This window comes from Cellulomonas aerilata, from assembly GCF_007991755.1.
Lineage (GTDB): Bacteria > Actinomycetota > Actinomycetes > Actinomycetales > Cellulomonadaceae > Pengzhenrongella > Pengzhenrongella aerilata.
Map to the genome: position 1 here is coordinate 1 of NZ_BJYY01000016.1, position 113,391 is coordinate 113,391.

Here is a 113,391-nt window from a genome sequence, read left to right on the forward strand (position 1 = left end):
GTCCCGATGCGGAAAAAGTTCGGCGGACCATCTCAATTCGCGCAGAGCCTGCCGACGGCAGCCCCCTCACCAGCGCAGACGTCCCGTTGGTGGCTTTCGTGTGTGACCCAGGTCACACCGACCGACGACGACGCGGCGCACCGCTGCCGGCGGCGCTGCGCCGTCCGGGTGCGCCGTTCCCCACACCGGCGGACAGATCCGCGCCCATGGACCTGTCACATGGCCCGCCGCCGCGTCGATGAGAGCGGGGAACGTCCCGTGTGAACGACCAAGGAGAACCTCGTATGGGTGTGGCAGAGCTGTCCGCCGTCCTGTGGCGGGAGCGTCAGCTCCTCGAGCTGCTGCTCTTCAAGCTCGAGGAGGAGCAGCTCGTGCTCTCCAGCGGGCGGAGCCGCTGGCTGGGCCACGCCACGCGAGAGGTCGAGCAGGTCCTGGACCAGATCCGCACCGCCGAGCTCGGCCGTTCCATCGAGGCCGACGCCACCGCCCGGGACTTCGGCCTGGAGCCCGGCTCGGGCCTGCGCGCCCTCGCGGACGCCGCACCCGCACCGTGGGACGACCTGCTTTCCAGCCACCGTGAGGCGTTCGCCTCCCTCACCGCGCAGATCCAGGACGTCGCCCACGGCAACCGCGAGCTGCTGACGAGCTCCCATCGCGCCGCGCAGGAGACCATCCTCGGCCTGCAGGAGACGGTGCAGACCTACGACACCCGCGGGACCGCCTCGAGCGGATCCGCCACCGCCCAGCTCATCGACGAATCGTTCTAGGGGTCCCACACCAATGAGCAGCTTCTCCGGACTGTCCACCGCTCTGAGCTCGCTGAACGCCCAGCGTCAGGCGCTGGAGGTCTCCGGCCAGAACGTCGCCAACGCGAACACCGTGGGCTACACCCGCCAGCGCGCCGACATGACCTCGACCGCCGCCCAGTCGGCTCCCTCCCTGTTCTCCGGAAGCGGCACGGCCGCCGGCAGCGGTCTGCGCATCAGCTCCGTCGCCCGGCTCGGTGACGTGTTCCTCGACGCTCGCGTGCGCTCCGAGACCGGGAGCGCGTCCTTCGCGGCGACCCGCGCGGAGGTGTACGCCCGCCTGGAGTCGACCGTGGCGGAGCCGAGCGACCTGGGCGTCTCCCACGCGCTGTCGACCTTCTGGGCGTCCTGGCAGGACGTCGGCAACAGCCCCGACTCGGCGCCGTCGCGCGCCGTCCTCCTGGAGAGCGCGACGGCGCTGGCCGAGCGCATCTCCAGCGGGTACGGCGCGATCGCGACCCAGTGGACGCAGGCCCGCACCGAGCTGACGACCGCCCTCGACGACGTCAACACGACGGCCGACGGCGTCGCGCTGCTCAACCAGCAGATCCGCGGCGTGCTGACCTCGGGCGGGTCGGCGAACGAGCTGGTCGACCAGCGCAACGTCCTGGTCACGTCGCTGTCCCGCCTCGTCGGCGCGACCGCGACCGAGCGCCAGGACGGGACGATGGACGTCATGCTGGGCGGCAACGCGCTCGTCCGCGGCGACGTCTCGCACGCCATCTCGATCGTGGACGGCAGCGCACGCACGCTGGAGACCGCCGACGCCGGCGTCCGGCTGCAGTGGCAGGGCACCGGCACCCCGCTCGGCACCGCGTCCGGGCAGGTCATGGGCCTCGTCTCGGCCCTCGCCGGGGCCGACGACGGCGGCATCCTGGCCAGGGCCGCGCGGTCCTACGACGACACCGCCCAGACGCTGATGGGCACGGTGAACGCCGTGCACAAGGACTCGTTCACCCGCGGTCTGGGCGGGGCACCCGGCGTCGCCGGTGGGGACGTCTTCACCACAGGTGGCAGCCCCGCGGCGAAGTACCTGAAGGTCGCGCTGGTCGACGGCGCGCAGTTCGCCGTGTCCGCCCGTCCGGACGCCCCGCTGGACGGGTCGCGCGCCGACGCCATGGCCAGGCTGCAGACCGCGGACGGCGGCCTGGACGAGAAGTCGCTCCCGACGGTGCGGGGCGCGGACACGACCTGGTCGTCCTTCGTCGTCCGGCTCGGGGTGGAGGCCCGCGGTGCCGACCAGCGTGCCGTCGTGAGCGAGTCCACCCGGGCCACCGCCGAGAAGCTTCAACTCTCCGGCGCCAGCGTCGATATCGACGAGGAGTCCGTGAACATGCTGGCCTACCAGCGGGCCTACGAGGGCGCAGCCCGCGTGCTCACCGCGATCGACGAGATGCTCGACACCCTGATCAACCGCACCGGTGTCGTGGGGAGATGACCATGATCGGCCGAGTCACACAGCAGACGGTGCAGCGCTCGACGCTGACCAACCTGCAGACCAACCTCAGCGCGATGTCGGACCTGCAGAACCGCCTCTCCGGCAACAAGCGCATCACCAAGCCGTCCGACGACCCGGCCGGCACCGCGTCCGCCCTGGCGCTGCGCAGCAGCCTGCGTCAGATCGAGCAGCACGACCGCAACATCGCCGACGGCATCGGGTGGCTCACGACCATCGACACCGCCCTGACGACGTCGGTGTCGCTCGTCGGCAAGGCCCGCGACCTCACGGTCCAGGGCTCCAACACGGGGTCGCTGACCCCCGAGGCCCGCGTGGCGCTCGCCGTCGAGATCGAGGGCCTGCGCGACAACCTCCTCGCCCAGGCGAACTCCACCTACCTCGGCCGGTCGGTGTTCGCCGGCACCTCCGACGCCGAGTCGGTGTACGCGCGCGACTCCACGGCGGGTCCCGTGGCCTACACGGCGGGTCCGGCGAAGCCGAACCCGGTCGAGCGGCGGGTGAACGCCGACACGACGATCCGCGTGGACGTCGAGGCCCGCGAGGCCTTCGGCTCCGACGACGACGCGGGCTCGGTATTCGCCACGCTCGACCTCATCGCGGCGAGCCTGCGCAGCGGCACCGGCAACCCGTCGGACCACCTCGCCGCGCTCGACGGGCACCGTGACGACATGCTCCGTGAGCTGTCCGGTGTCGGCGCCCGGCACAACCAGGTGCTGGCGGCGCAGTCCAACGCGCTCACCATCAAGACCGAGCTCACCGGGCAGCTCGGCGCCGTCGAGGACGCCGACCTGGCCGCCTCGATTGTGGAGCTCCAGATGCAGGAGGTCGCCTACAAGGCCGCCCTCGGCGCCACCTCTCGCGTTCTCCAGCCGACCCTGATGGACTTCCTCCGATGAGCCTCGCACCCGCCCACGTCCACCCCGTCGCCCCGCTCCCCGGCCTGCCCGAGCACCTCGAGTTCTCGCTCGACGGCCTCGACGACGACGGCATCCTCTTCGCCCTGCGCAGCCTGGCGGACCCCGCCGTCCGGCTGTTCGTCGTGCGGCCCGAGGCGTTCTTCGACGGGTACGCGCCGGGCGCCGACGCCGACACCCGCGAGGCCCTGGCCCTCGGCGAGGGCGACGACCCGCTGCTGTTCGTCGTCGTGAACCCCGGGGCGAAGGGCACGCCGACGACGGCGAACCTGCTGGCCCCCGTCATGGTGAACCCCTCCACGGGGGCCGCCGCCCAGGTCGTGCTCGACGGCTGGCCCCTGCGGGCCCCGCTGGGCTGACCGCCCGCCGCCCACGACCATGTCCACCAGCCCGACCGACGCCGACCCCGGGGCCGAGCCGTCCCGGTCCGGTACGGGCGGCGAGCCCGACGCCGGCTCGCCCTCCGCCCCGCAGGTGACCGTGCACCGCCAGCCGGTCGTCGACCCGGACTCGGTGGTCCGCGGCTACGCGTTCCACCTCGCGATCCGGACCGCGCGTGCGCAGAGCCTGCGGGGCCTGGACCCCGAGCTGCTCGTGCACGGCGAGTACGACCGGCTCGACCTGGGCGCGCTGACCGGTGGGCTGCGCGCCTTCGTCCGCGCGACCTCGGGGATGCTCACGGGCCGCCGCCCGCTGCCGCAGCCGGCGGGCGGGCTCGTGCTGGAGGTCCCGGCCGCCTTCACCGCGCGTCCGGACGCGAGCGGCCACCTGGCCCGCCTGCGCGCCCAGGGCGTCGGCCTCGCGCTGTCCGACTACCGGCCCGGCGGCTACGGCGACGCCCTGCTCGACGTCGTCGACCTCGTCAAGGTCGACCTCGGCCGGGGCTCGCTCGTCGCGACCCAGGCCGTGCGCCGCGCCCACGCCGCCGGACGCGCCGTCGTCGCCGAGCGGGTCGACAGCGAGGCGGCCGTGACCTTCTGCAGGCGCCAGTCCGTCGAGCTCATGCAGGGCCCCCTCTTCCCGCGGGACACCACGGCCACCGCCCGCGAGCTGTCCGCCGGGCAGCTGCAGTGCCTGGAGCTCATGCAGCTGCTCAGCGCCGAGCCGGTCGACTCCGACGCCGTCGTCGCCATGGTCGGGTCGGACCCCGAGCTGTCGATGCGGGTGCTGCGCCTGGTCAACCTGAGCACGTTCGCCGTGCGGCGCACGATCGACTCCGTGCCCCAGGCCGTCGTCCTGGCCGGGCCCCGCCACCTGGCCACGCTGGCGATGACGTCCCTGCTGGAGGCCCGCACGAGCGCGGTCGCGGACCTGTGGTTCGTGCTGGCCCGCGCCCTGGCCTGCCGGGCCCTCGCCGGGCACGACGGCGCGTACACGGTCGGGCTGCTCTCCGCCGTCGCGGGCCAGCTGCGGATCGACCCGGCCGAGCTGGTCGCGCGGACGGGGGTGTCGCCGGACGTGCGCGACTCGCTGAGCCACGGGGGCGGCCCGTGGGGCCCGGTCCTGACCGCCGTCCTGGCGCACGAGGCGGACGACGCGCCCGGCGTCGAGGCCACCGGGCTGTCACCGGTCGCCGTCTCCGACGCCTACCTGGACGCCGTCGGTGGCGCCTTCGAGACCGCGACGTCCCTGGCCGGCCGGTCCTGACCGGCGACCGGCCGCCGTACCCTGGCCCCGTGCGCAGCATGCCGGCCGTCCTCGAGGTGATCCTCCGCGCCGACCGCCGGCGCCCCGACCCACCGGTCGTGCGGGTCGACATGCGCCGCGTGATCCTGGCCGGCATCGCGGCGTGGGTGGTCGCCCTGGTCGTGACGGCGGTGCTGTGGCGCCTGGAGATGGTGAGCAGCACCCCCGTGTGGAGCTGCGTGGCCGGCACCGCGCTCGGCGTCCTCGGGCTCGGCTGGGAGCGCGTGCGCGGGCGGGACTGACCTACGCGCCGTCGAGCATCGCCTCGGTGGTCAGCTCCCCGACCCGTCCGGGGTCGGTGAGCACGATCTCCAGGGCGTGCCGTGCACCCCACGCGCCGCCCGCCTGAGCCAGTCCCCGCGCGAGCGCCGCCAGGTGCGTCGCGTGCACGACGGCGCCCGGGCCGTCCCCCTCGACCCACCAGTCGACCGGGACGCCGTCCACGCGCAGGTCCTCGTGCTCGTCCCAGTGCGCCGGTGCGGTGGGCAGCAGGTCCAGGACACCGGTCGGGGTGGGGACGCGGTCGGCCGCGCCGCCGACCACGCCGGCCGCCAGGTCCTCCCCGACCGGCAGGTCGAGCAGCCCGGCCAGCGCCCGCGCGGCCCGTGAGGGGACGGGCACCACGGCGCCCAGGTCCGTGCGCTGCACCCACATCGGCGCGGTGGGCACGACGGCGTCGTCGGCGTGCACGAGGTGCACCTCGGCCGGCCCCACGAGCGCGGGCAGCCGCTGCGGCAGCGCCGCGAGGACGACGCCGGCCTCCGCCGCCCGAGCGAGCCCCTGCCACAGCGCGACGGCGACCGCCGGCTCCAGCCGGGTGCCGACCGGGCCCAGGGAGTCCAGCAGGTCCGTCCAGCCCGCCGCGTCCAGGTCGGTCAGCGCGACGACTCCGCCCAGCGCGCGCAGCACCGCGACGTCCGGCGGCCCGCCGTCCGGGCCCCGGACGTCCGCCAGCCAGCCCGGCGCGGGGCGCAGCAGCGAGGTCGGCGCCGTGCCGTCGCCCCCGGCCGCACCGCCGAGGGCGAAGGGCTCACCGAGACCGACCTCGCGCGGCGCCCGGGTGCGCAGCCACCAGGCGGTGTACGCCGGCGCCTGGCCGCCCGCACCCTCCGCCCGCACCGGGTCGAGCAGCGCGCGGCGCAGGTCCGGGTCGGCCGCGAGCTCGGCCACCACCCGGGGCCACGCGTCGTCGCGGACGGCGTCGAGGTCCGCCACCGCGAGCAGGTCGCCGACGAACGAGCCGGCGCCGAGCCGGTCGGCGAGCTCGTCGAGGTACTCCTCCCAGCCGTCCAGGCCGCGTGCGGCGAGCTCGGTCGGGTCCCCCGGGTCGCTCGCGAGCAGCCCGGCGTCGCGCTCCAGCAGCACGTCGGGCACCACGACGACGGCGAGCCGTCCGCGCACCCCGACCGCGGCGAGCACGTCCTCGCCCCACCGCTGGACGAGGTCGGGGTCGACCGGGGCCAGCACGCGGTCGTCGAGCAGCTCCGCCGCGACTGACCCGGGCAGCACCAGACCGCTCGCCGGCGTCGCCTCGCCGTCGGCCGCACGCAGCGTCAGCTCCCCGAGCCAGGGCCGGGCCGACGCCGGCACCGGGCCGTCCCCTCCGGCGGCGGTGACCAGGGCGAGCACCGCGTGGGCCACGTCGTCGGCCAGCGCCAGGTCGTCGTCGTCGGCCACGTCGAGCACGGCCTCCCGCACCGCCGGCAGCCCGAGCAGGCCCGCACCGTCGGGGGCGACGGCGCCGAGCCGCTCGAGCAGCGGGTGCGCCGCGTCCGGGTGCACGAGCCGCAGTCCCCACCGCGCGAGCACCCCGAGCGCGTCGCCGGCCACCTCACCGAGCCGTTCCGCGCCCAGCACGAGCCCGCGGGCGCCGCGGACGGTCCGCCCGTCGGCGAGCGGCACCGGCACCGCCGCGAGCGCCTCGCGCACGAGCGGGTCCGCCGCGGCCGGCGCCAGCGCGGCGTACAGCGACCGCCAGCGGGCCGGCTCACCAGCGGCGGGCATCTCCTCGACGAGGTCACCGACGTCGCGGAGCTCGACGGACAGCGCCCGCGCGGCCGCCTCCTGCCCGGGGCCGAGGTGCACCAGGTTCGCGGCCCAGCCGGCGAGCGCCGTCACCGCGTCCCGGTCCCGGCCGACCGGTCCGGCGACGGCGACGGCGCGCCGCGGCTCGACCAGGGGGGCGGCCGGCGACGCGCGGCCGGGGGCGTCGGGGCCGTCGTCGGTCAGGTCGGGCCCCGCGACCCGCGCCGCACCCGGACGGTCGTCGGGTCGGCCCGGTCCCGCGGCCGGCAGCAACGGCGTGCCGGACAGCGCGGCCACGACCCGGTCCCGCAGGTCGGCGTCGAACCACCCGGCCGGCAGCCCGCGCGGCACGAGCGCCAGCGGGTCGCCGCCGTCCGCCGCGACCTGCGCGGCCAGGTCGGCGTAGGCGTGCGCGGCGGCGTCCGCGAGCACCTCGGTGAGCCGGCCGCGCCGCACGTGCCGGCGTGAGGGGTCCAGAGGCAGCGACGCGATCAGCAGGGCGGGCAGGGTCGTGACCTCGTCCGTCGGGGTGGGCGCGTGCACGACGCCGCCCCAGCCCGGCACGTCGGCGCCGTCGTGGTCGCGCGCCGCACGCGGCAGCGCCCAGGTGACGTGCCAGGCGCGGGCGGTGCGCTCCTCCACCGGCCGGTCGGCGACCAGCGCCAGGTCGAGACGGCCCTCCCGCCGCACGACGGTCCACCGCCGCGCCACGTCCGCCAGGCGCCGCCGGGAGCCGCCGCCGGCGTCGTCCACCTCGACGACGACCTCGGCCAGCGCCGGCAGCGCCAGGAGCAGGGTGTCGGTGACCGCGGCCAGCAGCCCGGCGACCTCGTCGGCGGCGGTCTCGTCGCGCAGCCGCAGGACCACCGCGGTGTCGTACCCGGACGGCGGCCGGGCCTCGTCCGGAGCGGGCAGGCGCAGGGCGGGCAGCGACCCGTCACGCCGGCGGACCTCGTCGGCGAGCTCGGGGTGCTCCGCGGAGAGCCGGGCTAGGGCGTCCCGGGTCGCGGCCAGCGAGAACCGGACGGCCCCGGTCGTGGAGCACACCACCACGTCGTCGCTGACGGCCCGCACGGCGGCGAAGCCCACCCCGAAGCGTCCGACCACCGTGGTGCCGTCACCGCCACGCTTGGCGGACGCGCGCAGCGACGCCAGCGACGCGACGCCGGCGGCGTCGAGCGGCGCCCCGGTGTTCGCGGCCAGCAGCTCGGCCTGGCCGTCGCCCCGGGTCAGCCGCAGCAGCAGCCGCCCGGGGACGCCCTGGCGGGCGGCGGCGTCCGCGGCGTTCTGCGCGAGCTCGACCACGACCCTGTCGCGGTAGTACCCGCGGGCGTGGTCCTCCTCCGCGTTCGCGTCCTCGCGCAGCCGCGCCGGGGACGCCGCCCACGCCTGCAGGACGGCGGCACGCAGCGCCGCCGTCCCGAAGGCGTCCGGGGTCACCGGTCGGGCTGGTCGGCGGGGTCGATCGGCGCGGGATCGATCGGCGCGGCGTCGATCGGCGCGGCGTCGCTCGGCGCGGCGTCCGTGGCCGCCTCTGCGGCGGGCTCGGCGGCGTCCGCGGCGGGCACGGCCGTGCCGGCGGCGGGCTCGGGGGCACCGGCCGCCTCCGGGTCCACGGGCAGCAGGTCCTCGACGAGCTCGCGCACCGCGGCGACCGCGTCGGCCGGCGCCGCCGGTGCGGTCCCCGCGCCGGACGGCAGGGCGGGCTCCGCGCCGGTCACCGGACCGGTCGCGGCCGGGGCGGACCGGTCGACGATCTCCACGTCGCCCGCGTCGATGGACGGCGCCGGGGCGGGCCACTCGCTCGGCTGCGGCTCGACGTCGGTCTCGGAGTGGGCGCCGCAGCCGTGGTCGAGGCTGACGACCTTGCCGTCGTCCGGCGACCACTCGTTCGTGCATACCCCGAACACGGTGCCCAGCGACCCGATGAGCCGGACCAGGAACCCGCAGCTGCCGCACGGTGCGGCGGCGGCCAGGGCGACCGGCGCCGTCGGGCCGCGCAGACCGGCGTACCAGCGGTCCGCGGCCTGCCGCTTGCCCTCGGGGGACAGCACCCGGGCTCGGGCCAGGGCCAGCTCCTCGATCGCGACGCGGTCCTCGTCCTCGTCGCCGGTCGGCACGTAGCCGGGCTCCAGCCGCGGGTCGTCCGGCGAGAACGGCATCACGTCGCCCGGGCCGATGTCGCCGGGGCGCAGGCGCTCCGCCCACGGCACCCACGGCCGGGCGAGCACGGCGCCGTCGCCGGGGAGCAGCTCCGCCTCGCACACGGTCGCGGCCCGTGCGCGGGGCACGCGCGCGAGCGTCACCGTCCAGTGCCAGCCGCGGTAGCCCGGGGCCGTGCACGCGAACCGGTGCGAGACCAGGCGCTCGCCCTCGACGACCACGCCGAGGTGCTCCCCGACGTGGTCCGCGTTCTCCGCGAGCTCCACGGCCACCTCGCGCGCGAGGTCGACGGCGGAGGACGAGCCGAGGACGGCGTCCTTCGTGGCGGCCGGCACGTCAGCCCTCGAGCGCGTCGGCGACGACGCGCAGGACCGAGGCGTACTTCTCGCCCACGGCCTTGTCGGGGTAGCGGCCGCGACGCAGGTCGTTGCCGACCCGGTCGAGCACCTTGATGAGGTCCTCGACGATGACCGCCATGTCGTCGGCGGGCTTGCGCGCCGCCTTGGCGACCGATGGCAGCGGGTCCAGGACCTTGACGGACAGCGCCTGCGGGCCGCGCTTGCCGTCCGCGACGCCGAAGTCGACCTTGGTACCCGGCTTCGGCGCGGCCACGCCGGCGGGCAGCGCGGAGGCGTGCAGGAACACCTCGTCACCGTCGTCGCTGGCGATGAAGCCGAAGCCACGCTCGGTGTCGAACCACTTGACCTTGCCGGTGGGCACTGGAACCTCGAGAGACGTCGTCGGAAGAGCGTTGCCCTGTGAGTTTACCGGCCGGTCAGGTCGCCCGTCGCCGCGGTGCGCCCGGTCGGGCCGTGCGGCAGCCCCCCGGGCCCTCACCCGGCCGGCAGCGCGCCCGTCCTCGGGCCCGTCCCTGACCCCGTCCCCGTGCGCGCCCGCCGCGTACGGTGGACCGTGATGGCCACCTTCAGCGAGCACCTGCGTGCCCGCAGCGACCCCGAGCTCGTCGACCTCCTCGCGCGACGCCCCGACCTGGCCAACCCCTCCCCGTCGACCCTCGCCTCCCTCGCCGCCCGCGCCACCAGCCGGGTCAGCCTCGAGCGGGCGCTGGTCGGGGTGGACGCGTCCGTGCTGCAGGTCCTGGAGTCCGTCGTCGCGCTGCACGACGTGCTGCCGGCGGTCACGGCCGCGGACGTCGCACGGGCGGTCGGCGCCCGGCCCGACGCGGACCCCACGCCCGCCCCCGACGACGACGTCGCGCTCACGGGCGTGGACGACGCCCTCGCGGAGGCGCTCGGGCTGGCGCTGCTGTGGGACACCGGCACGGACCTGCACCCGGCGCCCGGGCTGCCCGAGGTGCTCGGCCCCTACCCCGCGGGGCTGGGCCCGGTCGTGGACCGCCTCCCGGACGACCTCGGCGCGGCGCTGGCCGGGGCCCCGCCCGCAGCGCGCGGCGTGCTGGACGCGCTCGCGTGGGGCCCGCCCGTGGGACGCCGACCGGCCGCGAGCGCCCCGGAGGCGCAGTCCGCCGTCGACTGGCTGCTGGGCAACGGCCTGCTGGCCCGCGCGGACGCCGCCCACGTGGTGCTCCCGCGCCAGGTGGCGCTCGTGCTGCGCGACGGGCGGACCCACCGCGAGCCCGCGACGCACTGCCCGCACCCGCCCGGCACCGTGCACCCCGAGTCGACCGTGGAGGCCGAGTCCGCGGCCGCCGCCCAGGAGCTGGTCCGTCTGGTCACCGCGCTCGTGCGGCTGTGGGAGCGCACCCCCGCCTCGGTCCTGCGCTCCGGCGGCCTGGGCGTGCGCGAGCTGCGGCGGACCGCCGCGGCGCTGGAGGTCGACGAGACCCTCGCGGCGCTGGTCGTCGAGCTCGCCGGGGCCGCGGGCTTCGTGGTCGACGACGGCGAGGACTCCCCGGCCTTCTCCCCCACCGTCGACGTCGACGACTGGCTCGAGGCCGACCTCCCGGACCGGTGGGCCACCCTGGCCGCGACCTGGTTCGCCACCACGCGCACCCCGTGGGTGGTCGGCGGCCGCGACGAGCGCGGGGAGCTCCGGGCCGCGCTCGACCCGGAGCTGGCGCGGCCCTGGGCGCCGCGCCTGCGCGGTGCGGTGCTCGAGGTGCTCGCCGGCCGCGACCCCGGCACCGCCCTGTCGGCCGACGACGTGCTGGCGGTGCTGCACTGGCGCTCGCCCCGGTCCGTGCCGCCCCCGGCGGCGGTCGCGGCGATCCTGCGCGAGGCGGGCGTGCTCGGCGTCCTGGGCGCCGGCGCGCTGTCCCGTGCCGGACGTGCGCTGCTCGGTCCGGCCGCTCCGGCCCAGCCGGCAGAGCGACCGACCTCCGGCCCCCGCACCGGTGGCGCCCCGGCGGCGGCCGAGGACCCGGCCGGTGCGCACGTGGCGGCGGCCCGTGCGCTGGCCGCGGCCCTGCCGACCCCGGTCGACGACGTCCTGCTGCAGGGGGACCTCACCGGCATCGTCCCCGGCCGGCCCACGCCCGAGCTCGCCGCCCTCCTGGACGAGGCCGCGCAGGTCGAGTCCCGCGGGGCGGCGATCACCGTGCGGTTCACCCCCGACACCGTGCACGCGGCGCTGGACACCGGCCAGACCGCGGACGAGCTGCTGGCCCGGCTCGCGGCGCACGCCCGCGGGCGGGTGCCGCAGCCCCTGGAGTACCTGGTGCGCGACGCCGCCCGCCGGCACGGACGGATGCGGGTCGGGACGGCCGGGGGCTACGTCCGCTCGGAGGACCCCACCCTGCTCGCTGGTCTGGTCGACGACCCGGCGCTGGCCGACCTGGGCCTGATCCAGCTGGCCCCCACCGTGCTGGCCGCGCAGGCGGGTGCGGCCGCGCTGCTCGACGCGCTGCGCGCCCGGGGCCTGGCGCCGGCCGCCGAGCGCCCCGACGGCCAGGTGGTGCTCGCCCGCCGCCTGGTGCGACGGGTCCCCGGCCGCAGCCGGCGACGACGCGGCGCGGGCGGGAGCGCCGGTCCGGCGACGGCGGCGGCGTCCGCTGGTGACGCCGACGCCGGCCGGGCGCGGCTGCGCGCGCTGGTGCCCGCGCTGCGGCGGGCCGAGGCGGTGTCCCGCAGCGGGGTGACGGCGGTGCCGGGGGGAGTCACCCCGGGAACAGAGGACCCGGTCGCGGCGTTGGCCACCCTGCGGGAGGCGGTCGCGGACGGACGTGAGGTCTGGCTCGAGGTCGTGGGCCCGCAGGGCACGCCGCAGCGGCGCCGGGTCCGCCCGGTCCGCGTCGACGGCGGCCGGGTCCGTGCCGTCGACAGCGCACGCGACGCCGAGCTGACCGTCGCCGTGCACCGCATCGCCTCCGTCACACCGATCGACCCGGGAGACCCCACCACATGACCGACGGACCGCTGATCGTCCAGAGCGACAAGACGCTGCTGCTCGAGGTCGACCACGACCAGGCAGAGGCGTGCCGCCGCGCGATCGCCCCGTTCGCCGAGCTCGAGCGCGCACCGGAGCACGTCCACACCTACCGGCTCACCCCCCTGGGGCTGTGGAACGCCCGGGCCGCGGGGCACGACGCCGAGCAGGTCGTCAGCGCCCTGCTGGAGTACTCGCGCTACCCCGTCCCGCACGCCCTGCTGGTCGACGTGGCCGAGACGATGTCCCGCTTCGGGCGCCTGCAGCTGGTCAGCGACCCGGCGCACGGCCTGGTCCTGCACGCCGTCGACCGCGCGGTGCTGGAGGAGGTCCTCCGGTCCCGGCGGACCGCCGGCCTGGTCGGCGAGCGGCTGGGCGACACCGACGTCGTCGTCCACCCGTCCGAGCGCGGCCACCTCAAGCAGGTGCTGCTCAAGCTCGGTTGGCCCGCGGAGGACCTGGCCGGGTACGTCGACGGCGAGGCGCACGCCATCGACCTCGACACCACCGGCTGGTCCCTGCGGCCGTACCAGCAGCAGGCCGTGGACGGCTTCTGGCACGGCGGGTCCGGCGTCGTCGTCCTGCCCTGCGGCGCCGGCAAGACGCTCGTGGGCGCCGGTGCCATGGCCCGCTCGGGCACCACGACGCTGATCCTGGTCACCAACACCGTCTCCGCGCGGCAGTGGCGCGACGAGCTGATCAAGCGGACCTCGCTGACCGAGGACGAGATCGGCGAGTACTCCGGTGCCCGCAAGGAGATCCGCCCGGTCACCATCGCGACGTACCAGGTGCTGACGACCAAGCGGAAGGGCGTCTACACGCACCTGGAGCTGCTCGACGCCCGGGACTGGGGCCTCGTGGTCTACGACGAGGTCCACCTGCTGCCCGCCCCGATCTTCCGGATGACCGCCGACCTGCAGGCCCGACGGCGCCTGGGCCTGACCGCGACGCTCGTGCGCGAGGACGGCCGCGAGGACGAGGTGTTCTCGCTCATCGGGCCCAAGCGGTTCGACGCCCCGTGGAAGGACATCGAGGCGCAGGGGTACATCGCGCCGGCCGACTGCGTCGAGGTGCGCCTGACCCTGCCGGACCGCGAGCGCATGCTGTACGCGACCGCCGAGCCCGAGGACCGGTACCGCCTCGCCGCGACCGCCACCGGCAAGAACCGCGTGGTCGAGCAGCTGGTCGCCAGGCACGAGGGCGACCCCACGCTGATCATCGGCCAGTACCTCGACCAGCTCGAGGAGCTCGGTGAGCACCTCGACGCACCCGTGCTCACGGGGGCGACGACGGTCAACGAGCGCCAGCGCCTGTACGACGCGTTCCGGGCCGGCGAGATCACCAAGCTCGTCGTCTCCAAGGTCGCGAACTTCTCCATCGACCTGCCCGAGGCGTCGGTCGCCATCCAGGTCTCCGGCTCGTTCGGGTCCCGCCAGGAGGAGGCCCAGCGCCTGGGCCGGCTGCTGCGCCCCAAGGGCGACGGGCGGACGGCGCACTTCTACACGGTGGTCGCACGCGACACCGTCGACCAGGAGTTCGCCGCGCACCGGCAGCGCTTCCTCGCCGAGCAGGGGTACGCGTACACGATCGTCGACGCGGAGGACCTGGTCGCCGAGACCGGCGCCTGAGCACCGGGGGCGCGCACGCGGAGGACGTCCCCCGGCCGGGTCAGGCCGAGGCGACCGACCACGCAGGCGCGTCCCGGGCGGCCGCCCGGCGGTGGACCAGCGCGGCGAACGCGGTCGCGACGGCCCGGCCCGTGGCGGCCAGCTCGTCCGCCCGGGACGTGTAGCGGCCGACCACGTCGCCTGAGTCGACGGCCGGCTCGTGCTCCGCCCAGCGCCGGAACGTCCCGAGCGACGTCTCCGGGTGGAACTGCAGGCCCCAGGCCGAGCCGAGCCGGAACGCCTGGACGTACCGGTCGGACGCGCCCAGCAGCACCGCACCGGGCGGCAGGTCGGCCACCGCGTCGGCGTGCATCGAGGGGAAGGCCGCGGCCGGGCCGGCGGCGGCCAGCCCGCCGAGCAGCTCGTCGTCGGCCGCCCGGGGCGACCAGGTGACGTCCACGACGCCCGACTCGCGGCCCGCGGCGGCGGCGACCTCCACGCGGCCCCCGCCGGCGACCGCCAGGAGCTGCGCGCCGAGGCAGATGCCCAGCGCCGGGACCTGCGTCCCGGCGGTCGCGGCCAGCAGCGCCCGGGTGGCCGGGAGCCACGGCGCGACGTCGTCGGCGTAGGCGTCCATGGTCCCGCCCAGCACCACGAGCCCGTCCCCGACGTCGGCCGGGTCGGTCGGCACCGCGTCCCCGTCGTGCGCACGGACGACCCGCAGCCGGGCCGGGGCGAGCCACTGCTCGAACAGGTCGAGCGGGACGCCGTCCTCGTGCTGGACCACCGTGACGACCCGGGTCCTCGCCGGGCGGTCCGGCGCCGGGCGGTCGGTCGCCGCGGTGGTGCCGGGGTGCGCGCTCACGCGCCGACCGTACCGCCGTGCCACCCCCGTGCCGGCCCGGGCCGCCCCGGGGCCGGACCCGTGGCGGGGGCCAGCCGTTGCAGCCCGCTGCGGCGCGGACAAGGATCCACACGTGACCCCTGCACCCCGGCACCAGCGCTCGGCGCACGCAGCGGGCGACCCCCGCGCGCCGCGCCGCCCCCTGGCCCACCCCCGACGCCGCCCGCTGACGGCGCTGCTCGCGGCGCTCCTCGGCGCGCTGCTGGTCGCGCCGCCCGCCGCTGCGGTGCCGCCGATCGACGTCGCCGGCGTCGAGATCACCGACCGGGTCGGGGCCCTGTCCGGCTCCGAGGACGAGGTGCAGGCGGCGCAGAGCGCCCTGACCGCCGCCACCGGCGTGCAGCTGTACGCGGTGTTCGTCGACAGCTTCGACGGCGCCACCGGGGAGCAGTGGGCGGTGCAGTCCGCCCAGACCTCCGGGATCGGCAGCGACGACGTGCTGCTCGCGGTCGCCGTCGACGACCGCCAGTACGGCCTCGCCGTCGCCAACGACCTCGGTCTGAGCGCCCAGGCGCAGAGCGAGATCCGGCGCACCGCCCTGGAGCCGCGGCTGGGCCAGGACGACTGGGCCGGCGCGGTCGTCGCGACCGCAGAGGCGCTGGAGTCGGCGGTGGCCGGCGGCGGGGCAGGCACCGGCACGGGCGGCACCGGTGGCACCGGCGCCGTCACCGGCCAGTCGTCCGGCGGCGGGTCGAGTTTCCTCACCTTCCTGCTGCTCGGTGCGGTCGCGCTGGGCGCCTTCCTGCTGTTCCGCACGTTCCGCAACCGCGGCCGCGCCGCCGCAGGCGCTGCCGGAGCGCCCGGACCGGACGGCGCCCCCGCACCGGAGCCGATCGACACCGCGACGCTGGACACGCGCGCGTCGGCGGCGCTGGTCCGGCTGGACGACGCCATCCGCGCGTCGGAGCAGGAGCTCGGGTTCGCGCAGGCCCAGTTCGGGCTCGAGGAGACCCGGCCGTTCGCCCAGGTCCTGGAGGCCGCGAAGAAGGACGCCCTGCAGGCGTTCACGCTGCGCCAGCGGCTGGACGACGAGATCCCCGAGACCGAGGACGAGCGCCGGGCGATGCTGAGCCAGATCCTGCAGCTGTGCGGGCGGGCCGGCGCGGCGATCGACGAGCAGACCGAGGCCTTCGACGCCCTGCGCGACGTGCAGGCGCGCGCCCCGGAGCTGCTCGAGGACACCGACCGCCGCGCGTCGGAGATCGCGGCCCGCGTCCCGGCCGCCCAGAGCGCCCTGGAGTCGCTGCGCCGGACCTACCCGCCGGCCGCCCTGGCCTCGGTGTCCTCGAACCCCGACCAGGCGGCCCAGCTGCTGCAGGCCGCGCACGAGTCGGTCGAGCAGGGACGCTCGGCCCTCGCGGGCAACGACCGCGCGGCCGCGGTGCTCGCCGTCCGGACCGCGGAGAACGCCGTCGCGCAGGCCGTCAGCCTGCTCGGGGCGGTGGACCGGGCCGGGCAGGAGCTCGCCGGGGCGTCGGCGGCGATCGCGTCCGGGATCGCGTCGCTCGGCTCCGACCTGGACGACGCCGCCCGCCTCGCCCCGCGCGACCCGGGTGTCCAGGCGGCGGCCATGCACGCCCGCGCGGTGCGTGACGCCGCGCGCTCGGCCGGGGCGGGCAGCGACCCGCTGGCCCTGCTGCGCGACCTGCGCGACGCCGAGACGGAGCTGGACCGGGCGCTGGAGCCCGCCCGCGGGCAGGCCGAGCAGGCCGACCGCGCCCGTCACCAGCTCGCGGACGCACTGGGCCCGGTCAGCTCGCGGGTGCGCGCCGTGACCGACTTCATCGACACCCGCCGCGGCGCCGTCGGCCCCGAGGCGCGCACCCGGATCACCGAGGCGCAGCGCCTGCTGCACGAGGCCGAGTCGCTGCTGCGGTCCGACCCGGCGCGGGGACTGGCCATGGTCCAGCGGGCCGACCAGCTCGCCGGCGCGGCGCAGGCCATCGCCCAGCAGGACGTCGACGACTTCGAGCGCGACCGCTTCGGCGGGCCGGGCGGCTTCGGCGGCGGCGGCTACGGGCGCCGCGGCGGCGGCTTCGGTGGCGGCAACGCGGGCAGCCTCATCCTCGGCGGCATCCTCATCGACAGCGTGCTGCGCGGGGGCGGTGGTGGCTTCGGTGGCGGCGGCTTCGGCGGCGGCTGGGGCGGCGGTGGCGGCGGCTTCGGCGGCGGTGGCGGCGGCTTCGGTGACGGCGGAGGCTTCGGGGGTGGTGGCGGCGACTTCTGACCACGACGCCGGGGCCGCTCCGGAACCACGCACCCGCACCGGCCGTTGGTCGGGCGCACCGCCTGGCGGTACCCGACCAGCACCCTGACGCAGCACCGACCCGACCCAGACCCGGGCCACGACGGCGGCGCCGACCGGCACCGCACGGCTCCACGGACGAGAGGCAACGCCCATGACCGAGAAGCAGACCATCCTCGGACGCATCACCCAGCTCACGCGCGCGAACATCAACGCGATGATCGACCGGGCCGAGGACCCGCAGCTGATGCTGGACCAGCTCATCCGCGACTTCACGAACTCGATCGCCGAGGCCGAGGGCGCGATCGCGCAGACGATCGGCAACCTGCGCCTGGCCGAGCAGGACCACGCGGCCGACATCGCCGCCGCCAAGGAGTGGGGCGGCAAGGCGGCCGCTGCGTCCCAGCGCGCCGACACGCTGCGCGCGCAGGGCAGCACGGCCGACGCCGACAAGTTCGACAACCTGGCCAAGGTCGCCCTCGGCAAGCAGATCTCCTTCGAGCAGGAGGCCAAGGACGCCGAGCCCATGATCGCCTCGCAGACCGAGGTGGTCGACAAGCTCAAGGCCGGCCTGGCGAGCATGAAGGACAAGCTCGACGACCTGCGGCGCCGCCGCGACACCCTGGTCGCGCGCGCGAAGTCCGCCGAGGCCCAGTCCCGCGTCCAGGGCGCGGTGGCCTCGATCAACGTCCTGGACCCGACCAGCGAGGTCTCCCGTTTCGAGGACAAGGTCCGCCGCGAGGAGGCCCGCGTCGCCGGGCAGGCCGAGCTGCAGGCGTCGTCGCTGGACGCGCAGTTCGAGGAGCTGGAGGACTCCGCGGCCGACGCCGAGGTGGCCGCCCGCCTGGCCGCCCTCAAGGGTGGCGGCTCGACCGGCGTCTGACGCCCGCACGCTGCGCCCCCGGCGCCGCGGCCTCGGCCGTCGGCTCCGGGGGCGCCGTGCGTCCGGACATGCCCGGACGTCCCGGTGCGTCCCGCGGACGTCCCGTCCCGTCCCTCGGCGTCCCCCGGGCGTCCCGCGGGGGTCCCGTCGCGTCCCGCGCCGTCCCCCGGCGTCCCCTGGGCGTCCCGTCGCGTCCCCCGGACGTCCCCCCTGCGTCCAGCGAACTCCCAGCCCGCGGGACGACACTGGAGGCATGACTTCTGCCGCCCCGACGTCCGAGGCGCGGCTCCTCGTGGTCGACGACGAGCCGCACATCCGCGAGCTGCTGGCCACGTCCCTGCGGTTCGCCGGGTTCGAGGTGCACGCCGCCGCCGACGGCAACGGCGCCATGCGGCTCGCCCGTGAGGTCCAGCCGGACCTCATGGTGCTGGACGTCATGCTGCCCGACATGGACGGCTTCACCGTCACCCGCCGGCTGCGCGACTCGGGCCAGCACGTCCCGGTCCTCTTCCTCACCGCGCGCGACAACACCAGCGACAAGGTGACGGGGCTGACCGTCGGCGGTGACGACTACGTCACCAAGCCGTTCAGCCTCGAGGAGGTCGTCGCCCGCATCCGTGCCGTGCTGCGCCGCACCCAGGCCGAGCGCTCGGCCGACGACGCCGCCGTGCTGCGGGTGGCCGACCTGGAGCTGGACGAGGACAGCCACGACGTGCGCCGCGGGCGCCGGACCATCGAGCTGTCCCCGACCGAGTTCAAGCTGCTGCGCTACCTGATGCTCAACGCCGGACGGGTCCTGTCCAAGGCGCAGATCCTGGACCACGTCTGGGAGTACGACTGGGGCGGCGACGCCAACATCGTCGAGTCGTACATCTCCTACCTGCGGCGCAAGGTGGACGCCCCCGCCGCCTCCGCCGACGGCGCCCCCACCGTGCCGTTGATCCACACCAAGCGCGGGGTCGGCTACGTGCTCCGCCTGCCGCCGGGGACGTCGTGAGCACCGCTCCTCCCGAGGGCGCCCCGGGCGACGACGCCGGTCGTGACGCAGGGGACGTCGACGTCCGGCCCGCCGGCGCGGGGCCCGACGTCCGGCCCGCCGGGGCTGGGCCCGACGCCGTCCGGCCCGCCGGCGCAGGGCCCGACGGCGTCGACCACGACGCCCCCGTCCGACCGACGGTCGGCGAGCGACTGCGGGCGGTGCCGCTCGGTGCGCGGATGGTGGCGATCCTGTGCGCCGTCCTGCTGGTCGGGCTCACCGTCACCGGCGCCACCGCCCTCACCCTGCTGCGCCGCAACCTGGTCCAGCAGGTCGACGAGCAGATCCTCACCTACGCCCGGCCCCTCGTCCGCAAGGCGACGGGATTCGACTCGCGCGGCCCGGGCGGCGGCGGCGACGACCGCCTGCCGAGCGACTACTACGTCGAGATCGTGGACGCCGCGGGGTCGACCGTCGGCGAGCCGGTCCGGGCGGACACCAGCAGCGCCGGTGCGCCGCGGCTGCCCGACCTCGGCCGGGCCGAGGTCCTCGACCGCGGCCAGCACCCGTTCACCGTGACGTCCACGCAGGGCCCCACGGACTGGCGCGCGATCGTCCTGCCCGCCGAGGACGAGTTCGGCGAGTACGCCGGCGCCGTGGCCATCGCGCTGCCCCTGACCGGGGTCGAGAAGACCCTCGCCGACATGCGCAAGGCCATCGTGCTCACCGGGCTGGCGGTCATCGCGCTCGGGTCCGTCGCCGGCTGGGTGGCCGTGCGCCGCTCGCTGCGGCCGCTGCAGGAGATGGAGGCGACGGCGGGCGCCATCGCCGCCGGGGACCTGACCCGCCGTGTCCCGCCCCGCCCGACGACCACCGAGGTCGGCCGGCTCTCGGCGGCGCTCAACGCGATGCTCGGGCACATCGAGCGCGCGTTCTCCGCCCGCGCCGCCTCCGAGGACCGCATGCGCCGGTTCGTAGCGGACGCCTCGCACGAGCTGCGCACCCCGCTGGCGACGATCCGGGGGTACGGCGAGCTGTACCGGATGGGCGCGCTGACGACCCCGCAGCAGGTCGACGACACCGTCCGGCGGATCGAGGAGTCCGCCACCCGGATGGGCCGGCTCGTCGAGGACCTGCTCGCGCTGGCCCGGCTCGACGAGGGCCGTCCGCTGCGCACCGAGGCCGTGGACCTGACCGTGGTCGCCGCCGACGCGCTGAGCGACCTGCGCGCCCTGGACCGCACCCGGTCGGTGCGGATCACCCCGGTGCCCGAGGGGGCCGAGCTGGGCGCGTGCGTCGTCGTCGGCGACGAGGACCGCCTGCGCCAGGTGCTGGCCAACCTCACCGGCAACGTCGTCCAGCACACACCCCCCGGCACCGCCGTCGAGATCGCGGTCGGTCGGCACTCGCCGGGGTGGGCGCTGGTCGAGGTCCGCGACCACGGCCCGGGCATCGCGCCGGAGCACGCCGCCCGCGTGTTCGAGCGGTTCTACCGGGTGGACGCGTCCCGGACCCGGGAGTCCGGCGGCGGCGCCGGGCTCGGCATGGCCATCGTCGCGGCGATCGTCGAGGCCCACCACGGCCGCGTCGAGCTGGCGCCGACACCCGGCGGCGGCACCACCGTCCGCGTGTGGCTGCCCACGTCGGCCGTCCCGCTCGGCCACGGCGACACGGACACCGGCCCGGCACGGGCGGACGCCGGCGCGGCCGTCGCGCCGTCCCGCGGCGACGGTGGTCACCCGGGCACGGGCACCCCGATCGGTGCCGCTGCGGGCGCCGCGGACGCCCGCTCGGGTCGTCCGGCGGGCGGTGCCGCGGACGTCGGGGTCGAGGCGCTGCCGGTGGAGCACCGAGCCTGACGGCAGCGCTCCCACACCGGCCCGGAGAGACCCGTCCGGGCGAAGCGGCGGAGCGCGCGTGCGGGGTTACGATGTCGGGTCCTATCAGCACTTCGATGAAGTCCGTGAGGCTCCGATGGGCGTCTACGACGCACCTCAGTGGTTGTTGTCCGCCTGGTCCGCCAGCTGTCGCGAGGCCGGTGCGACCGCGGCCCCGGAGCAGGTCCGTGCGGTCGGTCAGCGGCTGATCGAGCGCTGGTCCGAGCCGGGGCGCCACTTCCACAACATCAAGCACCTCGTGCACGTGCTGTCCCGGGTGGACGAGCTCGCCCAGGAGACGCACGAGCCGGACCTCGTCCGGCTGGCCGCCTGGTACCACGGGGCGATCTTCGACGCGGCGCAGAAGGCCGCGTACGCCAACCGTGGCGGCGAGGACGAGGTGGCCAGCGCCGAGCTGGCTCGCACCGAGCTGGCGGCGCTGGGGATCCCGGAGCGCCGCGTCGAGCGGGTGGCCGAGCTGGTCGTCGCCCTGGTCCGGCACACCGCCACGCCCGGTGACTTCGACTGCGCGGTGCTCTGCGACGCCGACCTCGCGATGCTGGCCGCGGAGCCGCAGCGCTACAAGTCGTACCTGAAGGACCTGCGGGCCGAGTACGCCCACGTGCCGTTCGAGGACTACCTGCGGGCGCGCGCCGCGATCCTCACCAAGTTCCAGAAGCGCTCGAGCCTGTTCGCGAGTCCGCTGGGGGCCGCCTGGGAGGAGCCGGCACGGCAGAACGTCGCGGCCGAGCTGCACCGCATCCGCAAGGAGCTCGCCTCGCTGGAGTCCGCGGCCGCCGTGGCCGGAGTCGTTGCGGAGGGGTCCGGCGTCCCCGGGTCCGACGGCGTGGTGAACGGCTCGCCCGGGCAGCCGGCGACGGACGACAGCAGCCGCAACGGCACCACCGTCCCGGCCTCGGCGACCGGCGCTGACGCGTCGACGCCCGCGGCCCCCGCGGCACCGGTCACCAGCGGTCCGGGCCGGGGGTCCGGCGCCGGTCCGCGCCGCACCGGCCTCTGGTTCCGCTGAGCCCTCGCCGCCGAGCGCTCCGCCGGCGGCACCTCACCGACGACCCCGCCCCGACCCCCGGGCCCCGACGGGCACGCCCCGACCCCGGGTCCTCGGCGGGCACAGTCCGTCCACCGGGCAGCCCCGGCCGCTGACCGCTCGGGCCGGCCTCCTGCGTAGCGTCCTGAACCCCACCACGGTCAGGAGGTCAGGCGTGAGCAGGTACGAGGTCGACAGCGCACAGGTGGCGCAGGCGAGCGCAGCGGTCCGCGGCTCCACCGCGGCGATCCGGACGGAGGTCGCCGCGATGATGCGGCACCTCACCGACCTGCAGTCGAGCTGGCGGGGCGGGGCGGCGACGGCGTTCGGGGTGGTGATGGCCGACTGGGCCGTGACCCAGGCGCGGGTCGAGGACTCGCTGGACCAGATCACGGCGGCGCTCGGGGCCGCGGCCGCGACGTACGCCGACGCCGAGCAGCAGGCCGCGCGGCTGTTCGGCCGGTAGCGGGCGGCCCGACGCCGGATGCCCCGGTCGGCAGCAGGGACCGCGTGCTCGGACCCGCGGCGCAGCCGTCGGGCCCGGTGGCGCCGCGGGGCACCGGTACCGGCAGCCCGGCTCGCGCGAGCGCTGCGCGTCGACGTCGCCGGGGCACGGGTGCGTCCAGACGCGCAGGACGCGAGGAGCCGGGGCGCTGGGTAGCCTGGCGCGGTGACCGTGCTCGTCGACCCCCCGCTGTGGCCACGGCACGGCCGGCTCTGGTCGCACCTGGTCAGCGACACGTCGCTGGACGAGCTGCACGCGTTCGCCGAGGCCGCCGGGATCCCCCGGCGCGGGTTCGACCTCGACCACTACGACGTGCCCGACGAGCAGCACGCGCGGCTCGTCGCCCTCGGCGCGGAGGCCGTGGGCACCCGTGAGCTGGTGCGCCGCCTGCGCGCGTCGGGCCTCCGGGTCCGCGCCCGCGACCGCTGACGCACGTCCGGGCCGGCACCCGGGCCGCGCCCAGCTGCGAACGCGATCGCTGGCACGGGCGCCCACAGCTCGACGGCGGGCCGGTCACCTCTGGAGGTGACCGGCCCGCCGTCGTTCAGAGCCGGGTGGTGCTGGACGATCCGAGGATCAGAAGTCCATGCCGCCCATGCCGCCGTCGCCGCCACCGGCCGGAGCAGCGTTCTTCTCCGGCTTGTCGGCCACGACGGCCTCGGTGGTGAGGAACAGCGCCGCGATGGACGCCGCGTTCTGCAGCGCCGAGCGCGTGACCTTGACCGGGTCGTTGATGCCCGCGGCCAGCAGGTCCTCGTACTCGCCGGTCGCGGCGTTCAGGCCGTGACCGATCGGGAGCTGACGGACCCGCTCCGCCACGACGCCGCCCTCGAGGCCGGCGTTGATGGCGATCTGCTTCAGCGGGGCGTCGATCGCGAGCTGCACGATGCGCGCACCGGTCGCCTCGTCGCCCTCGAGCACCAGGTCGGCGAAGGCGAGCTTGCCGGCCTGGATGAGCGCGACGCCACCACCGGCGACGATGCCCTCCTCGACGGCCGCCTTGGCGTTGCGGACGGCGTCCTCGATGCGGTGCTTGCGCTCCTTGAGCTCGACCTCGGTCGCCGCACCGGCCTTGATGACGGCCACGCCGCCGGCCAGCTTGGCGAGGCGCTCCTGGAGCTTCTCGCGGTCGTAGTCCGAGTCGGAGTTCTCGATCTCGGCGCGGATCTGCGTGACGCGACCGGCGATCTGGTCGGCGTCGCCGCCGCCCTCGACGATCGTGGTCTCGTCCTTGGTGACGACGACCTTGCGCGCCGTCCCGAGGACCTCCAGGCCCACGGTGTCGAGCTTGAGGCCGACGGTCTCGGAGACGACCTGGCCACCGGTGAGGATGGCCATGTCCTGCAGCATCGCCTTGCGGCGGTCACCGAAGCCGGGCGCCTTGACGGCGACCGAGCGGAAGGTGCCACGGATCTTGTTCACGACGAGCGTGGCCAGGGCCTCGCCCTCGACGTCCTCCGCGATGATGAGGAGCGGCTTGCCGGCCTGGATGACCTTCTCCAGCAGCGGGAGCAGGTCCTTGACGGTGGAGATCTTCGACTCGACCAGCAGGACGAAGGCGTCCTCCAGGACGGCCTCCTGACGCTCCGGGTCGGTGACGAAGTAGCCGGCGAGGAAGCCCTTGTCGAAGCGCATGCCCTCGGTCAGCTCGAGCTCCAGGCCGAGGGCGTTGGACTCCTCGACCGTGATGACACCCTCCTTGCCGACCTTGTCCATCGCCTCGGCGATCAGGTTCCCGATCGCCGGGTCGCCGGCCGAGATGCCGGCGGTCGCCGCGATCTCGTCCTTGGTCTCGATGTCCTTGGCGGCCTTGAGCAGCTGCTCGGTGACGGCCTCGACGGCCTTCTCGATGCCGCGCTTGAGCGCGATCGGGTTGGCGCCGGCGGCGACGTTGCGCAGGCCCTCGCGCACGAGCGCCTGGGCGAGCACGGTGGCGGTGGTGGTGCCGTCGCCCGCGACGTCGTCGGTCTTCTTGGCGACCTCCTTGACGAGCTCGGCGCCGATCTTCTCCATCGGCTCCTCGAGCTCGATCTCCTTGGCGATGGAGACACCATCGTTGGTGATCGTGGGGGCGCCCCACTTCTTCTCGAGCACGACGTTGCGGCCCTTCGGGCCGAGCGTGACCTTGACGGCGTCGGCCAGGGCGTTCATGCCCCGCTCCATGCCGCGACGGGCGTCCTCTTCGAACGCGATGATCTTGGCCATCGGTGTGTGTCCTCTGCTGGTGCTTCTGGTGGCCCGACCGGTGCCCGCGACGGACGATCCGCTCGTCCCCGGTCATGTCCCGGGTCGGGCGCGGACCTCACCGGTCTGCCTCGTGTTCTGTCACTCTCCTATCGAGAGTGCTAAGTCCATTGTTGGCACTCTCACCCCGAGAGTGCAAGGTCGCCGCCCTCGGCGGGTCGCACCGGGCGCCTCGACGGGCCCATCACGAGGCACACGGCCGGGCCGGCGACGAGGGACGAGTGCCCGCCGGCCGCCCTGGCCGGCCCCGGCCGGCGATCAGCCGGCGAAGTCACGCTCCAGGACGACCTCGATGCCGGCCGTCGCGTCGCTCTCCGCGAGCTCGACGGCAGCGATGCCGAGCACGTCCGCGACCGCGCGGGCGGACACCTCGAGCTCGGCCGTGCCGTAGAACACCGTCGACGACGGCAGCGTCCCGCCCGGGTAGTTGCCGGAGTCCACCTCGCTCCAGCCCGCGTCGGACAGCTGGTCCGCGGCCTCCGCGGCCAGACCGGAGATCGACGTGGAGTTGAAGACGGTCACCGGGGTCCCGAGGTCCGGCTCGGGCAGGGGGGCGGGCGTCTGCACCGGGGCCGGCTCCTCGGTGGCCGGCGGCTCGGCCGCGGGCGCCTCGGTCGCGGGCGCCTCCGTGGCGGGGGGCTCCGCCGGGGCGGGCTCGGTCGGCGCGGGCTCGGTGGCCCCGGGCGCCGCGACCCCGGTGCCCGTGCCGGGCGCGCGGTCGTCCCACACGAGGGCCACGACGGCGAGGCCCAGCCCGGCCGAGACGAGCAGCGCCACGAGGAAGGGCCACACGGTGCTCCAGCGCGACCGCGGCCGGCGGTGTACCCCTCGCGGTCCCGCCGACGGGTCGACGGCGTCGAACTCGTCGGGAGGGTACGGGTACTCGCCCTGGGTCACGGCGGACAGGCTAGCCGCTCGCCGAGAGGGGTCAGGCGTCGACACCCAGGCGCCGCGCGGTGCGCGCACGCTGCCGCGACGCCCGCATCCGGCGGAGCCGCTTGACCAGCATCGGGTCGTGCGCGAGGGCCGCCGGGGAGTCGATCAGGGCGTTGAGGACCTGGTAGTACCGGGTCGCCGACATGTCGAAGAGCTCGCGGATCGCCTGCTCCTTCGCGCCCGCGTACTTCCACCACTGCCGCTCGAAGGCGAGCACCTGCTGGTCTCGCTCGGACAGGCCCCCGTCCCCGCTCGCGGTCTGCTCGCGCGCCGCCGTCGCCGTGGCTTCCATCGGTCTCCCTCGTCCTGCGTCCCTCACCGCTCGCCAGGGTACGACCGTAATGACACGGGTGTCATTCGTCCGGCGCGTCGCGACCGGCGTGCCTCGCGGCCGGGTCGCCGCCCAGGCGCGCGGTGGCGTGCGCACTACCCTCGTGCCGGTGAGCCCCACCCCTGGCCGTCCGCTGGACCAGATCGTCGCGCCGGACTGGGCCCTGGCCCTGGCTCCGGTCGAGCAGCAGATCCACGCGATGGGCGACTTCCTGCGCGCCGAGATCGCAGCCGGCCGGGACTACCTCCCTGCCGGCGACGCCGTCCTGCGGGCGTTCACCCGTCCCCTCGCCGACGTCCGCGTGCTCGTCGTCGGGCAGGACCCGTACCCCACGCCCGGTCACGCGATGGGCCTGTCGTTCTCCGTGCAGCCGCACGTCACCCCGGTCCCGCGGTCGCTGGCCAACATCTTCACCGAGCTGGTCGCCGACGTCGGCTGTCCGCCGCCGAGCACGGGCGACCTGTCCCCCTGGGCCGACCGGGGCGTGATGATGCTCAACCGCGTGCTGACGGTCCGCCCCGGCACCCCGGCGTCGCACCGCGGCAAGGGCTGGGAGGCGGTGACGGACCGCGCCATCGAGGCCCTCGTCGCGCGCGACGACCCCCTCGTCGCGGTGCTGTGGGGACGCGACGCGCAGAGCCTGACGCCCGCCCTCGGCGCGACCCCGGTGGTGGCCAGCGCCCACCCGAGCCCGCTGTCGGCGCGCACCGGCTTCTTCGGGTCGCGTCCGTTCTCCCGCGTCAACGAGCTGCTCGCCGAGCAGGGCGCCGACCCGGTGGACTGGACGTTGCCGTGACGGACCCGCGGGCGATGATGGACCGGTGAAGGACGCCCGCACCCCCTCCGCCGTCCCCGGCACCACGCCCACCACCGGCTCGGACGACGCCGCCGCAGCGGCCCCGAGGTGGTCGCGCTACGTCGCCCTGGGCGACTCCTTCACCGAGGGGCTGTGGGACCCGGACCCGGCGGACCCGCACGCGGTGCGCGGCTGGGCCGACATGCTCGCCGCGCACCTGTCGTCCCGGCGGGTCGCCGCGGGCGCCTCCTCGCTGGAGTACGCCAACCTCGCGATCCGCGGTCGGCTGCTGCGGCCCATCCTGGCCGAGCAGGTCCCGGCGTCCCTCGAGCTGGGCCCGGACCTGGTCTCGCTGATCGGTGGCGGCAACGACATGCTGCGGCCCGCCGCCGACCCCGACCGCATGGCCGCCGACCTCGAGGACGCCGTGGTGCGGCTGCGGCGCACCGGCGCCGACGTGCTGCTCGGCACCGGCATCGACGCCCGGGACAGCCCGATCGTCCGCCGCACCCGGAGCCGGGTCGCGATCCTCAACAGCCACGTCTGGTCGATCGCCCGACGCCACGACGCGCACGTGCTGGACCTGTGGGGCATGCGCTCGGTGCACGACTGGCGCCTGTGGGCCGAGGACCGGATCCACCTGACCACCGACGGGCACGCCCGGGTGGCCCAGGCGGCGCTCGTCGCGCTGGGCCTGGTGCCCGACGACGCCCGGTGGGACGACCCGCTGGCCCCGCTGCCGCCCACGCCGCGGCTCGAGCAGGTGCGCGCCGACGCCGCGTGGCTGCGGGTGCACGCGTACCCGTGGGCGACCCGGCGGCTGCGCGGGCGCTCGTCGGGGGACCTGCGCGTCCCCAAGCGCCCGCAGCCCGAGCCCGTCCGCTGACCCCGGCGGTGAAGCCCCTGCTCGCGCGCGTGCGCGCCGTCCTGGCCGACCACCGCAGGACGATGGTCCTGGTCGTGTGCTGGATCGCGGCGGCCGCGGTCCTCGCGACGGCCATGTCCCTCCTGCGCTGACCCGACGAGCCCCCTGTCGGATTCGAACCGACGACCCCCTGTTTACAAGACAGGTGCTCTGGCCGACTGAGCTAAGGAGGCGCTGACCGCCGGTCGGCCGCGGCCGTGGCGGTGCGGGGTCAGCGTAGCGAAGGCGGCCCGGGCAGCGGCCACCAGACGATGGGCTGGCCGGTCGCCGCCAGCACGGCCAGCACCGCCGCTCCCGCGAGCGCGAGCGCCGACAGCACCGCCGCACCGGACCACCCCGGGGCCAGGGCACCCAGCGTCCAGCGCGCGCCGGCGCGGGTGCCGCGGGAGAGCGGGCCCCACCACGCCGCGACCAGCCCGGCCAGGACCGCCGCCGCGAGCACGGCGGACGCGGTCCACGTGCCCGCGGGGGACTCCCGGACCGTTCCGTCGGCGTCGGGCCCGATGCCCCACGCCGGGATCGTCAGCCGCCCGGTCTGCAGCGCCCACCACAGCAGCCCCCCGACGATCGTGACCACGCTCGCCGCCACGAGCAGGGACGGCAGCAGGCCGGCGAACGCGCGCAGCAGGTGCCAGGGGCTGGCGACGAGGGCACGCGCGACGTCGCCCCGCCCGACGCCGCCGCGCCGCTCGCGCCGACGCTGGACCGCCTCGGCCGCGGTGCCGACGGTCCGCAGCAGCAGCAGCGCGGCGGCGACCACCACGACGGTCACGCCCGGGTACAGGGTCGCGCCGGCCACCGCGAGCAGCCCCAGGGCGAGCACCGTCCCGGTCCGGCGACGGGGGCGCGGCGGCACGTACGCGGTCGCACCGGCCGCCTCGGGGATCGCGCCGGCGTCGGCGGCGTCGGGCCCCTGCCCGGGACCACCGTCCCAGCCGGCGGACGACGGCGGGCCGTACCCGCTCGGGCCGTACCCGCCCGCCCCGTAGCCGCCGTCCGGGTCGCCGCCGTCCCCGTACCCACGGGGTCCCCCGGGGGTCGCCTCCGACGGGACACCGCCGCCGTACCCCGCCTCCGGCCCCCACGACCCGCCCGGGCCCGGGTCGGCCGGCACCGCGGGCATCGCCTGCGTGTTGCCGTCGTGCGTCGGCGCGGCCGCGCCCTGCGGCAGCGCCCGTGTCGCGGCGTCGTCGGGCAGCGCGCGGGTCGGGGCGTCCTGCGGGAGGGCCCGCGTGCCGGCGTCGTCGGGCAGGGCGCGCGTCGCGGCGTCCGGGCCCCACGCCACGGCCGTCGGCTCGGTCCGGGTGCTGCGCCGGGGCGGGATCGCCACGGTGAGGACCTCCGTGGGCGCGGCGGGCCGCTCGTCCGCGTCGAGCGCGTGGTCGAGCGCGGCGACGACCTCGTCCGGCGGGGTGCGCCGGGCCGGCTCGGGGTCCAGCGCTCCCTCGAGCGCGCCGGCGGTGACGGGGCCGAGCCCGATGAGGTCCGCGTCACCGGCACGGGTGCGCGCGATCACCGCGTCCAGGGGCCGGGTGCCGAACGGCGGCCGGCCGGTCGCCGCGAACGCGAGCACCGCCGCCCACCCCCACCAGTCGGTCTCGGCGCTCGGGTCGCCGTCGGCCAGCAGCTCCGGTGCGAGGTAGCCCGGGGTGCCGACGACGAAGCCGGTGGACGTCACCCGGACGTCCTCGGCCGCCTGCGCGATGCCGAAGTCGATGAGAACGGGCCCGTCGTCGGTCAGCATGACGTTGCCGGGCTTGAGGTCGCGGTGCACGACGCCGGCCGCGTGCACCGCCTCCAGCGCGTCCCGCAGGCCGTCGGCCAGGTCGACGAGCTCGGCGGGGGCCAGCGCGCCGTGCTCGCGCACGTGCTGCTCGAGCGACCTGCCCACGACCAGCTCGGTGACGAGGAACGCCTCGGTGGAGTCCGCCTCGGCGTCGAGCACCGCCGCCACGCCCGGGTGCCGCAGCCGCTGCAGGGCCGCCACCTCCCGCCGCAGGCGCTCGCGCGACGCGGGGTCCGCACCGACGTGCGGGTGCAGCAGCTTGAGGGCGACGGGGCTGCCGCCACCGTCCTCGGCGCGGTAGACCGTCCCCATGCCGCCCGAGCCGAGCGGCGCGACGATGCGGTAGCCGCCCACCTCCGACCCTGGTTCGAGGCCGACGGAGTCCATGCGTGCAACCTAGCCGGGGCCCTGCGACCTGCGGACTCGCCGCGCAGACGCGCCCGGGACCGGGTTAGCCTCGGAGCCGATGCCAAGGGGAGATCTGTGAGCGCAGGCGAGTACGACCTGGTGGCCGTGGCCAACAGGCTTCCGGTCGACTTCACCGTGGCCGCGGACGGGAGCGTGGACTGGAGCCGGTCCCCGGGCGGCCTGGTGACCGCGCTCGAGCCGATGATGAAGGCGGCCGACGGCGCCTGGATCGGCTGGTCAGGGGCGCCGGACCTGGCCCACGACCCCTTCGACGCCGACGGGATCCGGTGCGTGCCGGTCACCCTGTCGGCGGAGGAGATCGCGCTCTACTACGAGGGCTTCGCCAACGACACCCTGTGGCCGCTGTACCACGACGTCATCACCGCGCCGGCGTACCACCGGCAGTGGTGGGAGGCCTACCGGGCCGTGAACCAGCGCTTCGCCGAGGCCGCCGCGGCGCAGGTCGCACCTGGCGGCACCGTCTGGGTGCACGACTACCAGCTGCAGCTGGTGCCCGCGATGGTGCGCGAGCTGCGCCCGGACGTGCGGATCGGCTTCTTCAACCACATCCCGTTCCCGGGCATCGAGATCTTCGCCCAGCTGCCGTGGCGGCGGCAGATCGTCGACGGCATCCTCGGCGCCGACGTCGTGGGCTTCCAGCGCACGTCGGACGCGTCCAACTTCGTCCGGGCCGTGCGGCGCCTGACCGACCTGACCACCCGCGGCCAGATCGTCATGATCCCCGGCCACGCCGCACGCCCGCCGCGCCAGGTGCGCGCCGCGGCGTTCCCCATCTCCATCGACTCCAAGCACTTCGACGAGCTCGCGCGCCGGCCGGACGTGCAGCAGCGCGCCCGGGAGATCCGGCAGGAGCTCGGCAACCCCCAGACCCTGCTGCTCGGCGTCGACCGGCTGGACTACACCAAGGGCATCCGGCACCGGGTCAAGGCCTTCGGCGAGCTGCTCGAGGACGGCCGCCTGACGGTCCCGGAGGCCACGCTGGTGCAGGTCGCCAGCCCGAGCCGGGAGAACGTCGAGGCGTACCAGCAGCTGCGCGAGGAGGTGGAGCTGCTGGTCGGGCGGATCAACGGGGACTACGGGCACCTGGGGCACCCCGCCGTGCACTACATGCACCACTCCTACCCGCCGGACGAGATGGCGGCCCTGTACCTGGCGGCCGACGTCATGCTCGTGACCGCCCTGCGCGACGGGATGAACCTCGTCGCGAAGGAGTACGTGGCGGCGCGGTCGGACGACCGCGGGGTGCTGGTGCTCTCGGAGTTCACCGGCGCGGCCGACGAGCTCGCCGGCGCCGTCATGGTGAACCCGCACGACATCGACGGCATGAAGGACCGGATCGTCGCGGCGGTCGAGATGGACACCCGCGAGCAGCGCAAGCGCATGCGCCGGCTGCGCCGCCGGGTCCTGGAGGACGACGTGGCCAAGTGGTCCCAGTCGTTCCTGTCCGTCCTGACGTCGGTGCCCGCACCGGCCGGCGGCACGGACGGGCCGGCCCCGGTCCCGGCCGAGGTGCTCTCGTGACGGCCGGGGGCACGCGGCTGGACGACGACGCCGCGGCGCCCGCCGTGCTGACCCGCCTGGCCCGGGACGCCGCCCGGCGCCCGCTGCTGGTGGCGCTGGACTTCGACGGCACCCTCGCGCCGCTCGTCGACGACCCGGACGCCTCGCGGGCGCTGCCGGCTGCCGTCGACGCGCTGCGGGCCCTCGCACAGGTCCCCGGCGTCACGCTGGCGCTGGTGTCCGGACGGTCCCTTACCGACCTGCACCGGCGCGCGGAGGTGCCGGTCGGCACCGTCCTGATCGGCAGCCACGGCGGCGAGCGGGGCCGGGTGGGCGAGCACGGGCTCATCCACGAGCCCATCCAGCTCGACCCCGAGCAGGACGCGCTGCTCGTCCGGGTCGGCGCCGGGCTGCAGCGCGCCGCCCGCGGCCGCAACGGCGTGTGGGTGCAGCACAAGCCGGCCGCCGCCGTCCTGCACACGCGCCTGGCCGAGCCGGACGACGCGGAGGCCGCGACCCGCGAGGGCCTGGCGGTCGCCGAGGAGCTCGGCGTGCACGCGATCCACGGCAAGGACGTCGTGGAGGTGTCGGTGCTCACGGTGACTAAGGGCACCGCGCTGCAGCAGCTCCGGGCGGACCTCGGCGCGGCCGCCGTCGTCTACGCCGGCGACGACACCACCGACGAGCACGCGTTCGCCGACCTGGAGGCGACCGACGTGACGGTCAAGGTCGGCCCGGGGGGGACGGTCGCGCGGTACCGCGTGCCCGACCCGGAGGCGCTCGCCGAGGCACTGGCCGGCTTCGCCGCAGCCCTCGCATGACCGGGGCCGCCGCAACCTGGCCGCCCGAGCGGACCGGCGCGGCTGAGACGTGCGTCACAGCCCTGCCGGACGGCGTGTGGCAGGATGACCGACGGACCTGCGGAGGGTGAAGTCGCCCGCCGCGACGTCGGTCCGTGTCAGCGAAGACACTCTGGCACCCCTCACTACGGATCGTCCGGCACGTACCTGCCGGTGAGAGGAACGACATCATGGCCACGGTCACGTACGACCACGCGAGCCGGATCTACCCCGGCACGGAGCGTCCCGCGGTGGACGCGCTCAACCTCCACGTCGAGGACGGCGAGTTCCTCGTCCTCGTCGGCCCCTCCGGCTGCGGGAAGTCCACGTCGCTGCGCATGCTCGCCGGCCTGGAGGACGTCAACGCCGGCCGGATCCTCATCGGTGACCGCGACGTCACCGACGTGCAGCCCAAGGACCGGGACATCGCGATGGTGTTCCAGAACTACGCGCTGTACCCGCACATGACGGTCGCCGACAACATGGGCTTCGCCCTGAAGATCGCCGGCACCCCGAAGGCGGAGATCCGCACCCGGGTCGAGGAGGCCGCCAAGATCCTCGACCTGTCCCAGTACCTCGACCGCAAGCCGAAGGCCCTCTCCGGTGGCCAGCGTCAGCGTGTCGCGATGGGCCGGGCCATCGTCCGTCAGCCGCAGGTGTTCCTCATGGACGAGCCGCTGTCGAACCTCGACGCCAAGCTCCGAGTGCAGACCCGCACGCAGATCGCGTCGCTGCAGCGTCGCCTGGGCGTCACCACGGTGTACGTCACGCACGACCAGACCGAGGCGCTGACCATGGGCGACCGCATCGCGGTCCTCAAGGACGGCCTCCTGCAGCAGGTCGGCACCCCCCGCGAGATGTACGACACCCCGTCGAACGTGTTCGTCGCCGGCTTCATCGGCTCGCCGGCCATGAACATCGGCACGTTCAACCTCGCCCAGGGCTACGCGGCCCTCGGCGCGGCGAAGATCGCCGTCCCGCGCGCCGCCGCCGACGCCATCTCCAGCGGCGACCAGGGCAGCATCACGATCGGCTTCCGCCCCGAGTCGCTGGACGTGGTGCCCGCCGGCTCCGCCGACGGCATCCCGGTCATCGTCAACCTCGTCGAGGAGCTCGGCTCGGACGCCTTCGTGTACGGGTCGCTCAGCGACGAGCTGGGCAAGGCCGTGGACACCATCCACTCCGGCGCCGGCGACGGCCAGATCGTCGTCCGCGTCGACCCGCGTCAGGTCCCCCACAAGGGTGAGACGATCTGGGTCCGGATCCGGCCGAACGAGCAGCACCTGTTCCACGCCGGCTCGGGCGAGCGCATCGCCGCCTGACCCACGCACGACCCGCGAGGGGCGGACCGGCCACGCGGCCGGCCCGCCCCTCGTCCGTTCCACCGGAGGACCCATGCGACAGAACCTGCAGATCACCGCCGCCGCACCTGACCCGGCCCTGCTGGACCTGCCCTGGGACGTCCCGCTGGAGATGTGGCCGGACGAGGTCCTGGCGGCCCTGCCCCGTGGGATCTCGCGCCACATCGTGCGGTTCGTCAAGATGTCCGGCCGCGTGATCGCCGTCAAGGAGATCGGCGAGACGGTCGCCTACCGCGAGTACGAGCTGCTGCGGCAGCTGAGCCGGATCGACGTGCCGAGCGTGGAGCCGGTCGGCGTCATCACCGGTCGACGGGCACCCGACGGTGAGCCGCTCGAGGCCGTGCTGGTCACGCAGCACCTGCAGTTCTCGCTGCCCTACCGCGCGCTGTTCAGCCAGTCGCTGCAGCCCGAGACCGCCACCCGGCTCATCGACGCCCTCGCCGTCCTCCTGGTGCGCCTGCACCTGGTCGGCTTCTACTGGGGCGACGTGTCGCTGTCCAACACCCTCTTCCGCCGCGACGCCGGGTCCTTCGCGGCCTACCTGGTCGACGCCGAGACCGGTGACCTGCACGACCGGCTCAGCGACGGGCAGCGCTCCTACGACCTCGAGGTCGCCCGGGTCAACATCATCGGCGAGCTGATGGACCTGCAGGCCGGCGGGCTGCTCGAGGAGGACGTGGACACCGTCGACATCGGCGCGCGCCTGGTGGACCGCTACCAGCGGCTGTGGACGACGCTGACGGTCGAGGAGACCTTCAACGCCGGCGAGCGCTGGCGCGTCGCCGAGCGCATCGACCGGCTCAACGAGGCCGGGTTCGACGTCGGCGAGCTGGACATCACCACGGACATCGACGGCACCACCCTGCACATCCAGCCGAAGGTCGTCGACGCCGGGCACCACTCCCGTCGCCTCATGCGCCTGACCGGGCTCGACGTGCAGGAGAACCAGGCCCGGCGCCTGCTGAACGACCTGGACACCTACGCCGCCGCCATGGACCGGCAGAACGACGAGGAGGAGTTCGTCGCGCACGACTGGCTGACCCACGTGTTCGAGCCGGCGGTCCGGTCCGTCCCGCGCGAGCTGCGTCGCAAGCTCGAGCCGGCGCAGATCTTCCACGAGCTGCTCGACCACCGCTGGTACATCTCCCGCGAGCAGGGCCGCGACGTGCCGGTCCCCGAGGCGGCCCGCAGCTACGTCGACAACGTGCTGCGCCACCGTCCCGACGAGCTCGCGGTGCTCGGCGCCAGCGGGCTGGCCGACGAGGACGAGGACGCCTGAGGCGTCAGTCGGTCCGGCGCTGGCGGGACACCTCGTAGAGCGCGATGCCGGCGGCGACACCGGCGTTGAGCGACTCCACCGCGCTGGTGATCGGGATGGACGCGATCGCGTCGCAGTGCTCGCGCACGAGCCGGGACAGTCCCTTGCCCTCCGAGCCGACCACGAGCACCAGCCCGTCGCCGGCGAACGGCAGGGCGCTGATGTCGGTGTCGCCGCCGCCGTCGAGCCCCACGACGAAGCACCCGGCCTGCCGGTAGGCCTCCAGCGTCCGGGTGAGGTTGGTCGCCCGGGCGACCGGCACGCGCGCGGCCGCACCGGCCGACACCTTCCACGCCGACGCCGTGACGCCCGCGGCCCGGCGCTCGGGCACGACGACGCCGTGCGCCCCGAAGGCGCCCGCCGACCGCAGCACGGCGCCGAGGTTGCGCGGGTCGGTGACGCCGTCCAGCGCCACGAGCAGCGGCGCCGTCCCGGCCTCCGCGGCGGCGTCGAGCAGGTCGTCCGGCTCGGCGTACGCGTACGGCGGGACCTGGATCGCGACGCCCTGGTGCACCGAGCCGTCGGTGAGCCGGTCCAGCTCGGTCTTGGTGACCTCGAGCAGCGGCAGGCCGCGGTTGGTCACCGCGGCGAGGATCTCCCGGGTGCGGTCGTCGACCTCGATGCGGGTCGCGTAGTACACGGTGCTGACCGGGATGTCCGCGCGCAGCGCCTCGACGACGGAGTTGCGCCCCGAGACGATCTCGTGCGTCGCGCTGACGCCCTTGGTGCCGCGCGACCCGCCCGCCGACCGGGACGTGCGCGCCGCGGGAGGGCCGGACGGACGGCGGGCGCCCGCGACCGGTGTGCGCCGCTCGGCGGCCGCCGATCGCTTGGCGGCCGGGTGGTAGGGCCGCTCGGTGGCCTTGGGCGTGGGCCCACGCCCCTCGAGCGCCTGCCGGCGCTGCCCGCCGGAGCCCATCTGGGCGCCCTTCTTCGAGCCGGCCTTGCGCGTGGCGCCGCGGCGCGACGAGTTCCCTGCCATCAGTGGTGATCCTCCCGGGTGGCGGCCAGCGACCATCGCGCCCCGGCCGGTGCGTCCTCGACCACGATCCCGGCCGCCGTCAGGCGGTCCCGGATCGCGTCGGCGGTGGTGAAGTCGCGTACGGCGCGAGCCTGCGCGCGCGCGTCGAGCTGGGCCCGCACGACGGCGTCCAGCGCCAGGGCGTACCGGGTGTCCCCGCCCGTGGTGGCCCACTGCGGGCTGCCCGGGTCCAGGCCGAGCACGTCGAGCATCGCCCGCAGGGCGACGAGCGCCCCGCGCGCGTCGGGCAGGTCCCGGGCCGCGAGCGCGGAGTTGCCCGCCCGCAGGCGCTCGTGCACGACGGCGAGCGCCGCAGGGACGTTGAGGTCGTCGTCCATCGCGGCGACGAAGTCCAGCGGCAGGGCGGCGTCGGCGACCTCGCGGTCGTCGACCGCGCCGACCTGCTCGACGGCACGCTGGACGAACCCGGCGAGCCGGTCCCAGGCGGCCTCGGCCTCGCCGAGCGTCTCGTCGGTCCACTCGAGCATGGACCGGTACTGGACCGCGGTCATCGCGTACCGCAGCACCGCGGACGGCGTGCGCCGCAGCACCTCGGTGACGAGCAGCCCGTTGCCGAGGGACTTGCTCATCTTGGCCCCCGACTGGGTGACCCAGCCGTTGTGCAGCCAGAACCGGGCGAACCCGTGCCCCGCCGCGCGGGACTGCGCCTGCTCGTTCTCGTGGTGCGGGAAGCGCAGGTCCAGGCCGCCGCCGTGGATGTCGAACTCGGCGCCCAGGTACCGCTGCGCCATCGCCGAGCACTCCAGGTGCCAGCCCGGACGGCCACGGCCGAACGGCGTCGGCCACGACGCCGTCTGCGGCTCGGTGGGCTTGACGGCCTTCCAGAGGGCGAAGTCCCGGGGGTCCCGCTTGCGGTCGTCCGAGCCCGGGTCGCCGTCCGGCGAGGGGACCATGTCCTCCAGGCGCTGGTTCGTCAGGGCGCCGTACTCCGGGAAGGAGCGGACGTCGAAGTACACGTCCCCCTCCCCCGCGACGTACGCGTGGCCGCGCTCGACGAGGGTCTCCATGAGCGCGACCATCTGCGGGACGTGCCCGGTCGCGCGCGGCTCGTAGCTGGGCGGCAGCACGCCGACCGCGTCGTAGGCGGCGGCGAAGGCGCGCTCGTTGGCCATCGCCCACGCCCACCACGGCTCACCGGCCTCGGCCGCGCGGGCGAGGATCTTGTCGTCGATGTCGGTGACGTTGCGGACCAGGGTCACCCGGTACCCGGTGCGCCGCAGCCAGCGCACCAGGACGTCGAACGCGACGGCCGACCGCAGGTGCCCGATGTGCGGGGGCGCCTGGACCGTCGCACCGCACAGGTAGATGCCGACCTCACCGGGGACCAGGGGGGTGAAGTCGCGCACCTCGTGGGTGGCGGAGTCGAACAGGCGCAGGCTCACCGGGCAAGGTTACCGGCGGGGAGTCCGCCGACGATCACCGGGCGCTCCGGCGCCGGCCTGCGGCTGCGTCCGCCGACGGCGCCGTTCGCCTCCGCCGTCCGGCGGGTGCGGCCATGATCGGACGATGACGCGCGCGGTGGTGGCCCCCTCGTACGGCGGGCCGGAGGTCCTGACGATCGTGGACGTGGACCCCGGGCGGCCCGGTCCCGGCCAGGTGCTGCTCGAGGTCCGCGCGGCCGGGGTGAACCCGGCGGACTGGAAGACGTACTCCGGCGTCTGGGGCACCGACCCGGCCCGGCTCCCGCTGCGGCTGGGCTTCGAGGCCACGGGGGTGGTGGTGGACGCGGGCCCCGGTGACCACGGCGTCCGGGTCGGCGACGAGGTGCTCACGCCCGCGGACGGTGCCTACGCCGACCGGGTGCTGGTCCGGGCGGCCGACGTGGTGGCCAAGCCGCCGTCGCTGGACTGGGCCGCCGCCGGTGGCCTGCTGCTGACCGGCGCGACCGCGGCCCACACGGTGGAGGCGACCGGCGTGGCCGCCGGGGACACGGTGCTGGTGCACGGGGCGTCCGGCGGGGTGGGGGCGATGGTGGTCCAGCTGGTGCTGGAGCGCGGCGCCCGGGTGATCGGCACCGCGCGCCGGTCGCGCCTGGACGCCGTGGCCGAGCTCGGTGCCGTCCCGGTCGAGTACGGCCCCGGGCTCGCCGACCGCGTCCGGGCGCTCGCCCCCGACGGCGTGCAGGCGGCGGTCGACACGGCGGGGACGGACGAGGCGCTGGACGTGTCCGTCGAGCTGGTCGCCGACCGCGCGCGGGTCGCGACGATCGCCGCCTTCGCGCGGGGCGGGGAGCTCGGGATCCAGGTGCTCGGCAACGGTCCGGGGGCGGACCCAGGCACGGCGGTGCGGGCCGCCGCGCGTCCCCGGCTCGCCGAGCTCGCCGGCACCGGGCGCCTCCGGGTCCGGGTGGCGGCGACCTTCCCGCTCGCCGATGTCGCCGAGGCGCACCGGCTCGGCATGGCCGGCGGCGCCACCGGCAAGATCGTCCTGCTGCCCTGACCACCGCCCGCCCCCGGACCCGTGGTCGGGTGGTCACGGGCGCCGGCGCCTCAGCCGGTCGCGACGACCAGCGCCGTCGCGATCGCCGCGACCCCCTCGCCGCGCCCGGTGAGCCCGAGCCCGTCGGTCGTCGTGGCCGACAGGGAGACCGGTGCGCCGCAGGCGGCCGTCAGGGCGGCCTGCGCCTCGGCCCGACGGGAGCCCAGCCGTGGCCGGTTGCCGATCACCTGGACCGCGACGTTGCCGACCGTGAAGCCGGCCTCGCGCACCCGGCGCGCCGCCTCGCCGAGCAGCGCGACCCCGGACGCCCCCGCCCACGCCGGGTCCGACGTGCCGAACTGCGACCCGAGGTCGCCCAGCCCGGCGGCGGAGAACAGGGCGTCGGCCGCCGCGTGCGCGGCGACGTCGGCGTCCGAGTGCCCCTCCAGGCCCGGCTCCCCCGGCCACTCGAGTCCCCCGAGCCACATCACCCGGCCCGAGGACGGGTCGGCGAAGGCGTGCACGTCCGTGCCGATCCCGACCAGCGGCAGCCCGGTCACCGGGTGCCCCCGGGGACCGCGACAGTTCGCAGCAGCAGCGACGCGACGGCCAGGTCGCGCTGGGTGGTGACCTTCATCGCCGCGTCGTCCCCGGGGACGGCGACGACCGGCTCGCCGAGCAGGGCCACCAGGGAGGAGTCGTCGGTCGCGGAGAGCGCCTCGTCGGCGGCCCGGCCGGACGCGGCGGCGTGCGCGCGGTCGAGCAGGGCACGGTCGAAGCCCTGCGGGGTCTGCACGGCCCGCAGCCGCGAGCGGTCCGGGGTGGCGACCACCCTCGCGGGGCGCCCGGTGCCCGCACCGGGCTCCACCTCGGCGATCGTGTCGGTCACCGGCAGAGCCGGGACGACGGCACCGCTGCCGGACCGGACCGCGGCGACGACCGCGGCCACGAGCTCCGGCGGGGCGAGCGCGCGGGCGGCGTCGTGCACGAGCACGACGTCGACGTCGGGCTCGAGGTGCGCGAGGGCGGCAGCCACCGACGCCTGCCGGCTGGGGCCGCCGACCGTGCACAGGACGGGGACGGCGTGCGCCCCGGGCACGTCGCGGAGCGCGTCGTCGACCGCGTCCCGCACCGCGGCGAGGTGACCGTCCGGGACGGTCACGACGAGGAGGTCCACGACGCCGGACGCGACGAGACGCCGGGCGGCGTGACCCACGAGCGGGGTGCCGTCCAGGAGCGCGAGCGCCTTGGGGACGGTCAGCCCGAGCCGGGACCCGCTCCCGGCGGCGGTGAGGACGGCGGCGGTACGCACGACGCTGCGCGTGACCGCGAGCCCGACCGGGCCGGCCCCCGCACGGGGGCCGGTCACCCGGTCAGGACGCGAGGACCTCGTCGAGGATGGCCTCGGCCTTGGACTCCTCGGTGTGCTCGGCCAGGGCGAGCTCCGAGACGAGGATCTGACGGGCCTTGGCGAGCATCCGCTTCTCGCCGGCAGAGAGCCCACGGTCGGCGTCACGCCGTGAGAGGTCGCGCACGACCTCGGCCACCTTGATGACGTCGCCCGAGGCGAGCTTCTCCAGGTTGGCCTTGTACCGACGCGACCAGTTGGTCGGCTCCTCGGTGTACGGGGCACGCAGGACGTCGAAGACCTTCTCGAGCCCCTCCTGGCCGACCACGTCGCGGACGCCGACGAGGTCGACGTTCTCCGCGGGGACCTCGATGGTCAGGTCACCCTGGGCGACCTTGAGCTTCAGGTAGATCTTCTCTTCGCCGCGGATCGTGCGGCTCTTGACCTCGGTGATCAGCGCTGCGCCGTGATGGGGATAGACAACAGTCTCCCCGACAGTGAAAGTCATCTGTAGATGTCCCCTTTCAAGGGGCTCCATCTTACCACGCAGTATTTCCGCCCTTTTCGGGCACCCGGAAGGCGTCGGCGCAGGTCACGGCGCTGCCCGCTCGCCGGTCGCCGGTGACCCACTACGCTGGCCACCGGGAGCGAGCCGCCCGTGCGCCACGGGGGGCAGTCGCTCCCACCCGTCGAACGACCCGCCCCAAGAGGAGTCACCGTGGCCAGCGCCCGCCCGTCCCGTCGCCCCTGGTCGCGGACCGCCGTCGTCCTGTCCGCCGGCGCCGTCCTCGTGCTGGCCGGCTGCTCGGCCACGAACCCGATCACGACGTCGGAGGCCTACAACGTCGTCGACGGCGTGCCGGTGGACCTCGGTGGCGACGTCGCCGGCCGGAACCTGCTCGTGTTCACCAGCGGCGAGGGCGAGGTCGGCACCATGAGCGGTGCGCTGACCAACCAGAGCCGCGAGGACGTCCAGGTCGAGCTCTCCGCAGAGGGGACCGACCCGGTGACCGTCGACGTCGGCGCCGGCCAGACCGTGCTGCTGGGCGGCGACGAGGGCGAGGAGGTCGAGCTCGAGAGCGTCGGGGCGCCTCCCGGTGCGAACCTCACCATGACGCTCTCCACGCCGGCCGGCGGCAGCGTCGACGTCCCGGTGCCCGTGTTCGACGGCACGCTGCCGGAGTACGCCGAGATGGTCCCCGACGCGGGCTGACGCCCCGCACGGCCCTCACGCAGCCCGCACCGACGACGGGGCGGACGGTCACCGACCGTCCGCCCCGTCGTCGCGTCCGGGTCACACCGGACGCCGCGTCACCCGTCCGTCACCCGAAGCGGCCGGAGATGTAGTCCTCGGTGGCGCGCTGGGTGGGGGCCGAGAACATCGTCCCCGTGGGGCCGACCTCGATCAGCCGGCCCGGCATCCCGGTGCCCGCGATGTTGAAGAAGGCGGTCCGGTCGCTGACCCGGGCGGCCTGCTGCATGTTGTGGGTCACGATGACGATCGTGTAGTCGTTCTTCAGCTCGGCGATGAGGTCCTCGATCGCGAGGGTCGAGATCGGGTCGAGCGCGGAGCACGGCTCGTCCATCAGCAGGACCTGCGGCTTGACCGCGATCGCCCGGGCGATGCAGAGCCGCTGCTGCTGACCGCCGGACAGCGACGAGCCGGGGCGCGCCAGGCGGTCCTTGACCTCCTTCCACAGGTTCGCGCCCTGCAGCGCGGACTCGACGAGGTCGTTGGCGTCGCCCTTGCTGATCTTGCGGTTGTTGAGCCGCACGCCGGCCAGCACGTTCTCCGCGATGGACATCGTGGGGAACGGGTTGGGCCGCTGGAACACCATGCCGACGTTGCGGCGCACGGCGACGGGGTCCACGCCGTCGCCGTAGAGGTCGACGCCGTCCATGGCGACGGTCCCCTCGACGCGGGCGCCGGGGATGACCTCGTGCATGCGGTTGAGCGTGCGCAGGAAGGTCGACTTGCCGCAGCCGGAGGGGCCGATGAAGGCGGTGACGGACCGCGGTTCGACCGCCATGCCGACCTCGGCGACGGCGAGGAAGTCGCCGTAGTAGATGTTCAGGTCCTTGACGTCGATGCGCTTGGCCACGGGGAGTCCTTGTCGAGGGAGCAGGTGCGCGTCAGCGCAGCGTCTTGGGGGCGAAGAAGCGGGTGATGAGACGACCGACGAGGTTCAGCAGCATGACGATGATGATCAGCGTCAGGGCCGCGGCCCAGGCACGGTCGTAGTTGATGGTCGCGATGCAGTCGGCCGCGCCGGGCGCGCACGGCACCAGGCCCTGGGAGTACTGGCGGTAGACGTACACCGGCAGGCTCATCATGCGTCCCTCGAACACGTTGAAGTTGATCGAGTCGATCACACCGACGGTGATGAGCAGCGGAGCCGTCTCGCCGATGACCCGGGCCACCGCGAGCATGATCCCGGTGCCCAGCCCGGCGACGGCGGTGCGCAGCACCACCTTGATGACGACCAGCCACTTGGGCACGCCCAGCGCGTAGGCCGCCTCGCGCAGCTCGTTGGGCACCAGGCGCAGCATCTCCTCGCAGGAGCGCACCACGACCGGGATCATCAGCACGGACAGCGCGACGGAGCCGACCACGCCGAACCGGACACCGGGCCCGAAGAGGACCGCGAAGAAGGCGTAGGCGAACAGACCGGCGACGATCGACGGGATCCCGGTCATCACGTCGACGAAGAACGTGACCCACCGGGCCAGGCGGCCGCGGCCGTACTCCACCAGGTAGATCGCGGCCAGCAGCCCGATCGGCACCGAGATGAGCGCGGCCACCGTGGTGATGAGCAGCGTGCCGACGATGGCGTGGTAGATGCCGCCGGCGTCCATGCCGCCGAACACCCCACGCATGGAGACGGACAGGAAGTACGGCGACAGCCGCTCGAAGCCGTTGGAGACGACGGTCCACGAGACGGAGACCAGCGGGACCAGCGCGATGAGGAACGCGGTCACCACGAGCCCCGTGGCGACGCGGTCCGTCACCCGCCGACGGCGGTCGGAGCCCGCCAGCATCGCGCGGGTCTGGTCGGAGGGGTCGGGGGCCACCGGGGCGGCGCCGGGCGTCAGGGTGGTCATGTCAGTTGGCCCCCGAGAATTCCTTGCGGCGCGCGACGATCGCGCGGGCGGCCATGTTGACCGCGAGGGTGATGACGAACAGGGCCAGGCCGGTCGCGATGAGCACGCTCACCCCGGTGGGGTCGGCCTCGGGGAACTGCAGGGCGATGTTCGCCGCGATGGTCTGGTGCTGCCCCGCCTGCAGGAGGTTGAACGAGTAGAGCGCACCGGGGCTGAGGATCATCAGCACCGCCATCGTCTCGCCCAGGGCGCGGCCCAGGCCGAGCATGGCGGCCGAGACGATCCCGGAGCGCCCGAACGGCAGCACCGCCATCCGGATCATCTCCCAGCGGGTGGCACCCAGCGCGAGCGCGGCCTCCTCGTGCAGGCGCGGGGCCTGGAGGAACACCTCGCGGCAGACGGCCGTGATGATCGGCAGGATCATCGCGGCCAGCACGACGCCGACGGTGAGGATGACCCGCGGCGGGTCGGCGGCCGGACCGGCGAACAGCGGGATGAAGCCCAGCGTCTCCGACAGCCACTGCCACACCGGGGACAGCCGCGGGGCGAGCCAGATGGCGCCCCACAGGCCGTACACGACGCTCGGGATGGCGGCGAGCAGGTCGATGACGTACCCGAGCCCGTTGGCCAGGCGCCGGGGAGCGTAGTGCGAGATGAACAGCGCGATGCCGATGGAGATCGGGGTGGCGATCAGCAGGGCCAGGACCGCGGCGAGCAGCGTGCCGAAGACCAGCGGCCCGACGAAGCGCAGGAGCGAGCTGTCGTCGGGGAACCAGCTGATGTCTTCGCCGAGCGTGGCACCGTCGGCGGTCAGCGCGGGCCACGCGCGCACGATCAGGAAGAGCGCGACCGCCGCGAGCACGACGAGGATGAGGGCGCCGGCCCCCGTCGCGAGCCAGCGGAAGGCGCGGGTCGCCCTGCCCTCGGGCCAGCGGCGTCGCGCCGAGCGCGGCGGCTGCGGCGCACCTCCCGGGGAGCCGACCGGGGCGGTCGGGCTCGTCGTCGTCGTCACGTGTGCTCCGTGGTCTTCAGGGGGCGAGGTGTGGTGCCCGCCCGGGCCGGTCGTGGACCGCCCCGGACGGGCGTGGTGGCCGGCCCCGCTCCACGAGCGGGACCGGCCACGGTGGGGCGTGTCAGGCGCCGGCGCCGATGGCCTCGATCGAGGCCTCGATGTCGGTGCGCAGCGTGTCCGAGATCGGCGCCGAGCCGGCCGAGGTGGCGGCCGCCTCCTGGCCCTCGGAGCTGGCGACGTAGCCGAGGAACGCCTTGACCAGATCGGCCTTGGCCGGGTCCTCGTACGCCGTGCAGGCGATCGAGTAGGAGATCAGGACGAGCGGGTAGGCACCGGACGCGGTCGTGGCGCGGTCGAGCTCCACGACGACGGCGTGCTCGGACTGGCCCTCGGCGCGCGGGGAGGCGTCGACCACGGCGGCCGCGGCCTCCGGGGAGTACGCGACCCACTCCTCGCCGACCTTGATCCGGGCCGTGCCGAGGGACCCGGCCTTGGACGCGTCGGCGTAGCCGATGGTGCCCTCGCCGCCCTGGACCGTCTGGACGACGCCGGACGTGCCCTGGGCCGACTGGCCGCCGGAGACGGGCCAGTCACCGCTGGCCTCGTGCGGCCAGGCCTCGCCGGCCGTGGCCACGAGGTACTCGGTGAAGTTCTCCGTGGTGCCGGACTCGTCGGAGCGGTTGACCGGCGTGATCGGCAGGTCGGGGAGGGTCGCGTCGGGGTTGTCCGCGGCGATCTCAGGGGCGTTCCAGGTCGTGATCGTGCGGTTGAAGATCCCCGCGATGACGGCCGGGGAGAGGTTCAGCTCGTCGACCCCCGGCAGGTTGTAGATCACGGCGATCGGGCTGATGTACAGCGGGACCTCGATGGCCTCGCCGTCGGTGCACCGCTCGGCGGCCTGCGTGAGCTCGTCCTCCTTGAGGGCGGCGTCCGAGCCGGCGAAGTCCGTGCCACCCTCGAGGAACTGGGTGCGACCGCCGCCGGAGCCGACGGGGTCGTAGCTGACGTTCACGTCCGGGTTCGCGGACTGGAAGCCGGCACGCCAGGCCTCCATCGCGGACTCCTGGGACGACGCACCGGCACCGACCAGCTCACCGCTGAGCTCCGAGCCCGCCTCGGTGGCGTCACCGGCGGGGGCGCCTGCTGCGACGGGGTCGTCGGACCCGCACGCCGCGAGCGAGAGGGCGAGGGCGCCGGTCAGGGCGATGGCCCCGACACGGCGGTGGAGAGAAACGTTCACTGTGCTCCTGCCTGACTGTCGTCTAGGTGCCGCAGTCGTGCGCCGCGGCCTCGCCAGACGCTAGGGAGGAGACATGACCGTTCGGCCCGCCGAAGGTGAACCCCAGGTGAACTGATCGCGACGACTTGGCTGGATCCGCCCCGTCGGGTAGCGCGGGAGGGTCGACCTGTGACAAGGGACACAGCCGCCGTGACGGGCCGCCGGGCGCCGCCGGCCGCGGTCAGCCAGCCGGTTCGTCGGTCAGCTTGTAGCCCAGGCCCCGCACGGTCAGCAGCAGCCGGGGGTTCGCCGGGTCCGGCTCGATCTTGGCCCGGACCCTCTTCACGTGGACGTCCAGGGTCTTGGTGTCCCCCACGTAGTCCGAGCCCCAGATGCGGTCGATGAGCTGGCCGCGGGTCAGCACGCGCCCGGCGTTGCGCAGCAGCATCTCCAGCAGCTCGAACTCCTTGAGCGGGAAGGAGACCGCCTGCCCGTGCACCTCGACGACGTGGCGCTCGACGTCCATCCGGACCGGGCCGACGGCGAGTGCGCCCTCCTCGGCCTCCGCCGGCTCGACCGCGTCGGTGCGGCGCCGCAGCACCGCCCGCACGCGGGCGAGCAGCTCCCGGTAGGAGTACGGCTTGGTGACGTAGTCGTCGGCGCCGAGCTCGAGGCCCACGACCTTGTCGATCTCGGTGTCCTTCGCGGTCAGCATGATCACCGGCACGGAGGACCGGCTGCGCAGCGCGCGGCACACCTCCGTCCCGGACAGGCCCGGGAGCATGAGGTCGAGCAGCACCAGGTCGGCGCCGCTGCGGTCGAACTCGGTCAGCGCGTCCGGGCCGGTGGCCGCGGTGACGACGTCGTAGCCGTCCTTGGTGAGCTGGTAGGACAGCGGGTCGCGGTAGGACTCCTCGTCCTCCACGAGCAGGATGCGCGTCACGCATCCACCTCCTCGGGATGGGGGCGCTCCGGCTGGGGCGGCAGGTGCGCCGCCGGGATGCGCAGGGTGAAGGTCGAGCCCTTGCCGGGCTGCGACCAGATGCTCACGTCCCCGCCGTGGTCGGCGGCGACGTGCTTGACGATGCTCAGGCCGAGCCCGGTCCCGCCGGTCTCGCGCGAGCGCGCCGGGTCGACCCGGTAGAACCGCTCGAAGACGCGCTCCTGCTCGTCGGGGCGGATGCCGATGCCCTGGTCGACGACGGCGATCTGCACCATGTCCCCGACCGCCCGCGCGCCGACGCCGACGTGCGTGCCCTCCGGGGAGTACCGGACGGCGTTGTCCAGCAGGTTGCGCACCGCGGTGACCAGCAGCGCGTGGTCGCCGTACACCTGCAGCCCCGGCTGCCCGCCGGCGTCCAGGGTGATCGACTTCGCGGTCGCAGCCGTGCGGGCGCGGTCGACGGCCTCGGCCAGCACGGCGGCGACGTCCACCAGCGCGGTCTGGCTGAGCGCGGCGACCTGGAGCCGGGACAGCTCGATGATCTCGTGCACGAGAGCCGACAGTCGCGCCGACTCCTGCTGCATGCGGCCGGCGAAGCGCCGCACGGCGTCGGGGTCGTCCGCGGCCGCCCCGACCGTCTCGGCGAGCAGGGACAGGGCCCCGACCGGGGTCTTCAGCTCGTGCGACACGTTGACGACGAAGTCCCGGCGGATCGCCTCCAGGCGACGGGCCTCCGTGCGGTCCTCGGCGAGCACGAGCACGTGCCGCGGCCCCACGTGCGCCACCCGCACCTGCAGCATGACGCGCGCCGGCCCGACCGGGCCGCGGGGCAGCTCGAGCTCCTCGTCGCGGATGACGCCGTCGCGCCGCACGTCCACCACCATGTCGCGGATCGCGGCGTGGGTGATCCGGCCGTCCCGGACGACGCCCAGCGCGTAGGCGGGCGGGCTCGCGCGCACGACGACGTCGTCCTCGTCCAGCACCACCGCCGCGGAGCGGAGCGCGGCCAGCGTCCGCACGAGCCCGTCGGCGAGCTCGGGCTCGGGTTGCGCGAGGACGCCGCGCTGCGCACGCTCGCTGTAGCGGAACCCCACCCCGGCGGCGACGCCGACCAGCAGGCCGAGCAGGCCGGCGAGCACGAGCAGGGATCCGTCCACGGGCGCCAGGTTACGCATGGACGGACGAGGATCCGGACGGCCGTTCGCGCGTCGGGCGTCGTGCGCGCAGTGTTCACCGTAGGGCGGCCGGACGTTCACCTCGTCCTGCGAGGGTGGACGGCGATCCATGGAAGAGGGAGCACATGCGGGAGATCTTCGAGGCCGAGCTCAAGCAGCTCGGCGTGGACCTGGTGACGATGAGCCGCCAGGTCGAGGTGGCCGTCACCAACGCCGGCCGGGCGCTGCTGACCGGCGACGTGGCACTGGCCGAGTCGGTGATCGTGGCCGACGAGGCGATCGACGCGCTCGAGCGGGACCTCGACGAGCGGTGCGTGCTGATGATCGCGCAGCAGGCGCCGGTCGCGACCGACCTGCGGATCGTCATCTCGGCGCTGCGCATGAGCGCGACGCTGGAGCGGATGGGCGACCTCGCCCGTCACGTCGCGGAGGTCGCGCGCGCGCGGTTCCCGCGCAACGCGGTCCCCCACGCCCTGTCGGGCACCTTCGCCGAGATGAACGACGCCGCCGTGCGGGTCGCCGCCCGGACCACCGAGGTGCTGCTGACGCGGGACCTGGAGGAGGCCCGGGGCATCGAGCGGGACGACGACCTGCTCGACCGCCTGCACGAGGACACGTTCACGGCGCTGCTGGGCGGCAACTGGAACGGCAGCCCGCAGGAGACGGTCGACGTCACCCTGCTGGGCCGGTACTACGAGCGGTTCGGGGACCACGCGGTCTCCATCGCTCGACGGGTCACCTACCTGGTGACCGGGGACTTCAAGGACGAGGTCGTCCACCTGCGCTGAACCGCAGGGGTCGCGGGTCCGTTGGCCGCGACATGAGCGACACGAGCGACACGAGCGACACGAGTGACCTGGCCGACCACCCGTCCGCCGTCCGGCCCTCCGCGGTCCGCCAGCTCCGCCTGGTGGTGACCGCCGAGGACTGGGCGGCGGCCGTGGCGTTCTACCGGGACGCTCTCGGGCTGCCCGAGCTGGGCGCGTTCAGCGACCCCGACGGCCGGGTCGTCATCCTCGACGCGGGGCGGGCGACCCTGGAGCTGACCGACCCGGCGCACGCGGCCTACGTCGACCGGGTCGAAGGCGTGCACCGTCCGGGTGCCGGGCCCGCGGGGCCCGCGGGACCGGTGGTGGCCGGGGCCGGGTCGGAGGTGGCCCCGGGGGCCCGGGTCCGGGTCGCGTTCGAGGTCACCGACGCGGTCGGTGCCACGCGGCGGCTGGAGGCGGCCGGCGCGCGGGTGGTCGCCGAGCCCGTCCGGACGCCCTGGGGCTCGCTCAACGCCCGGCTGGACGCACCGGCAGCGCTGGAGGTCACCCTCTTCGAGGAGCTGGGCGGGCCGGACGTCCCGGAGCCGCCCGGGTCCTGAGCCTGCGGAGGGGTCCGACGCCGACGCGGCCTGCCCCGAGCGACCGCCGGGACGACGACGGGGTGCCGACGCATCCGCGTCGACACCCCGTCACGGCGTCGTGGTGCCCCGGGTCGGCCTCGGTCAGCGGCCCTGGTTCGCGACCGCGGCGATCGCTGCGGCGGCGGCGTCGGCGTCCAGGTACCGGCCGCCGGGGAGGGTCGGGCGCAGGTCGTCGTCCAGCTCGTAGACGAGCGGGATGCCGGTCGGGACGTTGAGCCCGGCGATGGCCTCGTCGCTGACCGCGTCGAGGTGCTTGATGATCGCCCGCAGCGAGTTGCCGTGGGCCGCCACCAGCACGGTCTTCCCCGCCCGCAGGTCCGGGACGACGGCGTCCTGCCAGTACGGCAGCGCGCGCTCCAGGACGTCCTTGAGGCACTCGGTCGCGGGCGTCGGCTCCCCGGCGTACCGCGGGTCGGCGTCCTGGGAGAACTCCGAGCCGGGCTCGATCGCGGGCGGCGGGATGTCGAAGGACCGGCGCCACAGCATGAACTGCTCCTCGCCGAACTCCGCCAGCGTCTGCTTCTTGTCCTTGCCCTGGAGGGCGCCGTAGTGCCGCTCGTTGAGCCGCCAGTGGCGCGCGACCGGGATCCAGTGCCGGTCGGCGGCGTCCAGCGCGAGGTTCGCGGTGGTGATCGCGCGGCGCAGCAGCGACGTGTGGACGACGTCGGGCAGCACGCCGGCCTCGGTCAGCAGGGTGCCGCCCCGCTTCGCCTCCTCGACGCCCTTCTCGCTCAGCGCGACGTCGACCCAGCCGGTGAACAGGTTCTTGGCGTTCCACTCGCTCTCGCCGTGGCGGAGCAGCACGAGGGTGTTGGTCATGGCGCCCATCCTGCCGCAGACCGCGGGCCCCGCACCGCGTGAGGTCATCGCGCGGCGAGCGGGTCGGCGGCAGAGGCCGGCCCGGGCGCGCCGGCGGTCCGACGCCGGTGGTAGGCGAGCGCCGCGATGCCGAGGGCCGGTCCCCAGACCGGGGCCGGGATGAGCAGCACCAGCCAGGGGCTGCCCTGGAGCGACATCATCACCAGGCTGACCGACGCCGCGCACAGCACGGCCGACACGATCCCGGCCGGCACGACGGCCGCGGCGACCGGCACGGGTCGGCCCCGCAGGCCGGGGATCCAGCGGGGGAACACCTCGCCCCACCGGGAGATCAGCCCGACCGTCAGGACCGAGCCACCGAGCGCGGCCAGGCCGAGGAGCAGCCCGAAGACGCGGATGCCGCCGTCCAGGGCCTCCACGCCGCCCGGCGCGCCGAGCGGCCACGGGGTGAGCCAGGTCATCCGCACCAGGACGTAGGGCAGCGGGCACGCCGCCGCGACCCAGGTGGCGACCCGGCCCCGGCGCTGCCACGGGTCGGGCGCGATCGGTCCCACGGCGGCGCCCCGACGGGCGGCGGCCAGGATCAGCGCGCCGAACAGCACACCGCCGAGCAGCATGACCGCGAGCACGAGCGGTCGCGGGCCGACCCGCTCGAGCCCGCCGCGGATCCCGCGCAGCATCTCGACCGTGGGACTGCCGATCTCCCCGGCGAGCACCCCGATCGTGATCGCCGCGCCGACGGCGGCCAGGGCGAGGAGGTTCCGCGGGCTGCGCCGCGCGCCGACGGCCAGCAGCACGACCAGGACCGGTGGCCCCGCGAGCGCCATCGCATACCCGAGGAAGCTGAGCAGCTGGACGTCCGGGACCAGCACGCCGAGCACGATCGTGACGACACCGCCGGCGGCGAGCAGCGGGCCGCGGGCACGGTCCCCGGCGCGGAGCCGTCCGAGCGCGATCGCGAGCGGCACGCCGAGCAGCCCCAGCACGAGGAGGGCGGCAGCCGCGGGTCGCGGCTCCACCAGCGCGAGCGGGGAGGAGGGCGTCGGCGAGATGCCGTCGTCCAGCACGTAGTCGCCGGGCCGGACCAGCCACCACAGCGCGAGCGCCGCACAGCCCGCCGACCAGGCGGCTGCGGCGGCGACGGTGCGTGGGTGGTGGTGCGGGCGGTGGGTCGGGAGCGGTCGAGGCCGCGTGTCGATGTCCATGCCGTCCACGGTCCCGGCGGCGCCCGCCCGCCGGCATCGGGCCCCGGGATCGCCGTGCCGCGACCACGGGACCACTCGTCCGAGACCGTGGTCGCATTCCCGCGCTCCGGGCGCGCTCGTAGGGTCGAGCCGTGGGCGAGGCGCGGCGGTGGACGGCGGCGGTCGGGGCGGTCCTGCGCCGACCGTGGATCGGCGACCTCGTGCTGGCGGTCGCCCTGGCGGCGGTGGTGAGCCCGACCTCGCTCGCCCTCGTCCGGGACGCGGGCACGGGGACGCTGGTCGGCACCGATCGGACGACCGTGCTGGGGGGCGTGCTGGTGGGCGCGGTCGTCGTGCTGCACGCCGCGGTGGCGCTGCGGTGGTGGTCGCCCGTCGCGGTGCTCGCCGTGCTCGCGGCCGCGGAGCTGGCTCTGGCCCTGGCGCCCGCCCTCGTGCAGCCGGGTGCGGGACCGGCGTCCGCGGCGTACCCGGCCGTCCTGCTCCCCTCGAGCCTGGCGTACCTGATCGGTGCGTACACGGTGAGCGCCCGGGCGGAGCGGCCCTGGCCGCTGGTGTCGCTCGTCGTCGGCCTGGTGGGCGCGGCGGTGACGGCGGGACGCTTCGCGCTCGGGCAGCGCGCGGCCGGCGCACCCCCGGACCCGGGCGAGCTCCTGCTGGTGAGCGGCACGCTCGTCGGTGCGGTCGTCGCCGCCTGGGCGCTGGGCCGGTTCCGTCGGGTCCGCGCCGACCAGCTCTCGACCCTGGCCGAGCGCGCCCGGGCGGCCGAGGCCGACCGGGACCGTCGTGACCGGCAGGCGGCCGCCGAGGAGCGGGCGCGGATCGCGCGGGAGATCCACGACGTCGTCGCGCACTCCCTCTCGGTCGTGGTGCGCCTGGCGGAGGGCGGCCGGTACGTCGCGACCCAGGACCCGGCGGTCGCCGCCCGCGCGCTGGGCACGATCGCCGACACCGGACGGGAGGCCCTGAGGGACATGCACGCCATGCTCGACGTGCTCGGACCGGACGGTGGGGACGGCCCGGGCGCGGGGGCGGCCGGTGCGCCGCAGCCCACGCTGGACGACCTGCCGGACCTCGTGGAGCGGCTGCGCGGCTCGGGGCAGACCGTGGACCTGCGGGTGGACGGCGACCCGCGCCCGCTCGACCGGGCCGGTCACCTGGCCGCCTACCGCCTCGTCCAGGAGGCGCTGACGAACGTCGTCAAGCACGCCGGCCCGGACGCGCGGGCCGACGTCGTGCTGTCGTGGGCGCCGCACGCGCTGCACCTGCGCGTCTGGGACAGCGGCGGCCGGGTCGCGGCGTCACCGGGGCCGGCGGGCCGCGGGCTGCCGGGGATGGCGGAGCGGGTCCGGCGCGTCGGCGGCCGGCTGCACGCGGGCCCGGCCGGCACCGGCGGCTTCGTCGTCGACGCCGAGATCCCGGTGCCGCCCGCCGGCCGGACGGCGGGCACCCGGTGAGCGACGTCATCCGCGTCGTGCTGGTCGACGACCAGGCGCTGATCCGGATCGGGCTCGCGATGATCGTCGACGCGCAGGACGACATGCGCGTGGTCGGCGAGGCCGCCGACGGGCAGCGCGCCCTGGACCTGCTGGCCACGACCGGCTGCGACGTCGTGCTGATGGACGTGCGCATGCCGCGGCTGGACGGGGTCGCGGCGACCGAGCGGCTGCTCGCCCGCGGCCCGCAGGCACCTCGGGTGCTCGTGCTGACCACCTTCGACCTCGACGAGCACGCCTTCGCGGCGCTGCGCGCGGGCGCGAGCGGGTTCCTGCTCAAGGACGCCCCCGCCCAGGAGGTGCTCGACGCGATCCGCACCGTGCACGCCGGGGACGCGGTCATCGCCCCCTCCACCACGCGCCGGCTGCTGCAGCACGTGGCCGCGGACCTGCCCACCGCGGCCGCGGACGACGCCCTGGCCGTGCTCACCGAGCGGGAGCGTGCCGTCATGATGGAGGTCGCGCGGGGGGCGACGAACGCCGAGATCGCGGCGCACCTGCACCTCGCCGAGCCCACCGTGAAGACCTACGTCGGGCGGATCCTCACCAAGCTCGACCTGCGCGACCGCGTGCAGATCGTCATCCGCGCGTACGAGACGGGGCTGATCCGGCGCGGTGCGCCGTCGTGACAGACCGGGCGCGGCCGTCCCCCCGCGGCGTCAGCCCACCACCGGCACCACGCACGCGGCGGCCGGGACGTCGGCCGTGCCGAGCACCCGTCCGCCGTCGCCGACGGCGTGGGACGGCGCCAGCGGCACGACGGCGACGCGTCCGCCGACCTGGTCCGCGACGAGCGCGAGGTCGCCGTGCACCGCGAGGTGCCGCGGCCACGCGCCGCCGCTGGTGACCTCCCGGGCGTCGCCCGGCAGCCCGGTGGCCGGGTCGCACGCCAGGACGACGAGGACGTCGGGGCCGCGGACCGCGACGACCAGCCGGTCCCCGTCGAGCACCACGTGCGAGGGCAGCGGCGTGCCGTCCGCGTACGGGGCGGACTCGGCGGTGAGCGGCGTCCGGGTCAGCGCGACGGTCCGCACCGGCTCGGCGGTCGCGGTGGTGGGGTCCCAGCGCAGCACGTGCACGGCGCCGTCGAGCTCGCCGACCACGTGGAGCAGGTGCCCGCCGGCACCGTCCCCGCCGACGGCCAGGTGCCGCGGCCCGGTGCCCGGCGGCAGGTGGGCCGCCACGCCGTCGTCGGTCAGCAGCCCGTCGCCACCGCGGCGCAGGCGGCGCACGTCGTCGGTCCCGAGGTCGCAGACCAGCAGGTGGGCGCCGCCCGGGGCGGTCGCGGCGAAGTGGGCGTGCGGGCCCTCCTGCCGGTCGGCGCGCGGGCCGGAGCCGGAGTGCCCGAGGGACTGCACCGCCCCGCCCGCGGCCAGGACGGGGCCGGCGAACCGGCCGTCGGGGTCCAGCGGCAGCACGCCGACGGTGCCCGAGCCGTAGCAGGACGTGTACAGCGTCCGCGCGTCCGGGGCGAGCAGCACGTGGCACGGCCACTCGCCGCCGGCCCCCACGGTGGCGATCGGGTCGAGGCCGTCGGGGGTCACGGCGAACGCGGTGACGGTGCCCGGGTCCGCCTCGGCGACCGCGTACAGCACGCGGCCGGAGGGGTGGGTGGCCAGGAACGTCGGCGCCGGGGTGCGCGCCACGAGCCGGGCGGCGCAGAGCCCGCCCGTCACGGGGTCGAGGTCGACCCGCCAGATCCCCTCGCCCTGCCCCGTCGCCGTCCCCGCCCCGGCCGCCGGGTAGGTCCCGACCCACCACGCCGTGGTCGTCATCGCGGGCTCCGCTCCCCCGGCCGTGCCGGACGTCGTCGTCGGACGTGCCACGGCCCCCGGCACCGCGCAGGGCGGTGCCGGGGGCCGTGGGCCGTGCGTGCTGCGGTCAGCGGCCGCGGCGCTTGCTGAGCAGGTCGAACGCGACCGCCAGCAGGAGCACCAGGCCCTTGATCGCCTGCTGCCAGGCGGGGTCCACGGACATGATCGACAGGCCGATGTTGAGGACGCCCATGATGAGCGCGCCGACGATCGCGCCGGACACCCGGCCGACGCCACCGGTCACGGCGGTGCCGCCGATGAAGCAGGCGGCGATCGCGTCGAGCTCGAAGTTCTGACCGGCCGCGGCCACGGCCGCACCCGCCCGGGACGTCGTCACGATGGCCGCGACGCCGGCGAGGGCGCCCATGTTGACGAAGATCCAGAAGTTGACCCGGCGCGTGTCCACGCCGGACAGGATCGCCGCGTGCAGGTTGCCGCCGATGGCGTAGATGTGGCGGCCGAACACCGTGCGGCCCATGAGGAAGCTGTAGGCCACGATCAGCACGCCGACGATGACCAGCACGATCGGGGTGCCACCGGCGCTGCCGGCGAGGATCCACGCCAGGGCGCCGATCAGCACGGAGATCACGACGATCTTGGCGACGAACGCGCCGAACGGCTCGACGTGCAGCTCGTGCCGCAGCAGCGTCCGGCGGGCGCGCAGCTGGCTCAGGACGATGGCGGCGATCGCGATGCCGCCGATCGCCAGCGTGACGACGTCCCGGTTGGCGACGAACCCCAGGAAGTTCGGCAGCGAGCCGTTGGAGATCTCGACGAACGCGCCCGGGAAGCTGGACACCGTCACGCCGACGAGCAGGATGGCGAACCCGCGGAAGATGAGCATCCCGGCGAGGGTGACGATGAACGCGGGGATGCCGACGTAGGCGACCCAGAACCCCTGCCACGCGCCGACGACCGCGCCGAGCACGATGCCCAGCAGGACGGCGAGGAGCCACGGCAGGCCGGCGTCCTTCATCGCGAGGGCGCTCACGCCGCCGATGAACGCCACCAGCGAGCCGACCGACAGGTCGATGTGGCCGGCGACGATGACCATGACCATGCCGATGGCCAGGATCATCACGTAGGCGTTCTGCTGCACCAGGCTCGCGACGTTGTTCGGCAGCAGGAGCTTGCCGTCGGTGAGGACCTGGAAGAGCAGGACGATCACCAGCAGCGCACCGATGATCCCGTACTGGCGGACGTTCCCGCCCAGGCTCCGGCGCAGGCCGCCGGCCTTCGCGACGCTCGGCTTGGTCGTGGTCATCGGGACACTTCCCTCTCCATGGTCATGTAGTGCATGAGCCCCTCCTGCGTGAAGTCCTCACGGGAGACCTCGCCGGTGATCCGGCCCTGGCTCAGCGCGTAGATGCGGTCGCAGATCCCCAGCAGCTCGGGCAGCTCGGACGAGATGACGATGACCGCCTTCCCGGACTCCGCGAGGGCGTTGATGATCGTGTAGATCTCGTACTTGGCGCCGACGTCGATGCCGCGGGTGGGCTCGTCGAGGATCAGCACGTCCGGGTCGGTGAAGATCCACTTCGACAGGACGACCTTCTGCTGGTTGCCGCCCGACAGCGTCCCGGTGACGACGTCGACCGTGGGCGCCTTGATGTTCATGTCGGTGCGGAACTTGCCGGCGACGCGGGTCTCGCCGCTGGCGTCCATCACGCCCCACCGGGCGACCTTGCCCAGCGCCGACGCGGTGATGTTGCGCTTGATGTCGTCGATGAGGTTCAGGCCGTACTTCTTGCGGTCCTCGCTCACGTAGGCGATCCCGTGCCGAATCGCCTCCCGGACGTTGCCGGGCGCGATGGGCTGCCCGTTCTTGACCAGGCGGCCGGAGATCTTCGTGCCGTAGCTGCGACCGAAGACGCTCATCGCGAGCTCGGTGCGCCCGGCACCCATGAGACCCGCGATGCCGACCACCTCGCCGCGGCGCACGTGCAGGTTGGCGTGGTCCACGACGACGCGCTCGGTGTCGATCGGGTGGTGCACGGTCCAGTCCTCGATCCGCAGCACCTCCTCGCCGATGTGCGGCGTGCGCTCGGGGAACCGGTTGTCCAGCGAGCGGCCGACCATCCCGCGGATGATGCGCTCCTCGCTGACCCGCTCGGCGCCACGCATGTCCAGCGTCTCGATCGTCTGCCCGTCGCGGATGATCGTGGTGGAGTCGGCGATCGCGGCGATCTCGTTGAGCTTGTGCGAGATGATGATCGAGGTGATGCCCTGCCCCTGCAGGCTCCGCAGCAGGTCCAGCAGGTGCTCGCTGTCGTCGTCGTTGAGCGCTGCGGTGGGCTCGTCGAGGATGAGCAGCTTGACCCGCTTGGACAGCGCCTTGGCGATCTCGACGAGCTGCTGCTTGCCGACGCCCAGGTCGAGGATCTTGGTGTCCGGGCTCTCCTCGAGGCCGACCCGGGCGAGCAGCTTGGCCGCCTCGGCGTTCGTCTTCGTCCAGTCGATGACCCCGCGGGTCGCCTGCTCGTTGCCGAGGAAGATGTTCTCCGCGATCGACAGGTACGGGCTGAGCGCCAGCTCCTGGTGGATGATGACGATCCCGCGCTCCTCGCTGTCGCGGATCGTGCGGAACTCGCACGGCTCGCCCTCGAACAGGATGGTGCCGTCGTAGGAGCCGTGCGGGTACACCCCCGACAGGACCTTCATCAGGGTGGACTTGCCCGCGCCGTTCTCCCCGCAGATCGCGCGGACCTCGCCCTTGGTGACCTGGAGGGTCACGTCCTGCAGCGCCTTGACTCCCGGGAACGTCTTGGTGATGCCGCGCATCTCCAGGACGACGTTGTTGCTCGACATGCGTCGCTCGCTGTCTGTGGGTGGGACTGGGTCGTGGCACCGGGCCGGCGGGGGATCCCGCCGGCCCGGGTCCGGTGCGGCCGCGCGCGCGGCCGCACCGGGTGTCACAGGCCGATGTCGCCGGCCTCGTAGAAGCCGGACTCCACGAGCTCGGACTCCACCGTGTCCGGCGTCACCACGACGGGCGGCAGCAGGTAGGTCGGGACGACCTTCACCCCGTTGTCGTAGGTCTCCTCGTCGTTGACCTCGACCGTCTCACCGCCGACCATCTGGTCGACCATCTTCGCGACCTGGTCGCCCAGCGTGCGGGTGTCCTTCCAGACCGTCATGGACTGCTTGCCGGCGAGCATGTTCTCCACGTTGGCCTGGTCGGCGTCCTGGCCGGTCAGCAGCGGCCAGTCGGCCTCGGTGTAGCCGGCGCCGTCGAGCGCCTGGGCGATGCCCAGCGCGAGCGAGTCGTTCGGGGACAGCACCACGTCGACCTTCTGGTCCGCGTAGAACGAGTTCAGGCGGTTCTGCATCTCCGACTGGGCGGTGTCCGAGGACCAGCCCTGGATGCCGATGCTCGCCCACTCGTCGTTGCTCGCGGGGTTGCGACCGGAGGGGACGACGAGCTTGCCCTCGTCGATGTACGGCTTGAGCACGTCCCACGCACCGCTGAAGAAGAACTTCGCGTTGTTGTCGTCCGGGGACCCGGCGAACGGCTCCAGGTTGAACGGGCCGGCCTGGTTCTCCAGGTCGAGCTGCTCGACGATGTACTCGCCCTGCAGCTGCCCGACGCGGTAGTTGTCGAACGTCGCGTAGTAGTCGACGTTCTCGGTGCCGTTGATCAGCCGGTCGTAGGCGACGACCTGGATGTCCCGGCTGGCGGCGTCGGAGAGCACCGGGCCGAGCGCGGTGCCGTCGATCGCGGCGACGACCAGGACCTCGGGGTCCTGGTTGATGAGGTTCTGGATCTGGGTGATCTGCTGGTCGACCTTGTTGTCGGCGTACTGCAGCGTCGTCTCGTAGCCGGCCTCCTGCAGAAGCTCCTCCAGGTGGGCGCCGTCCTTGTTCCAGCGCTCCAGGCTCTTGGTCGGCATCGCGATGCCGATGAGGCCGCCGCCGCCGCCCTCGGCGGCGTCGCCCGAGCCGGAGCCCGAGCCGGAGTCGGTGCGCTCGGCGCTGCACGCGGTGAGCGAGAGGGCGAGCACCGCCGTCCCGACCATGGCGGTGATGCGCGTGGTGTTCCTGACAGACATCTGTACGACCTTCCGGTTCTGGACGCGCCGGTCCGTTCCGGCGCGGTGCTGCCTCGCGGGTGCGGAGCGTCCTCCGGGGCGGCAACGGGCGAGCGTACTCGCCTGCGGGCCCGTCCGGACGCCGTTCTCGCCCGATTAAGTTAACCGCGTGAACATACGGTGCGCGGCGCGGGCCGCGCAGGCGCGTCGCCGAGCCTGCGAGGGCACGCTATACCCGGGCCCCGGCAGCGGCTACGACCACGTCACCCGCGCCCCACGCGGCGGGGTCGTCGACCAGCGCCCGCAGGACGGTCAGCGCGCCGCCGGTCATCGCCGGGTACTGGCCCGCGCGCGCCCCGCTGACCGTGATCTCGCTCCACGGCGCGGAGAGCACGCGGCGGCGCAGCTCCTGGGCGACCGGCCGCTCCAGGTGGGCCGCGAGCTCGGCGTACGTCCCGCCCAGGACCACCTGGCCGACGTCGACGATGTTGACGACGTTCGCCAGCGCGATGCCCAGCGCCGCACCCCCGGCCGTCAGGGCGCGCACGGCCGTGGGGTCGCCGGCGTCGGCCGCCCGGGCCAGCACGGAGATCGGCAGCGCCCGGTCCAGGCCGGCCGCGGCCATCAGGGCGTCCTGGCCCGCGAAGGTCTCCAGCGTCGCGACGGTCCCCGGCGCGCCGGGCAGCTCCACGACCGTGTGCCCGATCTCCCCGCTCCAGCCGTGCTGGCCGAGGAAGATCTCGCCGTCCAGCACGATCGCGCCGCCGATGCCGATCTCGCCGGACACGTAGACGAAGCTCGACGGGCCGTCGTGCCGGCGCGCGTGGGCCTCGGCCCGGGCCGCGAGCTTGGCCTCGTTCGCCAGCCGCGGCGGCATCCCGGCCAGCACGGGGTGCTCCGTGAGCAGGCGCACGACGTCGACGTCCCGCCACCCGAGGTTGGGCGCCAGGCGCAGCGGTCCCGTCACGCTGTCCACGAGGCCGGGCAGGGCCAGCGCCGCGCCGGCCAGCATGACGCCGTCCGCGCTCAGCATCGCCACCACCGCACCGGCGAGCTCGGCCAGCCGCTCGAGGACCACGGCAGGGTCGCTGCCCCGGTGGTCGCCGATCTCCACCCGCTCGCTCACCACGCGCCCGGCGAGGTCGACCGCGCGCACGCCGAGGTAGTCGACGTTCACCTCGAGGCCGACGGCGGCGATGGTGCCGCGGGCGGGGACCAGCGGGACGGCCGGGCGGCCGACCCGCGTCGCGGCGACCGGCTCGAGCTCGGTCACCATGCCGGCCGCCACCAGCCGGTCCACCAGCGCCGAGACCGTGGCCCGGGTCAGACCGGTCGCGGTGGCGATCGCGGCCCGGGACACCGGCTCCGGCGCGTCGCAGACGTGCCGCAGTGCCAGACTCAGGTTGTGCTCGCGCAGCGTGCGCTGGCGCGCCGCCGTCCCCGAGCGTCCGGTCCCCCGCAGACCGGCCCGCACGGGCCGGGGGCGTGCCCGCTCCCCGTTGTGCGCAGCATCTCGGACCGATGGACGCACGTCGTCCGCGGGCGGCTCGAGATCACGGCTCATGGGTTGACCCTAGCGCCGTCAGGGTTTAAGTTCAGTCACACAACAAATCTCGACGAGGAGAAGACTTCGCATGGTGCGCAAGCCCACCCCTGAGGACAAGTTCGCCTTCGGCCTGTGGACCGTCGGCTGGGCGGCACGGGACCAGTTCGGCTCCGCGAGCCGTCCCGAGCTCGACGTGGTCGAGTCCGTCCACCGGCTCGCCGAGCTCGGCGCGTCCTTCGTGACGTTCCACGACAACGACGTGATCCCGTTCGGCGCGGACGCCGCGACCCGCGACGAGATCCTCACCCGGTTCCGCAAGGCGCTGGACGAGACGGGCGTCAAGGTCTCCATGGTCACGACCGACACGTTCGCGCACCCGATCTTCAAGGACGGCGCGTTCACCTCCAACGACCGCGAGGTCCGCCGCTACGGCCTGCGCAAGGTCCTGCAGAACGTCGACCTGGCCGCCGAGATGGGCGCCGAGACGTTCGTCATGTGGGGCGGCCGCGAGGGCGCCGAGTACGACGCCTCGAAGGACCTCTTCGCCGCGCACGAGCGCTACGCCGAGGGCATCGACACCGTCGCCGGCTACATCAAGTCCAAGGGCTACGGCATGCGCATCGCGCTGGAGCCCAAGCCGAACGAGCCCCGTGGCGACATCCTCCTGCCGACCGTCGGGCACGCCCTGGCGTTCATCGAGAAGCTCGAGAACGGCGACATCGTCGGCCTGAACCCGGAGACCGGGCACGAGCAGATGGCCGGCCTGAACTACACGGTCGGCCTCGCCCAGGCGCTGTGGGCCGAGAAGCTGTTCCACATCGACCTGAACGGCCAGCGGTCCATCAAGTACGACCAGGACCTGGTGTTCGGCCACGGCGACCTGCTCTCCGCCTTCTTCACCGTCGACCTGGTCGAGAACGGCTTCCCCAGCGGCGGCCCGAAGTACGACGGTCCCGTGCACTTCGACTACAAGCCGTCGCGCACCGAGGACATGCAGGGCGTGTGGGCGTCCGCCGCGGCGAACATGTCCATGTACATCCTGCTCAAGGAGCGGGCGCAGGCGTTCCGCGCCGACCCCGAGGTCCAGGCCGCCATGGAGGCGAGCAAGGTCTTCGAGCTGGCGCAGCCGACCATCGCCGAGGGCGAGACCCTCGAGGACCTGCTGGCCGACCGCTCCGCGTACGAGGACCTGGACGTCGACGCCGTCGCGGCGCGCGGCTTCCACTTCGTGCACCTGAACCAGCTGGCCGTCGAGCACGCCCTCGGCGGCCGCTGACCCTGCCGGACCAGCACCGACCCGGGCCGCCGGGGAGCCTCGCGCTCCTCGGTGGCCCGGGTTCGTTGCGGACGCCGGCGGCGGGGACGCCCCGCCGCGGCACCGCAGCAACTGCAGCACCGCAGCACCGCCCGCACGACCCTCTCCCCTGACACTCGAAGGAGCTCAGCGATGCCGCTGGTCGCCGGGGTGGACTCCTCCACCCAGTCCTGCAAGGTCGTCGTCCGCGACGCCGAGACCGGTGCCCTCGTGCGCACCGGGCGCGCGTCTCACCCGGACGGCACCGAGATCCACCCCGACCGCTGGTGGGAGGCGCTCCAGACGGCGATCGCCGACGCCGGCGGCCTGGACGACGTGGCCGCCGTCGCCGTGGGCGGCCAGCAGCACGGGATGGTCGTCCTCGACGCCTCCGGCGCGGTCATCCGCGAGGCCCTGCTGTGGAACGACACCCGCTCCGCGCCGGCGGCCGCCGACCTCGTCCGCGAGCTCGGCGACGGCGACCCGGAGGCCGGCGCGGCCGCGTGGGCGCAGGCCATCGGGTCCGTCCCGGTCGCCTCGCTGACGGTCACCAAGCTGCGCTGGCTGGCCGACGCGGAGCCGGAGAACGCCGCCCGCGTCGCCGCGGTCGCGCTCCCCCACGACTGGCTGACCTGGAAGCTGTCCGGCTCCACCGACATCGCGGACCTGGCGACGGACCGCTCGGACGCCTCGGGCACCGGCTACTGGTCCCCGTTCACCGACGACTACCGTCGCGACCTGCTCGCGCTCGCCCTGCGCCGCGACGCGGACGCCGTCGTGCTGCCGCGCGTCGTCGCGCCGGGTGCTGTGGCCGCCACGTCGGCGACCGGCGTGGTGCTGGGCGCGGGGGCCGGCGACAACGCCGGCGCAGCACTGGGCCTGGGCATGGTGGAGGGCGACGTCGCGGTCTCGATCGGCACGTCCGGGGTGGTGTCGGCGATCTCCGCCGAGCCCACCGCCGACGCGACGGGGATGGTCACCGGCTTCGCCGACGCCACGGGCGCGTTCCTGCCGCTGGCCTGCACGCTCAACGCCTCCCGCGTCCTGGACGCTGCCGGCCGTATGCTCGGCGTCGACCACGCCGGGCTGAGCGAGCTCGCGCTGTCCGCGCCGGTCGGGGCGGACGGCCTCGTCCTGGTGCCCTACCTGGAGGGCGAGCGCACCCCCAACAAGCCCGACGCGACGGGCGCGCTGCACGGCTTGCGGCTGGGCAACACCACGCCCGCGCACCTGGCCCGGGCCGCGGTCGAGGGCATGCTGTGCGCGCTGGCCGACGGGCTCGACGCGCTGCGCGACCAGGGTGTGCCGGTGCGGACCGTGTCGCTCATCGGGGGCGGCGCGCAGTCCGAGGCCGTGCGCCGGATCGCTCCCTCGGTCCTCGGCCTGGACGTCGCGGTCCCGCCGCCGGGCGAGTACGTGGCCGACGGCGCCGCACGTCAGGCCGCCTGGGCCCTCGCCGGGTCCGCGACCGCGCCGACGTGGTCGGCCGCCGGGGACCCGGAGGTCTACCGCGCGCCGGCTGCGCCCGTCGTCCGCGAGCAGTACGCGGCCGTGCGCGACCTGACGGCCACCCGCAGGGCCGGCCAGGAGGTCGGCCCGCAGGACTGAGCCGGGCTGCGTCGGTCGGCGGATCGCGTCCGCGGTCCGCCGACCGACACGCAGGCACTCCGGGTCAGTGCGCGGCCTCGTAGGCCTTGCGCACCTCGGCCGAGATGCGGCCGCGCTCGGAGACCTCGTGGCCGTTCTCGCGGGCCCACTCGCGGATCGCCGTGGCGTCGCCGCCCGAGGCGGAGCGCCGGCTGCCGCCGCCGCCGCCGGTGCCGCCACTGCGCTGCTGGCGCCCGCCGCCCCGCGAGCCGGACCCCGTCTTGCGGGCGTGGCCCACCCAGCGCGAGAACGACTCGCGCAGCTCGGCCGCGTGCTCCGCGGTGAGGTCGATCTCGTACGAGACACCGTCCAGAGCGAAGGTCACCGTCTCTTCGGCGGTCCCTCCGTCGATGTCGTCGACCAGCAGTACCTGGACCTTCTGCGCCATGTGCATTCTCCCTCATTCGGTGCGGGTAATCAGTCGCAGGCCGAGCATCCCACCGCGAACAAAGCGCGTCAAAGCGCCCTGTGAATGGGCGCGTCGGATTCTGCCGCCGATCGCGAGCCGGCGCCCCGTGCCTGCACCGTGATTGTGCGCCGCGCGGCCGACGGGCCGGGACGACGTACCGGCGGAATCCGACGGGCGCGAATACCACGGCACCGGCACGGCCGCCGACGGCGTGCACAGGCGGCACTCGGCAGGTGACCACCCACGGCCGCCGTGGGCGGCGTTCGGTCCGGCAGGGGCGTGCGAGGGGATTGGCGGACGGTCGGGGCGCTATGCCGCGCCGGCGTCCCGGGTCCGCGCCGCCGCGTCCTCCTCCGCCTGCAGGCGCGCCATGGCGGTCCGCTCGTTGCGGTCGGCGTTCACGAGGGCGCGGATGGCGACGTAGAACAACGCGCCCACCCCGATCGGCGGGGCGAGCGCGGCGAGCGCGGCCAGGAACGTGTCCACGGACCCGAGTCTACGCCCGGCGCCCCGGCCTCCCGGCGGTACCGCCCGCACCGGCGGGACGGGCGAGAAATGTCACACCGCGGACGACCGCGCGTCACACCCGCCATGGAAGGACGGACGACCACGTCGGCCCGGGCAAATCGGGTGGGCGCATTGCCCGCACCGCTGCGCCAGCTGCTGCAGCGCCCTTTGCGCGGCTACCCGAGCGGCTTCACGAGCGGGAACAGGATCGTCTCGCGGATGCCCAGGCCGGTGAGTGCCATGAGCAGGCGGTCGATGCCCATCCCCATCCCGCCCGACGGCGGCATCGCGTACTCCATCGCGACCAGGAAGTCCTCGTCCAGGAGCATCGCCTCGTCGTCCCCCGCCGCGGCCAGCAGGGCCTGCGCCTCGAAGCGCTCGCGCTGCACGACCGGGTCCACGAGCTCGGAGTAGGCGGTCGCGAGCTCCATCCCGCGCACGTACAGGTCCCACTTCTCCACCTGACCGGGACGTGAGCGGTGCGCGCGGGTCAGCGGCGAGGTCTCGACCGGGAAGTCGCGCACGAACGTCGGGGCGTACAGGTCGTCGCCGACCAGGTGCTCCCAGATCTCCTCCACCAGCTTGCCGTGGCTCGCCCGCGCGGGGTCCACCGACAGGTCCAGCCGGTCGGCGTGCGCGAGCAGGGCCGCCACGGACGTCCCGGGGGTGACCTCCTCCCCGAGGGCGCCGGAGAGGGACTCGTACATGCTCAGGCTGGTCCACTGCCCGCCGAGGTCGTACACCTCGCCGCCGGCCAGGGTCACCTCCGTGGTGCCCAGCGCGTCCAGGGCCGCAGCCTGCACCAGGTCCTGGGTGAGCTCGGCCATGGTGTCGTAGGTGCCGTAGGCCTCGTACGCCTCGAGCATCGCGAACTCCGGCGAGTGCGTGGAGTCGGCGCCCTCGTTGCGGAAGTTGCGGTTGATCTCGTAGACCCGCTCGACCCCGCCGACGACCGCGCGCTTGAGGAACAGCTCCGGCGCGATCCGCAGGTACAGGTCGAGGTCGAACGCGTTCATGTGGGTGCGGAAGGGTCGCGCGGTGGCGCCGCCCTGCACCGTCTGCAGCATCGGGGTCTCCACCTCGACGTAGTCGCGCCGGTGGAAGTTCTCGCGCAGGGAGCGCACGACGCCGGCGCGCAGCCGCACCATGTCGCGGGCGGCGGGGCGGGCGATGAGGTCGACGTACCGCTGCCGGACGCGCGCCTCCTCCGACAGGTCCTTGTGCAGCACGGGCAGCGGGCGCAGCGACTTCGCGGCGAGCTGCCAGGCGTCGGCGAAGACGGACAGCTCACCGCGGCGGGAGCTGATCACCGTGCCGTGCGCGAACAGGTGGTCGCCGAGGTCCACGTCGGCCTTGAACGCGGCCAGCGACTCCTCGCCGACGACCCCCTGGCTCAGCATGACCTGCAGCCGGTTGCCCTCGCCGTCCTGCAGGGTGACGAAGCACAGCTTGCCGGTGTTGCGCAGGTAGACGACCCGTCCGGCCACGCCGACGACGTCCTCGGTCTCCTGGCCGGCCTCGAGGTCGGGGTGCGCCGCCCGGACCGCCGCGATCGTGTGCGTGCGCGGGACCGACACCGGGTACGGCTCGACGCCGTCGGCCAGCAGGCGCTCCCGCTTCTCGCGGCGGACCCGCATCTGCTCGGGGAGCTCGTCCGTCGGCAGGTCGGTCGGCGCGTCGGTCGGTGCGGCCGCGGGGGGCACGGCGGGGGTCTCGCTCACCGGGTGATCCTAGGCGACCGGTGGGCGCGCACCCGGCCGCCGTCCGGCGCACCACGGCCGGCCGGACCGTCCCCCGTCGTCCCCCCGCGAGGCGGTTGGGTCGGTCAGTTGCGCAGGCTCGCGAGCGCCACGCCGCTGGGCATCAGACCACCGTGCAGGTCCCTGCCCGCGTCCGGGACCTGCCCCGGGTCGTCCGAGAGGTCCAGGATGCGGTTCGCCTCGTCGACGAACACGACGTGCGGCACGTAGGTGCGCGCCTCGGCGTCGGCGAGCATGCCGTAGGCGATGACGATGACGACGTCGCCCGGCGAGACCAGGTGCGCCGCCGCGCCGTTGATGCAGATCTGGCCGGAGCCGCGCTCGCCGGGGATGACGTAGGTGGTCAGCCGGGCGCCGTTGGTGACGTCGACGACGTCCACCTGCTGGCCGGGCAGCAGGTCCGCGGCCTCGAGCAGGTCGCCGTCGACGGTGATCGAGCCCACGTAGTGCAGGTCGGCCTGGGTCACGGTCGCCCGGTGGATCTTGGCGATCATCATCGGGCGCTGCAGGGAGGTCATGCGTGCTCCAAGTCGTGCCGGCCCAGCATGAGCGGGGCGTTGTCGATCAGCCGGGTCGAGCCGACCCGGGCGGCCAGTGCGAGCACCGCTGCCCCGAGGTGGTCCGCCGGGACGTCCTGTGCAGTCAACGGGTCCACGAGCGCCGCGTATTCCACGTCCACCTCGCCACCGGCCAGGACCGCCTGCGCGGCGGCGCGCACGTCGGCGGCGCCGCCGCCCGCGACCGCCGCCTCCTCGGCGGCCCGCACCGCGCGGGACAGCACCAGCGCGCGGCGGCGCTCGTCGGCGGACAGGTAGGCGTTGCGGGACGACAGGGCCAGCCCGTCGGCGTCGCGCACGGTCGGCACGCCCACGACCTCCACGTCCACGTCGAGGTCGCGCACCATGCGGCGCACCGCCATGAGCTGCTGGGCGTCCTTCTGCCCGAACAGCGCGACGTCCGGCCGGACGAGGTGGAGCAGCTTGAGCACGACCGTGAGCACGCCGTCGAGGTGCCCGGGGCGCGCGGCGCCCTCGAGCACGTCCCCCACCGCGCCGGCGGCGACCCGCACCACGGGGTCGCCGTCGGGGTAAACGACGTCCGGCGTGGGGGCGAAGACGACGTCCGCGCCGGCGCCGGCGAGCAGGGCGAGGTCGCCGTCCAGGTCCCGCGGGTAGCGGTCCAGGTCCTCGCCGGGGGCGAACTGCAGCGGGTTGACGAAGATGGTCACGACGACGTGGTCGGCGACCTCGCGGGCCGCCCGGACCAGTGCGAGGTGGCCGGCGTGCAGGGCGCCCATCGTCATGACGACGGCGCGCCGGCCGGACCCGCCCCCCGCGCTCCCGACGGCGTGCGCACCCGGCCCGGCGGGCACGTCCGCGAGCGCCTCGCGCAGGCCGTCTCGCGTGGTCACCAGGCGGGGACCGCCGGCAGGGGTCGGGACGTCGGGCGTCATGCGTGGTCCTCCGTGGGATGGGGTGGGTCGGCGAGCGCGTCCAGCAGCGCCTCGGCGGCGTCCTCGCGCAGCCGGCCGGCGGCCAGGGCGCGCTGCGTCCCGGCCCGCGCGAGCGTGCGGTAGCCCTCGGGCACGTCGAGCGCGGCCGCGCGGGCGGCCAGGGCGGTCAGCTGGGCGAGGTGGTCGCGGACCGTGCCGACGTCGCCGCGCACGACGGGTCCGGTCATCGTGACGATCGCCCCCGGACCGTCGGCGCTGCCGGACGCCCGCAGCGCACCGTCCAGCGCCGCGGTCAGCAGCGGCCCCAGGACCCGTCCGGGGTCGTCGACGCCCGCGGCGGCCAGCGCCTGGGCCGCCTGCGCCACCAGCACGACCAGGTGGTTCGCCCCGTGCGCGAGGGCCGCGTGGTACAGCGGGCGGGCCTCCTCCGCGACGACGACCGGCTCCCCGCCCAGCTCGACGACGAGCGCCTGGCCGATCGGCAGGACCGGGTTGGGCGCGGTGACCGCGAAGCAGCACCCGACCAGCCGGGACAGGTCCAGCGACGTGCCGGTGAAGGTCATGGCCGGGTGCACGGCGAGCGGGATCGCCCCCGCGGCCCGCGCGGGGGCGAGCACGTCGACGCCGTACCGCCCCGACGTGTGCAGCACGAGCTGTCCGGGCTGCCACGCGCCGACCTCCGCCAGCCCGGTCACCAGGGGCGCCAGGGCGTCGTCCGGCACGGTGAGCAGGACCAGCTCGGCGCGCTCGACGACGTCCGGCACCTCGAGCACCGGCACGCCCGGCAGCAGTGCGTCGATCCGGTCCCGGGAGCCGGCGGAGATGCCGCTCGCGGCGACGACGGGGTGGCCGACCGACCGCAGGGCGCTGCCCAGGACCGCGCCGACCCGGCCCGCGCCGACCACGCCGACCCCGAGCCGTCCCGGACGTGAGCCGGGCGGGCCGCCGGGGACCGTCACAGCGCCGCGCCCGGGTCGGTGGTGGTCGAGCCGGCTGCGCCGCTGGAGCCGCCCGGGCCGCCCGGGCCGCCCGGGCCGCCCAGGCTGGTCGCGCCGGACGACGACGCGGCGGTCGGGGTGGTGGGCCGCAGCCACAGCTCGGGACCGGCGCCCGCACGGGCGTGCCGCGCCCGGGTGGTCTGCTCGTCCATGAGCCGTCCGGCGACCGCTCCGGACAGGTGCGAGACCCGCGGGCTGACCGGGCCCGGTGTGGTGTGCACGACGAACGTCGCGAGGCCGAGCCGGCGCTGCAGCGGGCCCTGCTCGAGCCCGAGGGACTGGGTGCGCTCGTGCGGGACGACGACCAGGCGCCGGACCCACCGGCCGGTGCGCAGCAGCAGCGCGCGGTCGGTGACCCGGTACCCCGTGCGGCGCCACGCCCACGGGTCCAGCCACCGCGCACCGCGCGCGGACGTGGTGAAGCCGCCGTCCGTCCCGGTCCCCTCCATCGCGGCCGTCAGCACGCCGCGCGGGTCGGCCACGCCCAGGTCGGGCAGGACGAGCCAGACGGCGGTGAGCGCGGCGTCCCGGTCGCCGACCGGCAGGAGCACGTTCTCGGCGGCGGCGTCCTGCGCGCCCCCGTAGCCGGCGACGTTGATGTCGACGCGCCACCAGCCGCGCCGGCGCCACAGCGGTCCCTGGCTGACCCGTAGCGCCTGCACCCGGCCGGGCGGCACGGTCTGGGAGCGCGACTCCAGCAGCCCGTGCCGCAGCCGGATGCCGTCGGCGGAGATCGCCGCGTGGAAGTTGAAGTCCCGCGAGAACTGCGTCCAGAGGACGCCGACGATCCCGAGGAACGCAGGTGCCAGGAACAGCACCGCGCCGGGCTCGCGAGTCACCACGACCACCACGACCACCACGACGACCCCGGCGAGGAACGCGAGCATCGAACCGGACCGCAGCATCGCGGCGACCAGCCGCCCGGGCGGCACCTCGATCACCGGCTGCTCGGGCGACGGCTCGGCGGCGCGCCCCTCCTCCCGCTGCAGCCCGGCGGCGCGGGCCAGCAGCTCGGCGCGCAGCGTCTCGGACTGCTCCTCCCGCAGGAACGCCAGCGACACCGCGGAGCCCGGACCGCCGGCGACCTCGAGCTTGAGCTCGGCGAGACCGAGCAGGCGCGCGAGCATCGGCTGCACCACGTCGACCGCCTGCAGCCGGTCCAGGCGCGCCTTGCGCTGCTGCCGGAACAGCACGCCGCTGTGCAGGTAGACGGCGTCGTCGTCGACGGCGTACCGGGTCATCCGCCACGCCAGCGCCGCGTAGCCGAAGCCCAGCAGCGCGCCCGCCACGACGACGCCCAGCACGACCAGCCAGCCGCGCCCGGCCAGCGCCTCCCGCGCGCGGAGGAGGTCGTCGCCGGCCTGCTGGACGGCGATGAACACGAGCACCACGAGGACCTTCCAGCCCTTCACGGCCGGCGTCACCGGGTGCATCCGGTTCCACACCAGTCCGGGGGGCGCGGCCGCGGCCTCGCCCGTCACGACGGTCGCGTCGGCGGGCACGGCGTCGGCGGGCACGGCGTCGTCCGGGACGGTGGGGTCGCGCACGGCGTCGTGAGGCACGGCGTCGTGAGGCACGGCGTCGTGGGGCACGGCGTCGTGGCGCACGGCGTCGTGGGGCACGGCGTCGTCGGCGCGCGCGACCGCGGGGTCCTGGGGTCCGGCGGTCACAGTCCCGCCAGCCGGGCCTCGCCGCGTGAGGCGAGCTGGTCGCGCAGCCGGGTGGCCTCGTCGGCCGGCAGGCCGTCGATCGCCGCGTCGGTGCCCGGCGAGGCGGTGTGCAGCTGGACCTGCGCGATGCCGTAGGCGCGCGCGAGCGGCCCGGCCTGCACGTCGACGTACTGCATGCGCCCGTACGGCACCACGACCATCGAGCGGAAGAGGATGCCCTTGCGGATGAGCAGGTCGTCGGCCCGCTCGGCGTAGCCCATCGCGCGCACCTGACGCGGGACGAGCACCACGCACCACACCAGCAGCGCGGCGAGCGCGACCGGCACGGCCCACAGACCGGCCACACCGGACCACAGCGCCGCCACCGCACCGGCCACGGCGGGGACGCCGAGCGTGATCGCGCAGGTCGCGAGCCGCGCGGTCGCCAGGCGCGGCGACACCGGCTTCCACTCGACACCGGCCGGGTCGAACGGTCCGCTCTCGACGTGCGGGGAGGTCATGGCGTCATCCTTCCACCCGCGTCGAGGTGGCCGGCGCAGCGTGACGGACCCCCACAAGCCGTCGTGCCCGTGCGCCGTCCGGTGCCGGTGGCTCAGGCGGCGGCGGGGTCGGTGGCGTCCGGCCCGGCCGCCTGCTCGGCGCCGTCCCCGGGCGGCGGGGGGACGCGGCACAGGTGCTCCACGACCAGGCCGACGACGGCGAGCACCGCCGCGCCGGCCACGGCGATCGCCGCCGCGACCGCTCGCTCGCGGCGCGGCTCGATGTCGAGGTCCCCGATGACCACCAGGACCTGCGCGGCGTACCACCCGACCAGGGACGCGCCCGTGTAGCACGACGCCTTGGCGAGCACGGCGGTGCGGGCCGCCCGCAGCGGGTCCAGGTCCGGGCGCTTGCCGCGCAGGAACTGCCGCACCGCCCACCCCATGCGCAGCACCACGGCCGAGATGACCAGGAGCACCGCGACGACGAGCGGGGAGACGGGTGGCGGCGTGATCCCCTGGCCCTGCAGGGCCCACAGGACGATCCAGGCGAGCACCGTGATCGTCACCGCGACCAGGAGCAGCGTCTGCCAGCGGGTCCGTCCCATCAGGGGTGCCGGTCCCCCGGGTGCGGGACGTCGTCGGGGGCGACGACCGGGGAGAAGATCGGCGCGCGCGCCCCCGTGCCGGCGCCGGGCGTGGGCAGTGCGGGCAGCCAGTCGAGGGGGCCGTCCGAGGCACCGGCCGTCCGGGGCCCGGCGTCCGGCTCGGCGTCCTGCCTGGCGTCCGGCTCGGCGTCCTGCCTGGCGTCCGCATCGAGGTCCGGCTCCGCATCCGGCTCGTGGGCGGCGTCGGGCAACCCGGACGCCGGCTCGATCCTGCCGGCGTGGTGGTCCGGCGCGGGCAGCCCTACGCCGTCCGTGGTCGAAGGCGAGGCCGGCCCCTGCCGGGTGTCCTGCTGCGGCGCGTGCCCGGGTTCGAGGGCGGGCGCGAGGGCGGGCCCGGCGGCCGCCACGGACGCCGCGGCAGCGACGGGACCCGCGATCGCGGCGTCCGGGGACGACGGGGCCACATGGGCGTGCGCGCCGGACGACGACGGCGCCACGAGGGCGTGCGCCCCGGACGGCGGACGTGGGTCGCCCGCCACGTGGGCGTGCGGTGCGCGGTGCGTCGACGAGTCCGCCGGCGGGGGGACGGCCCGTGCCGGGTCGACCGCCTCGTGCTCACGGGGCCCGGCCGGCAGGGGGGCGGTCATCCAGTCCAGCGCCATCCAGCGGACGCCGTCACGGTCCGGCGCCGTCGCCGCCAGCGCCGACACCGGCCCGCCGCCGAGCCCGGGCAGGACGGCCTGGGGCGCGACCTGCGCCCACGGCTGCAGGACGAACGCGCGCTGGTGCGCCCGCGGGTGCGGCAGCTCCAGGTCGTCGGTGACGGCCAGCGTGGAGCCGTAGGTGATGAGGTCGATGTCCAGCGTCCGCGGGCCCCAGTGCTCCCGCCGCTCCCGCCCGTGGTGCAGCTCGATGGCCTGGACGGCGTGCAGCAGCGCCCGCGGCGCGAGCGTGGTCTGCACGATGACGACGGCGTTGAGGTAGTCGGGCTGGGCAGGACCGCCGACCGCGGCGGTGCGCGCGAGCGGGGAGACGGCGACGATCTCCACGCCGGCGACCCGCTCGACGTCGGCCACCGCCTCGCGCAGGGTGCCCTGCGCGTTGCCGAGGTTGGCGCCGAGGGCCAGGACCGCCTCGACCGGGGCCGCGGGGGCCTCGTCGAGCCGGTCGGGGTGCTCGACGGCCGGGGTGGGGCGGGAGGTCGGCGGCACCTCGCCGGTCGCGCCGTCGGCCGTGGCCGTGGTCGCGGGGGCGGCGGGGGGCGGGACGCGCCGCTCCTCCGCGGGGCGCCGCCACGGCTCGGCCGCCGGGAGCTTGTTCCGGTCCCGGTGGATCCGCACCACGACGTCGTCGAAGGGCACGGTGATCGGCGCCTGCGGCTTGTGGACGGCCACGTCGACCGCGGCGACCGACGGGTCGGCGAGCGCGGTGGCGGCGATCCGCTCCGCGACCGTCTCCACCAGGTCCGCAGGCTCCCCGGACAGCACCCCGGCGACGGCCTCGGCGAGGACGCCGTAGTCCACCGTGCGGTCCAGCGCGTCCCCGGCGGCCGCCCGGCGGGTGTCCAGGTGCACCACGACGTCGGCGCTGAAGGTCTGCCCCTCCCGGCGCTCGTGCTCGAAGACGCCGTGGAAGCCGGTGGCGGTGATGCCGGTGACGATGATCTGGTCGAGCGGACGGCCGGCCTCGTCGAGGACCACCCCGCCGCCGAGGAAGTTCGTGCTCACGTCGTCACGTCCGCCGATCTCCGTCCGTCAGGTCCCCGGTGCCGTCCGGCCTGCTGCTCGCCTGCTGACCTGAGAGCGGCGGCGACCCGCACGGCGTCCGCCGAGCCTGCCACCTCGTGCACCCGCACGCACCATGCTCCCGCGTGCGCCGCCAGGGCGGTGACCGCGGCGGTCGCAGCGTCCCGCCGCAGCGGGGGTGCGGGGACGCCGTCCGGCCCGGCCAGCAGGTGCCCGAGGAACCGCTTGCGGGACGCGCCGACGAGCACCGGGCGGCCCAGGGACGCGATCTCGTCCAGGCGCGCGAGCAGCGGCCAGTTGTCGGTGCCCGACTTCGCGAATCCCAGGCCCGGGTCGAGGACCACCTGGTCGGGCCGCACGCCCGCGGTCGCGAGCTCCGCGCACCGCTCGGCGAGCTCGCGGCGCACGTCGGCCACGACGTCGTCGTAGGTGGCCCGGGAGTCCATGACGTCCGCGTGGCCGCGCCAGTGCATCGCCACGTAGACGACCCCGAGGTCGGCGACCGCCCGGTGCATGCCCGGGTCGGCCAGGCCGCCGGAGACGTCGTTGACGACGACGGCGCCGTGCTCGACGGCGGCGCGGGCGACCTCGGCGCGGGTGGTGTCGACGCTCACCGCGGCGCCCCGGTCGGCCAGGGCCCGCACGACCGGCAGCACGCGGGCCAGCTCGTCGTCGACCGGGACCCGGCCGGCGCCGGGCCGGGTGGACTCCCCGCCGACGTCCAGCAGGTCGGCACCCTGCTCGAGCAGCGTCAGGCCGTGCGCGACGGCGTCGTCCGGCTCGAACCAGCGGCCACCGTCGGAGAACGAGTCCGGGGTGACGTTGACCACGCCCATCACCAGCGTGCGGCGCAGCGCGGTGAGCGCGGCGGGCAGCGGCGCCGGGTGCACCGGCGCGCCTGCCGGTGCAGCAGGCGGGGGGACGGCGGGGACGACCACGGCGTCAGCCTAGGGGCGAGGGGGCGTCGGGCCAGGTCAGCGACCCAGGATGAGGCTCATGGCCTCGGCCCGGGTCGCCGCGTCGCGCATCTGGCCGCGGACGGCGGAGGTCACGGTGCGCGAGCCGGGCTTGCGGACCCCCCGCATGGACATGCACAGGTGCTCGCACTCGAAGACGACGATCGCGCCGCGCGGCCGGAGGTGGTCCACGAGCGCGTCGGCGACCTGGCTCGTGAGCCGCTCCTGCACCTGCGGACGGCGGGCGTAGAGGTCCACGAGCCGGGCCAGCTTGCTCAGCCCGGTGATGCGCCCGTCCTCGCCGGGGATGTACCCGACGTGCGCGACGCCGTGGAACGGCACGAGGTGGTGCTCGCAGGTCGAGTACACCGCGATGTCCTTGACCAGGACCATCTCCTCGTGGCCGAGGTCGAAGGTCGTGGTCAGGACGTCGGCCGGCTCCAGGTGCAGGCCGACGAACGTCTCGGCGTACGCACGGGCGACCCGGGCGGGGGTGTCCCGCAGACCCTCGCGGTCCGGGTCCTCGCCCACCGCGTGGAGCAGCTCACGGACCGCTGCCTCCACGCGGGCGGCGTCGTACGGGCGGCGTGCGCCGCCGGGTGCCTGGACCACGTCAGCTGCGCGGGCCCAGGTCGGGGGTGCCTCCCGGCGGGACCGGGACGGGACCGCCGACGGGGTGCTCGCTCTTGGCGGCGGCGGCCTCGTCGGTCGGGATGATCGGGTGCCCGTTCTGCTCCGCCTTCTCGGCCGGCGTCATGACCGGGGGCCGGGTGGCGACCGGACGCTCGTCGGAGGACAGCCAGACGTCGCGCGGCGGGCGCTTGACGATCGGCGCGAAGACCTCGGCGAGCTCGGCCTGGTTGAGGGTCTCGCGCTCGAGCAGCTCCAGGACCAGGTGGTCGAGGACGTCGCGGTACTGGACGAGCACCTGCCACGCCTCGTCGTGCGCGGCCTCGATGAGCTTGCGGACCTCGACGTCGACGACGGCGGCGACCTGCTCGGAGTACTCCCGGCCGTGGCCCATGTCCCGGCCCATGAAGACCTCGCCGGAGTCCTGACCGAGCTTGATGGCGCCGATGCGCTCGCTCATCCCGTACTGGGTGACCATCTTGCGGGCGATCGCGGTCGCCTTCTCGATGTCGTTGGAGGCCCCGGTGGTCGGGTCGTGGAAGACGAGCTCCTCGGCGACCCGCCCGCCCATGGCGTACGCGAGCTGGTCGAGCAGCTCGTTGCGGGTGGTGGAGTACTTGTCCTCCAGCGGCATGACCATCGTGTACCCGAGGGCGCGGCCGCGCGGCAGGATCGTCACCTTGGTCACCGGGTCCGTGTACCGCAGGGCGGCCGCCACGATCGCGTGCCCGCCCTCGTGGTACGCGGTGATCTTCTGCTCCTTGACCTTCATGATCCGGGTCCGCTTCTGCGGGCCGGCCACGACGCGGTCGATGGCCTCGTCGAGCTCGTGGTCCCCGATGAGCTGCCGGCCGGTGCGGGCCGTCAGGAGCGCCGCCTCGTTGAGCACGTTGGCCAGGTCGGCACCGGTGAAGCCGGGCGTGCGGCGGGCGACGGCGTCGAGGTCGATGCCGGGCGCCATCGGCTTGCCCTGGGCGTGCACGGCGAGGATCTGCGCGCGGCCCTTGAGGTCGGGCGGGTCCACCGAGACCTGGCGGTCGAAGCGGCCGGGACGCAGCAGGGCCGGGTCGAGGATGTCGGGACGGTTCGTGGCGGCGATGAGGATGACGTTCGTCTTGACGTCGAAGCCGTCCATCTCGACGAGCATCTGGTTGAGGGTCTGCTCGCGCTCGTCGTGCCCGCCGCCCATGCCGGCACCGCGGTGACGCCCGACGGCGTCGATCTCGTCGATGAAGATGATCGCCGGGGCGTTCTGCTTCGCCTGGTCGAACAGGTCGCGCACGCGGGACGCGCCGACGCCGACGAACATCTCGACGAAGTCGGACCCGGAGATGGAGTAGAACGGCACGCCGGCCTCACCGGCCACGGCGCGGGCGAGCAGCGTCTTGCCGGTACCGGGCTGGCCGTACAGCAGCACGCCCTTGGGGATCTTGGCGCCGACCGCCTGGAACTTGGCGGGCTCGGCGAGGAACTCCTTGATCTCGTAGAGCTCCTCCACCGCCTCGTCCACGCCGGCGACGTCGGCGAACCGGACCTGCGGCGCCTCCTTGCTGACGAGCTTGGCCTTCGACTTGCCGAAGCTCATGACGCGGGAGCCGCCGCCCTGCATGTTCGACATCAGGAACCAGAAGATGGCCAGGATGATGATGAACGGCAGCAGCAGGCCCAGCAGGCTGGCCCACCACGACTGGCGCGGGACCTCGGAGTTGAAGCCGCCCTCGGGGTCGGCGGTCTGCACCGCCTGGACCACCGACTCGCCCTGCGGTGCGACGTAGAAGAACTCGACCGTCCGGCCGACGTCCCGGCCCTCGACGGTCAGGTCGTCCTCGAGGGAGAGCGTGACCCGCTGCTCGATGTCGACGATCTCGGCCTGCTCGACCTTGCCCTGCTCCAGGAGCTCCAGGCCGGTCGAGGTGTCGATGCGCTGCACGCGCGGGGAGAACATGGTCGACGCGACGATCCAGAGGATCGCCACGGCCAGGACGATCCAGATCACGGGACCGCGAGTGAGGCGCTTGACATTCATGAGTGACGGGGACGGGCCCCGGATCCCTCCAGATCGGGTTCGGCTGATGCGAAGTTACACGCCCGAACTGACGATCCGGTTCCCTGTTCGCCCAGGGCGGCACAGGCGCAGCCCCGCCGCGGCGGACGCCGGCTGGACCTCAGCTGCTGTAGACGTGCGGGGCGAGCGTCCCGACGAACGGCAGGTTGCGGTACCGCTCGGCGTAGTCGAGGCCGTAGCCGACGACGAACTCGTTGGGGATCTCGAAGCCGACGTAGCGCACCTCGACGTCGACCTTGGCGGCTTCCGGCTTGCGCAGCATCGTGGCGATCTCCACGCTCTCCGGCCCCCGGCTGCGCAGGTTCGCCACCAGCCACGACAGCGTCAGCCCCGAGTCGATGATGTCCTCGACGATCAGCACGTGACGCCCGTGCAGGTCGGCGTCCAGGTCCTTGAGGATGCGCACGACGCCCGACGACTTGGTCCCCGAGCCGTAGGACGACACCGCCATCCAGTCCATCTGGACCGGGCTGTGCAGGCGGCGGGCGAGGTCGGCCATGACCATGACGGCACCCTTGAGCACCCCGACCAGCAGGACGTCCTTGCCGGCGTAGTCCGCGTCGATCTGCGCCGCGATCTCGTCCAGCCGGGAGGCGAGCTGCTCCTCGGTCAGCAGGACCCGCTCCAGGTCGTCGCCCATGTCCGCAGCGTCCACCGCTGGTGCTCCTCAGTCGTGGGGGGTGTGAAGTCTCAGCCTCCCACAGAGCCGCAGGCCCGCCCGGCCGCCGGGCAGCGCGACGGGTCCCTGCCCGTGCCAGTCCGTGACCAGGGCGTCCAGCGCGAGGACGTGGCTGCGGTGCACCGACCCGGTCGGTGCACCCGCCGCGACGGCGGCCGCCCGCAGGGCCCGGCGCCGCACGGCCGCCGGGGCGGCGAGGAGCACGGCCGGGTCCAGGTCCAGGTCGCGGTCCCGCACGTCGCCCGTCGCACCGAGCCGGGCGGCGGCGAGCAGCTCGTCGGCGAGGGCGTCCAGCGCGTCGGCGTCCTCGCGGAGCTGGTCGGCGGTGCGAGCCAGGGCCGGCGCGACCCCCGGCCCCAGGGCCTCCTCGAGGGCCGGCAGGAGCCGGTGCCGGACGAGGCTGCGCCGCGGCGCGGGCCGTCCCCGGACCCCGTCGACGACGTCGCCACCGTCGTCGACGTCGCCGACCCGGCGGGCCGCGGGCGTGTTCGTCGGGTCGTGCCAGGGGTCGAGCCCGAGGGCCGCGCAGACGGCCTCGGTGTCCGCCCGGCGCAGGGCGAGGAACGGCCGCCGCAGGGGGCCGCGTCGCGACGGCATCCCGGCGAGCGAGCGCGCGCCCGACCCGCGTGCCAGCCCGAGCAGCACGGTCTCCGCCTGGTCGTCGAGCGTGTGCCCGAGCAGCACCGCCGCGGCGCCCAGGCGGCCGGCGGCCGCGTCCAGCGCGGCGTACCGGGCCTCGCGGGCGGCGCCCTCCGGTCCCCCGGCGGTCCCCACCACGACGCGCACCACCTCCACGGGCCCGAGCTCCAGCGTGCGGCACGCGGCCGCGGCGGCGTCGGCCACCTCCCGGCTCCCGGGCTGCAGGCCGTGGTCGACGACGACGGCGCCGGCGGTGACGCCGGCACGGGGCGCGACGAACGCGGTGGCCGCCGCGAGCGCGAGCGAGTCGGGCCCACCGGAGCAGGCGACCAGCACGAGGGAGCCGGCGGGCAGGTCCCGGACGGCGTCGTGCACCGCCCGGCGGGCCGCCGCCACGGCGGGCGCCGGACCGGTCATGCCGGGTCAGCCGTGCACACGTCGCACCCAGGCGGTGGGGTCGGCTATCTCCGCGGCGGTGGGCAGGTGGTCCGGCCGGCTCCACACGGCGTTCAGCCCGTCCTGGCCCACCCGCCGGCGCACCCGCCGGACGAACGCGGCCCCGTCCCGGTACTGCGCGAGCTTGAGGTCCATGCCGAGCACCCGGCGCAGCACCCGGTCGGCCGCGCCGCGGTCGGTGGAGCGACGGCGCTCGAACCGGGCGCGGATCTGGCGCAGGGACGGGACCACCGTGCGTCCGACGGCGTCCATGGCGACGTCGGCGTGCCCCTCGAGCAGCGCCATCACGGCGCCGACCTCGTCGAACAGCCGCCGCTCGTCGGGCGGGAGCAGGACCTCCGGCCCCGAGCCGCCGTCGCGGCCCCGCACCGCTCGGGCCAGGCCGGTGGCCACGGCGATCGCGCCGTCGCCGGTCAGGGGACCGTCGGCGTCGGCCAGACCGGTCAGGAGCAGGCGCAGCCGCGAGCGCAGGTGCTCCTCGAGCCAGGGCGCCGCGGCGAACTGCAGCGCGTGGGTCTGCTCGTGCAGGGCGACCCAGAGCCGGAAGTCTCGGCCGTCCAGGTGCAGCTCGCGCTCCATCCGGGCCACGTTGGGTGCGACGAGGAGCAGCCGGCCCGGGCGACCGTCCTCCGGTCCGGAACGGGTGAACGGGTCGAACTGCCCCAGCACGCGTCCGGCCAGCAGGGACAGCACCCCACCCACCTGCAGGGCCCCGGCTGAGCGCGCGGCGGCCGATGCCGGACGCCCGCCCGCGGGGAGCGTCACGCCGCGGGTGAGCGACTCCAGCATCTCGGTGTTGGCCCGGGCCCACCCGGTGCGGTCCACGACCACCACCTGCGACACGTCGACGGACGGTCGCCCGTCGGCCGGGGTCATCCCGGTGACCTCCACGACGTGCCCGGTGGCCTGCGCCGCCGCGCGGCGCAGGTCCGCGACGAGGTCGGTCATCTCCTGGCGGCCGCCGGCCCGGCCGGGTCGCACGAGGCGAGCCGCGACCTGGGCCGCGACGTCCCAGTCGACGGGCAGGCCGCTCGCGGTGGCTGCGCTGGTCCTCACCCCGTCACGGTAGCCGTGCCCCGAGGAGCACCGGGGCGCCGCACGGCGTCAGCGGCAGCCGCAGGACGCGAGCCGGCTGACGAACGCGTCGATCGCCGTCCGCGGTGCCCCCTGGCCGCCCGGCGGGGTCGCGTCCGCGACGACCGCGAAGAGCAGCGCGCGCCCGTCGGCGTCCAGCACGGTGCCGGCGAGCGAGGTGACCCCCGCGAGGCTGCCGGTCTTGGCCCGGACCTGCCCGGCCGCGCCGGAGCGCAGGTACCGGTCGGCGAGGGTGCCGCTGTACCCCGCGATCGGCATGCCCACCGCCACGGCACGCAGCTCGGGGTGGGCGGGGTCCGTGACGACCCGGAGCAGGTCGATCAGCAGGCGCGCGGAGAGGCCCGACCCGTCCGCCAGGCCGCTGCAGTCCGACAGGTGCGCCCCCGTGGTGTCCACCCCGAGGGCGCGCACCTGCGCGAGGACCGCCTGGGTGGCGCCGTCGAAGCTGCCCGGCAGGCCGGCGTCGACGGCGACCAGCCGCCCCACCATCTCGGTGATCGCGTTGTCCGACGTGTGCAGGAAGTAGTCGACGATCTCCCGCATCGGGGCGGAGCGGACCTCCGCGAGCGGCAGGGCGTCGGCGGGTGCCGTGGACCGGACCGGCTCCCCCTCGACGGTGATCCCCTCGGCCGCCAGCGCCTGGGCGAAGGTCCGGGCGGCGGAGCCGACGGGGTCGGTCTGGCGCGGCGAGTACTCCACGTCCGTGCGCAGCTTGGCGATGTCGACCGCGAGCGCGGTCACCGGCGCGGTGAACCCGTTCGCCAGGTGGCTGGGGTCCCAGGCCGGGCTCAGTGCCGGGCCGCTGAACAGCGAGTCGTCCACGCCCACGCGCACCGACGTCGTGCCGGCCAGCGTGAGCTCGCGCGCGGTGGCGCGGGCGAGGTCGCCCAGGCCGGCGTGCCCGTTGACGGCCCCCGGGTCGCCGGCTCCCGCCGCGAGCAGCATGTCCCCGCCGCCGACCAGGACCACGGCACCGTCGGCGCCCCGGACGGCGCGGGTGGCGACGGTGGCCTCCGGACCCAGCGCGCTGAGCGCCGCGACCGCGGTCACCAGCTTGGCGGTCGAGGCGGGGATCTTCGCGGTCACCGCGTCGTGTTCGGCGAGCACCTGCCCGGTCAGCTGGTCGGCCACCACGAGCCCGACCGACGGGCCGAGCCGCGCGTCCGCCACGAGCTCGCCGGCGAGGGCGGCGACCGGCGCGGTCGCCGGCACCGGCGCCGCGGGGTCCAGCGGCGCGAGCGCCTCGGCGAGGTCCGGCGCGACCACGGCGCCCGGCGCCCGCGGGAACGGGCGGGGCGCGGGCGGGACCGGGTCGAGCGTCAGCACGCCGGGGACGACGTCGTAGGCGTCAGCGACGCCGTAGCCGCCGGCCGCGAGCACCACGACGAGGGCACCGACCCCCATCACGCGTGCCACCCTGGCCATCGGCCTCCCTGTCTGCTGCCGCGCCCCGCGGACCTGTCGTCCCCCGGACGGCGGCACCCTGCGCGCCCGGTGCTGTCACACTAGTTTCTCCAGACGCGCGACGAGCCGACCGACGGCTGTGCTGCGCTCGACAACTCGTCGCCCACCGGGCCGCGGTGGCCAGCCGCCGCGCGAAGGCGGGCATGCGGAAAGGACTGCCGTGGAGTTCGACGTCACGATCGAGATCCCCAAGGGTCAGCGGAACAAGTACGAGCTGGACCACGCGACCGGGCGGATCCGCCTGGACCGCATGCTCTTCACCTCGACGCGCTACCCCGACGACTACGGGTTCATCGAGGGCACCCTCGGCGAGGACGGCGACCCGCTGGACGCGCTCGTGCTCCTCGAGGAGCCGACGTTCCCGGGCTGCCTGATCCGCTGCCGTGCGCTCGGGATGTTCCGCATGCGCGACGAGGCGGGCGGCGACGACAAGGTGCTGTGCGTCCCGGCGGGTGACCAGCGTGCCGCGTGGCGCCAGGACATCGACGACATCTCGGACTTCCACCGCCTGGAGATCCAGCACTTCTTCGAGGTCTACAAGGACCTGGAGCCGGGCAAGTCCGTCGAGGGCGCGCACTGGACCGCGCGCGACGAGGCGGAGGCCGAGATCCAGCGCTCGCGCCAGCGCGCGATCGACACCGGCTACTACACGAACGGGCACTGACGCCTCACGACGCCGTCGGTCAGGGACGCCGGAGCGCTCCCTGACCGACGGCGTGCGCGTCCCTGACGCAGCCCCGGGACGTCACGTCCGGGTCGTCCACCACGCCGACGTGGTGCACGTGGCGTTCGTCCTGCCCGCGCCGATCACACGCGACGGTCAGGACCTCGGGCGGCGCGCTGCCGTCGGCGCGGGGCACGGTCAGGGGCGACCGGCGAACGGCATGGTGTTCGCCCAGCGACCGGCCATCGAGGAGATCCGGGTGGGGACGCCCGGGCGGGCGGCCTCGACGACCTGACCACCGCCGGCGTACATCGCGACGTGGTAGACGCTGGACGGGTCCGCCGGGTCGCTGCCCCAGAAGATGAGGTCGCCGGGACGCAGCGCGTCGTAGCTGATCTTGAGCGTCTGTCGGTACTGGTCGCGCGACGTGCGCGGCAGGGTGAGCCCGGCGCTGCGCCAGGCGGCGCCGGTGAAGCTCGAGCAGTCGTACTGCGTGGGGCCGTTCGCGCCGAGCACGTACTCCAGGCCCAGGTTGGCCTTGGCCCAGGCGACGGCGGCGGCGCCCTGCCCGGCCGAGCCGCGGGACGTGCCGGTGCCCAGTCCCGGCGCGGCGGGTGCGGGGGCGGGCGTGGGGGCCGGCGCAGGCGCCGGTGCCGGAGCCGGCGCGGGTGCCGGGGCCGGCGCGGGCGCGGGGGCCGGCGCGGGCGCGGGGGCCGCGGCCGGGGGCGCGCTCGGGGCCGGGGCCGCCGGTGGCGGGGCTGCCGGGGCGGGCGGGGCGCTCGGAGCGGGCGCAGCCGGGGCGGCTCTCCCGGCGGCCGCGGGCGCCGCCGCGGCCGGTGCCGCTGCGGTCGGTGCGGTGCTCGGGGCAGCGGTCCGCTGCGCGAGCGCGGCGGCGTCCACCCGAGCGGCGCGCTCGGCGTCGACACGGTCCTGCCGGGCCCGCTCGATCTCCGCGCTCGTGCTGCGCGCCGCAGCCAGCTGGACGATGAGGGACTCGCGCTGGGACTCCGCCGCGGCGACGGCCCTCTGGGCCTCGTCCTCCGCCTGCTCGGCGGTCGCCAGCGCCGTCTCGGCGGCGGCCGCCGCGTCCTTGCTCTCGTCGACGGCGGCGTCCGCGCGGCGCTTGAGGGTGTCCGCGACGACCTTGGCCGCGCGGAACTGCTGCACGGCCCGGTCCGCCTTGCCGCCGAGCCGGCTGAGCGCGGCGCTGCGGTCGACCATGTCGTCGAAGCCGTCGGCGGACAGGAACGCCTCGACGCCGTCGACGGCGCCCCCCGAGCGCCCGGCCTGCACCGCGATCGCCACCAGGGTGCGGCGGGCGGCCTCCATGGAGACGCTCGCGTCCTGCAGGCGCTGGGCCGCCTGGGCGGACTCGGCCGCCGCGGCATCCCGGTCCTCCGCGGCCCGCAGGTACGCCTCGGCGGCGGTCCGCGCGGCGACGTCGGCCTCGTCGCGGGTGGCGCTCAGCCGCGCCAGCTCGACCTCGATGCCTGCGACGGCGCTCTGCCCGGAGGCCACGGCGTGACGGGCGGCGCGGGCCTCGTCGTCCGAGGGGGTGACGGGGGCCGCTGCCGCGGTCGCGGGGGCCATGAGGCCGGCGAGCACGCCCGCGGACAGCAGCGCCGCGGCAGGGCGGCGGGTCCGGGCTCGGTCGTGCACGGTCACGGTTCTGCTCCTCGAGGGCACGTCGGCGGTGACCGCGGACGCGGAGCACCGGAGCGACGTTAGCCACAGAAATCACACAAGGAAACAGCAGTCACACCAATCACTCGAGTCACACCGATGTCATTCGCCCCTGACGCGGACGAACCGGGCACGGCCCGCGCGGCGATCGGGTGAGGGCGCACCAGTGCCCACATGGCGAGAAGCGAGTATCACGATCTGGCGGTGCCTGCGTAGGGTGCGAGCCATGTCCCGCCGAATGTGTCGCTGACCGCGCACGTCCGGCTGCGCCTGCAGTCCGTCCCGCCGCACCGCTGCGGCCGCGGACGGCTCCGGCTCACCCCGCGTGCCACCCACCCACCCCACCCTCGCGGGCGGGCGGGTCAGCACGCTGACCTCCCTCCGCGAGCCTGCCCCCAGGAGCCATGGAGATGAACGACACCCCGCAGTGGTCCTTCGAGACCCGCCAGGTCCACGCCGGCCAGACCCCCGACACCGCCACCGGCGCTCGCGCCCTGCCGATCTACCAGACGACGTCGTTCGTGTTCCCGGACGCGGGCGTCGCCGCCGACCGGTTCGCCCTGAAGGACCTCGGCCCCATCTACACCCGGATCGGCAACCCGACCACGGAGGTCGTGGAGAACCGCCTCGCCTCCCTGGAGGGCGGCGTCGGTGCCCTGCTCCTCGCCTCGGGCCAGGCCGCCACCACGTTCGCGATCCTCAACATCGCCGAGGCCGGTGACCACGTGGTCGCCAGCCCCAGCCTGTACGGCGGCACGTACAACCTGCTCCACTACACGCTGCCCAGGCTCGGGATCACCACCACGTTCGTCAGCGACCCGCACGATCCCCAGGCGTGGCGCGACGCGGTGCAGCCCAACACGAAGCTGTTCTTCGCCGAGACGGTCCCCAACCCCCGCTCGGACGTCCTCGACATCGCCGAGGTCGCCGACGTCGCCCACGAGGCCGGCGTCCCCCTGGTCGTGGACAACACCGTGGCGACGCCGTACCTCATCCGGCCGATCGAGTTCGGCGCCGACGTCGTCGTGCACTCCGCGACGAAGTACCTGGGCGGGCACGGCTCGGCGATCGGCGGGGTGATCGTGGACGGCGGCACGTTCGACTACGCCCAGCACCCCGACCGCTTCCCGCAGTTCAACGCGCCCGACCCGAGCTACGACAGCCTCGTCTACGCCCGCGACCTGGGGGTGGGCAGCGCGTTCGGCGCCAACCTCTCCTACATCCTCAAGGCCCGAGTCCAGCTGCTGCGCGACCTGGGCTCGGCGATCTCGCCGTTCAACGCGTTCCTCATCGCCCAGGGCATCGAGACCCTGTCCCTGCGGATGGAGCGCCACGTCGCGAACGCCCAGCGCGTCGCGGAGTGGCTCGAGGCCCGCGACGACGTCCTGTCGGTGACCTACGCGGGCCTGCCGTCCAGCCCCTGGTACGCCCGCGCGCAGAAGTACGCCCCGCGGGGGCCCGGTGCGGTGCTGTCCTTCGAGCTCGACGGCGGCACCGAGGCGGGTCAGGCATTCGTCTCGGCGCTGCGGCTGCACTCGCACGTGGCCAACATCGGGGACGTCCGGTCCCTGGTGATCCACCCGGCGTCGACCACGCACAGCCAGCTCACCGTCGAGGAGCAGGCGCTGTCCGGCGTCACCCCCGGGCTGGTGCGGCTCGCGGTGGGCATCGAGCACATCGACGACATCCTCGCCGACCTGGACGCCGGCTTCCGCGCGGCCAAGGTGGCCTGAGCGCCGCGTGAGCGTCCCGCCGGCCCGCCCGTCCGCGTCCGTGCCGTCTCCCCCGGGGGTGGCCGACGCGGGCGGGCGCGGCAGCACCCGCGGTGCCCGCCTAGATTGGTCTGCTGTGCCTCTCGAGCGTGAGATCTCCCGCGGCCGGCTGCCGGCCGCGCCGGCCACCGGGACGCTGCCCACCCCGTCCCCGTCGTCGCCCCGGGTGCGCCCGGGCGTCCCCGTGCCCGCCAGCTCGGCCTGGCGCGAGGGCGACGACCCGGGCCGCCGCCGGTTCGCCGACGTCGGGCCCCTCGACCTCGAGGCAGGTGACCGGCTGCCCGCCGTCACGATGGCGTACGAGACCTGGGGCACGCTCGACCCCGACGGCGCCAACGCCGTCCTGGTCCTGCACGCCCTGACGGGCGACTCCCACGTCACCGGACCGGCCGCGCCGGGGCACCGCACCGCCGGGTGGTGGCAGGACCTGGTCGGTCCGGGGGCGCCCATCGACACCGACCGGTGGTACGTGGTCGCGCCCAACGTGCTCGGCGGGTGCCAGGGCACCACCGGACCGGCGTCCGACGCGCCGGACGGGCGACCGTGGGGCGGACGGTTCCCGTACGTGACCGTCCGGGACCAGGTCGCGGCGGAGATCGCGCTCGCGGACGTGCTGGGCGTCGACTCGTGGGCGCTCGTGGTGGGCGCGTCCATGGGCGGCATGCGCGTGCTCGAGTGGGGCGCGATGGCGCCGGACCGGGTGCGCGCGCTCGCCGCGATCGCCACCACCGCGCAGACGTCCGGGGAGCAGATCGCCTGGGCGCACACCCAGCTCGCCGCGATCCGCGCCGACGCGCACTTCGCCGGCGGTCACTACTACGACGCCGCGGACGGCGAGGGCCCGCACGTCGGGCTCGGCATCGCCCGGCAGATCGCGCACACGACGTACCGCAGCACCCGCGAGCTCGACGAGCGGTTCGGCCGCATCCCGCAGCACGGCGAGCAGACGCTCGGCGGCGGCGGACGGTTCGCCGTGCAGTCCTACCTGGACCACCACGGCGACAAGCTCGCGCGACGGTTCGACGCGAACTCCTACGTGGCGCTGACCGAGTCGATCCTGTCCCACGACCTCGGTCGTGACCGCGGCGGGGTGGAGCCGGCGCTCGCCGAGATCACCGCTCGCTCCCTCGTCGTGGCGGTGGACTCCGACCGCCTGTACCTGCCCTCGCAGTCGGAGCGGATCGCGGCCGGCATCCCGGACGCGACCCTGCGGACCATCCACTCGGACTTCGGCCACGACGGGTTCCTCATCGAGGCAGACCAGCTCGGGCCGATCGTCACCGAGTTCCTCGCCGGGGCCTGAGCCGGTCAGCGGTCGCTGGTCGCGGTCGGCCGCCCTGCCTGCCAGCCCGGGGGCTGTCCTGCGGGACGGCCGCGCGTAGGTTGACCGGATGCTCGCCGCCTACGCCGCCCGGCTGGACCCCCGCGACTCTCTCGACGGCCTCGAGGTCGGCGATCGACCCGAGCCGGAGGCCCGTGAGCACTGGACGACCGTCGACGTGCGCGCCGCGTCGGTCAACCACCACGACCTCTGGTCGCTGCGCGGGGTCGGGCTGCCGGTCGAGCGGCTGCCCATGGTCCTGGGGACGGACGCGGCCGGGACGACGCCGGACGGACGGGACGTCGTCGTGCACGGGGTGATCGGCGCGAACGGGCACGGGGTGGGCCCGACCGAGACCCGGAGCCTGCTGTCCGAGCGCTATCCGGGGACGTTCGCGGAGCGGGTCGCGGTGCCGAGCTGGAACCTGCTGCCCAAGCCGCCGGAGATCACGTTCGCCGAGGCGTCGTGCCTGCCGACGGCGTGGCTGACCGCCTACAGCATGCTGTTCACCCGCGGCGGGGCGGCGCCGGGCGACCGGGTCCTCGTGCAGGGCGCCGGCGGCGGGGTGTCCACCGCGGCGGTGCTGCTCGGCGCCGCGGCGGGGCTGGAGGTGCACGTGACGAGCCGCGACGGGGGCAAGCGTGACCGTGCCCTCGCCCTGGGGGCCGCCGGCGCGACGGAGCCGGGCGGGCGCCTGCCGACCCGGGTGGACCTCGTGGTCGAGACCGTCGGTGCGGCGACCTGGGGCCACTCGGTCCGCTCCGTACGGCCGGGCGGCACGATCGTCGTCGCCGGCGCGACGTCCGGCGATGCGTCCCCGGCCGAGCTGACCCGGCTGTTCTTCCAGGAGATCCGCGTGCTCGGGGTCACGATGGGGACGCGCGAAGACCTCGCGGCCCTGCTCAACCTGCTGGTCCGGACCGGCGTCCGGCCGATCGTGGACCGCGAGCTGCCGCTGACCCGCGCGCGGGAGGGCCTGGCGTACCTGCAGGCGGGCACCCAGTTCGGCAAGGTCGTGCTCACGCCCGCCTGAGCCGCTCGGCGTCAGGCGTCCCGGGGCTCCGGGCCGGCGCCCGCCGGCGCCGCGGAGTCGATGGAGCGGGCCTCGCTGTCGGCGGTCGCCCCGGTCGCCTCGCTTCCGGCCGTCGCCTCGGTCACCTCGGTCGCCTCGGTCGCCTCGGTCGCCTCGGTCGCCTCGGTCGCCTCGGTCGCCTCGGTCGCCTCGGTCGCCTCGGTCGCCTCGGTCAGGGTCGGGCCGCCGTCGCCCACGCGCCACGCGCGCCAGCCGTCGAGGGGTGACTCCGCGTCGGCGAGCACGGTCGCCGCGACGTCGGGGTCGGCGACGACGACGCCGTCCGGCAGCTGGAGGAGCCCGTCGGGCCGCAGGACGACGACGAAGCGCTGGCCCCGACGCAGCCGGGTCCAGACGAGCTCGGCCGCCTCGCCCAGCCGTCGCGCCAGCCCGGCCAGCGCGGGAAGTGCCACCGGATCTGCCGGTTCGCCAGGCGCCGCGGGCTCGGCGTCGTCGGCCGGCTCGGTCCCGGGCTCGGCGTCGTCCCGGGGCTCGCCGTCGTCCGGCTGCGCGTTGGCAGGTGCGACGGCGGTCGGCGCCTCGTGCGCCGGACCACGGGCCGCGGGCTCGTCGGCTGCGGCGTCGGCCTGGGGTTCCGCCGCGGCCTCCGGCTCGGGACCGTCGGGGGCGGACGCCGCCTCGTCGGGCGCACCGGTCCCGTCGGTCGGGTCGGTCGCGGTCGCGGCGAGGTCCTTCCCGGACACGTCGCCGACCACCTCATCGGCGTCCTGGGAGTCCTCGGCGACACCGGGTCCTGGTTCGGCTGCCACGACGGACATGGCCGGTGTGCCGTCCTCCAGCTCGGCGACCTCCACACCCACCGGCTCTGGGCCTGCGGCCTCCGACGGCTCGACTGCCCCGTCAGCCGGCTCGACCTCGTCGCCAGGCCCGGTGTCCTGGGCCGGCGCCCCTTCCGGGGCCGTGGAGTGCTCCCCCGGCGCATCGCCCTCGTCGTGCGGCGGCGCGACCTCGGCGAGCACCTCGGCGTCGTCCACCACGGCGGCGTCGTCCGAGCCCTCGACGTCCCCCAAGCCCTCGGCCTCCGACCCCTCGGCGTCGACCAGCCCCTCGGCGTCCTCCGACCCCTCGGCGTCGTCGGACGTCGCCGGCGGCGTGTCGTCCACCACCGGCGCGCTCGGCTCCCCCGCCGGCTCCGGCTCCCCACCCGGGGCCTCCTCAGGGTGCGACGGGTCGGGGGCGTCGTCGGGCCACGCGGCGGCGGGCTCGTCCCGAGCCGCGGGCACCGGACCGACGGGGACCGGCAGCACGGACGGGAACGTCCCGCCCGGCGCGAGGGCGCCCACGACCCGCTCCCGGTCGGAGGCGGCGGGCACGACGTCACCCGGCGCCGGCGTCCCGGCCCCGGTCAGCACGGGCAGCGCGCCGGTCGGCGGCACGGCACGCAGGCTCGACGGCTCCACCGGACGGCGGGCGGGCAGGTTCGGCGCGAGGGGGGAGACCTCGGCGTACCGGCGGCCGTCGGCCCCGCGCAGCACACCGAGCTGCAGCACCTCCAGGCGCCGTCCGGGACCGCGCAGGAACTCCACGGCGTCCACCACGTTCTCGGCGACCTCCGAGCACAGCAGGAACAGCCGCGCCCCGCCGTGCCGCGCGGCCGCGTGCGCGCGGGCGACCGGGACGGTCTCGCGGAACGCGACCAGGTCCGTCGCGAAGTCCTCCGGCCCCGACCGGTAGGCGCGTGCCAGGTCCACCGAGCTCATCCGGGCCGCCGCACCGGCGTGGCGCAGCGCGCGGGTCAGGGCGCCGCTGTCGAGCAGCTGCACGACCTCGACGACCACGGGCTGGCCGGCGGCGTCCACGGCGAGCAGGTCGGGCTGGTCGGACCCGGGAGCCCCCGCGGCGACCGGGAACAGCGGCTCACCGAGCAGGCTGACCAGGTGCTGGGTGACCAGGGCGCGGCCGTCGGTGTCGAACGTCCCCGCGGCAGGCTGCATCGGCTGCAGGACCGTCGGACGCCCGGTCTCGAGCTCGAAGATCGGCATGCGGCGCTCCCTGTGCGGGGGTCGGTCCCCCGGTGGTGTCGTCCTGAGGTCGTGCGGTGGTGCCGGCTGCGCACCACGGGCCGCGGTGGACGGCGGCCGGGCGGGTCAGTCGGTCGCGAGCCGTGCCTCGACGCGGTCCACCTTGCCGGTCAGCTCGCCGGTGCGGCCCGGCCGGATGTCGGCCTTGAGCACCAGGGACACGCGGGTGCCGTGCCGTCCGGCGGCCTCGGTCGCCCGACGGACCACGTCCATGCACTCGTCCCACTCCCCCTCGAGGGTCGTGAACATCGCGTCGGTGCGGTTCGGCAGGCCCGACTCGCGCACCACGCGGACGGCGTCGGCCACTGCCTCGGTCACGGAGTCGCCGGAGCCCAGCGGCGCGACGGAGAAGGCGATCAGCATGGGGTCCACTGTAGGCAGAACCGGCCGGGCTCCGGCCCCGGGGCGCGGGGCCTGCCCGACCGGCTCGCCGCCGTCAGCCTCGCACGGGCGGGCGGGTGCGGCCGGGCAGCCGGTCGGCAAGCAGCTCCGCGAGCGCCGTGCCCCGGACCCCCGCCAGCTGCTCGGCCTGGGTGCGGCAGGAGAACCCGTCGGCCAGGAACACGTCCCCCGGCCCGGCCGCCCGCAGCGCCGGGAGCAGGGCGTTCTCGGCCACCGCGACGGACACGTCGTAGTGGCCCTTCTCCATCCCGAAGTTGCCGGCCAGGCCGCAGCACCCGGCCAGGGTGGTGATCGACGCGCCCGCCCGCTCGAGCAGGCCGCGGTCGGCGTCGAACCCCATGACCGAGTGCTGGTGGCAGTGCGGCTGGACGACGGCGGTCACGTCGGACAGGTCCGGCACGGTCCACCCGGACTCCGGGTCGGGTCCGATCGGCGCCGGGGAGGTCAGCAGCTCCGCGAGGGTCTTCGTGACGCGGGCGACCGCGACGGCGCGCGGGTCGTCGGGCAGCAGGTCGAGCAGGTCCGAGCGCAGCACCGCGGTGCAGGACGGCTCCAGCCCGACGATCGGCACGCCGTTGACCGCGTACGGGCCGAGCACCTCCAGCAGGTGCGTCAGCCGGCGCCGCGCCCCGTCGAGCTGGCCGGTGCTGATCCAGGTGAGCCCGCAGCACGCCTCCTGGTCGGGCACGAGCACCTCGTAGCCGGCCGCCCGCAGGACCCGCACCGCGGCCTGCGGGACGCTCGGGGACAGCGTGTCGCTGAACGAGTCTACCCACAGCAGCACCGGCTGCCGGGTCGGGGTGCCCTCGGCCGCGCGGGCGTCGTCGCCCCCGGCCAGCGCGGCGGCGGACGCGCCCGGCGCCACGGCTGCGCGCCCGGCCGTGCTGCGACGCCACCAGGTGCGGAACGGCATGGTGGCGAAGCGCGGGACGGTGCGGCGGGTGTCCATGCCCCCCGCGGCCAGGACCAGCTTCGCCACCGGGCGCACGCCCAGCACCGCGTTGACGAGCTCCGGCGCGAGCCCGGCGAGCCGTCCCCAGCGCGGCAGCCAGCCCAGCGCGTAGTGGTTCACCGGGCGCAGGCGCCGCCGGTAGGTGCGGTGCAGCGTCTCCGCCTTGTACTGCGCCATGTCGACGCCAGCCGGGCAGTCGCTCGAGCACGCCTTGCACTGCAGGCACAGGTCCAGCACCTCGTGGACCTCGGCGGAGCGGAAGCCGCGGGACACCAGGGACCCGTTCGCCATCTCCTGCAGCACCCGCGCGCGTCCGCGGGTGGAGTCCTTCTCGTCGCGCGTGGCCAGGTACGACGGACACATGAACCCGCCCGCGGCGGTGGTGTCCGCCCGGCACTTGCCGACCCCGACGCACCGGTGCACGGCGGTGGTGAAGTCCCCAGCGTCGTGGCGGAACGCGAAGCCCCCGTCGGCGGCGATCGGCAGCGCGGCCGGGCGGCGCAGGTCCGCGTCCAGCGGCCGCGGGCGCACGACGACGCCGGGGTTGAGCACGTCGGCCGGGTCGAGCAGGTTCTTGAAGCCCTCGAACATCGCGATCGCGTCCGGGGAGTACATCAGGGGCAGCAGCTCCCCGCGCGCGCGGCCGTCACCGTGCTCGCCGGACATCGACCCGCCGTGCGCGGCGACCAGCCGGCCGGCGTCCATCATGAACGCGCGCAGCGGGTCCCCGGACCGCTCCAGAGGGATGTCGAGCCGCAGGTGCACGCACCCGTCGCCGAAGTGCCCGTAGGCGAGGCCGTCCACGCCGTGGGAGGCCATCAGCGCCTCGAGCTCGCGCAGGTAGCCGCCGAGCCGCTCGGGCGGGACCGCGGAGTCCTCGAAGCCCGGCCACGCCTGCTCGCCCGACGGGGTCCGGCCGCCGAGGCCGGCGCCGTCCTCGCGGATGCGCCACATGGCTCGTGCCTCGGGCCCGGGCGGGAACACCGCGGTCGCCCGGGTCCCGGCGTCGGCCGCGAGGGCGCGCGCGCGACCCAGGGCCTCGTCCAGGTCGTCGCCGCCGACCTCGACCATGAGCCAGCCCGCGCCCTCCGGCAGCGTGGGGACCGACGACGCCCCGCGCAGCCGGCGGACGACGTCGACCAGGCGTGCGTCCATGCCCTCGATCGCCAGCGGCCGGTGCGCGAGGAGCGCCGGGACGGCGTCGGCGGCGGTCGGCATGTCGGGGTAGCCCAGGACGACGAGGACCGGCGCTGCGGCCACCGGCACGAGCCGGACGGTGGCGCCCAGGATGGTCACGACGGTCCCCTCGGTGCCGACGAGCGCCTTGGCGAGGTCGGCCCCGTTCTCGGGGAGCAGGTGCTCCAGGGAGTACCCGGACACCTGGCGGCCGAAGCGGCCCAGCTCCGTGCGGATGACCGCCAGGTTCGCCCGCACGAGCCCGTCGAGGCCGGGGACCACCTCCAGGCCCCGGCCGGCGGTGAAGCGGCGGCCGGTCCCGTCGACGACGTCCAGCTCGAGGACGTTGTCGGCGGTGCGGCCGTAGGCGACCGCGCGCGGACCGCAGGCGTTGTTGCCGATCATCCCGCCGAGGGTCGCGCGGGCCTGCGTGGAGGGGTCCGGCCCGAAGCGCAGCCCGTGCGGCGCGGCCGCCCGCTGGAGCGACGACATGACGACGCCCGGCTCGACCCGGGCGGTGCGCGCCTCGGGGTCGACGTCGAGGATGCGGTGCACGTGGCGGGACAGGTCCAGCACGAGACCGGGTCCGACGGCGTTGCCGGCGACGGACGTCCCCCCGCCGCGGGTGGTGATCGGCACGCCGGCGCCGCGGGCCACCTCGAGGGCGGCCAGCACGTCGTCCGGGTCCTGCGGGAAGGCGACGACCTGGGGGACGACGCGGTAGTTGGACGCGTCGGTGGAGTACTCCGCGCGGCGGCGCGTGGAGTCGTCGACGGCGCCGCGCATCGCCGCGCGCAGGGCGGCCACGAGGTCGCGGTGGTCGGCGGGGGTGGGGTCCGCCGCGGGTCGGGCGGGGCTCACGATCGACACGGGGACCAGTGTCCCATCGTCGCCCGGTCGGACGTGCCGACCGGCCACGGCGGGGGATCCGCACGTGGCCGGCCGGCTGCGCTCCGGCGTCCGTCGGGCACGGACCGGCAGCGTCCCGCGCCGCCGGGCACCGGCTGCGCCGGTCAGGCCAGCGCGGCGTCCAGCGTGATCGTCGTGCCGGTCAGGGCCTTGCTCACCGGGCAGGTGGCCTTGGCCGTCTCCGCCGCCGCGGCGAAGCCGGCCTCGTCGAGACCCTCGACCTCGCCGCGGACGCGGACCTTGACCTCCGAGATGCGGAAGCCGCCGGCCGGGTCCGGGACCAGGGTGACGTCGTCGGTGACCTCGAGGGAGATCGGCGTGCCACCGGCCTCCGCGATGACGGCGGAGAGCTGCATCGCGAAGCAGGAGGAGTGCGCCGCGGCGATGAGCTCCTCGGGGCTGGTGGTGCCGCCGGCCTCGTCGGCCGCGCGCTTGGGGAAGGAGACGTCGTAGGTGCCGACGCCCGAGCTGCTCAGCTCGACCTGGCCCCCGCCCTCCATCAGCGTGCCGTTCCAAGCCGTGCGTGACGTACGGGTGGGCATGTCGCTCCTCGCGGTCGGGATGCGGGCGCCGTCCGGCGTCCGCGTCCCACCGTAGGACGCAGGGGCGACGGCGTCAGCCGATGAACTCCCAGTGCCACGGCTCGGGCTTGGACCCGCCGGAGCTCGCCCAGTCCGGCAGGTCCCAGCCGAAGTCGCCCGCGTTGGCGGCCATCCAGCGGTGCTGGCGCGTGCCGAACGTCTCGACGCCGCCGGCCAGGTCCACCGCGACGCCGCGGCCGTGGTTGGAGGTGCCCGGCACGGCGCACAGGTAGCCCTTGACCCGGCGGCAGGCCACCTGCGCGGCGTAGGAGCGGTAGGAGTCGCTGATCGCCGGCGACTCGCCGAACTCCGCGGTGTACGCGGCGTCGAGCGCGGCGAACGCCTCGGCGGCGTCGCACCGCAGCTGGTGCCCGCCCCCGACGGCCAGGTCGCACAGCGCGTCGGCCGGGACGCGCCCGTTGGCGTAGGCGTCCAGGGACACGCGCTGGGCCTCCTTGGCGGCGGCCTCCGCCGCTGCGGCGGCCGCGGCCTGCGCGGCGGAGGCGTCGGCGGCCTGCTGCGCGGCGGCGGCGGCCTGCTGGGCCGCGAGCGCGGCGTCGGCGGCGGCCTGGACGCGCGCGGTCTGCTCGGTCACCGTGGCGACCGCGGCGAGGATCTCGGCCGACAGGTCGTCCTCCGGGGCCGCGTCGTCGGCCGGGGCCGGGGCCTCGGTCGCACCCTCGATGCCACCCGGGCCCGTGGTGGTCTCCGGCGTGGCCCCCGGGTCGGTCGCGACGTCGGACGTCGGCGCGGCGGTCGCGGGCGCCGAGGTCGCGGGCGCTGCGGTCCCGGACGTCCCGGCGCCCTGCTCGGGGGCGGCGGCGTCGGCGGCGGCCGGCGCGGCGCCGTCCGGGTCGGCCCCGGTGCCGTCGGCGGCCGGCGTGGCCGTGGCCTGCGGGGCGTCCTGGGTGCCGGTGGTCGGCGCCGGTCCGCGGTCGCCGGTCGCGCGCGAGGCGCGGTCGCTGCGGTCCACCGCAGCGGCGTCGTCGGTGGCGGCGTCCGTCACGACGTCGTCCGCAGCGACGTCGTCCGCCGCGGCGTCCTCGACCGCGGCGTCGGCGCCGTCGGTCGGCGCGATGGGCGCGGTCGGGGCCTCGGAGAGGAGGGCGCTGAGCCGGTCGACCGCGGCGGTCAGCGGCGCCAGGTCCGCCTCGCTGACCGTCGAGGCGGCCACCGTCCGCACGGCCTCGGCGTCGGCCACGGCGTCCTGGCCGGTCGCCACGGCGCGCTGGCGCTCCGCCGCGACGGCCTCGCGGTGCGCCTCGACCACGGCACGCTGCTGCGTCTGCTCGGCCTCCACCGTCGCCTGCTGGGTCGCGGACTCCGCGACGGTGTAGCCACCCACGCTGAGCGCGAGGGCGAGCACGAGGCCGCCCTTGGCGGCCGCACCGGCGAGGGCACGCGAACGGCTCACCCGCACGGCGGGGGCACGATGCCGACCGCCGGACGAGCGCCGCGTTGTCGGCATCCTGTCACTCACCCGCAACACGTTAAGCGACGTCGTAACGGATGCGTAACAGTCTGGCCCTGTGTCCTGCCTCACCCGCACCGGCTCTGTCACGCATGCGTGACGGTGACCTACGCTCGAGCCCGTGGAACTCGACCCGGGGTCGGTGCCCCCCGCGTCGGTGCCGGTACCGAGCCAGGGGCTGGACGACCTGTACGACATCGGCCGTCTCGCCGACCGTCTCGGGGTCGAGCACGCCACCATCCGCGTCTGGCTCTCCCGCAAGGTCCCGTGGCTGCCGCCGCCGGACGGGCGGCTGAACGGCGGTGCGGTGTGGCGAGCCTCCACCCTCGAGGGGATCGAGGAGCGCCGCGCACCCGGACGCCCCGGGCCCAAGCGCCAGGTCACGACCCCGCCCGCCTGACTGCTCGTCACCGCACCCGTCGACGGAGGCGGTCCCGCACCACCCGCCGACGGCGAGACCTACCCTGGACGCGGGTGACGACGGTGGAGGTGCGGCCATGGCGGACCCAGGGAGCGACCGCAGCGACCCGTCCGGCGTGCCGGACGTCGCCGCCGCCATGGCGGCGCTGGACCGCCGGGCCTTCCTGCCCGCCGACCAGCACGCGTCCGCGCACGAGGACCGGCCGCTGCCGATCGGGCTCGGGCAGACGTGCTCCCAGCCCTCCACCGTCGCCGCGATGCTGCGGCTGCTGGACGTGCCCCCGGGGGCCCGCGTGCTGGACGTCGGCGCCGGGTCCGGATGGACGACCGCCCTGCTCGCGCTGCTCGTCGGACCGCACGGGTCCGTCCTGGGCGTCGAGCTCGAGCCCGAGCTCGCCGAGCGCGCGGCGGCCTGCGTCGCCGCGGGCGGGACGCCGTGGGCCCGCGTCGTGACCGCGCGACCCGGTGTGCTGGGCTGGCCGGACGGCGACGGCTACGACCGCATCCTGTGCTCCGCCTCGCCGCGGGCCCTGCCCGACGAGCTCGTCCAGCAGCTGCGCGACGGCGGGCGCCTCGTGCTGCCCGTGGAACACACGATGTGGGTGGTCGACCGGCGCGGCGAGGACGTCGTGCGGCGTCCTGCGGGGTCGTACCGGTTCGTGCCGCTGCGCTCGCGCCCCGGCGCGAGCGACTGAGGGCCGGCGCCGACATGCCCCGGCAAGGGAGCGACCGCCCGGGGGCCCACAGCCCGCGGTCGCGCGGGGGACCGCCCCGGGCGGCCTCCCGCCCTGACCCGTCCGGCTCAGCGCCGCCACCCGCCGGAGTGACGCCGCCACGGCCGCCCGGCTACCGTGCGGACGCCGCCGACCCAGCCGCCTCCCCGTGGCACGGCCTCGCCACCCCCGCACCCGGGCCCCGCCCCGCTCCGAACAGGACCCCCATGCGCCGCGCGTCGTCCGCCGCTCTCGTCACGCTGGTCGTCACGTCCGTCCTCGCCGCGAGCGCCGCACTGGGCACGCCGGCCGCGGCCGACCCGGGGGACCGCGGACCGAGCGGCGCGCTCCTGAGCGCGTCGGCGCCGAGCGGCGCGACCTCCGGCCCGACCGGGGACCTTTGGCCGGCCGCGGCGCAGGGCGGAACCGGTCTCGACCCCGACCTCGTGGAGGCCGACGGTGAGGTCGCCGCGTTCGTCCAGCTCGCCGCCCCGTCCGCCGCCGACGTCGCGGGCGCCGGTGGCGACGCGGCCGCGGTGGAGGCGGCGGAGCAGCACATCGAGGACCTCGCGGCGGCGCTCGTCCCCGCCGGGCCGGACGCCGCGGCCGGCCCCGGGGTCGCCGCCGGGACCGTCACCGCCGCTCAGGAGGCCGAGCCGGACGACCAGCCGGACGACCAGCCGGAGGCCCAGCCGGACGACCCGGCCACGCCGCAGCGGCTGTCGGTGACGACGAACGTGCTCGCGGGCGCCGTCGTCCGCGGGGACGCCGCCCTGGTCCGCGAGCTCGCCGCCTCACCGGACGTCGTCGGCGTCCACCGCATCGTGCCCAAGCGCGTGATGAACAGCTCGACCGCCGTGCTCACGCGCACGCCGGACGCCTGGCGCTCCGCCGGCCGGACGGGCGAGGGCGTGCGGGTCGGGGTCGTCGACACGGGGCTGGACTACACCCACGCGACCTTCGGAGGCCCCGGCACGCCGGAGGCCTTCGCGCAGGCGTACGGGCGTGACGGGACCGGGACGTACCCCGCCGACCTGGTCGACCCGGCGAAGTTCCTCGGCGGCGTGGACCTCGCCGGGCCCCGCTACGACGCCGGCGGGGGGCCCGGGACCATCCGGGACCCCGACCCGGACCTCAACCCGATCGACCCGCGGTCGGACGCCGACGTCCTGGGGCACGGCACGCATGTGGCCGGCACCGGCTTCGGGTACGGCGTGCTGCCGGACGGCAGCACGTTCCGCGGCGACTACGAGAGCCTCACCGACCTGTCCGGGTGGCGGGTCGGGCCGGGCTCCGCCCCCGGCGCCGGGGTCTTCGCCCTGAAGGTCGTCGGTGACCTCGGCGGCACCACGGAGCTGATCATCCCGGCCCTGGAACGGGCGATGGACCCGGACGACGACGGCGACTTCTCCGACCACCTCGACGTGGTCACCGTCTCGCTCGGCGAGGACCGGCTCCCGGCGGACGACCCGGAGAGCCTGTTCGTGGAGCGGCTCGCGGACCTCGGGGTCCTCACGGTGCTCGCCGCCGGCCAGGCCGGTGACGTCACCGACGGCACCGGTGCGCCGGCCACGGCGCGCAGCGGCCTGACGGTCGCCGCCTCCGTCGGCGACGCCCGGCTCCACGACGCCGTCGAGGTCCTGCAGGCGCCCGACCGCGACGTCGTCGGCAGGCACCCGGCGCAGTCCTCGACGCAGCTCGTCGTCCCGGACGGGGACGAGGACGGCGGGGACGTCACCGCCCCGGTCGTCTTCCTCGGTGAGGACGTCACCGGGTGCACCCCGCTGACGGAGTTCGCCGACCGGCTGGCCGGCGCCATCGTCTGGCTGCACTGGGACGACGACCCCGCGGCGCGCACGTGCAGCAGCGCGGACCGGTTCGACCACGCGGAGGACGCCGGCGCGGTCGGCGTCCTGGTCGGCACGGAGCTGCCGGACTTCGACGTCAACCTCGGCGGCAACGCGTCCATCCCGGGCGCGCAGCTCACCGCGGCCAGCACGGACCGGCTGCTCCCGCTGATCCGGCAGGGCGGGGTCACGATGCGCCTGGGCCCGTCGCTGGCGCAGTCGCAGTACGTGGTCGACGAGTCGCTCGACGAGACCCTGTTCGACCTCTCCCCCCGTGGCGTCCACGGCTCCCTCGGCGTCGTGAAGCCGGACGTCGCCGCGCCGGGGGCGACGATCCTGTCCGCGCGGTCCGGGAGCGGCACGGGCAGCGAGTCCCGGTTCGGCACGTCGATGGCCGCACCGCACGTCGCCGGCATCGCGGCGCTCGTGCGCGACGTGCACCCCGGCTGGACGCCGGCCCAGGTGAAGGCGGCCGTCATGAACACGGCGACGCGCGACGTCCGGGCGGGGCAGGGCGACCGCTCCCCCGTGTACGGGCCCCTGCGGGTCGGGTCCGGACGGGTCGACGCGCTGGACGCCGTCCGCACCACCACGCTGGCGTACGCGACCGACGACGCCGCCCTGGTGTCCGTGACGTTCGGCGTCGTGCCGGTCGGCGACCGGGTGGTCACGCAGCGCCGGACGGTGACGGTGGAGAACACCGGCACCCGCCCGGTCGAGTACCGCACGTCGTTCGCCGCCGCGACGACGTCCGGGGGGGCGCGCGTCACGGTGTCGCCCGAGACGGTGACGATCGCCCCGGGATCGCAGGAGCGGGTGACCCTGACGCTCACCGTCGACCCGGCGACCCTGGAGAAGCGGCTCGACCCGACGTCGTCCCCGGTGGTGGACGGCCTCGGCGCTCCGCGGGACTTCCTGACCGCGGTGAGCGGCCGGCTCGTCCTGCAGGGGGCGGACGGCGAGCTGCGCGTGCCCGTGGTCGCCGCCCCGCGGCTGGTGTCCGACCTGACGGCCGAGCCGGTGGTCCTCCCCGGCGCCGGCGCGGCGAGCGCACCCCTGACGGTGACTGGGCGAGGTGCCCGGAACGAGGGGTGGACGCCCATGGTCGCCCCCCTCCAGCTGGTCGCGACCAGCCCCGCGCTGCCGACCTCCCCGTCCGGGGGGACCTCCTCCGCCGTCGCCGCCGGCGACCTGCGCGCCGTCGGCTTCGCCTCCACCGCCCCGCAGCTCCGCGCCGCGGGCCTGGACCCGACGCAGGGCGTGGTCGGCATCGGCGTGGCGACGAGCGGCGAGTGGGCCAGCCTCGGCTCGTCGTCCTCGGAGGGCGACAGGCTCGACGAGGTGCACGGTGCGATCCAGGTGGACACCGACGTCGACGGTGACGGCCGCGACGACTTCCGCACCGTCGTGCGCAAGTTCCCCGGCAGCGACCTCACGATCGCCGCGACGTACGACGCGCAGCTCTGGGTGAGGGGCTTCGACGGCGTCAACGGCGTCGGCGACGCGATGAACACCACCGTCTTCGACAGCAACGTCGTGGTCGTGCCGATCCCGCTCGCAACCCTCGGCGTCGCACCGGGCCGCACGGTGACGATGTCGGTGTCGACCTGGTCGCCCGACGTGGCGGACCCCGCGGGCGTCCTGGACTCCGTGGGGCCGTTCACGGTCGACCCGTACGCGCCCGAGTACTGGTTCGACGGCGGCCGGGAGCCGGCGCTCCTGTTCGACGCGGCACCCGGCTCACCGGTGACGGTCCACCGCGACGCGGCGCCGGGCGCTCCCGCGCCGCAGCTGCTCGTCCTGCACACCCTGAACGCCGGCCCGGCCGCCCGCTGGCAGGTCGTGGACGTCACCGCGCCGGCGGCCACGCCGACGACCACGGTTCTCCAGGCCGCCGGCACCCCGGCGGTCGGATCCCCCGTGCGGCTGACGGCGACCGTCACGCCGGCCGGGGCGACGGGCTCGGTCGACCTCGTCGACGGCGATGGGACGGTGCTCGCCACGGCGCCCGTCGTGGGCGGGCAGGCCTCCGCCACCGTCCGGCTGGGTGCCGGCGAGCACCGCGTGACCGCCCGGTTCACGCCCGACGACCCGCAGTGGGCGGCGTCCGCGTCCGAGGCGGTGACCGTCACGGTGCCGCAGGCCGCGTCGTCGGTGACGTTCCGCCTCACCGACCGGGCCGTGGAGTACGGCGACCTCACGACGGCGCTCGTCGAGGTGCGAGCGGCCGCCGGGACGCCGTCGGGCACCGTGGAGGTCCTCGTCGGCGACGCCGTCGTGGCGACCGGTGAGGTCGTCGTGGACGGCTCCACCGGGACCGCCCGCGTCGACCTGCCCCGTGACGTGCCCGTCGGGGGCCACCGCGTCACGGCGCGCTACGTGGGCAGCACCGACGTGGCGCCGTCCGACGACTGGCTGCGGCTGCGGGTGACTCCGGCGGACGCGCGCGTCGCCCTGTCGGCACCGAGCTGGACGGTCCGGCCGGGCAGCAGCCCGACGGTGACCGTCACGCTCTCCGGCGCCGACGGCGCCCCGGCGCCGACCGGACGCGTCACGGTCCTGCTCAACCTGCGCCGGGTGGGCAGCGCGGACCTCGGGCCGGACGGGACCGTCACGGTGACGCTGCCGGCCGTCCGGCGCGGGGGCGTGGTCAGCGCGGTCTACGGCGGTGACGACGGGTACCGGCCCGACGTCGAGGTGCGGGCGCTGCGGGTGCGCTGACCGGCGTCCCGGGGTCGCGGGTGCGCGTGGGGCGTTCCCGGGCTGGTGGCGTGCCGGTCAGAACAGGACGTCGACCTCGGCGTCCGGGGCGCGCTCCGCGGTGCGGGCCGTGGTGGCACCGCGGGCCGTGCGGGTGGTGCGCGCCGGCGCCGCGGGCGCCACGGCGGGCGGGAGCGTGCGCTGCGGTGTCGGGCGCCCGGCCTGGGCCTCGCGCGCCGCGGCCCCGGCGAGCTGGTCGGCCGCCTCGTTGAACCGGTCGCCGACGTGGCCGCGCACCCACGTGAAGGTGACCGGGCCCGGGCGCTCCGCGATCGCGCGCTCGATCGCCTGGACCAGCGCGAGGTTCTGCACCGGCCCGCCGCTCGCCGTCCGCCAGCCCTTGCGCTTCCACCCCGCGACCCACACCGACGCGCACTTGATCGCGTAGAGCGAGTCCGCCTCGATGTGCAGCGGCTCGGCGCCCGGGTGCGCCTCGATCGCCTCGTGCACGGCCATCAGCTCGGCGACCTGGTTCGTCCCGGACACCGCACCACCGGACGCCGAGGGGCCGGTGTGGTCCACCCAGGCCCAGCCGATCGCCCCGCCCGGGTTGCGCAGGCAGGAGCCGTCCGTGCTGACGGTGATCACGTGTCGGGCGCTCCTGACGGGGGGACGGTCCGGGCGACCCCTGCCGGGTCGGGTCCGGTCGGGTCTCGCAGGGCATTCTGCCGTCCCTCCGGCGACGCCTGGCACGCGCCGCCCCGACGTGCAGCGCCGGTCACCCTCTGTGCATGCTGGGCCCATGCCCCTGACCGGTGAGTACGAGCCGAGCCCCAACCAGCAGACCCGCGAGCAGGTCGAGCTCTACGAGAGCTCCGGCGGCACGGACGGCCTGACCCTGCGTGGCGTGCCGTGCGTCATCCTCACGTCGGTAGGGGCGAGGTCCGGCCGGCTGCGCAAGGCCGCGCTCATGCGGGTGGAGCACGGCGGCGCCTACGCCGTGGTGGCGTCCATGGGCGGCGCCCCACAGCACCCGGTCTGGTACCACAACGTCGTCGCCGACCCGCACGTGGAGCTGCAGGACGGCCCCGAGAAGTGGGACATGGTCGCGCGCGAGGTCACCGGCGAGGAGAAGAGCCTCTGGTGGAAGCGCGCCGTCGAGGTCTGGCCGGACTACGCCGAGTACCAGAAGAAGACGGACCGGCAGATCCCGGTGTTCGTGCTGGAGCGCACCGAGGGCTGACCCGCACGGTCAGCGCGTCATCGCCCGCACGACCCGGGCGACGCTGGACGAGAGCCCCCACCGCTCGGCGAGCTCGACGAGCCGGTCGGGGTCCGCCGGCGTGACGGGCACCGCGGCGTCGACCACCGCGACGGGGGCGTCCGGGGCGACCCGCACGACGGCCGGGGCGACCTCGAGGTAGTGCGCCGCCTCGACCAGCCGCATCCGTTGCGCGCCGGTGAGCCCCGGGTCGCGGGCGTCCCGCGCGGCGAGGATCCCGGCGAGGTCGCCGTAGCGGGCGAGCATGGTGACCGCGGTCTTCTCCCCGATCCCCTTCACCCCCGGCAGGCCGTCGCTCGGGTCGCCGCGCAGCACGGCCATGTCCGCGTAGGCGGCGCCGGACGCGACCCCGTACCGGTCCCGCAGCCGTGCCTGGTCCACGACCTCCAGGTCCTTGATGCCCCGGATCGTGTAGAGCACACGGACCGCGGCGGCGTCGTCGACGAGCTGGAACAGGTCCCGGTCGCCGGTGACGACCTCGACGGCGCCCGCGTCACCCGGCGCTCGGTCCGGGCGGGCCACCTCCCGCGCGACCAGGGTGCCGATGACGTCGTCCGCCTCGAAGCCCGGTGCACCGAGGCGGGCCAGGCCCAGCGCCTCGAGCACCTCCACGATGACCGGGATCTGCGGGGTCAGCGTCGCGGGGACCTCCTCGGTGTCGTCCGAGCCGGCGGCGAGCCGGTGCTCCTTGTACGAGGGGATGGCGGCGACCCGGAACGCCGGGCGCCAGTCGTCGTCCCAGCACGCCACCAGCCTGGCCGGACGCCGGTCCTCGAGCAGCCGGGCGATCATGTCCAGCAGCCCGCGGACCGCGTTGACCGGGGTGCCGTCCGGCGCCTTCAGCGAGTCCGGGACGCCGAAGTACGCACGGAAGTACAGCGAGGCCGTGTCCAGGAGCAGCAGGGAGTCGCGGCGCGAAGGCATGCGCGAGTCTCCCATCCGGCGACCGGGCCTCTGCAACGATGACCGCCCATGGGCCTGACCTGCGAGTACTTCGCCGCACCCTCTGACACCGACGCGACCGCCGTCCTCGATCGACCGAAGGACTCCTCCCAAGCCGTCGTCCGCCCGTCGTCACCACCGGTGAAGCGGTCGCTCCTCCGGCGCAGAGGTCGCCCGGCTGAGGAGGCGCGACGTGAGGAGCCGCGGTCTGCGGCCGCCCCGTCGCCGGCGTACCCGACGGTGGACGGTGGCGGCGTGGAGCCGATCGTCCAGATGGGGACGCTCGAGGCGGCGCTCACCGGACGCTCCTACGACGACGTCATGGCGGATCGCGCGGACGACGGTGTCATCGCCGACCGCGACGGAGGTGAGCGCCTCGTCGTCCGGCTGACAGCGGCGCTGTCCGACTCGCTCGCGGACGCGGGGGAGGCGCACCTGGCAACTGTCGCGGTCCCGTGGTCCGAGACCGACGAGTTCTGGGGGCAGGGTGATCCCGAGGACCTCGCCGCCCTGCTGGGAAGGCTTGCCGATCTGGCTCGGGATGCCCGCGCGAAGGGCTGGTCCCTCTACTGTCGCGTCGGCCTGTAGCAGTCGGACGGGCACCGTAGCGGCCGGGACCGCCACAGCCGGGCCGGTGGGACCCCCGAGCCGGCCCGCTCAGGCCACGAGCTCGGAGAGGACGACCGGCAGCTCGTCGAGCAGCTCGCGGGCGAGGAACCCGGTCGGCCCGATCCGCGCGGCGAGCCGGTCGCCGGCGGCCGCGTGCAGGTGCGTCCCCCAGCACGTCGCCTGCGCGCGGTCGGCACCGCGCGCCAGCAGCCCGCACAGGACACCGGCGAGCACGTCGCCGCTGCCGGACGTCGCGAGGCCGGCGTACCCCGTCGACATCTGCCAGCGCCCGCCGGTCGGGTCCGCGACCTCTCCGTAGCAGCTCACCACGGCGCCGTACCGCGCGGCGATCTCGGCGACGGCGTCCGCCAGGTCGTCGTCGTCGATCTCCCGGCCCAGCAGCCGGGCTGCCTCACCCGTGTTCGGGGTGAGCACGAGCCGTCCCGCGAGCCGCTCCACCACCTCGTCCAGACCCGGCAGGACCCCGAGCGCGTACGCGTCCAGCACGACGGCCGTGTCGTCCCCCACGTGCGGGGCCAGGCCGCGCAGCAGTGCCGCGGTCTCCTCGGCGTCGTCCAGCCCGGGGCCGACGAGCACCGCGTCGCTGGACGCGACCGAGTCGGCCAGGCGCTCCGCGCCGTCCCCCCGCACCGACCCGGACGAGGTCTCGGGCAGGCCCACGACGCCGGACTCCGGGATCGCCACGGCGACCGGCACGGCCACCGACTCCGCGACCGCGAGGCTCAGGCGTCCGGCGCCGGCGCGCAGCGACGCGACCGCCGCGAGCATCGCCGCCCCGGGCGTGCCGCGTGCCCCGCCGACGACGAGCACCTGCCCTCGGCCGTACTTGGACGCCTCGGTCGCCGGCAGCGGCCAGTCGCGCAGCAGCGCCGGGGTGACGACCCGCGTGCCGGACGGCTCACTCGGCGACGACATCGGTCTTCCCCCGCGGCGCGGTGCGCACCGCTCCCTGCTCCGCGAGGTGCTCCACCGCGTTGAACGTGTCCAGCCTCCACAGCCGCTCGCCGGGGTCCCGCACGAGCCGGGTGACCGACGCGTTCAGCACGGGCGTCGCCCGCCCGATCGCCATGATCTCCGCCTCGGTCAGCCCCTCGCAGATGTACCGGATCAGCATGGTCACCGCGTCGTGGCACACCACCAGGACACGACGACCGTCCTCGTAGCGGTCGACGTCGGCGAGCACGCTGCGCAGGCGCAGGGCCATGTCCGCCCACGACTCCCCGCCCGGCGGCCGGTAGTAGAACTTGCCGACCCACCGCCGCCGCGCCGCCTCGGCCGGGTGCCGCGCCTCGACCCCGAAGCCGGTCAGCTTGTCCAGCACGCCCAGCTCCCGGTCGCGCAGGCGCTCGTCGAGGACGATCGGCAGCCGCAGGCCGCTGACCTCCAGGGCGAGCCGCGCGGTGTCCGCCGACCGGACGTACGGCGAGGACCACACGCTCTGCGGCGCGCGGTCCGCGTCCAGCTCGCCCAGCCAGGTCCCCAGCGCACGTGCCTGGTCGACGCCGGTCGCGGACAGCCCGACGTCGGCGTCGCGCGCCGGGACGTCGATCACCTCGGCGCGGACCTCCTGCGCCGCCCGTGCCGCCGTGTTGCCGACGCTCTCCCCGTGCCGGACCACCAGCAGCTCGGTCGCACCCATGCCTGGACCGTAGTCGAGGCGGTCCAGGCTTTCCTGGCGGGAGCAGCCCGGCCGGTCTCGCCCGGCACCGCCCGGCCCCGGCGCGGCGACCGGGCCGAGCGGGGCCGCCGTGGGGCCGGGCACGGTCGGGCGGGTCAGCGCCCGGCGGCGAAGTCGAGCTCGCCGTCCGCCACGGCGACGACCGACCACGCCGTCCCGTCGTCGGCGGAGAGCTCGTAGGCCGGCAGCAGCACCGTGGCCCCGGTCGGCAGCGTGTGCTGCGCCAGGCCCAGCCGGGCACCGGTCAGCACCACCTCCACCACGGGCCAGCCCAACGGCGACCCGGGGGTGACCGAGGGCGGCGGGGTCGGCTCGCCCATCGGGGCGGGCGCCGGCTCCGTCGTCGCCGCGCCGTCGGAGTCGACGGCCACGCCCCCGACCGACGCGGCGACCACACCGCCGCCCGAGGCGCCGAAGCGCGGGTCGGACAGCCGCGCGACCGCCTCGTTCTCGCTCACCACGTCGTAGTCGCCCAGCGGCACGAGGGGGGCGAGCGCCCCGTACAGCGACTGGACCGCGTCGCCGACGAGCGACACGCTCCAGATCGTCCCGGTGCGCTGCCCGTCGACGACCTCGAACGCGCTGACGTAGGCGAGCTCCGGGGTGCCGGACTCGGCCGCCTCGTACTCGTACCGGTCCGCGTCCACCCCCGCGGCCGCGAGCACCTCGCGTGCGCGGGCGACCGCCGCGTCGCCCTGCGGCGCGGGCGGCAGCTCTCGCGGGGTGCAGTCGGGCGGGACCACCGCGTCCTTGCCCGGCTCGCCCTGGCCTCCGCCGTCCTGGCCCTCCACGCCCGACTCGGGGACGGCGAGCGAAGGCGGGCAGGCGAAGGGGTCGAGGCTCGGGTCGTAGTACGACACGCTCGTGACGCCGTCGGGCTGCAGCTGCAGGCTGGCGTCCACGCCGTCCTGCGGCCCGACCAGCCAGATCCCGCCCTCCAGCCGCGGCTCGCCCGCCAGCCCGAGCGACGCGGCCACCTGGGCCGCCGTCTCGGCCGAGAACGCCTGCGCGGGGTCGTAGGCCCACGCCTGAGCGGTCCCGGTGTCGTCGGACAGCCCCTGGGCGGTGAACACGGTGTGCCCGCCGAACCACGGCAGCAGGCGCGACGACATCGCGGTGCCGCCCTCCGCCGCCGGCGCGTCCGGCACGCTGCTGCGGGCGGCGGTGTCGCCGGCGGCCGACGACTCGGCGGCCCCCGCGGCGGCGCCGGTGGTGGCGTCGGACAGGGTGATGGCCGCGGCAGCGGTCCTGCTCCCCGTGCCGGTGCCCTCCCGGCTGCCGAGCGCGTACCCGCCGACCGAGCCGACGAGGAGGGTCCCCGCGGCGACCGCAGCGACCGCGCCCCACCGTCCCGGGCGTCGGGCGGCCCGGGCGCGGGCCAGCTCGTCGCCGGCCGGCCGGTCGGCACGCTCCCGGACGGCGGCGTCCAGGGACGCGGTGTCCGGCTCGAGCCCCGCGGCGGGGTCCGCGTCGCGCAGCCGGTCGAAGGCGTCGTCACGGGCGGGGTCGGGGCGGTGCTGGTCCACGGTGGTCTCCTGTCAGCCGCGGCGCGGACGCGCCGCCGGGTGGTCTCCACCCCGTCTGTGTCGCGAGGGCCGCCGACCTTGCGCCCCGCTCCCGGCGGCGCCCCACCCCCGTGACGCAGGGCCCCGCCGGACCGGACGCCCGGGTCACCGCCTCAGGCGGTCAGCCGCTCCGCCCACGCCTCGCGCAGCCGGGAGCGCGCACGGGACAGCGCCGCGTCCGCGCCGCCGCGGGAGACCCCCAGCACGTCCGCCAGCGCGTCGCCGGTCAGCCCCTCCCAGGCGTTGAGCAGCAGGATCCGCCGGTCGCGCGGGCTCAGGACGGCCAGGACCGCGCGCACCTCGTCGTCGGCGACCGTCAGCTCGGCCGGGTCGGCGTCGTCCACCTCGTCCGGGGCGTCCCCGACCGGGACCGGCCGGCCCTTGCGGCGGTGGTTGGCGAGCACGAACCCGGCCGTGCGGTAGAGCCACGGCAGCACCGCGTCGTCCGGGACGTCGTCGCGCCGGCGCCAGGCGACCGCCAGCACCTCGGCCGTCAGGTCCTCGACGTCGTCGCGCGGGGCACGCCGGGCGAAGTACCGGTACAGGGCCGTGGCGTGCGCACGGAACAGCGACTCGAACCAGGCATCGTCACGCGCGGCCACGACGGACTCCTCACCGCGGGGCCGCACCGGCGCTCGGCGTCAGGGTCCCGACACCCGCACTGTGTCGCACCGCGGCCCGTTCTTGCACGCGCCGCGGCGGTGGCCTACAGGCCGTCCGCCACCGCCGCCGTGACGTGCAGCCACGCCTCCCGGGTGGTCGACGCCAGGGCGTCGACGGAGAGCGGGCCGCCGGAGACCAGGGCCGGGTCGTGCGGGACGTCCAGGACCGCGCGCGTGAGCCGGCCGAAGTGCCCGTGCAGGCGCTCGCGCAGCTCGGCGTCGACGTCGGCGGCCGGCGCGGACAGCACGGTGACCGCGTGCCGGACGGCGTCGTCGTGCCCGGTGGCGCGCAGCGCGTCCACGGCCCAGGCCGCCGACTGGGCGGTGTCCTCGCGCACCGTGGAGACGATGACGAGCTGGTCCGCCGCCGCCACCGCGGCCTGCCAGTTCGAGGCGCGCATGTTGTTGCCGGTGTCGACGACCATGACGCGGTAGAAGCGGGCCAGCGTGCGGTGCAGCGCGGTGAACGCGTCGGCGTCGATGGAGGCGGCCGACGCGGCGTCCTCGTCCGAGGCCAGGACGTCGAACTGCGCGGACCCCTGCGACCGGACGTAGTTGTCCAGGTCCCCCACCCGCGCGGACCCCTCGGCGAACCGGTCGAGGTCCTGCAGGAGGTTCACAGCGGTGTTGGAGTGCCGCCCGTGCGCCGAGCGCCAGCCCAGGGTCCCGCGCGTCTCGTTGTTGTCCCAGGCGAGGGTGTACCCGCCCCGGTGGATGCCGAAGGTCGCCGCGATCAGCAGGGCCGCGGTGGTCTTGTGCGCGCCACCCTTGGGGTTGAGCACGACGACGGTCTTGGGTCCGTTGAGGCTGCGCTGCACCGACGCGATGGCGGCGCGGTGGCGCAGCTCCTCCGCCCCCGGGCCGGGCGCGACGAGGCCGCCGGTCAGCCGGCGGACCGACGCCTGCCACCCCATCCGTGCGGGTCCGGTCGGCGGGGCGGGGCGGGTCGCGAGCAGGTCGTCCAGCGTCGGCAGCTCCGTGCGCGGCGGCGTCGGCTCACCCGCCAGCGCGCTGCGCCGGGCCGGGACGGTGGGCGCGGCCCCGGACCTGGACGACGACGGCACGGTCGTGGCCGGGTCCGGCCACGAGCCGACGGGCGGGACCGCGTCACCGCGCGCCGTGACGAGCGGGATCGCACCCGTGGACGCCGCCCCAGGCGGCGGCGCGACGAACGGCAGCGAGCCGGTCGAGGCGGGTCGGGTCGGGGCCGGGCCGGTCGGGGCCGGGCCGGTCGGGGCCGGGCCGGTCGGGGCGGCCTCGGCCGGGACCCGGCCGGCGGGCATGGGGCCGGTCGGGCCGTCGGGGACCGGGCCGGCCGGGGCGGTGCCCGCACCTGCGGCGGCCGTCCCGGCCGTGCCCCCTGCCGAGACGGCCCCCGTCGCCGCCGGGCCGGTCGGCGGCGGGCCCGTCGGCGGGCCGGGCACCGGGGGGCCGACCGGGGCACGTGCGACCGAGGCGCCGGTCACGGGCAGCGGCACGGGGTCCGGCTCGTCGTCGTCGTCGTCGACCAGGGCCGGGTCGGGGATCGCCGGGATGAGCACGGTGTCGGTGTCCGTCCCGCGACGCGGGATCGCGCCGGTGGGCGGGCGCACCACGGGGAAGCGCGTGGGGGTGACCGGTGGACCGGCGACAGATGGACCGGCGACGGGTGGACCGGCGACGACCCCGGGATGAGGGTCCACCGCCGAGCCGACGGAGCCCGGACCGGCGGGCGCGCCGTCGTCGCCCGCCGCGCCGTCGTCGCCCGCCGGCGCCGACGTCCCGCCCGGCGCGGACTGCTCGACCATCACGACCGGGACCGCGACCGTCTCGGGGTCGCTGTGGCGGCGCCGGACCCGTGTCGCCGGCGCCCCGGGCTCCTCGACGTTCCCGTCCGGGTGCACCACGAGCAGCCACTCGCCGTCGGGGTCGTGGAGCTGGACCCGGATCGGACGACCGTCGGCGGCCGCGCGCTCGGCGATGTACTCGGTGATGTTGCCGGCCACCCGCGCCGGGTCCTGCGCCGCGAACCGCTGGACCACACCGCCCAGGGCCACCTCGGCCGCTCCGTCAGGTCGGATGACGGCCCGGGCCGTCAGGTCTGGCGGCACGGGGGTGCCCGGTTCGGTCATCGCCTCTTCCCTCGTTCGTGGACCCGCCTCGTCGTGGCTCCACGGCCACCGGTGCCCGGGCACGCCGCGGTCCACCGCGCCGGCGGTCTCGCGCCGTCGAACCTACGCCGCGACAGGCGAGCATGCACATCACGACCGGGTGACGGGGCAGGTGGCTCACGAACGGGTGCACGGCGCCGATAGGAGGCCCATGGGCCCCGTGCGGCACGACGTCAGCTCGGACCGGTCGGCAGCCGACCGGTCGCACCCGGCCGCGCCGCCACGACGCCCGACCGGTCCGGCACCGTGCGCCGCCCGTCCCGGCTCACCTCTGATCCATCCCGAGGGCCGGTGCGAGTGCTTCTTCGGCGGCCCGCCGCCGCAGTTCGGCGTCGTCGTGACCACCGGCGGTCAGGCCCTGCCGTGACCTGTACCGGGCCCGGCACCGGGCCCGGCGCCCTGACCTACCCGGTCACCGCGGCATGCCCGGCGAGCCGGTGGCCCCGGTGCGGACGTGTCGGAGGTCTCGGCCAGGATGTGACCCATGCCGACGTACCTCGCCCGCGTGACGGTCCACGCCGAGCTCGACCCGGAGCAGGTCGACGGCCTGGCGGACGCCCTCGGTGCCGCCCGGACCGAGCCGGCGGACGACCGGGTCGTCCTCTGGGTGCCCGGCGAGGCGCCGGACGCGGGGACCGCGGAGGTGGCGGCCCGTCGCCACGTGGCCGAGGTGCTGCAGGGCTGGACGGTCGACGTCGACGTCGACGAGGCCCTGGGGTCCTGACCCCGGACGCACGAGAGCCCCGGCCGCAGGGCCGGGGCTCTCATGAACAGATCTCGGGGGCTTGGCGCCTCAGAGGGGGCTGATGTTCTCCGCCTGCGGACCCTTCGGGCCCTGCGTGATGTCGAACTGCACCTTCTGGTTCTCCTCCAGCGAGCGGTAGCCGCTCGTCTGGATCGCGGAGTAGTGCGCGAAGACGTCGGCGCCGCCGTCGTCGGGGGCGATGAAGCCGAAGCCCTTTTCGGCGTTGAACCACTTCACGGTGCCAGTAGCCATAGCTGTTCTCCTTCGGAGCGTTAAGCGATCCCGACTTTCGGGCCGCTCGTCGCAGTGTTCGTCGTCCGCTCCGGTAAGAGACAGCACGGGCGATCACGGGGATCGCGCGCATCAAGACGTGCAAGCACAGCAACTTCAAGTGGAGCGTAGCCCATCGACCCCGCAGAGGCGAGGCCTCGGGCGGACCAGGTTCGGTCACGCGGCGGCCGGGCGGCCGCCGGACCGGGCGACCAGCACCGCCGGCCCACCCCGCAGCGGCCGGCTGCCGGGCGCCGCGACTGCTGCGACCGCCTCCCGATCGAGCGGTCAGGGCCTGTCGGAGACCACGACACGATCGCGTCCGCGGTTCTTGGCGCCGTACAGCGCCGCGTCCGCCGCACCGACCCCGCCCACGTCGCTGACCGGGCCCACCCCGATGGAGACGGTCACCCGCAGCCCGGGCGCCAGGTCGTCCCAGTCCGCCTCCCGGACCGCTGCGTGCAGCCGGGTCGCGAGGGCGCTGGCGGGGCCGAGCTCCGCCCCTGGCACGAGGACGACGAACTCGTCCCCGCCGTACCGCACCAGGACGTCGCCCTCCCGGGACCCGGCCCGCAGCATGTGCGCCAGGCGACGCAGGACCTCGTCGCCGACCGCGTGCGAGAACCGGTCGTTGATCGCCTTGAACTGGTCGACGTCGACGAACAGCGCCAGCCGGGGGCCGACGTCGGTCTCCAGCGCCTCGGTCAGCATGCGCCGGTTGCCCAGACCCGTGAGCTCGTCGTGGAGCGCGGCCCGCGCCATCCGGTCGGTCTGCGCGGTGAGCTGGCGCAGCCGGTGACGGTCCTGCAGCGCGGTGAAGCGCCCGGCGCGCTCCGACCACACCCGGCCCAGCGCCTCGCGTCCGAGCTCCGTCCAGGCGTCCACGGCCGGGTGCGGGCCGTGCTCGGCGACGTCCACCTCGGCGAGGGCCTCCAGCGCGGCCGCCGTCCACGTGCTCCGGCCCAGCCGCCGGGAGTCGGCGATGGCGCCGGTGATCAGGGTGCGGGCCTCGGCGTGGTCGCCCGCCGCCGAGGCCGCCGCGGCCAGGACGAGGTGCAGCAGGGTGCGCTCGAGCACCTCGCGCCGCACCAGGAACCGGTCCCCCGCGGCTCGGGCGCGAACGGCCGCGAGCTCGACGTCGCCGAGCCGGCACAGCGCGTACGCCTCGATCACCTCGCCGCGCGCGACCATCTGCGGCTCGTCGGCGATGCCGGCCAGCCGCGCGAGCCGGCGGGCACGGCGAGCCGCCGTGGCGGACTGCGCCGCGGAGCCGGCTGCGTCGCCGATCAGCCCGAGCGTGGCCGCCCAGTACAGGCTGAGCAGGGCCTGCTGGTGGACGACGTGCAGGTCGACCTCGGGACGTCCCAGCGGCGCGACGCCGGTGAGCAGCGCGTCGGCCTGCTCGAGGAGGTCCACGGCCTGCAGGGCGGCGGCGACCCCCGAGGTCGCCGAGAGGTGCCCGTACCGGCCGGACGGGACGCGCTCGACGAGCCGCACCCCCTCGGCCAGGGCGTCCATCGCCCGCCCGAGGTTCCCCACCCGGGCGGACGCCTCCGCGAGCAGCGCGTAGGCCTTGGCCCGCCACAGCGGGTCGTCGACCTCCTCGAGCGTCCCGAGCAGGTCCAGGGCCGCCGTCACCGCCTCGCGGCCGCGACCCAGCTCCAGCAGGGCGGCACCCTCGATGTAGTGCAGGTACAGGACCGTCTGCAGGTCACCGGCCGCCAGCGCCACGGTCCGCCACACCCGGCAGTCCTGGACGGCCTGCTCGGCGTACCCCTCGAGCAGCCGTGCGTGCGTCAGGTCCGCGAGCGCGTCGAACGGCCCGAACTCTGCCCGCACGACGGCGTCCGCCCCCGTGCCCCGTGCGCCCATGGCTCCGCTTCCGTCCTCCCCCTGCGATCGCACCCTAGGCGGGTGCACCCACGGGCGGGGCCCGTGGCGCGGAGGAAAGACAGGCGATTCACCCCGACGCGCGACGTCGGGGCTGGTCACCGACCGGCGATGCCCAGCTCGTCCAGGAGGTACAGGAAGGCGCGCGCGAACGGGTTCCCGCCGACCTCCTCGCGCAGCCGCGGCCAGTCGATCTGCTCGCGCAGGGCCCGGGCCACCGGCAGCAGCCGGGCGAAGTCGCAGTAGTGCTCCTCCAGCACGAGGAGCTTGGTGGCCAGGATGTCGGTGGCCTCCATGACGGGCATCCGGACCGCCAGGACCGGCAGCGTGTCGCACCGCTCGAACAAGCCCTCGTCGACCGGCTGCCCGCACATCCGGAACAGGACGTCGACGAGCTGGTCCTGGTGGTACGCCTTGAACAGCCACCCCTCGGGCGGGTCCACGATCTCCAGGCCGGCCGCACCGATCGCGGCCTTCGCCTTGTCGATGTCGTCCTCGCGGATGACGAAGTCGGCGTCGTGGTCGGGCTCGGGGGCGCCGCGGGCCCAGGCGGCATAGCCGCCGCACAGCGCGTGGGGGATGCCGGCCTCGGCCAGGGCCACGGCGGTCAGCCGCAGCCCGTCCTGCAGGGCCGCACGGGCGTCGTCGGGCATGGCCTGAGGTCTACACGACGGGATGCGCCCGCGCAGGTCGAGAGGGCAGGATCGGGCGATGCGCCTGGCGACGTTCAACATCCTCCACGGACGCTCCCCGGCGGACGGCCGGGTGGATCTCGACCGCTTCGGCGACGCGGTCCGGCGCCTGGACGCCGACGTGCTGGGGCTGCAGGAGGTCGACCGGGACCAGCCCCGCTCGCACGGCGCCGACCTCACCGCCGTCGCGGCGGAGGCGATGGGCGCGCCGCACCACCGGTTCGTCGCGACGCTCGCGGGCACGCCGGACCTGTGGTCGGCCGCGACGGGCGACCTGCAGCCGCGGACCGCCGGCTACGGCATCGCCCTGCTCAGCCGCATCCCCGTGCTGTCCTGGCACGCGCTGGCCCTGCCGGCCCTGCGCGGGACCGTGCCTGTGATCTTCCCCGGGCGGCGCCGCCCCGTGCTCGTCCGGGACGAGCCGCGGGCCGCGGTGGCAGCCGTCGTCGACGCCCCGGAGGGCCCGGTGACCGTGGTCGCCACGCACCTGACGTTCATCCCGGGGTGGAACGCGGTGCAGCTGCGCCGGCTGGTGCGGCTGGTGCGGGACCTGCCGCGGCCGGTGGTCGTCATGGGGGACCTCAACCTCGACGGCGCCGCCCCCGCCCGGCTGAGCAGGATGCGGCCGCTGGCGACCGCCGCGACGTTCCCGGTGACCGAGCCCGCGCGCCAGCTCGACCACATCCTGGCCGACGGCCCGCTCACCACGGTGTCGAGCGCCGCGGTCGACACCGGGCTGTCCGACCACCGCGCCCTGGTCGCGGACGTCCTGGTCGGTGCCCGGCTCGGTGACCAGGTGGGTCAGTAGTCCTCGTCCTCGAGCTCCATGCTGAACCAGACGGTCTTGCCGTCCGGGCCGATCTCGACGCCCCAGTCGCCGGCGAGCGCCTGGACGAGGGCCATGCCGCGGCCGCTGGCGGCCGACGGCTCGGGGTGGCGCACGACCGGTGAGGTGGAGCTGTCGTCGCTCACGCTGACGTACACGTGGCGGGAGTCGGTCCACGCGCGGACCCGGATGGAGCCGTCCGCAGGGCCGTGGACGGCCGCGTTGGCGACGACCTCGGCGGTCAGCAGCTCGACCACCTGGTTCTGCGACCCGGTCACGCCGGCGGCGGCGATGGTG

At 75.7% G+C, this 113,391-nt stretch carries 101 protein-coding genes and 1 tRNA gene (1 of these 102 only partly in view); 41 read left to right on the top strand and 61 right to left on the bottom strand.

Going from position 1 to position 113,391, the window contains the following annotated elements:
* Window positions 1–284: 284 nt before the first annotated feature.
* The 6 genes from flgN to CAE01nite_RS12760 are packed head-to-tail and all read left to right on the top strand — an operon-like array spanning window position 285 to window position 5,107.
* Entirely contained in the window at window positions 285–767 is a 483-nt protein-coding gene (flgN, locus tag CAE01nite_RS12735; RefSeq protein ID WP_146905129.1) for a flagellar export chaperone FlgN, read from the top strand.
* 13 nt (window positions 768–780) lie between these two features.
* Window positions 781–2,244 (top strand): flagellar hook-associated protein FlgK, encoded by a 1,464-nt coding sequence (gene flgK / locus CAE01nite_RS12740; RefSeq protein WP_146905132.1) that lies wholly within the window; start codon window positions 781–783, stop codon window positions 2,242–2,244.
* Window positions 2,245–2,246: 2 nt separating this feature from the next.
* A complete protein-coding gene (flgL, locus tag CAE01nite_RS12745; protein ID WP_146905135.1) occupies window positions 2,247–3,161 on the top strand; it encodes a flagellar hook-associated protein FlgL in 915 nt (304 codons plus the stop codon).
* Window positions 3,158–3,538, top strand: coding sequence for a flagellar assembly protein FliW (locus tag CAE01nite_RS12750; protein ID WP_146905138.1), 381 nt, complete (start codon window positions 3,158–3,160; stop codon window positions 3,536–3,538). The genes flgL and CAE01nite_RS12750 overlap by 4 nt, the downstream gene beginning before the upstream one ends.
* Before the next feature lie 19 nt (window positions 3,539–3,557).
* Entirely contained in the window at window positions 3,558–4,826 is a 1,269-nt protein-coding gene (locus CAE01nite_RS12755; RefSeq protein ID WP_146905141.1) for an EAL and HDOD domain-containing protein, read from the top strand.
* A 38-nt stretch (window positions 4,827–4,864) separates the two neighbouring features.
* The gene (locus CAE01nite_RS12760) at window positions 4,865–5,107 is read left to right on the top strand and encodes a DUF2530 domain-containing protein (protein WP_146905574.1); all 243 of its coding nucleotides are present in this window, start codon (window positions 4,865–4,867) and stop codon (window positions 5,105–5,107) included.
* A gap of 1 nt (window position 5,108) precedes the next feature.
* Here CAE01nite_RS12760 and CAE01nite_RS12765 read toward each other — a convergent pair whose 3' ends face one another.
* Genes CAE01nite_RS12765 through CAE01nite_RS12775 form a run of 3 tightly spaced genes read right to left on the bottom strand, consistent with a single transcriptional unit; the run spans window position 5,109 to window position 9,773 of the window.
* Entirely contained in the window at window positions 5,109–8,330 is a 3,222-nt protein-coding gene (locus tag CAE01nite_RS12765) for a sacsin N-terminal ATP-binding-like domain-containing protein (RefSeq protein WP_146905144.1), read from the bottom strand.
* The gene (locus CAE01nite_RS12770) at window positions 8,327–9,388 is read right to left on the bottom strand and encodes a DUF3027 domain-containing protein (RefSeq protein WP_146905147.1); all 1,062 of its coding nucleotides are present in this window, start codon (window positions 9,386–9,388) and stop codon (window positions 8,327–8,329) included. Before CAE01nite_RS12770 ends, CAE01nite_RS12765 begins: the two co-directional genes overlap by 4 nt.
* 1 nt (window position 9,389) lies before the next feature.
* Complete coding sequence (locus tag CAE01nite_RS12775) at window positions 9,390–9,773, bottom strand: cold-shock protein (protein ID WP_146905150.1); 384 nt, start codon at window positions 9,771–9,773, stop codon at window positions 9,390–9,392.
* 195 nt (window positions 9,774–9,968) lie between these two features.
* Here CAE01nite_RS12775 and CAE01nite_RS12780 point away from each other — a divergent pair, with 195 nt between their 5' ends.
* Window positions 9,969–12,377: a helicase-associated domain-containing protein gene (locus tag CAE01nite_RS12780; RefSeq protein WP_146905153.1), complete on the top strand. Its 2,409-nt coding sequence runs from the start codon at window positions 9,969–9,971 to the stop codon at window positions 12,375–12,377.
* Window positions 12,374–14,026, top strand: a complete 1,653-nt coding sequence (locus CAE01nite_RS12785) for a DNA repair helicase XPB (protein ID WP_146905156.1) — start codon at window positions 12,374–12,376, stop codon at window positions 14,024–14,026. Before CAE01nite_RS12780 ends, CAE01nite_RS12785 begins: the two co-directional genes overlap by 4 nt.
* 40 nt (window positions 14,027–14,066) lie before the next feature.
* On the opposite strand, the gene CAE01nite_RS12790 is transcribed toward CAE01nite_RS12785, so the two are convergent.
* On the bottom strand, window positions 14,067–14,870 hold the full coding sequence (locus CAE01nite_RS12790; RefSeq protein ID WP_146905159.1) for a type 1 glutamine amidotransferase: 804 nt from the start codon (window positions 14,868–14,870) through the stop codon (window positions 14,067–14,069).
* A 112-nt stretch (window positions 14,871–14,982) separates the two neighbouring features.
* Between CAE01nite_RS12790 and CAE01nite_RS18805 the strand changes: the two genes are divergently transcribed.
* The 7 genes from CAE01nite_RS18805 (at window position 14,983) to CAE01nite_RS12825 (ending at window position 22,872) form a co-directional block, all read left to right on the top strand.
* Entirely contained in the window at window positions 14,983–17,136 is a 2,154-nt protein-coding gene (locus tag CAE01nite_RS18805; protein WP_146905162.1) for a TPM domain-containing protein, read from the top strand.
* 172 nt (window positions 17,137–17,308) lie between these two features.
* Entirely contained in the window at window positions 17,309–18,037 is a 729-nt protein-coding gene (locus tag CAE01nite_RS12800) for a PspA/IM30 family protein (RefSeq protein WP_146905165.1), read from the top strand.
* A gap of 253 nt (window positions 18,038–18,290) precedes the next feature.
* Window positions 18,291–19,034: a response regulator transcription factor gene (locus CAE01nite_RS12805; protein WP_146905168.1), complete on the top strand. Its 744-nt coding sequence runs from the start codon at window positions 18,291–18,293 to the stop codon at window positions 19,032–19,034.
* Window positions 19,031–20,872 carry a sensor histidine kinase gene (locus CAE01nite_RS12810; protein WP_246131193.1) on the top strand — a complete coding sequence of 614 codons (1,842 nt, stop codon included), beginning with the start codon at window positions 19,031–19,033 and terminating at the stop codon, window positions 20,870–20,872. Before CAE01nite_RS12805 ends, CAE01nite_RS12810 begins: the two co-directional genes overlap by 4 nt.
* Window positions 20,873–20,987: 115 nt before the next feature.
* Window positions 20,988–21,920 carry an HD domain-containing protein gene (locus CAE01nite_RS12815; RefSeq protein WP_307725001.1) on the top strand — a complete coding sequence of 311 codons (933 nt, stop codon included), beginning with the start codon at window positions 20,988–20,990 and terminating at the stop codon, window positions 21,918–21,920.
* Between the two features lie 193 nt (window positions 21,921–22,113).
* On the top strand, window positions 22,114–22,404 hold the full coding sequence (locus CAE01nite_RS12820; RefSeq protein ID WP_146905171.1) for a WXG100 family type VII secretion target: 291 nt from the start codon (window positions 22,114–22,116) through the stop codon (window positions 22,402–22,404).
* Window positions 22,405–22,608: 204 nt separating this feature from the next.
* Complete coding sequence (locus CAE01nite_RS12825) at window positions 22,609–22,872, top strand: DUF4031 domain-containing protein (protein ID WP_146905174.1); 264 nt, start codon at window positions 22,609–22,611, stop codon at window positions 22,870–22,872.
* A gap of 147 nt (window positions 22,873–23,019) precedes the next feature.
* Here the strand turns inward: CAE01nite_RS12825 and groL are convergent, their stop codons facing one another.
* The 3 genes from groL to napA form a co-directional block, all read right to left on the bottom strand.
* Entirely contained in the window at window positions 23,020–24,648 is a 1,629-nt protein-coding gene (gene groL / locus CAE01nite_RS12830) for a chaperonin GroEL (protein ID WP_146905176.1), read from the bottom strand.
* A gap of 297 nt (window positions 24,649–24,945) precedes the next feature.
* Entirely contained in the window at window positions 24,946–25,584 is a 639-nt protein-coding gene (locus CAE01nite_RS12835) for a LytR C-terminal domain-containing protein (protein ID WP_186816580.1), read from the bottom strand.
* Window positions 25,585–25,615: 31 nt separating this feature from the next.
* Window positions 25,616–25,915: a nucleoid-associated protein NapA gene (napA, locus tag CAE01nite_RS12840; RefSeq protein ID WP_146905182.1), complete on the bottom strand. Its 300-nt coding sequence runs from the start codon at window positions 25,913–25,915 to the stop codon at window positions 25,616–25,618.
* A 148-nt stretch (window positions 25,916–26,063) separates the two neighbouring features.
* Between napA and CAE01nite_RS12845 the strand changes: the two genes are divergently transcribed.
* The 3 genes from CAE01nite_RS12845 to CAE01nite_RS18810 all read left to right on the top strand — a co-directional run bounded on the left by CAE01nite_RS12845 (window position 26,064) and on the right by CAE01nite_RS18810 (window position 27,767).
* On the top strand, window positions 26,064–26,750 hold the full coding sequence (locus CAE01nite_RS12845) for a uracil-DNA glycosylase (protein WP_246131194.1): 687 nt from the start codon (window positions 26,064–26,066) through the stop codon (window positions 26,748–26,750).
* Window positions 26,751–26,877: 127 nt separating this feature from the next.
* Window positions 26,878–27,636: an SGNH/GDSL hydrolase family protein gene (locus CAE01nite_RS12850; RefSeq protein ID WP_246131212.1), complete on the top strand. Its 759-nt coding sequence runs from the start codon at window positions 26,878–26,880 to the stop codon at window positions 27,634–27,636.
* Window positions 27,637–27,644: 8 nt separating this feature from the next.
* Window positions 27,645–27,767 carry a hypothetical protein gene (locus tag CAE01nite_RS18810; RefSeq protein ID WP_281285604.1) on the top strand — a complete coding sequence of 41 codons (123 nt, stop codon included), beginning with the start codon at window positions 27,645–27,647 and terminating at the stop codon, window positions 27,765–27,767.
* Window positions 27,768–27,774: 7 nt separating this feature from the next.
* Here CAE01nite_RS18810 and CAE01nite_RS12855 read toward each other — a convergent pair.
* Window positions 27,775–27,848, bottom strand: a tRNA-Thr gene (locus tag CAE01nite_RS12855).
* A 38-nt stretch (window positions 27,849–27,886) separates the two neighbouring features.
* Window positions 27,887–29,848: a serine/threonine-protein kinase gene (locus tag CAE01nite_RS12860; protein WP_146905191.1), complete on the bottom strand. Its 1,962-nt coding sequence runs from the start codon at window positions 29,846–29,848 to the stop codon at window positions 27,887–27,889.
* Between the two features lie 96 nt (window positions 29,849–29,944).
* Here CAE01nite_RS12860 and CAE01nite_RS12865 point away from each other — a divergent pair, with 96 nt between their 5' ends.
* From CAE01nite_RS12865 to CAE01nite_RS12880, 4 genes are all read left to right on the top strand, one after another.
* Window positions 29,945–31,411, top strand: coding sequence for an alpha,alpha-trehalose-phosphate synthase (UDP-forming) (locus tag CAE01nite_RS12865; protein ID WP_146905193.1), 1,467 nt, complete (start codon window positions 29,945–29,947; stop codon window positions 31,409–31,411).
* Window positions 31,408–32,211 carry a trehalose-phosphatase gene (gene otsB / locus CAE01nite_RS12870; RefSeq protein WP_246131195.1) on the top strand — a complete coding sequence of 268 codons (804 nt, stop codon included), beginning with the start codon at window positions 31,408–31,410 and terminating at the stop codon, window positions 32,209–32,211. Before CAE01nite_RS12865 ends, otsB begins: the two co-directional genes overlap by 4 nt.
* 209 nt (window positions 32,212–32,420) lie before the next feature.
* Window positions 32,421–33,551: an ABC transporter ATP-binding protein gene (locus CAE01nite_RS12875; protein WP_146905195.1), complete on the top strand. Its 1,131-nt coding sequence runs from the start codon at window positions 32,421–32,423 to the stop codon at window positions 33,549–33,551.
* Between the two features lie 73 nt (window positions 33,552–33,624).
* The gene (locus CAE01nite_RS12880) at window positions 33,625–34,869 is read left to right on the top strand and encodes a DUF4032 domain-containing protein (protein WP_146905198.1); all 1,245 of its coding nucleotides are present in this window, start codon (window positions 33,625–33,627) and stop codon (window positions 34,867–34,869) included.
* 4 nt (window positions 34,870–34,873) lie between these two features.
* Here CAE01nite_RS12880 and rlmB read toward each other — a convergent pair whose 3' ends face one another.
* Together rlmB and cysS are read right to left on the bottom strand one after the other, a co-directional pair.
* Complete coding sequence (gene rlmB, locus CAE01nite_RS12885; protein WP_146905201.1) at window positions 34,874–35,890, bottom strand: 23S rRNA (guanosine(2251)-2'-O)-methyltransferase RlmB; 1,017 nt, start codon at window positions 35,888–35,890, stop codon at window positions 34,874–34,876.
* Entirely contained in the window at window positions 35,890–37,332 is a 1,443-nt protein-coding gene (gene cysS / locus CAE01nite_RS12890) for a cysteine--tRNA ligase (RefSeq protein WP_146905203.1), read from the bottom strand. The genes rlmB and cysS overlap by 1 nt, the downstream gene beginning before the upstream one ends.
* A gap of 124 nt (window positions 37,333–37,456) precedes the next feature.
* On the opposite strand from cysS, the gene CAE01nite_RS12895 reads away from it, so the two are divergent.
* On the top strand, window positions 37,457–38,389 hold the full coding sequence (locus CAE01nite_RS12895; RefSeq protein WP_146905206.1) for a quinone oxidoreductase family protein: 933 nt from the start codon (window positions 37,457–37,459) through the stop codon (window positions 38,387–38,389).
* A 50-nt stretch (window positions 38,390–38,439) separates the two neighbouring features.
* Here the strand turns inward: CAE01nite_RS12895 and ispF are convergent, their stop codons facing one another.
* From ispF to CAE01nite_RS12910, 3 genes are read right to left on the bottom strand one after another with little or no spacing between them, the layout of a single operon-like run.
* Window positions 38,440–38,928 carry a 2-C-methyl-D-erythritol 2,4-cyclodiphosphate synthase gene (gene ispF, locus CAE01nite_RS12900; protein ID WP_146905209.1) on the bottom strand — a complete coding sequence of 163 codons (489 nt, stop codon included), beginning with the start codon at window positions 38,926–38,928 and terminating at the stop codon, window positions 38,440–38,442.
* On the bottom strand, window positions 38,925–39,737 hold the full coding sequence (gene ispD, locus CAE01nite_RS12905) for a 2-C-methyl-D-erythritol 4-phosphate cytidylyltransferase (protein ID WP_307725003.1): 813 nt from the start codon (window positions 39,735–39,737) through the stop codon (window positions 38,925–38,927). The genes ispF and ispD overlap by 4 nt, the downstream gene beginning before the upstream one ends.
* Before the next feature lie 4 nt (window positions 39,738–39,741).
* A complete protein-coding gene (locus CAE01nite_RS12910; protein ID WP_146905212.1) occupies window positions 39,742–40,224 on the bottom strand; it encodes a CarD family transcriptional regulator in 483 nt (160 codons plus the stop codon).
* A gap of 210 nt (window positions 40,225–40,434) precedes the next feature.
* Between CAE01nite_RS12910 and CAE01nite_RS12915 the strand changes: the two genes are divergently transcribed.
* A complete protein-coding gene (locus CAE01nite_RS12915) occupies window positions 40,435–40,929 on the top strand; it encodes a hypothetical protein (RefSeq protein WP_146905215.1) in 495 nt (164 codons plus the stop codon).
* 109 nt (window positions 40,930–41,038) lie between these two features.
* On the opposite strand, the gene pstB is transcribed toward CAE01nite_RS12915, so the two are convergent.
* The 6 genes from pstB to CAE01nite_RS12945 form a co-directional block, all read right to left on the bottom strand.
* Window positions 41,039–41,818, bottom strand: coding sequence for a phosphate ABC transporter ATP-binding protein PstB (pstB, locus tag CAE01nite_RS12920; protein WP_146905218.1), 780 nt, complete (start codon window positions 41,816–41,818; stop codon window positions 41,039–41,041).
* Between the two features lie 31 nt (window positions 41,819–41,849).
* A complete protein-coding gene (pstA, locus tag CAE01nite_RS12925; protein WP_146905221.1) occupies window positions 41,850–42,818 on the bottom strand; it encodes a phosphate ABC transporter permease PstA in 969 nt (322 codons plus the stop codon).
* Between the two features lies 1 nt (window position 42,819).
* Window positions 42,820–43,830, bottom strand: coding sequence for a phosphate ABC transporter permease subunit PstC (gene pstC, locus CAE01nite_RS12930; protein WP_146905224.1), 1,011 nt, complete (start codon window positions 43,828–43,830; stop codon window positions 42,820–42,822).
* Window positions 43,831–43,951: 121 nt separating this feature from the next.
* Window positions 43,952–45,070: a phosphate ABC transporter substrate-binding protein PstS gene (gene pstS, locus CAE01nite_RS12935; RefSeq protein WP_146905227.1), complete on the bottom strand. Its 1,119-nt coding sequence runs from the start codon at window positions 45,068–45,070 to the stop codon at window positions 43,952–43,954.
* Between the two features lie 220 nt (window positions 45,071–45,290).
* Window positions 45,291–45,992, bottom strand: a complete 702-nt coding sequence (locus CAE01nite_RS12940; RefSeq protein ID WP_146905230.1) for a response regulator transcription factor — start codon at window positions 45,990–45,992, stop codon at window positions 45,291–45,293.
* A complete protein-coding gene (locus CAE01nite_RS12945) occupies window positions 45,989–47,167 on the bottom strand; it encodes a sensor histidine kinase (protein ID WP_146905233.1) in 1,179 nt (392 codons plus the stop codon). Before CAE01nite_RS12945 ends, CAE01nite_RS12940 begins: the two co-directional genes overlap by 4 nt.
* A 125-nt stretch (window positions 47,168–47,292) precedes the next feature.
* Here CAE01nite_RS12945 and phoU point away from each other — a divergent pair, with 125 nt between their 5' ends.
* Together phoU and CAE01nite_RS12955 are read left to right on the top strand one after the other, a co-directional pair.
* The gene (phoU, locus tag CAE01nite_RS12950) at window positions 47,293–47,955 is read left to right on the top strand and encodes a phosphate signaling complex protein PhoU (protein WP_146905236.1); all 663 of its coding nucleotides are present in this window, start codon (window positions 47,293–47,295) and stop codon (window positions 47,953–47,955) included.
* Window positions 47,956–47,987: 32 nt separating this feature from the next.
* Complete coding sequence (locus CAE01nite_RS12955) at window positions 47,988–48,536, top strand: VOC family protein (RefSeq protein ID WP_146905238.1); 549 nt, start codon at window positions 47,988–47,990, stop codon at window positions 48,534–48,536.
* A 123-nt stretch (window positions 48,537–48,659) separates the two neighbouring features.
* Here CAE01nite_RS12955 and CAE01nite_RS12960 read toward each other — a convergent pair whose 3' ends face one another.
* Both CAE01nite_RS12960 and CAE01nite_RS12965 read right to left on the bottom strand, forming a co-directional pair.
* Window positions 48,660–49,397, bottom strand: coding sequence for a phosphoglyceromutase (locus CAE01nite_RS12960; RefSeq protein WP_146905242.1), 738 nt, complete (start codon window positions 49,395–49,397; stop codon window positions 48,660–48,662).
* Between the two features lie 44 nt (window positions 49,398–49,441).
* Complete coding sequence (locus CAE01nite_RS12965; protein WP_146905245.1) at window positions 49,442–50,602, bottom strand: hypothetical protein; 1,161 nt, start codon at window positions 50,600–50,602, stop codon at window positions 49,442–49,444.
* Between the two features lie 131 nt (window positions 50,603–50,733).
* Here CAE01nite_RS12965 and CAE01nite_RS18815 point away from each other — a divergent pair, with 131 nt between their 5' ends.
* Together CAE01nite_RS18815 and CAE01nite_RS12975 are read left to right on the top strand one after the other, a co-directional pair.
* Window positions 50,734–52,056 (top strand): sensor histidine kinase, encoded by a 1,323-nt coding sequence (locus tag CAE01nite_RS18815; RefSeq protein ID WP_222595923.1) that lies wholly within the window; start codon window positions 50,734–50,736, stop codon window positions 52,054–52,056.
* Window positions 52,053–52,724 (top strand): response regulator transcription factor, encoded by a 672-nt coding sequence (locus CAE01nite_RS12975; RefSeq protein WP_146905248.1) that lies wholly within the window; start codon window positions 52,053–52,055, stop codon window positions 52,722–52,724. The genes CAE01nite_RS18815 and CAE01nite_RS12975 overlap by 4 nt, the downstream gene beginning before the upstream one ends.
* A 30-nt stretch (window positions 52,725–52,754) precedes the next feature.
* Here CAE01nite_RS12975 and CAE01nite_RS12980 read toward each other — a convergent pair whose 3' ends face one another.
* From CAE01nite_RS12980 to CAE01nite_RS13000, 5 genes are all read right to left on the bottom strand, one after another.
* Window positions 52,755–53,870: a lactonase family protein gene (locus CAE01nite_RS12980; RefSeq protein WP_146905251.1), complete on the bottom strand. Its 1,116-nt coding sequence runs from the start codon at window positions 53,868–53,870 to the stop codon at window positions 52,755–52,757.
* A gap of 106 nt (window positions 53,871–53,976) precedes the next feature.
* The gene (gene mmsB, locus CAE01nite_RS12985; protein ID WP_146905253.1) at window positions 53,977–55,173 is read right to left on the bottom strand and encodes a multiple monosaccharide ABC transporter permease; all 1,197 of its coding nucleotides are present in this window, start codon (window positions 55,171–55,173) and stop codon (window positions 53,977–53,979) included.
* Complete coding sequence (gene mmsA / locus CAE01nite_RS12990; RefSeq protein ID WP_146905255.1) at window positions 55,170–56,717, bottom strand: multiple monosaccharide ABC transporter ATP-binding protein; 1,548 nt, start codon at window positions 56,715–56,717, stop codon at window positions 55,170–55,172. The genes mmsB and mmsA overlap by 4 nt, the downstream gene beginning before the upstream one ends.
* 104 nt (window positions 56,718–56,821) lie before the next feature.
* On the bottom strand, window positions 56,822–57,958 hold the full coding sequence (gene chvE / locus CAE01nite_RS12995) for a multiple monosaccharide ABC transporter substrate-binding protein (RefSeq protein ID WP_186816581.1): 1,137 nt from the start codon (window positions 57,956–57,958) through the stop codon (window positions 56,822–56,824).
* Between the two features lie 208 nt (window positions 57,959–58,166).
* A complete protein-coding gene (locus CAE01nite_RS13000; protein ID WP_146905258.1) occupies window positions 58,167–59,501 on the bottom strand; it encodes an ROK family transcriptional regulator in 1,335 nt (444 codons plus the stop codon).
* Between the two features lie 70 nt (window positions 59,502–59,571).
* Here CAE01nite_RS13000 and xylA point away from each other — a divergent pair, with 70 nt between their 5' ends.
* Both xylA and xylB read left to right on the top strand, forming a co-directional pair.
* Window positions 59,572–60,759: a xylose isomerase gene (gene xylA, locus CAE01nite_RS13005; RefSeq protein ID WP_146905260.1), complete on the top strand. Its 1,188-nt coding sequence runs from the start codon at window positions 59,572–59,574 to the stop codon at window positions 60,757–60,759.
* A 171-nt stretch (window positions 60,760–60,930) separates the two neighbouring features.
* Complete coding sequence (xylB, locus tag CAE01nite_RS13010) at window positions 60,931–62,385, top strand: xylulokinase (RefSeq protein ID WP_146905263.1); 1,455 nt, start codon at window positions 60,931–60,933, stop codon at window positions 62,383–62,385.
* A gap of 64 nt (window positions 62,386–62,449) precedes the next feature.
* Here the strand turns inward: xylB and CAE01nite_RS13015 are convergent, their stop codons facing one another.
* The 17 genes from CAE01nite_RS13015 to dacB form a co-directional block, all read right to left on the bottom strand.
* Complete coding sequence (locus CAE01nite_RS13015; protein WP_146905266.1) at window positions 62,450–62,812, bottom strand: histone-like nucleoid-structuring protein Lsr2; 363 nt, start codon at window positions 62,810–62,812, stop codon at window positions 62,450–62,452.
* 330 nt (window positions 62,813–63,142) lie between these two features.
* The gene (locus CAE01nite_RS18210; protein ID WP_186816582.1) at window positions 63,143–63,319 is read right to left on the bottom strand and encodes a hypothetical protein; all 177 of its coding nucleotides are present in this window, start codon (window positions 63,317–63,319) and stop codon (window positions 63,143–63,145) included.
* Window positions 63,320–63,516: 197 nt separating this feature from the next.
* A complete protein-coding gene (gene lysS, locus CAE01nite_RS13020) occupies window positions 63,517–65,061 on the bottom strand; it encodes a lysine--tRNA ligase (protein WP_371862902.1) in 1,545 nt (514 codons plus the stop codon).
* Window positions 65,062–65,165: 104 nt separating this feature from the next.
* A complete protein-coding gene (gene panD / locus CAE01nite_RS13025; RefSeq protein WP_146905269.1) occupies window positions 65,166–65,618 on the bottom strand; it encodes an aspartate 1-decarboxylase in 453 nt (150 codons plus the stop codon).
* On the bottom strand, window positions 65,615–66,553 hold the full coding sequence (gene panC / locus CAE01nite_RS13030; protein WP_146905271.1) for a pantoate--beta-alanine ligase: 939 nt from the start codon (window positions 66,551–66,553) through the stop codon (window positions 65,615–65,617). Before panC ends, panD begins: the two co-directional genes overlap by 4 nt.
* Entirely contained in the window at window positions 66,550–67,512 is a 963-nt protein-coding gene (locus tag CAE01nite_RS13035; RefSeq protein ID WP_146905273.1) for a Rossmann-like and DUF2520 domain-containing protein, read from the bottom strand. Before CAE01nite_RS13035 ends, panC begins: the two co-directional genes overlap by 4 nt.
* Window positions 67,509–69,221: a PH domain-containing protein gene (locus CAE01nite_RS13040; protein WP_246131196.1), complete on the bottom strand. Its 1,713-nt coding sequence runs from the start codon at window positions 69,219–69,221 to the stop codon at window positions 67,509–67,511. The genes CAE01nite_RS13035 and CAE01nite_RS13040 overlap by 4 nt, the downstream gene beginning before the upstream one ends.
* Window positions 69,218–69,721, bottom strand: coding sequence for a PH domain-containing protein (locus CAE01nite_RS13045; RefSeq protein ID WP_146905276.1), 504 nt, complete (start codon window positions 69,719–69,721; stop codon window positions 69,218–69,220). The genes CAE01nite_RS13040 and CAE01nite_RS13045 overlap by 4 nt, the downstream gene beginning before the upstream one ends.
* A gap of 92 nt (window positions 69,722–69,813) precedes the next feature.
* The gene (locus tag CAE01nite_RS13050) at window positions 69,814–70,308 is read right to left on the bottom strand and encodes a DUF3180 domain-containing protein (RefSeq protein WP_146905279.1); all 495 of its coding nucleotides are present in this window, start codon (window positions 70,306–70,308) and stop codon (window positions 69,814–69,816) included.
* A complete protein-coding gene (gene folK / locus CAE01nite_RS13055; protein ID WP_246131197.1) occupies window positions 70,308–72,035 on the bottom strand; it encodes a 2-amino-4-hydroxy-6-hydroxymethyldihydropteridine diphosphokinase in 1,728 nt (575 codons plus the stop codon). The genes CAE01nite_RS13050 and folK overlap by 1 nt, the downstream gene beginning before the upstream one ends.
* Window positions 72,032–72,991 (bottom strand): dihydropteroate synthase, encoded by a 960-nt coding sequence (folP, locus tag CAE01nite_RS13060; RefSeq protein ID WP_371862903.1) that lies wholly within the window; start codon window positions 72,989–72,991, stop codon window positions 72,032–72,034. Before folP ends, folK begins: the two co-directional genes overlap by 4 nt.
* A gap of 36 nt (window positions 72,992–73,027) precedes the next feature.
* Window positions 73,028–73,621 (bottom strand): GTP cyclohydrolase I FolE, encoded by a 594-nt coding sequence (folE, locus tag CAE01nite_RS13065; protein ID WP_146905281.1) that lies wholly within the window; start codon window positions 73,619–73,621, stop codon window positions 73,028–73,030.
* A gap of 1 nt (window position 73,622) precedes the next feature.
* Window positions 73,623–75,665 (bottom strand): ATP-dependent zinc metalloprotease FtsH, encoded by a 2,043-nt coding sequence (ftsH, locus tag CAE01nite_RS13070; RefSeq protein ID WP_146905284.1) that lies wholly within the window; start codon window positions 75,663–75,665, stop codon window positions 73,623–73,625.
* A 139-nt stretch (window positions 75,666–75,804) separates the two neighbouring features.
* Complete coding sequence (gene hpt / locus CAE01nite_RS13075; protein ID WP_146905287.1) at window positions 75,805–76,359, bottom strand: hypoxanthine phosphoribosyltransferase; 555 nt, start codon at window positions 76,357–76,359, stop codon at window positions 75,805–75,807.
* 12 nt (window positions 76,360–76,371) lie between these two features.
* Window positions 76,372–77,439, bottom strand: coding sequence for a tRNA lysidine(34) synthetase TilS (tilS, locus tag CAE01nite_RS13080; RefSeq protein WP_146905290.1), 1,068 nt, complete (start codon window positions 77,437–77,439; stop codon window positions 76,372–76,374).
* 6 nt (window positions 77,440–77,445) lie between these two features.
* Window positions 77,446–78,534, bottom strand: a complete 1,089-nt coding sequence (locus CAE01nite_RS13085; protein ID WP_146905292.1) for an Rv3626c family coenzyme F420 biosynthesis-associated protein — start codon at window positions 78,532–78,534, stop codon at window positions 77,446–77,448.
* Window positions 78,535–78,582: 48 nt separating this feature from the next.
* Entirely contained in the window at window positions 78,583–79,998 is a 1,416-nt protein-coding gene (gene dacB / locus CAE01nite_RS13090) for a D-alanyl-D-alanine carboxypeptidase/D-alanyl-D-alanine endopeptidase (protein ID WP_146905295.1), read from the bottom strand.
* A gap of 199 nt (window positions 79,999–80,197) precedes the next feature.
* Between dacB and CAE01nite_RS13095 the strand changes: the two genes are divergently transcribed.
* Window positions 80,198–80,701, top strand: coding sequence for an inorganic diphosphatase (locus CAE01nite_RS13095; protein ID WP_146905298.1), 504 nt, complete (start codon window positions 80,198–80,200; stop codon window positions 80,699–80,701).
* Window positions 80,702–80,899: 198 nt separating this feature from the next.
* Here the strand turns inward: CAE01nite_RS13095 and CAE01nite_RS13100 are convergent, their stop codons facing one another.
* Window positions 80,900–82,366 (bottom strand): C40 family peptidase, encoded by a 1,467-nt coding sequence (locus tag CAE01nite_RS13100; protein ID WP_146905299.1) that lies wholly within the window; start codon window positions 82,364–82,366, stop codon window positions 80,900–80,902.
* 428 nt (window positions 82,367–82,794) lie between these two features.
* Between CAE01nite_RS13100 and CAE01nite_RS13105 the strand changes: the two genes are divergently transcribed.
* From CAE01nite_RS13105 to CAE01nite_RS13115, 3 genes are all read left to right on the top strand, one after another.
* Window positions 82,795–84,117 (top strand): bifunctional o-acetylhomoserine/o-acetylserine sulfhydrylase, encoded by a 1,323-nt coding sequence (locus CAE01nite_RS13105; protein ID WP_146905605.1) that lies wholly within the window; start codon window positions 82,795–82,797, stop codon window positions 84,115–84,117.
* A gap of 175 nt (window positions 84,118–84,292) precedes the next feature.
* Entirely contained in the window at window positions 84,293–85,459 is a 1,167-nt protein-coding gene (gene metX / locus CAE01nite_RS13110; RefSeq protein ID WP_246131215.1) for a homoserine O-acetyltransferase MetX, read from the top strand.
* An 88-nt stretch (window positions 85,460–85,547) separates the two neighbouring features.
* The gene (locus CAE01nite_RS13115) at window positions 85,548–86,510 is read left to right on the top strand and encodes a zinc-binding dehydrogenase (protein ID WP_146905305.1); all 963 of its coding nucleotides are present in this window, start codon (window positions 85,548–85,550) and stop codon (window positions 86,508–86,510) included.
* A gap of 11 nt (window positions 86,511–86,521) precedes the next feature.
* Here the strand turns inward: CAE01nite_RS13115 and CAE01nite_RS18215 are convergent, their stop codons facing one another.
* The 5 genes from CAE01nite_RS18215 to CAE01nite_RS13140 all read right to left on the bottom strand — a co-directional run bounded on the left by CAE01nite_RS18215 (window position 86,522) and on the right by CAE01nite_RS13140 (window position 94,025).
* Window positions 86,522–88,552, bottom strand: coding sequence for a restriction system modified-DNA reader domain-containing protein (locus CAE01nite_RS18215; protein ID WP_186816583.1), 2,031 nt, complete (start codon window positions 88,550–88,552; stop codon window positions 86,522–86,524).
* A gap of 105 nt (window positions 88,553–88,657) precedes the next feature.
* Window positions 88,658–88,954, bottom strand: coding sequence for an MTH1187 family thiamine-binding protein (locus CAE01nite_RS13125; protein ID WP_146905307.1), 297 nt, complete (start codon window positions 88,952–88,954; stop codon window positions 88,658–88,660).
* A gap of 73 nt (window positions 88,955–89,027) precedes the next feature.
* Window positions 89,028–91,907, bottom strand: a complete 2,880-nt coding sequence (locus tag CAE01nite_RS13130) for an FAD-binding and (Fe-S)-binding domain-containing protein (RefSeq protein WP_146905608.1) — start codon at window positions 91,905–91,907, stop codon at window positions 89,028–89,030.
* A gap of 227 nt (window positions 91,908–92,134) precedes the next feature.
* Window positions 92,135–92,572, bottom strand: coding sequence for an OsmC family peroxiredoxin (locus CAE01nite_RS13135; RefSeq protein WP_146905309.1), 438 nt, complete (start codon window positions 92,570–92,572; stop codon window positions 92,135–92,137).
* Window positions 92,573–92,645: 73 nt separating this feature from the next.
* A complete protein-coding gene (locus CAE01nite_RS13140) occupies window positions 92,646–94,025 on the bottom strand; it encodes a M15 family metallopeptidase (RefSeq protein ID WP_186816584.1) in 1,380 nt (459 codons plus the stop codon).
* 178 nt (window positions 94,026–94,203) lie between these two features.
* Between CAE01nite_RS13140 and CAE01nite_RS13150 the strand changes: the two genes are divergently transcribed.
* From CAE01nite_RS13150 to CAE01nite_RS13160, 3 genes are all read left to right on the top strand, one after another.
* Window positions 94,204–94,482: a hypothetical protein gene (locus CAE01nite_RS13150; protein ID WP_146905318.1), complete on the top strand. Its 279-nt coding sequence runs from the start codon at window positions 94,204–94,206 to the stop codon at window positions 94,480–94,482.
* A 97-nt stretch (window positions 94,483–94,579) separates the two neighbouring features.
* On the top strand, window positions 94,580–95,197 hold the full coding sequence (locus CAE01nite_RS13155; protein ID WP_146905321.1) for a protein-L-isoaspartate O-methyltransferase family protein: 618 nt from the start codon (window positions 94,580–94,582) through the stop codon (window positions 95,195–95,197).
* Between the two features lie 245 nt (window positions 95,198–95,442).
* On the top strand, window positions 95,443–99,783 hold the full coding sequence (locus CAE01nite_RS13160) for a S8 family serine peptidase (protein ID WP_146905324.1): 4,341 nt from the start codon (window positions 95,443–95,445) through the stop codon (window positions 99,781–99,783).
* Between the two features lie 57 nt (window positions 99,784–99,840).
* On the opposite strand, the gene CAE01nite_RS13165 is transcribed toward CAE01nite_RS13160, so the two are convergent.
* Window positions 99,841–100,410, bottom strand: a complete 570-nt coding sequence (locus CAE01nite_RS13165) for a ribonuclease H family protein (RefSeq protein WP_146905326.1) — start codon at window positions 100,408–100,410, stop codon at window positions 99,841–99,843.
* Between the two features lie 154 nt (window positions 100,411–100,564).
* Between CAE01nite_RS13165 and CAE01nite_RS13170 the strand changes: the two genes are divergently transcribed.
* Complete coding sequence (locus CAE01nite_RS13170) at window positions 100,565–101,005, top strand: nitroreductase family deazaflavin-dependent oxidoreductase (protein WP_146905329.1); 441 nt, start codon at window positions 100,565–100,567, stop codon at window positions 101,003–101,005.
* Window positions 101,006–101,014: 9 nt separating this feature from the next.
* On the opposite strand, the gene CAE01nite_RS13175 is transcribed toward CAE01nite_RS13170, so the two are convergent.
* Complete coding sequence (locus CAE01nite_RS13175; RefSeq protein ID WP_146905332.1) at window positions 101,015–101,968, bottom strand: 5'-3' exonuclease; 954 nt, start codon at window positions 101,966–101,968, stop codon at window positions 101,015–101,017.
* A gap of 273 nt (window positions 101,969–102,241) precedes the next feature.
* Between CAE01nite_RS13175 and CAE01nite_RS13180 the strand changes: the two genes are divergently transcribed.
* Entirely contained in the window at window positions 102,242–102,574 is a 333-nt protein-coding gene (locus tag CAE01nite_RS13180) for a hypothetical protein (protein WP_146905335.1), read from the top strand.
* 69 nt (window positions 102,575–102,643) lie between these two features.
* On the opposite strand, the gene CAE01nite_RS13185 is transcribed toward CAE01nite_RS13180, so the two are convergent.
* From CAE01nite_RS13185 to CAE01nite_RS18365, 5 genes are all read right to left on the bottom strand, one after another.
* On the bottom strand, window positions 102,644–103,531 hold the full coding sequence (locus CAE01nite_RS13185; protein ID WP_146905338.1) for an NAD(P)H-hydrate dehydratase: 888 nt from the start codon (window positions 103,529–103,531) through the stop codon (window positions 102,644–102,646).
* Window positions 103,515–104,255: a histidine phosphatase family protein gene (locus CAE01nite_RS13190; protein ID WP_146905341.1), complete on the bottom strand. Its 741-nt coding sequence runs from the start codon at window positions 104,253–104,255 to the stop codon at window positions 103,515–103,517. The genes CAE01nite_RS13185 and CAE01nite_RS13190 overlap by 17 nt, the downstream gene beginning before the upstream one ends.
* Before the next feature lie 134 nt (window positions 104,256–104,389).
* On the bottom strand, window positions 104,390–105,820 hold the full coding sequence (locus CAE01nite_RS13195) for a hypothetical protein (RefSeq protein ID WP_146905344.1): 1,431 nt from the start codon (window positions 105,818–105,820) through the stop codon (window positions 104,390–104,392).
* 152 nt (window positions 105,821–105,972) lie between these two features.
* Window positions 105,973–106,461, bottom strand: a complete 489-nt coding sequence (locus CAE01nite_RS13200; protein WP_307725004.1) for an RNA polymerase sigma factor — start codon at window positions 106,459–106,461, stop codon at window positions 105,973–105,975.
* 104 nt (window positions 106,462–106,565) lie between these two features.
* Window positions 106,566–108,632 (bottom strand): chromosome partitioning protein, encoded by a 2,067-nt coding sequence (locus CAE01nite_RS18365; RefSeq protein WP_222595924.1) that lies wholly within the window; start codon window positions 108,630–108,632, stop codon window positions 106,566–106,568.
* Between the two features lie 523 nt (window positions 108,633–109,155).
* Between CAE01nite_RS18365 and CAE01nite_RS13210 the strand changes: the two genes are divergently transcribed.
* Window positions 109,156–109,395, top strand: coding sequence for a hypothetical protein (locus tag CAE01nite_RS13210; protein WP_146905350.1), 240 nt, complete (start codon window positions 109,156–109,158; stop codon window positions 109,393–109,395).
* A gap of 69 nt (window positions 109,396–109,464) precedes the next feature.
* Here CAE01nite_RS13210 and CAE01nite_RS13215 read toward each other — a convergent pair whose 3' ends face one another.
* From CAE01nite_RS13215 to CAE01nite_RS13225, 3 genes are all read right to left on the bottom strand, one after another.
* On the bottom strand, window positions 109,465–109,668 hold the full coding sequence (locus tag CAE01nite_RS13215; RefSeq protein WP_146905353.1) for a cold-shock protein: 204 nt from the start codon (window positions 109,666–109,668) through the stop codon (window positions 109,465–109,467).
* A gap of 306 nt (window positions 109,669–109,974) precedes the next feature.
* On the bottom strand, window positions 109,975–111,558 hold the full coding sequence (locus CAE01nite_RS13220; protein WP_146905356.1) for a GGDEF domain-containing protein: 1,584 nt from the start codon (window positions 111,556–111,558) through the stop codon (window positions 109,975–109,977).
* 116 nt (window positions 111,559–111,674) lie between these two features.
* Complete coding sequence (locus CAE01nite_RS13225) at window positions 111,675–112,229, bottom strand: hypothetical protein (RefSeq protein ID WP_146905359.1); 555 nt, start codon at window positions 112,227–112,229, stop codon at window positions 111,675–111,677.
* 58 nt (window positions 112,230–112,287) lie between these two features.
* Here CAE01nite_RS13225 and CAE01nite_RS13230 point away from each other — a divergent pair, with 58 nt between their 5' ends.
* Window positions 112,288–113,076, top strand: coding sequence for an endonuclease/exonuclease/phosphatase family protein (locus CAE01nite_RS13230; RefSeq protein ID WP_146905362.1), 789 nt, complete (start codon window positions 112,288–112,290; stop codon window positions 113,074–113,076).
* On the opposite strand, the gene CAE01nite_RS13235 is transcribed toward CAE01nite_RS13230, so the two are convergent.
* On the bottom strand, window positions 113,070–113,391 hold the 3' portion of the coding sequence (locus tag CAE01nite_RS13235) for an ATP-binding protein (protein ID WP_146905365.1). 173 nt of this gene lie beyond the right edge of the window; the window shows 322 of its 495 coding nt (coding positions 174–495); its start codon lies beyond the right edge, outside the window; its stop codon occupies window positions 113,070–113,072. The genes CAE01nite_RS13230 and CAE01nite_RS13235 overlap by 7 nt on opposite strands.

Bases quoted from the DNA above. Each gene is read 5' to 3' on its own strand.
- CAE01nite_RS13170 (WP_146905329.1), top strand. From the start codon at position 100,565: ATGCCCCTGACCGGTGAGTACGAGCCGAGCCCCAACCAGCAGACCCGC.
- CAE01nite_RS12800 (WP_146905165.1), top strand. From the start codon at position 17,309: ATGACCGAGAAGCAGACCATCCTCGGACGCATCACCCAGCTCACGCGC.
- CAE01nite_RS13160 (WP_146905324.1), top strand. From the start codon at position 95,443: ATGCGCCGCGCGTCGTCCGCCGCTCTCGTCACGCTGGTCGTCACGTCC.
- CAE01nite_RS13135 (WP_146905309.1), bottom strand. From the start codon at position 92,572: ATGCCCACCCGTACGTCACGCACGGCTTGGAACGGCACGCTGATGGAG.
- CAE01nite_RS13230 (WP_146905362.1), top strand. From the start codon at position 112,288: ATGCGCCTGGCGACGTTCAACATCCTCCACGGACGCTCCCCGGCGGAC.
- mmsB (WP_146905253.1), bottom strand. From the start codon at position 55,173: ATGACCACGACCAAGCCGAGCGTCGCGAAGGCCGGCGGCCTGCGCCGG.
- CAE01nite_RS13125 (WP_146905307.1), bottom strand. From the start codon at position 88,954: ATGCTGATCGCCTTCTCCGTCGCGCCGCTGGGCTCCGGCGACTCCGTG.
- CAE01nite_RS18365 (WP_222595924.1), bottom strand. From the start codon at position 108,632: ATGACCGAACCGGGCACCCCCGTGCCGCCAGACCTGACGGCCCGGGCC.
- CAE01nite_RS12760 (WP_146905574.1), top strand. From the start codon at position 4,865: ATGCCGGCCGTCCTCGAGGTGATCCTCCGCGCCGACCGCCGGCGCCCC.
- CAE01nite_RS12965 (WP_146905245.1), bottom strand. From the start codon at position 50,602: ATGGACATCGACACGCGGCCTCGACCGCTCCCGACCCACCGCCCGCAC.
- CAE01nite_RS13000 (WP_146905258.1), bottom strand. From the start codon at position 59,501: ATGAGCCGTGATCTCGAGCCGCCCGCGGACGACGTGCGTCCATCGGTC.
- tilS (WP_146905290.1), bottom strand. From the start codon at position 77,439: ATGACCGGTCCGGCGCCCGCCGTGGCGGCGGCCCGCCGGGCGGTGCAC.
- CAE01nite_RS12805 (WP_146905168.1), top strand. From the start codon at position 18,291: ATGACTTCTGCCGCCCCGACGTCCGAGGCGCGGCTCCTCGTGGTCGAC.
- pstA (WP_146905221.1), bottom strand. From the start codon at position 42,818: ATGACCACCCTGACGCCCGGCGCCGCCCCGGTGGCCCCCGACCCCTCC.
- chvE (WP_186816581.1), bottom strand. From the start codon at position 57,958: ATGTCTGTCAGGAACACCACGCGCATCACCGCCATGGTCGGGACGGCG.
- CAE01nite_RS13185 (WP_146905338.1), bottom strand. From the start codon at position 103,531: ATGTCGTCGCCGAGTGAGCCGTCCGGCACGCGGGTCGTCACCCCGGCG.
- rlmB (WP_146905201.1), bottom strand. From the start codon at position 35,890: ATGGCAGGGAACTCGTCGCGCCGCGGCGCCACGCGCAAGGCCGGCTCG.
- CAE01nite_RS13105 (WP_146905605.1), top strand. From the start codon at position 82,795: ATGAACGACACCCCGCAGTGGTCCTTCGAGACCCGCCAGGTCCACGCC.
- phoU (WP_146905236.1), top strand. From the start codon at position 47,293: ATGCGGGAGATCTTCGAGGCCGAGCTCAAGCAGCTCGGCGTGGACCTG.
- panC (WP_146905271.1), bottom strand. From the start codon at position 66,553: ATGACGCCCGACGTCCCGACCCCTGCCGGCGGTCCCCGCCTGGTGACC.
- CAE01nite_RS13190 (WP_146905341.1), bottom strand. From the start codon at position 104,255: ATGGGTGCGACCGAGCTGCTGGTGGTCCGGCACGGGGAGAGCGTCGGC.
- CAE01nite_RS12785 (WP_146905156.1), top strand. From the start codon at position 12,374: ATGACCGACGGACCGCTGATCGTCCAGAGCGACAAGACGCTGCTGCTC.
- CAE01nite_RS13155 (WP_146905321.1), top strand. From the start codon at position 94,580: ATGGCGGACCCAGGGAGCGACCGCAGCGACCCGTCCGGCGTGCCGGAC.
- CAE01nite_RS12780 (WP_146905153.1), top strand. From the start codon at position 9,969: ATGGCCACCTTCAGCGAGCACCTGCGTGCCCGCAGCGACCCCGAGCTC.
- CAE01nite_RS13130 (WP_146905608.1), bottom strand. From the start codon at position 91,907: ATGCGCGGCGCCGTCGACGACTCCACGCGCCGCCGCGCGGAGTACTCC.
- CAE01nite_RS12875 (WP_146905195.1), top strand. From the start codon at position 32,421: ATGGCCACGGTCACGTACGACCACGCGAGCCGGATCTACCCCGGCACG.
- flgN (WP_146905129.1), top strand. From the start codon at position 285: ATGGGTGTGGCAGAGCTGTCCGCCGTCCTGTGGCGGGAGCGTCAGCTC.
- CAE01nite_RS12815 (WP_307725001.1), top strand. From the start codon at position 20,988: ATGGGCGTCTACGACGCACCTCAGTGGTTGTTGTCCGCCTGGTCCGCC.
- CAE01nite_RS12755 (WP_146905141.1), top strand. From the start codon at position 3,558: ATGTCCACCAGCCCGACCGACGCCGACCCCGGGGCCGAGCCGTCCCGG.
- CAE01nite_RS12910 (WP_146905212.1), bottom strand. From the start codon at position 40,224: ATGACTTTCACTGTCGGGGAGACTGTTGTCTATCCCCATCACGGCGCA.
- groL (WP_146905176.1), bottom strand. From the start codon at position 24,648: ATGGCCAAGATCATCGCGTTCGAAGAGGACGCCCGTCGCGGCATGGAG.
- CAE01nite_RS18215 (WP_186816583.1), bottom strand. From the start codon at position 88,552: ATGCCGATCTTCGAGCTCGAGACCGGGCGTCCGACGGTCCTGCAGCCG.
- CAE01nite_RS13175 (WP_146905332.1), bottom strand. From the start codon at position 101,968: ATGCCTTCGCGCCGCGACTCCCTGCTGCTCCTGGACACGGCCTCGCTG.
- CAE01nite_RS12960 (WP_146905242.1), bottom strand. From the start codon at position 49,397: ATGACCAACACCCTCGTGCTGCTCCGCCACGGCGAGAGCGAGTGGAAC.
- CAE01nite_RS12945 (WP_146905233.1), bottom strand. From the start codon at position 47,167: ATGCGTAACCTGGCGCCCGTGGACGGATCCCTGCTCGTGCTCGCCGGC.
- dacB (WP_146905295.1), bottom strand. From the start codon at position 79,998: ATGGCCAGGGTGGCACGCGTGATGGGGGTCGGTGCCCTCGTCGTGGTG.
- CAE01nite_RS12880 (WP_146905198.1), top strand. From the start codon at position 33,625: ATGCGACAGAACCTGCAGATCACCGCCGCCGCACCTGACCCGGCCCTG.
- CAE01nite_RS12895 (WP_146905206.1), top strand. From the start codon at position 37,457: ATGACGCGCGCGGTGGTGGCCCCCTCGTACGGCGGGCCGGAGGTCCTG.
- CAE01nite_RS13210 (WP_146905350.1), top strand. From the start codon at position 109,156: ATGCCGACGTACCTCGCCCGCGTGACGGTCCACGCCGAGCTCGACCCG.
- CAE01nite_RS13215 (WP_146905353.1), bottom strand. From the start codon at position 109,668: ATGGCTACTGGCACCGTGAAGTGGTTCAACGCCGAAAAGGGCTTCGGC.
- CAE01nite_RS12750 (WP_146905138.1), top strand. From the start codon at position 3,158: ATGAGCCTCGCACCCGCCCACGTCCACCCCGTCGCCCCGCTCCCCGGC.
- ftsH (WP_146905284.1), bottom strand. From the start codon at position 75,665: ATGAATGTCAAGCGCCTCACTCGCGGTCCCGTGATCTGGATCGTCCTG.
- CAE01nite_RS13225 (WP_146905359.1), bottom strand. From the start codon at position 112,229: ATGCCCGACGACGCCCGTGCGGCCCTGCAGGACGGGCTGCGGCTGACC.
- flgL (WP_146905135.1), top strand. From the start codon at position 2,247: ATGATCGGCCGAGTCACACAGCAGACGGTGCAGCGCTCGACGCTGACC.
- CAE01nite_RS13115 (WP_146905305.1), top strand. From the start codon at position 85,548: ATGCTCGCCGCCTACGCCGCCCGGCTGGACCCCCGCGACTCTCTCGAC.
- CAE01nite_RS12980 (WP_146905251.1), bottom strand. From the start codon at position 53,870: ATGACGACCACGGCGTGGTGGGTCGGGACCTACCCGGCGGCCGGGGCG.
- flgK (WP_146905132.1), top strand. From the start codon at position 781: ATGAGCAGCTTCTCCGGACTGTCCACCGCTCTGAGCTCGCTGAACGCC.
- CAE01nite_RS13015 (WP_146905266.1), bottom strand. From the start codon at position 62,812: ATGGCGCAGAAGGTCCAGGTACTGCTGGTCGACGACATCGACGGAGGG.
- CAE01nite_RS12955 (WP_146905238.1), top strand. From the start codon at position 47,988: ATGAGCGACACGAGCGACACGAGCGACACGAGTGACCTGGCCGACCAC.
- CAE01nite_RS13045 (WP_146905276.1), bottom strand. From the start codon at position 69,721: ATGACCTCCCCGCACGTCGAGAGCGGACCGTTCGACCCGGCCGGTGTC.
- panD (WP_146905269.1), bottom strand. From the start codon at position 65,618: ATGACCTCCCTGCAGCGCCCGATGATGATCGCCAAGATCCACCGGGCG.
- CAE01nite_RS13050 (WP_146905279.1), bottom strand. From the start codon at position 70,308: ATGGGACGGACCCGCTGGCAGACGCTGCTCCTGGTCGCGGTGACGATC.
- napA (WP_146905182.1), bottom strand. From the start codon at position 25,915: ATGGAAGCCACGGCGACGGCGGCGCGCGAGCAGACCGCGAGCGGGGAC.
- xylA (WP_146905260.1), top strand. From the start codon at position 59,572: ATGGTGCGCAAGCCCACCCCTGAGGACAAGTTCGCCTTCGGCCTGTGG.
- mmsA (WP_146905255.1), bottom strand. From the start codon at position 56,717: ATGTCGAGCAACAACGTCGTCCTGGAGATGCGCGGCATCACCAAGACG.
- CAE01nite_RS13220 (WP_146905356.1), bottom strand. From the start codon at position 111,558: ATGGGCGCACGGGGCACGGGGGCGGACGCCGTCGTGCGGGCAGAGTTC.
- CAE01nite_RS12860 (WP_146905191.1), bottom strand. From the start codon at position 29,848: ATGGACTCCGTCGGCCTCGAACCAGGGTCGGAGGTGGGCGGCTACCGC.
- xylB (WP_146905263.1), top strand. From the start codon at position 60,931: ATGCCGCTGGTCGCCGGGGTGGACTCCTCCACCCAGTCCTGCAAGGTC.